The organism is Glycomyces sp. L485 (assembly GCF_022548875.1).
Lineage (GTDB): Bacteria > Actinomycetota > Actinomycetes > Mycobacteriales > Micromonosporaceae > Glycomyces.
On the sequence record NZ_JAKZEW010000015.1, the window covers coordinates 631 to 84066 of the forward strand.

General features: G+C 68.4%; 77 protein-coding genes, 2 tRNA genes and 2 pseudogenes. 33 read left to right on the forward strand and 48 right to left on the reverse strand.

From position 1 onward, the window contains the following. Positions 1-593: 593 nt before the first annotated feature. The 3 genes from L0U85_RS09675 to thyX all read right to left on the reverse strand — a co-directional run bounded on the left by L0U85_RS09675 (position 594) and on the right by thyX (position 4045). On the reverse strand, positions 594-2285 hold the full coding sequence (locus L0U85_RS09675) for a ribonuclease J (RefSeq protein WP_241377557.1): 1692 nt from the start codon (positions 2283-2285) through the stop codon (positions 594-596). Then, entirely contained in the window at positions 2285-3178 is an 894-nt protein-coding gene (dapA, locus tag L0U85_RS09680) for a 4-hydroxy-tetrahydrodipicolinate synthase (protein WP_241377558.1), read from the reverse strand. The genes L0U85_RS09675 and dapA overlap by 1 nt, the downstream gene beginning before the upstream one ends. Positions 3179-3292: 114 nt before the next feature. Beyond that, positions 3293-4045, reverse strand: coding sequence for an FAD-dependent thymidylate synthase (thyX, locus tag L0U85_RS09685; RefSeq protein ID WP_241377559.1), 753 nt, complete (start codon positions 4043-4045; stop codon positions 3293-3295). A 224-nt stretch (positions 4046-4269) separates the two neighbouring features. On the opposite strand from thyX, the gene L0U85_RS09690 reads away from it, so the two are divergent. Together L0U85_RS09690 and L0U85_RS09695 are read left to right on the forward strand one after the other, a co-directional pair. Then, positions 4270-4761, forward strand: coding sequence for a hypothetical protein (locus L0U85_RS09690; RefSeq protein ID WP_241377560.1), 492 nt, complete (start codon positions 4270-4272; stop codon positions 4759-4761). 15 nt (positions 4762-4776) lie between these two features. After that, positions 4777-5601, forward strand: a complete 825-nt coding sequence (locus tag L0U85_RS09695) for a DUF4097 family beta strand repeat-containing protein (protein ID WP_241377561.1) — start codon at positions 4777-4779, stop codon at positions 5599-5601. On the opposite strand, the gene L0U85_RS09700 is transcribed toward L0U85_RS09695, so the two are convergent. After that, the gene (locus L0U85_RS09700) at positions 5592-6026 is read right to left on the reverse strand and encodes a DUF2752 domain-containing protein (protein ID WP_241377630.1); all 435 of its coding nucleotides are present in this window, start codon (positions 6024-6026) and stop codon (positions 5592-5594) included. The two genes, L0U85_RS09695 and L0U85_RS09700, sit on opposite strands and share 10 nt — an antisense overlap. Positions 6027-6167: 141 nt before the next feature. On the opposite strand from L0U85_RS09700, the gene L0U85_RS09705 reads away from it, so the two are divergent. Next, positions 6168-6854: a hypothetical protein gene (locus L0U85_RS09705; RefSeq protein WP_241377562.1), complete on the forward strand. Its 687-nt coding sequence runs from the start codon at positions 6168-6170 to the stop codon at positions 6852-6854. A gap of 36 nt (positions 6855-6890) precedes the next feature. Here L0U85_RS09705 and dapB read toward each other — a convergent pair whose 3' ends face one another. From dapB to L0U85_RS09735, 6 genes are all read right to left on the reverse strand, one after another. Beyond that, positions 6891-7631, reverse strand: a complete 741-nt coding sequence (gene dapB, locus L0U85_RS09710) for a 4-hydroxy-tetrahydrodipicolinate reductase (protein WP_241377563.1) — start codon at positions 7629-7631, stop codon at positions 6891-6893. Further along, positions 7628-8929: a pitrilysin family protein gene (locus L0U85_RS09715; RefSeq protein ID WP_241377564.1), complete on the reverse strand. Its 1302-nt coding sequence runs from the start codon at positions 8927-8929 to the stop codon at positions 7628-7630. Before L0U85_RS09715 ends, dapB begins: the two co-directional genes overlap by 4 nt. Beyond that, complete coding sequence (locus L0U85_RS09720) at positions 8930-11356, reverse strand: polyribonucleotide nucleotidyltransferase (RefSeq protein ID WP_241377565.1); 2427 nt, start codon at positions 11354-11356, stop codon at positions 8930-8932. 343 nt (positions 11357-11699) lie between these two features. Then, positions 11700-11969, reverse strand: coding sequence for a 30S ribosomal protein S15 (gene rpsO / locus L0U85_RS09725; RefSeq protein WP_241377566.1), 270 nt, complete (start codon positions 11967-11969; stop codon positions 11700-11702). Positions 11970-12072: 103 nt separating this feature from the next. After that, positions 12073-13008, reverse strand: coding sequence for a bifunctional riboflavin kinase/FAD synthetase (locus L0U85_RS09730; protein ID WP_241377567.1), 936 nt, complete (start codon positions 13006-13008; stop codon positions 12073-12075). 108 nt (positions 13009-13116) lie between these two features. Continuing rightward, positions 13117-13359, reverse strand: coding sequence for a hypothetical protein (locus tag L0U85_RS09735; protein ID WP_241377568.1), 243 nt, complete (start codon positions 13357-13359; stop codon positions 13117-13119). A 256-nt stretch (positions 13360-13615) separates the two neighbouring features. Here L0U85_RS09735 and L0U85_RS09740 point away from each other — a divergent pair, with 256 nt between their 5' ends. Continuing rightward, on the forward strand, positions 13616-14770 hold the full coding sequence (locus L0U85_RS09740) for a phospholipase D-like domain-containing protein (RefSeq protein ID WP_241377569.1): 1155 nt from the start codon (positions 13616-13618) through the stop codon (positions 14768-14770). Here the strand turns inward: L0U85_RS09740 and L0U85_RS09745 are convergent. From L0U85_RS09745 to L0U85_RS09755, 3 genes are all read right to left on the reverse strand, one after another. Next, entirely contained in the window at positions 14760-15707 is a 948-nt protein-coding gene (locus L0U85_RS09745) for a carbohydrate ABC transporter permease (protein WP_241377570.1), read from the reverse strand. The two genes, L0U85_RS09740 and L0U85_RS09745, sit on opposite strands and share 11 nt — an antisense overlap. After that, on the reverse strand, positions 15704-16678 hold the full coding sequence (locus tag L0U85_RS09750) for a sugar ABC transporter permease (RefSeq protein WP_241377571.1): 975 nt from the start codon (positions 16676-16678) through the stop codon (positions 15704-15706). Before L0U85_RS09750 ends, L0U85_RS09745 begins: the two co-directional genes overlap by 4 nt. Positions 16679-16768: 90 nt before the next feature. Beyond that, positions 16769-18100, reverse strand: a complete 1332-nt coding sequence (locus L0U85_RS09755) for an ABC transporter substrate-binding protein (protein ID WP_241377572.1) — start codon at positions 18098-18100, stop codon at positions 16769-16771. Positions 18101-18443: 343 nt separating this feature from the next. Here L0U85_RS09755 and L0U85_RS09760 point away from each other — a divergent pair, with 343 nt between their 5' ends. After that, entirely contained in the window at positions 18444-19793 is a 1350-nt protein-coding gene (locus tag L0U85_RS09760; protein WP_241377573.1) for a GH1 family beta-glucosidase, read from the forward strand. Here L0U85_RS09760 and L0U85_RS09765 read toward each other — a convergent pair. Then, positions 19790-20212, reverse strand: a complete 423-nt coding sequence (locus L0U85_RS09765; protein ID WP_347177409.1) for a thiamine phosphate synthase — start codon at positions 20210-20212, stop codon at positions 19790-19792. The genes L0U85_RS09760 and L0U85_RS09765 overlap by 4 nt on opposite strands. 288 nt (positions 20213-20500) lie before the next feature. Here L0U85_RS09765 and L0U85_RS09770 point away from each other — a divergent pair, with 288 nt between their 5' ends. Together L0U85_RS09770 and L0U85_RS21270 are read left to right on the forward strand one after the other, a co-directional pair. Next, the gene (locus L0U85_RS09770) at positions 20501-21283 is read left to right on the forward strand and encodes a maleylpyruvate isomerase family mycothiol-dependent enzyme (protein ID WP_241377575.1); all 783 of its coding nucleotides are present in this window, start codon (positions 20501-20503) and stop codon (positions 21281-21283) included. A 518-nt stretch (positions 21284-21801) separates the two neighbouring features. Then, positions 21802-22491 (forward strand): annotated as a pseudogene (locus L0U85_RS21270) (YibE/F family protein); the annotation flags it as partial. 141 nt (positions 22492-22632) lie between these two features. Here the strand turns inward: L0U85_RS21270 and L0U85_RS21275 are convergent. Continuing rightward, entirely contained in the window at positions 22633-23553 is a 921-nt protein-coding gene (locus L0U85_RS21275; RefSeq protein WP_347177410.1) for a LysR family transcriptional regulator, read from the reverse strand. A 99-nt stretch (positions 23554-23652) separates the two neighbouring features. Here L0U85_RS21275 and L0U85_RS09785 point away from each other — a divergent pair, with 99 nt between their 5' ends. After that, complete coding sequence (locus tag L0U85_RS09785) at positions 23653-24906, forward strand: pyridoxal phosphate-dependent aminotransferase (RefSeq protein ID WP_241377578.1); 1254 nt, start codon at positions 23653-23655, stop codon at positions 24904-24906. On the opposite strand, the gene L0U85_RS09790 is transcribed toward L0U85_RS09785, so the two are convergent. From L0U85_RS09790 to L0U85_RS09800, 3 genes are all read right to left on the reverse strand, one after another. Continuing rightward, positions 24890-25237: a DUF1707 domain-containing protein gene (locus tag L0U85_RS09790; RefSeq protein WP_241377579.1), complete on the reverse strand. Its 348-nt coding sequence runs from the start codon at positions 25235-25237 to the stop codon at positions 24890-24892. The genes L0U85_RS09785 and L0U85_RS09790 overlap by 17 nt on opposite strands. A gap of 73 nt (positions 25238-25310) precedes the next feature. Next, the gene (locus L0U85_RS09795) at positions 25311-25601 is read right to left on the reverse strand and encodes a 4a-hydroxytetrahydrobiopterin dehydratase (protein WP_241377580.1); all 291 of its coding nucleotides are present in this window, start codon (positions 25599-25601) and stop codon (positions 25311-25313) included. 12 nt (positions 25602-25613) lie between these two features. Next, positions 25614-26216, reverse strand: coding sequence for a carbonic anhydrase (locus L0U85_RS09800; protein WP_241377581.1), 603 nt, complete (start codon positions 26214-26216; stop codon positions 25614-25616). A 150-nt stretch (positions 26217-26366) separates the two neighbouring features. Here L0U85_RS09800 and L0U85_RS09805 point away from each other — a divergent pair, with 150 nt between their 5' ends. Then, entirely contained in the window at positions 26367-27086 is a 720-nt protein-coding gene (locus L0U85_RS09805; RefSeq protein WP_277605612.1) for a winged helix-turn-helix transcriptional regulator, read from the forward strand. Positions 27087-27125: 39 nt separating this feature from the next. Here the strand turns inward: L0U85_RS09805 and L0U85_RS09810 are convergent, their stop codons facing one another. Beyond that, a complete protein-coding gene (locus L0U85_RS09810) occupies positions 27126-27968 on the reverse strand; it encodes a putative hydro-lyase (protein WP_241377583.1) in 843 nt (280 codons plus the stop codon). Positions 27969-28185: 217 nt separating this feature from the next. Here L0U85_RS09810 and L0U85_RS09815 point away from each other — a divergent pair, with 217 nt between their 5' ends. After that, positions 28186-31221, forward strand: a complete 3036-nt coding sequence (locus L0U85_RS09815; RefSeq protein WP_241377584.1) for a BTAD domain-containing putative transcriptional regulator — start codon at positions 28186-28188, stop codon at positions 31219-31221. 115 nt (positions 31222-31336) lie between these two features. Here L0U85_RS09815 and L0U85_RS09820 read toward each other — a convergent pair. Further along, positions 31337-31410 (reverse strand) — tRNA-Ile (locus L0U85_RS09820). A 341-nt stretch (positions 31411-31751) separates the two neighbouring features. Between L0U85_RS09820 and L0U85_RS09825 the strand changes: the two genes are divergently transcribed. The 4 genes from L0U85_RS09825 to L0U85_RS09840 are packed head-to-tail and all read left to right on the forward strand — an operon-like array spanning position 31752 to position 35915. Continuing rightward, the gene (locus L0U85_RS09825; protein WP_241377585.1) at positions 31752-33128 is read left to right on the forward strand and encodes a branched-chain amino acid ABC transporter permease; all 1377 of its coding nucleotides are present in this window, start codon (positions 31752-31754) and stop codon (positions 33126-33128) included. A 15-nt stretch (positions 33129-33143) separates the two neighbouring features. Then, a complete protein-coding gene (locus L0U85_RS09830; RefSeq protein WP_241377586.1) occupies positions 33144-34187 on the forward strand; it encodes a branched-chain amino acid ABC transporter permease in 1044 nt (347 codons plus the stop codon). A gap of 34 nt (positions 34188-34221) precedes the next feature. Beyond that, entirely contained in the window at positions 34222-35058 is an 837-nt protein-coding gene (locus L0U85_RS09835; RefSeq protein ID WP_347177413.1) for an ABC transporter ATP-binding protein, read from the forward strand. Positions 35059-35069: 11 nt separating this feature from the next. Further along, complete coding sequence (locus L0U85_RS09840) at positions 35070-35915, forward strand: ABC transporter ATP-binding protein (RefSeq protein ID WP_241377588.1); 846 nt, start codon at positions 35070-35072, stop codon at positions 35913-35915. A 136-nt stretch (positions 35916-36051) separates the two neighbouring features. Here L0U85_RS09840 and L0U85_RS09845 read toward each other — a convergent pair whose 3' ends face one another. Further along, positions 36052-37287 carry an ABC transporter substrate-binding protein gene (locus L0U85_RS09845; protein ID WP_241377589.1) on the reverse strand — a complete coding sequence of 412 codons (1236 nt, stop codon included), beginning with the start codon at positions 37285-37287 and terminating at the stop codon, positions 36052-36054. A gap of 373 nt (positions 37288-37660) precedes the next feature. Then, on the reverse strand, positions 37661-38284 hold the full coding sequence (locus L0U85_RS09850) for a hypothetical protein (RefSeq protein ID WP_241377633.1): 624 nt from the start codon (positions 38282-38284) through the stop codon (positions 37661-37663). Between the two features lie 9 nt (positions 38285-38293). Here L0U85_RS09850 and L0U85_RS09855 point away from each other — a divergent pair. After that, positions 38294-38536: pseudogene (locus L0U85_RS09855) on the forward strand (hypothetical protein); the annotation flags it as partial. Positions 38537-38647: 111 nt separating this feature from the next. On the opposite strand, the gene L0U85_RS09860 reads toward L0U85_RS09855, so the two are convergent. The 5 genes from L0U85_RS09860 to L0U85_RS09880 form a co-directional block, all read right to left on the reverse strand. Beyond that, positions 38648-39784 carry a hypothetical protein gene (locus tag L0U85_RS09860; protein WP_241377634.1) on the reverse strand — a complete coding sequence of 379 codons (1137 nt, stop codon included), beginning with the start codon at positions 39782-39784 and terminating at the stop codon, positions 38648-38650. A gap of 107 nt (positions 39785-39891) precedes the next feature. After that, positions 39892-40404, reverse strand: a complete 513-nt coding sequence (locus L0U85_RS09865) for a GNAT family N-acetyltransferase (RefSeq protein ID WP_241377590.1) — start codon at positions 40402-40404, stop codon at positions 39892-39894. Between the two features lie 50 nt (positions 40405-40454). Continuing rightward, entirely contained in the window at positions 40455-41264 is an 810-nt protein-coding gene (locus L0U85_RS09870) for a glutaminyl-peptide cyclotransferase (protein WP_241377591.1), read from the reverse strand. Between the two features lie 121 nt (positions 41265-41385). Beyond that, positions 41386-42243: a putative RNA methyltransferase gene (locus L0U85_RS09875; protein ID WP_241377592.1), complete on the reverse strand. Its 858-nt coding sequence runs from the start codon at positions 42241-42243 to the stop codon at positions 41386-41388. Then, on the reverse strand, positions 42240-42851 hold the full coding sequence (locus L0U85_RS09880; RefSeq protein ID WP_241377593.1) for a TetR/AcrR family transcriptional regulator: 612 nt from the start codon (positions 42849-42851) through the stop codon (positions 42240-42242). Before L0U85_RS09880 ends, L0U85_RS09875 begins: the two co-directional genes overlap by 4 nt. A 126-nt stretch (positions 42852-42977) precedes the next feature. Between L0U85_RS09880 and L0U85_RS09885 the strand changes: the two genes are divergently transcribed. After that, positions 42978-45458 carry a glycoside hydrolase family 3 C-terminal domain-containing protein gene (locus tag L0U85_RS09885; protein ID WP_241377594.1) on the forward strand — a complete coding sequence of 827 codons (2481 nt, stop codon included), beginning with the start codon at positions 42978-42980 and terminating at the stop codon, positions 45456-45458. A 63-nt stretch (positions 45459-45521) separates the two neighbouring features. Here the strand turns inward: L0U85_RS09885 and L0U85_RS09890 are convergent, their stop codons facing one another. Further along, positions 45522-45851 (reverse strand): hypothetical protein, encoded by a 330-nt coding sequence (locus tag L0U85_RS09890; protein WP_241377595.1) that lies wholly within the window; start codon positions 45849-45851, stop codon positions 45522-45524. Between the two features lie 302 nt (positions 45852-46153). Here L0U85_RS09890 and L0U85_RS09895 point away from each other — a divergent pair. Then, positions 46154-46229, forward strand: a tRNA-Asn gene (locus tag L0U85_RS09895). A gap of 85 nt (positions 46230-46314) precedes the next feature. On the opposite strand, the gene L0U85_RS09900 is transcribed toward L0U85_RS09895, so the two are convergent. Continuing rightward, positions 46315-47472 carry a site-specific integrase gene (locus L0U85_RS09900; protein ID WP_241377596.1) on the reverse strand — a complete coding sequence of 386 codons (1158 nt, stop codon included), beginning with the start codon at positions 47470-47472 and terminating at the stop codon, positions 46315-46317. Then, complete coding sequence (locus tag L0U85_RS09905) at positions 47472-47921, reverse strand: helix-turn-helix domain-containing protein (RefSeq protein WP_241377597.1); 450 nt, start codon at positions 47919-47921, stop codon at positions 47472-47474. Before L0U85_RS09905 ends, L0U85_RS09900 begins: the two co-directional genes overlap by 1 nt. A 207-nt stretch (positions 47922-48128) precedes the next feature. Between L0U85_RS09905 and L0U85_RS09910 the strand changes: the two genes are divergently transcribed. From L0U85_RS09910 to L0U85_RS09925, 4 genes are all read left to right on the forward strand, one after another. Beyond that, entirely contained in the window at positions 48129-48320 is a 192-nt protein-coding gene (locus L0U85_RS09910) for a helix-turn-helix domain-containing protein (protein WP_241377598.1), read from the forward strand. Beyond that, positions 48317-48685: a hypothetical protein gene (locus L0U85_RS09915; RefSeq protein WP_241377599.1), complete on the forward strand. Its 369-nt coding sequence runs from the start codon at positions 48317-48319 to the stop codon at positions 48683-48685. The genes L0U85_RS09910 and L0U85_RS09915 overlap by 4 nt, the downstream gene beginning before the upstream one ends. Next, positions 48682-50043, forward strand: coding sequence for an AAA family ATPase (locus tag L0U85_RS09920; RefSeq protein ID WP_241377600.1), 1362 nt, complete (start codon positions 48682-48684; stop codon positions 50041-50043). The genes L0U85_RS09915 and L0U85_RS09920 overlap by 4 nt, the downstream gene beginning before the upstream one ends. 234 nt (positions 50044-50277) lie before the next feature. Then, the gene (locus L0U85_RS09925; RefSeq protein ID WP_241377601.1) at positions 50278-50799 is read left to right on the forward strand and encodes a hypothetical protein; all 522 of its coding nucleotides are present in this window, start codon (positions 50278-50280) and stop codon (positions 50797-50799) included. Positions 50800-51514: 715 nt separating this feature from the next. Here the strand turns inward: L0U85_RS09925 and L0U85_RS09930 are convergent. From L0U85_RS09930 to L0U85_RS09950, 5 genes are all read right to left on the reverse strand, one after another. Continuing rightward, positions 51515-51805 (reverse strand): hypothetical protein, encoded by a 291-nt coding sequence (locus L0U85_RS09930; RefSeq protein WP_241377602.1) that lies wholly within the window; start codon positions 51803-51805, stop codon positions 51515-51517. Continuing rightward, positions 51802-51939 (reverse strand): hypothetical protein, encoded by a 138-nt coding sequence (locus tag L0U85_RS09935; RefSeq protein ID WP_241377603.1) that lies wholly within the window; start codon positions 51937-51939, stop codon positions 51802-51804. Before L0U85_RS09935 ends, L0U85_RS09930 begins: the two co-directional genes overlap by 4 nt. A 193-nt stretch (positions 51940-52132) precedes the next feature. Then, the gene (locus L0U85_RS09940; protein WP_241377604.1) at positions 52133-53326 is read right to left on the reverse strand and encodes a helix-turn-helix domain-containing protein; all 1194 of its coding nucleotides are present in this window, start codon (positions 53324-53326) and stop codon (positions 52133-52135) included. A gap of 116 nt (positions 53327-53442) precedes the next feature. Next, entirely contained in the window at positions 53443-54105 is a 663-nt protein-coding gene (locus L0U85_RS21280) for a DUF2637 domain-containing protein (protein ID WP_241377605.1), read from the reverse strand. Then, entirely contained in the window at positions 54102-54617 is a 516-nt protein-coding gene (locus L0U85_RS09950; RefSeq protein ID WP_241377606.1) for a hypothetical protein, read from the reverse strand. The genes L0U85_RS21280 and L0U85_RS09950 overlap by 4 nt, the downstream gene beginning before the upstream one ends. Positions 54618-55446: 829 nt before the next feature. Between L0U85_RS09950 and L0U85_RS20640 the strand changes: the two genes are divergently transcribed. The 5 genes from L0U85_RS20640 to L0U85_RS09980 all read left to right on the forward strand — a co-directional run bounded on the left by L0U85_RS20640 (position 55447) and on the right by L0U85_RS09980 (position 62794). Beyond that, positions 55447-57003 (forward strand): cellulose binding domain-containing protein, encoded by a 1557-nt coding sequence (locus tag L0U85_RS20640; RefSeq protein WP_277605615.1) that lies wholly within the window; start codon positions 55447-55449, stop codon positions 57001-57003. Positions 57004-57128: 125 nt separating this feature from the next. After that, on the forward strand, positions 57129-58583 hold the full coding sequence (locus L0U85_RS09965) for a class II fumarate hydratase (protein ID WP_241377607.1): 1455 nt from the start codon (positions 57129-57131) through the stop codon (positions 58581-58583). A gap of 334 nt (positions 58584-58917) precedes the next feature. Next, complete coding sequence (locus tag L0U85_RS09970) at positions 58918-60492, forward strand: SLC13 family permease (protein WP_241377608.1); 1575 nt, start codon at positions 58918-58920, stop codon at positions 60490-60492. 41 nt (positions 60493-60533) lie between these two features. Further along, positions 60534-62126, forward strand: a complete 1593-nt coding sequence (locus L0U85_RS09975; RefSeq protein WP_241377609.1) for a sensor histidine kinase — start codon at positions 60534-60536, stop codon at positions 62124-62126. After that, positions 62123-62794 carry a response regulator gene (locus tag L0U85_RS09980; RefSeq protein WP_241377610.1) on the forward strand — a complete coding sequence of 224 codons (672 nt, stop codon included), beginning with the start codon at positions 62123-62125 and terminating at the stop codon, positions 62792-62794. Before L0U85_RS09975 ends, L0U85_RS09980 begins: the two co-directional genes overlap by 4 nt. On the opposite strand, the gene L0U85_RS09985 is transcribed toward L0U85_RS09980, so the two are convergent. Both L0U85_RS09985 and L0U85_RS09990 read right to left on the reverse strand, forming a co-directional pair. Further along, positions 62791-63690 carry a sulfotransferase domain-containing protein gene (locus tag L0U85_RS09985; RefSeq protein ID WP_241377611.1) on the reverse strand — a complete coding sequence of 300 codons (900 nt, stop codon included), beginning with the start codon at positions 63688-63690 and terminating at the stop codon, positions 62791-62793. The genes L0U85_RS09980 and L0U85_RS09985 overlap by 4 nt on opposite strands. 192 nt (positions 63691-63882) lie before the next feature. Continuing rightward, positions 63883-64053 (reverse strand): hypothetical protein, encoded by a 171-nt coding sequence (locus tag L0U85_RS09990; protein ID WP_241377612.1) that lies wholly within the window; start codon positions 64051-64053, stop codon positions 63883-63885. A 10-nt stretch (positions 64054-64063) separates the two neighbouring features. Here L0U85_RS09990 and L0U85_RS09995 point away from each other — a divergent pair, with 10 nt between their 5' ends. The 3 genes from L0U85_RS09995 to L0U85_RS10005 are packed head-to-tail and all read left to right on the forward strand — an operon-like array spanning position 64064 to position 66704. Next, positions 64064-64366 carry a hypothetical protein gene (locus L0U85_RS09995; RefSeq protein ID WP_241377613.1) on the forward strand — a complete coding sequence of 101 codons (303 nt, stop codon included), beginning with the start codon at positions 64064-64066 and terminating at the stop codon, positions 64364-64366. Beyond that, entirely contained in the window at positions 64363-64944 is a 582-nt protein-coding gene (locus L0U85_RS10000; RefSeq protein ID WP_241377614.1) for a GNAT family N-acetyltransferase, read from the forward strand. Before L0U85_RS09995 ends, L0U85_RS10000 begins: the two co-directional genes overlap by 4 nt. Then, on the forward strand, positions 64941-66704 hold the full coding sequence (locus L0U85_RS10005) for an IucA/IucC family siderophore biosynthesis protein (RefSeq protein WP_241377615.1): 1764 nt from the start codon (positions 64941-64943) through the stop codon (positions 66702-66704). Before L0U85_RS10000 ends, L0U85_RS10005 begins: the two co-directional genes overlap by 4 nt. A gap of 1 nt (position 66705) precedes the next feature. Here L0U85_RS10005 and L0U85_RS10010 read toward each other — a convergent pair whose 3' ends face one another. Both L0U85_RS10010 and L0U85_RS10015 read right to left on the reverse strand, forming a co-directional pair. Then, on the reverse strand, positions 66706-67983 hold the full coding sequence (locus tag L0U85_RS10010; protein WP_241377616.1) for an MFS transporter: 1278 nt from the start codon (positions 67981-67983) through the stop codon (positions 66706-66708). A gap of 25 nt (positions 67984-68008) precedes the next feature. Next, the gene (locus L0U85_RS10015; protein ID WP_347177411.1) at positions 68009-69319 is read right to left on the reverse strand and encodes an aminotransferase class I/II-fold pyridoxal phosphate-dependent enzyme; all 1311 of its coding nucleotides are present in this window, start codon (positions 69317-69319) and stop codon (positions 68009-68011) included. A 47-nt stretch (positions 69320-69366) separates the two neighbouring features. Here L0U85_RS10015 and L0U85_RS10025 point away from each other — a divergent pair, with 47 nt between their 5' ends. After that, complete coding sequence (locus L0U85_RS10025; protein ID WP_241377617.1) at positions 69367-69963, forward strand: pyridoxamine 5'-phosphate oxidase family protein; 597 nt, start codon at positions 69367-69369, stop codon at positions 69961-69963. Positions 69964-70291: 328 nt separating this feature from the next. Here L0U85_RS10025 and L0U85_RS10030 read toward each other — a convergent pair whose 3' ends face one another. The 5 genes from L0U85_RS10030 to L0U85_RS10050 form a co-directional block, all read right to left on the reverse strand. Beyond that, a complete protein-coding gene (locus L0U85_RS10030; RefSeq protein WP_241377618.1) occupies positions 70292-70909 on the reverse strand; it encodes a hypothetical protein in 618 nt (205 codons plus the stop codon). Beyond that, positions 70878-71744, reverse strand: a complete 867-nt coding sequence (locus L0U85_RS10035; protein ID WP_241377619.1) for a ThuA domain-containing protein — start codon at positions 71742-71744, stop codon at positions 70878-70880. The genes L0U85_RS10030 and L0U85_RS10035 overlap by 32 nt, the downstream gene beginning before the upstream one ends. Before the next feature lie 107 nt (positions 71745-71851). Then, positions 71852-72649 carry an ABC transporter permease gene (locus L0U85_RS10040; RefSeq protein WP_241377620.1) on the reverse strand — a complete coding sequence of 266 codons (798 nt, stop codon included), beginning with the start codon at positions 72647-72649 and terminating at the stop codon, positions 71852-71854. Positions 72650-72657: 8 nt separating this feature from the next. Then, positions 72658-73479, reverse strand: a complete 822-nt coding sequence (locus tag L0U85_RS10045) for an ABC transporter permease (RefSeq protein ID WP_241377621.1) — start codon at positions 73477-73479, stop codon at positions 72658-72660. Then, positions 73476-74429, reverse strand: a complete 954-nt coding sequence (locus L0U85_RS10050; RefSeq protein WP_241377622.1) for an ABC transporter ATP-binding protein — start codon at positions 74427-74429, stop codon at positions 73476-73478. Before L0U85_RS10050 ends, L0U85_RS10045 begins: the two co-directional genes overlap by 4 nt. Before the next feature lie 197 nt (positions 74430-74626). Between L0U85_RS10050 and L0U85_RS10055 the strand changes: the two genes are divergently transcribed. Beyond that, complete coding sequence (locus L0U85_RS10055) at positions 74627-75694, forward strand: acyl-CoA desaturase (protein ID WP_241377623.1); 1068 nt, start codon at positions 74627-74629, stop codon at positions 75692-75694. Between the two features lie 75 nt (positions 75695-75769). On the opposite strand, the gene L0U85_RS10060 is transcribed toward L0U85_RS10055, so the two are convergent. Then, positions 75770-76609 (reverse strand): hypothetical protein, encoded by an 840-nt coding sequence (locus L0U85_RS10060; protein WP_241377624.1) that lies wholly within the window; start codon positions 76607-76609, stop codon positions 75770-75772. A 142-nt stretch (positions 76610-76751) separates the two neighbouring features. Continuing rightward, on the reverse strand, positions 76752-78614 hold the full coding sequence (dnaG, locus tag L0U85_RS10065; protein WP_347177412.1) for a DNA primase: 1863 nt from the start codon (positions 78612-78614) through the stop codon (positions 76752-76754). 219 nt (positions 78615-78833) lie between these two features. Between dnaG and L0U85_RS10070 the strand changes: the two genes are divergently transcribed. Then, positions 78834-81200: a hypothetical protein gene (locus tag L0U85_RS10070; RefSeq protein ID WP_241377626.1), complete on the forward strand. Its 2367-nt coding sequence runs from the start codon at positions 78834-78836 to the stop codon at positions 81198-81200. Positions 81201-81223: 23 nt separating this feature from the next. After that, entirely contained in the window at positions 81224-82420 is a 1197-nt protein-coding gene (gene dusB / locus L0U85_RS10075) for a tRNA dihydrouridine synthase DusB (protein ID WP_241377627.1), read from the forward strand. 55 nt (positions 82421-82475) lie between these two features. Here dusB and L0U85_RS10080 read toward each other — a convergent pair whose 3' ends face one another. Together L0U85_RS10080 and L0U85_RS10085 are read right to left on the reverse strand one after the other, a co-directional pair. Beyond that, the gene (locus L0U85_RS10080) at positions 82476-82733 is read right to left on the reverse strand and encodes a type B 50S ribosomal protein L31 (protein ID WP_241377628.1); all 258 of its coding nucleotides are present in this window, start codon (positions 82731-82733) and stop codon (positions 82476-82478) included. A 13-nt stretch (positions 82734-82746) separates the two neighbouring features. Next, positions 82747-83436, reverse strand: a 690-nt coding sequence (locus L0U85_RS10085) for a GTP-binding protein (RefSeq protein ID WP_241377629.1), incomplete at its 5' end; no start/stop codon positions are given.

The following is an 83436-nucleotide window of genomic DNA, read 5'->3' on the forward strand; positions in this document are numbered from 1 at the left end:
AAGTCTCCACACCCGAGCGGCCCGAGACTCCGCCCTCCGGCCGCCCGACCCGACGCCCCCGCAGCCCACCGAACCAGATGCGACAGCCCCCGAAACCGACACCGCCACAACCCCGCCACCGCCGCCGAACCGGACCCGAAAGTCACGCTCCCTGCCCTGCCCCCACGACCGGCCTCCGTGGCCGACAACCCGCCCCGGACTCCACCCAGCTCTTTCGTCGCTGATCGATTGAAGCGTAAGTGAGAGGCACCGGGGAACCGAAGACACCGCCCCGCCCAACCCTCCACCTCGTCATCGCCGCCGCCCTTGGCGCAGAGCGACCATCCGCCACACTGCTCCCGCCCACGCACGCGCGGCCATTGCCGGACTCCTCAGGCGAACCCCCGCCAACCACCGCCGACTCATCCGCTGCTACATCCCAGGAACCTCCGTGGCCGACAACCGGCCCCGGCCTCGACTCGGCTATTTTCGTCGCTGCCCCGTTTGAAGCCCACCCCGACACCATCGGGACGCCGACAGGCCACCCGGACACAGCGTTCCTGCGTGGGCGCGGCTTCGCCACGCCCACGCGGTCCCGGAAGAACAGCGAGTTCTCAGACCTCGAGGACGTGCGGGACGATCATCGGGCGTCGGCGGTAGGTGTCGTTGACCCATTTGCCGACGGTGCGCCGCATGATCTGCTGGAGCTGGTGCGGTTCGGCCACGCCGTCTGCGGCGGCCCGCTCCATCGCCTCGTCGATAAGCGGCAGGACGCCATCGAACGCCTTCGGGTCGTCCGAGAAGCCGCGGGCCGAGACGGTGGGACCGCCGACGACCTTGCCGTTCTCGGAGTCGATGACGACCGTGGCCGCGATGAAGCCGCCGTCGCCGAGCATTCTGCGCTCGCTGAGGACCGGCTCGCCGACATCGCCGACGGTGAGCCCGTCGACGTAGACCAGGTTGTTCGGGATGTGGCCGACGAGGCGGGCGCGGCCGTCGACGAGGTCGACGACGTCACCGTTCTCGATGACGATGACCTGGTCGGCCGGGACCCCGGAGTCGATGGCGAGCCGCGCGTGCGCCTGGAGGTGCCTGGCCTCACCGTGGACCGGGATCATGTTGGAGGGCTTGACGCTGTTGAGCACATACAGCAGTTCTCCGGCGGGCGCGTGCCCCGAGACGTGGACCTTCGCTACGTCCTTGTGGATCACCGTGGCGCCGGTGCGGGCGAGGCGGTTGATGACGCCGTAGACGGCGGTCTCGTTGCCCGGCACCAGCGAGGAAGCGAGGATGACGGTGTCGTCGGGCTCGACGGTGATGTGGCGGTGGTCGCCCGACGCCATGCGGCCCAGAGCGCTCATCGGCTCGCCCTGGGAGCCGGTGGACATGTAGACGATCTCATCGTTGGGCAGCCGGACGGCCTCGTCCATGTTGACCAGCAGGCCCTCGGGGATCTTCATGAGGCCGAGGTCTCGGGCGATCGACATGTTGCGGACCATGGAGCGGCCGACGAACGCGACCCTGCGGCCGTGCGCCCAGGCCGCGTCCAGGACCTGCTGGACGCGGTGGACGTGGCTGGCGAAGGAGGCGACGATGATACGGCCCTTGACGTCCTCGAACAGCTTGTCGAGGACCGGGCCGATCTCTCGCTCGGAGGTGACGAATCCGGGGATTTCGGCGTTCGTCGAGTCCGACAGGAGCAGGTCGACGCCCTGGTCGCCGAGTCGGCCGAAGCCGGCGAGGTCGGTGATGCGCCCGTCGAGGGGCAGCTGGTCCATCTTGAAGTCGCCGGTGTGCAGGACCAGGCCCGCGCCGGTGCGGATGGCGACCGCGAGCGCATCGGGGATCGAGTGGTTGACGGCGAGGAACTCCAGCCCGAACGGGCCCAGCTCGACGGTGTCGCTCTCGGCGACGACCGTGGAGACCGGCCTGATGCGCCGTTCACGCAGCTTCGCCTCGACGAGCGCGACGGAGAACTTGGAGCCGACCAGCGGGATGTCGTGCTTGTGCTCCAGCAGGAACGGGATCCCGCCGATGTGGTCCTCGTGCCCGTGGGTGATGACGATGGCCTCGATGTCGTCGAGGCGGTCGAGAATGGGCGTGAAGTCCGGCAGGATCAGGTCGACACCCGGCTGCTCTACGTCGGGGAAGAGCACCCCGCAGTCGACGATGAGGAGCCGTCCCTCGTACTCGAACAGAGTCATGTTGCGGCCGATCGCGCCCAGTCCCCCGAGGGGGACGACGCGCAGGCCGCCTTCGGGTAGTTCGCCGGGTTCTCTGAGATTGTCGGGTCGGGTCAAGCTCATCAGACCTCCTTGACGGTCGCGAGGTTCTCGGCGATGAAGTCCGCGATCAGCGCGTCGGCGGGCGTGAGCGGCAGCCTCGGCTCGCCTGCCGGGAGCCCGCGCTGGGCGAGCGCGCACTTGACGGCCGTGACCCCCTGCGCCGGGCCCTGGAGCGCGCGCATGGCGGGCAGCAGGGCGTCGTTGATCGCGGAGGCCCGCTCGACGTCGCCGTCGTCGAAGGCATCGAACATGGCGTTGATCTGCTTGCCCACGAGGTGGGCGATGACGGAGACGACGCCGACCTGCCCCGTGGCGTAGGCGGCGAGGTTGAGCGCGTCGACACCGCAGTAGAACGTCAGCCCGGTGGCTACGCGGATGCGTTGAGTGGCCGAGAGGTCGGCCGTGGCGTCCTTGCAGGCGATGATGCGCGGGTGCTCGGCCAGGCGGAGGTAGGAGGACTCGGTGATGGGCACGCTCGACCGCGGCGGGATGTCGTAGAGCATGCACGGCAGCTCGGTCGCGTCGGCGATGGCGTTGAAGTGCGCCTCGATCCCGTCCTGCGGCGGCCGCGAGTAGTAGGGCGTGACCAGCAGCAGGCCCCGCGCCCCCGCCTTCTCGGCCTCTTGGGCGAGTCGGACGGAGTGGCGCGTGTCGTAGGTGGAGGCCCCGGCGACGATGTGGGCACGGTCGCCGACGGCTTCGACCACGGTTTCGATGAGCTGAGACTTCTCGGCGTCGGTGGTCGTGGGCGACTCACCAGTGGTGCCGTTGAGGACGAGTCCGTCGCACCCCTGCTCATCGACGAGGTAGCGGGCCAGTTCGCCGGCTCCGGGCACGTCGAGCTCCCCCGACGGCGTGAACGGCGTGATCATGGCCGCCAGAGTGCGCCCGAATGGGCGGTTCACGTTGCGCATGTGCTTTCACCAATACTGAATTGAGGCGGTCCGGGGGCGTCGCCCGGTCGCTCGTTCGTTTCACTGTCTCAAGTTTCGGCGCCGTCTCGGACGGCTTCGGGGTCTTCGGTGCCCTCAGCCCTCGGTGACGTAGGGGCTGTGCGCGACTTCAGTGCCGTCGTCGAGCGAGGCGATGGTGAAGTCGGCGAAGACGTTCGCGGCCTTCTCTTGGAGCTGCCGCAGGCATTCGACGGCCAACGCGCGGATCTCGACATCGGCGTGTTCGGAGGCGCGCATGGCGATGAAGTGGCGCCATGCGCGGTAGTTCCCGGTGACGACGATGCGGGTCTCGGTGGCGTTGGGCAGTACTGATCGCGCCGCCTGGCGCGCCTGCTTTCGACGCAGCGTGGGGTTCGCCACGTCGGCGAACTTCTTCTGGAGGCCTTCCAGGAGGTCGTTGTAGGCGCTCTGGGCGGCCTCGGAGGCGGCCAGGAAGCGTTCGTGGAGCTCGGGGTCCCCCGCGATGACCTCCGGCTCGACCATGGCCGCGTCGCGCTCGGGTACGTAGCGCTGCGACAGCTGGGAGTAGGAGAAGTGGCGGTGGCGGATGAGCTCGTGCGTGAGCGAGCGCGAGATACCGGAGAGGTAGAAGGTGACGCTGCCGTGCTCGAGGACCGACAGGTGCCCGACCTGGAGGATGTGGTCGAGGTAGCCGGCGTTCGTGGCGGTCTTGGGGTTGGGCTTCTTCCAGGACTGGTAGCAGGCGCGACCGGCGAACTCGGCGAGCCCTTCGCCGCCGTCGGCGTCGGTGTTCCAAGGGATGTCGGCCGGGGCCTCGAAGTGCGTCCAGGCGATGAGTCGGACGTCCATCGGTACGATTTCGGGCATGCCCCGCTCCCCCTCGTGATCGATTTGCTTACAGCTGGTTATAGCTCTATGAGCGTACTCGGGCGACGGTTGTGGCCTTGACCGCGCCCACGAATGCCGCCAGGTCATCTCTACACGGCGACCACTCAGTCTGACCAGCGGTTTTCCCGCATCGCGGCATAATGGTGCGCGGCAGAGCATCAGATCGACTTGACAGACATCAACAGTGATGTCACTATGGTGTCATGGACTTGACGCCGTATATCGAATCGCTCCGCCGAAGCCTCACCGCCGCCGCCGCACCGGCCGGCGAAGACGCCGCGCGGACCGCAGAACTGCTGTCAGAGGCGCTCGACGCCGGGGCGCGACTCGCGCTCATGGAGGCACTCTCCGAGGCCGCCGCCGAGATCACCGCCGGACTCGACCAGGCCGGGTCGTCCGCGTCAGTCGACCTGCGGGTGCGAGGCAAGGAGGTCGACCTCCGCGTCACCGACGTCGAAGCGTCCGAGACCACGCCGCCGCCGGCCCCGCCGGTCGACGACGACGTCGCCCGCATCACGCTGCGCCTGCCAGAGTCGCTCAAGGAGGACGTCGAGAAGGCCGCCTCCGCTGACGGCGCCTCGGTCAACGCCTGGCTCGTGCGGGCCATCAACACCGCCGTTCACTCTTCGCGCACTTCAAGCCCGACCAGCGGCGCGCGATACAGCCAACGCATCACCGGCTACGCCCGGGCATAGGAGAGCGTCGAACTCATGAACGAGTACACGGAATTCACCCACGACGGACCGATCACCGCGTCGATCACCCTCGCCGAAGGATCCGCCACCGTCACCGCCCACGAGTCCGACCAGGTCCTGGTCGAGATCAAGCCCGCGCAGCGAAAGATCGAGGGCGACAACGACGCCGCCGACCTGGCCCGCGTCGAGTTCGAGAACGGCCACCTGCGCGTCGTCGCGCCGGAGAAACCACAGAACTGGCTGTTCAAGAAGCAGATCGGCGTCCATGTCTCGGTGAAGGTCCCGGTGGGCTCCGACGTCGCGGTCAAGTCGACCTCGGCCCCGATCAGCCTGCACGGCAAGCTCGGGCCCGTCTCGATCAACACCGTCGCCGGCTCGGCCACCGTCGAGCAGGCCACTAGCGTGCGCGCCAACACCGTGTCGGGCTCGATCAGCGTCATCGACGCCATCGACGAGTTCCGCGCGAACACCGCATCGGGCCAGGTCCGGGCGGACCACGTAGGAGGGGACCTCACGGCCAAGACCGTCGCCGGCGCGGTCATCGCCGAGAGGGTGGACGGCTCGGCCCGCGTCAACACGCTTTCCGGCGGCATCGAGCTGGGCGCGCTCAAGTCGGGGGTCTGCCGCGCGAACACCGTTTCCGGGCGCATCAGTCTCGGGGTCGTCGCCGGCACCGACGTGTGGATGGACCTGGACGCCAAGGCCGGGACCGTCACCTCGGAGCTCGCCGCGGGCGACACCTCGCCCGCGCCGTCGGCCGATGAGGGCACGAGCCTGGAAGTGCGTGCCCGGTCCGTCTCCGGGGACATCTACCTGCACCGGGCGAACGCCTACACGTAGAAGTAGGTGAACGGCTCCCAGGGCAGATTGCGGGCGAGGAAGAAGACGCCCCAGGCGATCAGGAACGACGTCAGTACATTTGGGGTGAGGTGGAACGTCGGCAGACGCCACCTCACCTTCGGCGCCATCCGCGGCAGCGCCCAGGCCAGGTACATCCAGACGATGAACGGGGCCGCGAACACGGCGATGGCGTGGTGCCGGGCTGCCTCGGGCAGATTCGCCGTCACCAGGTAGTAGAACGCGCGGGTGCCGCCGCAGCCGGGGCAGTCGAAGCCCGTGGTCATCTTGAACAGGCACGTCGTCGGGCCGGTGTCGTCCGTCGGATTCGCCGCCACCACCCCGCCGGCCGCCGCCGCGAAGCAGGCCAGCAGTGCCACCGGCGCCAGCCAGGGCCGCGCGAGCAGCGACGTCGTCCAGCGCGACATCACGCTCTGGCGAGTCTCGCTTCGTTCAAGGGTCGCTTCATCAACTGCGCACACGGTTCCTCCCGTCTCACAGCGTATCCCGTGCCCGCCGATCTGGATGAAAGCGCCGGTTCACCCCGCCGGCACGCCTAGGCTCGGAACATGCTGGCACTTACGAAGCGGGCCACGCGCCGGGCACTGGCCGCGGGCGCCGCAGTCGGCGTCCTGATCGCCACTTCCGGCTGTCTCAGACTCGACCTGGAACTCGAAGTGCGGCCGGACGACTCGGTCGACGGGACCTTCACCGCCGCCTGGAGCGAGGAGTTCCTCGACGAGGTCCGCTCCGGCGATGACGCCATCGATCAGTCTGAATTGGATGCGTTTCTCGAAGCGCTGCTGGAGGGCGTGCCGGACGCCGATCGCAGCGCCTACCACGCCGAAGGCTACATCGGACAGAGCGCGAGCTTCACCGGGCGGCCCTTGGCCGAGTTCGCCGACCTCGGCGGCGACGAGTGGGGGTACCTGCGGATCACGCACGAGGACCGCCGCTACCTCCTCGACGGCTACTGGGACCTCAGGATCGACGAGTTCCTCGACATCGAGAACCTGGAGGACGCCGAGATCGTCATCAGTGTCAACTTCCCCGCCGCCGTCACCGACCACAACGGCGAACTGGACGGGCGCACCGTCACCTGGACTATGTCGCCGGGCGAGGATTACGAGCTGCGCGCCGAAGCCGAGCAGTACAACGGCCGGGCGTGGCTGGCAGTCGGCGCCGGTTCGCTCGTGGTCGTGCTGGCGCTGCTGTGGCTGTGGCAGTGGAGCCGGCTCCGGAAGTACTCGCTCTGAGCGACGTGAGCCGCGGGAACCCCGACCCCGACCTCCTCAGTCGAGGAGGTCGTCGATGCCGATGGTGAGGCCGGGGAGCGAGGGCACCGCCCGGACCGCCAGGAGCACACCGGGCATGAAGGAGGCGCGGTCGAGTGAGTCGTGGCTGATCGTGAAGCGCTCGCCGGGGCCGCCGAAGCGGACCTCCTGGCTCGCTACGTAGCCGGCCGAGCGGATCGCGTGGACATGGACGCCGTCGACCTCGCCGCCGCGGGCGCCGGTCGCGTCCTCGGCGGTCGCGTCCGGCATCTCGGGCAGGTCGGCCTCGGCCCTTGCCGCCGCGATCAGCCGCGCGGTGTGGACGGCCGTGCCCGAGGGGGCGTCGACCTTGCGCGGGTGGTGTGTCTCGATGATCTCCGCCGAGGCGAAGTGCTTCGCGGCCTTCGCGGCGAACTGCATCATTAGGACCGCGCCGATCCCGAAGTTCGGGGCGATGATCGAGCCGACCTCCGGGTCGTCGCCGAGCATCTCGCCGACCCGGTCGAGCCGGGCCTGATCGAACCCGGAGGTCCCGACCACGGTGTGCAGGCCATGGTCGATGCACCAGGCCAGGTTGTCCATGACCACGCCGGGCAGGGTGAAGTCCACGACCACATCGACCCCGGCCTCGGTGAGCGTCTCCAGGGGTTCGTCGTGGTCGACCGCCGCGGCCAGCTTCATGTCGTCGGCTTCGGCCACGGCCTCGCAGACGGCCTGGCCCATCCGGCCACGCGCGCCCAGCACACCCACATTGATCATTCGAACTCTCCTTGGTCGAACGGCCCCACGGCCGCGGTCGTCATCGGCTGCGACAGGATATCGGCCGCCACGGCCCGTACCTGGGCCATGGTCACCGCCTCGTTGCGCGCCAAGTCCTGCTCCACGCTGATCAGCTCGCCGTACAGCGTCTCGTCGCGGCCGAGCCACTCCATGCGCGAACCGGAGTCCTCCATCGCGAGGATCACGCCGACCTCGTACATCTTCTTGCCCCGGCGCAGTTCCTCTTCGGTGATGCCGTCGTTGACGACGCGCGCTATTTCGGCGACGACGAGGTCGCGGACTTCGCGGGCCTTGTCGGGGCTGCATCCCGCGTAGACGCTGAACGAGCCGGTCCCGCCGAAGTGGGCGGTCGAGGAGCTCACCGAGTAGGCCAGGCCGCGTTCCTCGCGGATCGACTGGAACAGCCGAGAGGACGAGCCGCCGCCGAGGACGCTGTTGAGCACGCCGAGCGCGTAGGCGCGCTCGTCCTTCCTGGACATGGTGCGGCAGCCGATGACGAGGTTGGCCTGCTCGATGTCCTCGTTGGTCACCGTGAGCAGGCTCGGGAGCCTGGGGACGCCGTCGCTCGGGAGGCGCTGGGCGGGCACCTCGGTACCGCCCTGGAGCGGGGCGAAGGCCTCGCGGGCGAGCTTGACGACCTCTTCGTGGTCCACTCCCCCGGCGGCGCACACGAGCAGGTTCGACGGCAGGTAGTGGCGGCGGTAGAAGCCGCGGATCTGCTCGGCGGTGATGGCCCGGACCGATTCGGCGGTCCCGGCGATGTCGCGCCCGATCGGGCTGTCGCCGAACAGCGCCCTGTTGAAGTGCTCGTGGACGACCTCGGCGGGGTCGTCGGCGGAGGAGGCGATCTCCTCCAGGATCACGCCGCGCTCGACTTCGACGTCCCGGTCGGCGATGAGCGAGGCCGACACGGCATCGCCCAGCACGTCCAGCGCAAGGGGCAGGTCGTCGGCGAGGACGCGTTCGTAGAAGCAGGTGTGGTCGCGGGCGGTGTAGGCGTTCGATTCGCCGCCGACGGCCTCGACGGCCTCGGAGATCTCGGCGGCCGTTCGCTTGGCCGTGCCTTTGAACAGCAGGTGCTCCAGGAAGTGCGACGCCCCCGACATCTCGGGGGTCTCATCGCGGGAGCCGACGCCGATCCAGGCGCCGACCGAGGCCGAGCGCATCACGGGGATGGACTCGGTCACCACGCGCAACCCGCTGGGCAGCACCGTGCGTTGCACCGTGCCGCCCAGCGGGTTGTCGTCAATGAGCGTTCGAGTCAGGGGACGACTCATTTACTCTTCAGAGCCTCCGGCGTCATCGGTGCGGCGGGTCCGGCGCCGACGGCGCTCGCCGCCGCCGCGCTCGTCGTCCGAACGGCGGGGACGCTCGTCGTCCGAGCGGCGCGAGCCGCCCTCACGCCGCGGGCCGCGGTCGCCCCGGTCGCCCCGGTCGCCACTGCGTCCGCGGTCGCCCTCGCGGCGCTCCGGACGGCCCTTCTTGTAGCCCTCCGGCTCCTCGCCCTCCGGGTAGACCTTGTCGAGGTAGATCTTGCCGCGGTTGTCGATGTCGCCGATCTCGACCTCGATCTTGTCGCCGACGCCCAGCACGTCCTCGACGCGGTCGACGCGCTTGCCGTCGCCCACCTTCGAGATGTGCAGCAGGCCGTCGCGGCCCGGCGTCAGCGAGATGAAGGCACCGAAGTCGGTTGTCTTCACGACGGTGCCGAGGAAGCGGTCGCCCACGTTCGGCAGGGTCGGGTTGGCGATCCCGTTGATGGTCTCCACCGCGGCGGCCGCGGCGTCGCCGCTCTCGGCCGACACATAGATGGTGCCGTCGTCCTCGACGGTGATGTCGGCGCCGGTGTCGTCCTGGATCTGGTTGATCGTCTGGCCCTTCGGCCCGATGATCGCGCCGATCTTGTCGACCGGGATCTTCAGCGTGGTGATCCGCGGAGCGGTCGCGGCGAGCTCGCCGGGCTCCGAGATGGCCTCGCCCATGACGTCGAGAATCGCGTGGCGGGCGTCGTTGGCCTGCTGGAGCGCCTGCGCCAGGACCTCTGAGGGGAGGCCGTCGAGCTTGGTGTCCAGCTGGAGCGCCGTCACGAACTCGGGCGTGCCGGCGACCTTGAAGTCCATGTCGCCATAAGCGTCCTCGGCGCCGAGGATGTCGGTCAGCGTGACGTACTTGGTCTCGCCGTCGACCTCCTCGCTGATCAGGCCCATCGCGATGCCCGCGACCGGTGCCTTGATCGGCACGCCGGCGTTCATCAGCGCCATGGTCGACGCGCAGACCGAGCCCATCGACGTCGAGCCGTTCGAGCCCAGCGCCTCCGAGACCTGCCGGATCGCGTACGGGAACTCCTCGCGGCCCGGCAGGACCGGAACCAGGGCGCGCTCGGCGAGCGCGCCGTGGCCGATCTCGCGGCGCTTCGGCGAGCCGACGCGGCCGGTCTCACCGGTCGAGTACGGCGGGAAGTTGTAGTTGTGCATGTAGCGCTTCTTGCTCACCGGCGACAGCGTGTCGATGGCCTGCTCCATGCGCAGCATGTTCAGCGTGGTGACACCCATGATCTGGGTCTCGCCGCGCTCGAAGATCGCCGAGCCGTGGACGCGCGGCAGCACCGCGACCTCGGCCGCGAGCGGCCGGATGTCGACCGGGGTGCGGCCGTCGATGCGGACGCCCTCGGCGATGACGCGCTTGCGGACCAGCTTCTTGGTCAGGGACCGCAGCGAGGCCGAGAGCTCGCCTTCGCGACCCTCGAAGTCAGCGCCGAGCTTTTCGAGCATGACCGCCTTGACGCGGTCGAGCTCGGTGCCTCGCTCCTGCTTGTCGGCGATGACGAGCGCCTGGTCGAGTTCCGGGCCGACCGCCGACTCGACGGCCGCGAACGCGTCGTCGAGGTAGTCGGGGAAGCGCGGGTACTCCGCCACGGGCTTGGCGGCGACCGCCGCCAGTTCGGCCTGGGCGCGGACCAGCTCGGAGATGACCGGCTTGACCGCTTCGAGGCCGCCGGCGACGACCTCCTCGGTGGGCTTCTGCGCGCCGCCGGCGATGAGCGCGACGGTGTTCTCCGTGGCCTCAGCCTCGACCATCATGATCGCGACGTCGCCCGATTCGAGGACGCGGCCGGTCACGATCATGTCGAAGGTGGCCTTCTCGATCTGCTCGAGCGTCGGGAAGCACACCCACTGCCCGTCGATGAGGACGGCGCGGGTGGACCCGAGGGGCCCGGAGAACGGCAGTCCGGAGAGCTGGGTCGACATGGAGGCGCCGTTCATGGCGACCACGTCGTACTCGTCGCGCTCGTCGACGGCGAGGATCGTGCCGATGACCTGGACCTCGTTGCGCAGACCGCTCACGAACGAGGGGCGCAGGCCGCGGTCGATCAGGCGGCAGGTCAGGATGGCGTTCTCGCTGGGACGGCCCTCACGGCGGAAGAACGAGCCGGGAATGCGCCCGGCGGCGTACATCCGCTCCTCGATGTCGACGGTCAGCGGGAAGAAGTCGAGGTGCTCCCTCGGGCTCTTCGAAGCGGCGGTGGTCGAGAGGACCACGGTGTCGTCCATCTGCACGATGGCCGAGCCCGGCGCCAGCTTGGCGAGGCGACCGGTGCTGAAGACGATCTCGCGAGTGCCGAACTCACCGTTGTCGATGACGGCGGTGGCGTGATGCTCCCCCAGGTTGTGGGCCTCGGGTGTCCGTTCGGTTGCTTCGGACATTGAGTATCTGACTCCTCATTTGTAGTTCGGAGCGCGCCTTGCCATGTTGGGGCCGGTCTTCGATCGAAGCACACGGATCGGCGTCCCGAGCCTATGGCGGGACGGTCCGGGTGCCACTACCGAGGACCGGCGGTCTCTGGCGAGTCGCGCCGTGCCTCGTCTGAAGGCACTGTGGCAGAGCTTGTGCTCTTCGCCCAGCCTACGTTATCCGGCCGAGGCGACGGCAGCCGCGAAGCGAAACGGGCACGGAAGGTGGCGCGGAATACGCGAGAGGGAGCAGCCGGTCGGCTGCTCCCTCTCGGCGGAGCTTGCGGGCCCTGAACAGGCCCGGCTGACGAGTCGTCTAACCGCGGATTCCGAGGCGCTCGATGAGCGAACGGTAGCGGGTGATGTCCTCGTTCTTGAGGTACTTGAGCAGACGGCGACGCTTGCCGACCAGGAGGAGCAGGCCACGACGCGAGTGGTGGTCGTGCTTGTGCTCCTGGACGTGAGTGGTCAGCTCTTTGATGCGGGCCGTCAGCAGCGCCACCTGGACCTCGGTCGAACCCGAGTCGCCCTCGTGGGTGGCGTACTCCTTGATGATGTCAGCCTTCTTCGTGGCTTCGAGCGCCATTTGCAACTCCCTCTTGGGTGGATGAACCGGCGTGACCCACGGCGTCGTGTAGGTCGGTCGGGCCGCTCGGACCAGTCCAGTCCGCGCGAACCCGATCAGGCTATCAGCGGCCTCGGTCGAGCCCCAAGGCCGCACGGGTCTGTGCGACGTCCGTCTCGATCTGTTTGACCAGGTCGTCGACGTCGCCGAACGCGATCTGGCCGCGCAGGCGCGAGACGAAGTCGAGCCGGACCTCGGCGTCGTACAGGTTGCCGGAGAAGTCGAGCAAGAACGCCTCGACCGAGCGCTCCTCGTCGCCGAAGGTGGGGTTGGTGCCGATGCTGATCGCCGCCGGGAGGCGGCGTGAGTCCATGTGAAACCAGCCGGTGTATATGCCGTCGGAGGGAATCGCGAAGCCCGGCAGCGGCCGGAGGTTCGCGGTCGGGAAGCCGAGGTCGGCACCGCGCGCGTGGCCGTGGACGACGGTGCCTTCGACGCCGAAGTCGCGGCCGAGGATCGCGGAGGCCCCTTCGACGTCCCCTTGGGCGAGGCTGGCGCGGACGCGGGTCGAGGAGAAGGCTTCGATGTCGGCGCTCAGGCCCTGGGCAAGGACCTCGAAGCCGAGGTCGGCGCCGAGTTCGGCCAGATGTTTCACGTCACCGGCTGCCTTGTGGCCGAAGCGGAAGTTCTCGCCGACGACGACGCCGACCGCGTGCAGTCGATCGACAAGGACGCCCCGGACGAATTCCTCGGGGCTGCGCTGCGAGAGCTCCTTGGTGAACGGCAGGACGCAGACCCCGTCGACACCGAGCGCACCGAGCAGTTCGACGCGCCGCTCGACACTGGTGAGCTGGGGCGGGACTGCATTAGGGGCGACCACGGCAGTCGGGTGCGGATCGAAGGTGACGACGACGCAGCGGGCATCGCGCTCGGCCGCCGCCTTGACAGCGGTTCGGATGAGGGCGGCGTGACCGCGGTGAACGCCGTCGAATACGCCGATCGCGACCACCGAGGCGGGCCAGCCGTCAGGGGTTGCGTCTATTCCACGCCAGGTTTCCACGGGGACGATCTTCTCACTGCCGGGCCCGGTCCGCCCAACGGACGAGGCGCGCAGTGGTCGCCGCCGCTAGGGGCCTCTGGTGGTCCCGGCCGGGACCACCAGAGGCCCCTACAGAATCATCGACGATTCCGCGTTCCCTCCTGAGGCGAAGATGAGCAGCATCAGCACGCCCACGGTGAGCAGTAGGAATATGCCCAGCAGCAGCCAGCCGTTGCCGACCGTGTCCGCGGGGACCGGAATCTCGTCGCCGAGCACCTCCGGATCGGAGTGCTCGGCGAGATGCTCGTTGACCTGCCCTGGGACCGTATGGTGGGGCTCCTCCGGCAGTTCCTCGGTGGGATGGGGACACATGGCGCCTCCTGAATCGCTGGTGGGTGCGGCGAAACCTGCTTCCCTTGATTCTTGAAGAATCGTCAGTTATCCGACTGTGTTTTCCGAGAATCTCTCTGACGCAGGCGTCGATCCCGCACTAATGGAATTACAGGCCCGTCAGCCCCGTCAGCAGCCAATACCGTCCCCTGCCTCGCCGTTGGCCCGACAATCGCCCCTAGGCGTGCCATCTTCGGACGAACTGAACCAGCACAAACGGGGTGAGCGAATGACATTCATGAGATTCCGGACCGCGGCCGTCGCCGCCGCCACGACCGCGGCGATCGCCGCGGCCACCGTCACCGGCGGAGGCACCGCGCAGGCGGCGGGGTCGACCGGCTGCGTCCAGCTCAACGGGCACACCGTCTGCCGCACCGACCCGCGCGGCGGTTCCGACACCTCCATCGTCAAGGAGATCGTGCGCCAGATCGACCGAACCGGCCGCGGCGACACCGTCCGAGCGTCGGTCTACCAGTGGACGCTCGAGCGGCCCGTGAGACCCGTGGCCGAGAGCCTGATCAAGGCGAAGCGGCGCGGCGTCGACGTCAAGGTCGTCATCGGCCGGCGCGGCAGCGCGCCGGCAGCGAACAACGCGGTCATCGCCGAGTTCAAGGACGCCGGCATCGCCGTCAAGCAGTGCAAGGGCGCCTGCCTGCCCAATCCGGCGGGCCGGACGAAGGGCCCCAACCACAACCGCTTCTTCCTCATCGAACGCGATGACAGGCCGACGGTGATCACCACCAGCTTCAACTTCACCCGCTTCCACACCACCCAGGCGCACAACCTCATCGCGGTGCACGGCGACCGGTCTCTGCACGGGTTCTACAACAGGTACTGGCAGCGGCTCTATAAAGGATCATGGAAGGGCTGGGGTGAGCGGCACAAGGACACCCCGGGCAACGGCACCCACGCGTGGGTCTTCCCGCGCTCGGCCGATCCGATCGCCTCGCAGCTGAAGCAGGTCACCGGCTGCGCCAAGGGCGACCGGGTGTGGGTCGCGCACGCGAACTTCCAACCCAACCGGCCGGCGGTGCGCGAGCAGCTCGGCCGGATCAAGCGGCTCGGATGCGACGTCAAGGTCGTGGTCCTGGACAAGGACACCAACAGCCCGAGCTGGATCGCGAAGGCGACCGGCGGCGGGAGCGTCCGCGTCCACTCCTCGCTGCGCGACAAGTTCATCGTCCTCGACGCCGAGTTCAACGGGAAGGCGCGTCAGCTCGTCTACACCGGCACGCACAACCTCAACAAGAACAGCATGAAGAACGCCGACGACAACCTGCTCCGGGTGGGAGGCAAGACCGTCGCCGGCGTCTACACGGACTACTTCAAGAGGTTGTGGAGAGGCAGTGCCCGATTACGGCTCGCAGGCTTCGCCGATGGAGCTAGCCCTTGACGGAGCCGGCGAGCAGACCTCGGACGAAGTACCTCTGGAGCAGCAGGAACACGAGCAGCGGGACGATGATCGCGACGAACGCCGCCGCGGGCAGACGCGTCCAGCCGAAGCCCCAGGTGCCGGCCATGTCGCCGAGCACCGCGGTCAGCGGCCGCGTGGCCTCGCCGCCGCCGAAGGTGCGCCCGACCAGGAAGTCGTTCCACACCCACAGGAACTGGAAGATGCCGATCGAGGCCAGCGCCGGCGTCACCAGCGGCAGGACGACCTTGCGGAAGATCTGCGAATGGCTGGCGCCGTCGATGCGCGCCGCCTCCATCACGTCAGTGGGCAGTTCCCTCATGAAGTTGTGCAGCAGGTAGATCGCCAGCGGCAGACCGAAGATCGAGTGGGCGATCCACACCTGGACGATCGTCTGCACGCCGGTCAGCTGCCAGGCGGGCATGAGCGTCAGCGGGCCGATGGCCAGTCCCTTGCTGAAGAACGACAAGAGCGGGATCAGCGCCATCTGGAGCGGCACCACCTGCAGCGTGAAGATCCCGATGTAGAGCAGGTTGCGCCCTTTGAATTGGATCCAGGAGAGCGCGTACGCGGCCAAGGCGGCGAAGGTGACCGGGATGATCACGCCTGGAATGGTGATGACGACGGTGTTGATCAGGTTGCGGATGAGACCGCCGCCCTGAGAGGTGCTGTACAGCACGTAGTTGTAGGTTTCGAGCGTGAAGCTCGGGTCGCCGAAGAAGGTCCACCAGCCGGTGGCGCGGATGTCGTCCTCGGGGCGGAGCGACGAGATGAACAGCCCCGCGGTCGGGATCGTCCAGATCAGGGCGATGCCGACGGCGAAGGCGCTGGCGAGCCTGCTGGAGAGCAGGCGCCGGATGCGCTCGCCGCGACTCTCACCGATGGTGGAGACGGCCTCGGGCTCGGTCTTGACGCTCATCGAGCCTCCAGTTCCTGGCGGCGCATGTTGCGCACCTGGTAGATGACGACGGGGACGACCAGGAGGAACAACAGCACCGCCATGGTCGCGCCGCGTCCGTCGTTGCCGAGTCGGAACGCCTGGTCCCACATGTTGTGGGCGAGGACGTCGGTGCCGTGGTGGCCGCCGGTCATGGCCCGGACGATGTCGAAGAGCTTGAGCGTGGCGATGAAGACGGTCACGGCGACGACGACGATGGCGGAACGGATCGAGGGGACGGTGACCCTCCAGAAGATCTGGGCAGGGCTGGCGCCGTCGATTCGGGCGGCCTCGATGATCTCCAGGGGGACGCCCTTGAGGGCGGCCGACAGGACCACGGTGGCGAAGCCGACCTCGATCCAGATGAGGACGACCATCAGCAGGAGGTTGTTCATCGGGAAGGTGTTGAGCCAGTTGATCGGGCTGGCGCCGAACCAGACCACGACCTGGTTCATCAGGCCGATCTGGTTGCCTGTGGCCTTGTACTGGTAGATGAACTTCCAGATGATGGAGGCGCCGACGAAGGAGATGCCCATCGGCAGGAAGACGAGGGCCTTGTAGGTCCGCTCGCCTCTTCTGCCGTCGATGAGGACGGCGTAGACCAGGCCGAGGGCGGTCGACAGCGCCGGGACGATGATGATCCACAGGGCGGTGTTGATCAGGGTCTGGACGGCGTCGGGGTCGGACAGGGCCCACCCGTAGTTGTCCAGCCAGACGAATCGTGAGCCGTCCGAGCTGTAGAACGACATCACGATGGTGCGGACGGCCGGGTACACGAGGCCGAGGAGCAGGAAGAGGACGGCCGGGAAGAGGAAGACCGAGGCCACCAGGCGACTGCGGTTGCGTCTTGAGGCGAGTTCCGCGAGCCCGTAGAGGGCGAGCATGACCACTACGAAGGCGATGAGGCCGACGGCCAGCAGCCCGAAGCGGTCGGTGAGTTGGGAGACGTTCACGATCCAGCGCGCTCCAGATGTTCGGGCGATGTGCCGAGCGGGGCCGTCGGGACCCCGCTCGGCGTCGTCATTCGGTTGATCGTCGTACTGCTAGTTCGGCCAGGAGTTCTCGATGTCGTCGGCGACCTGCTCGCTGGTCTTCTCGCCATCGACCCACTGGACCATGCCGGTCCAGAAGGAGGAGGCGCCGACCTCGCCGGGCATGAGGTCCGATCCGTCGAAGCGGACGGTGACGGCCGGGTCGGTCAGGATCTCGGTGGCGAACTCGTTGATCGGCGTGGTGGCGTTGGCCGGGTCCACGCCCTGGTGGGCGGTGCTCCACGGGCCGGTCTGGAGCCGGGTGTTGTGGTAGAGCTCAGAGGCCAGGAACTGGCGGGTGGCCTCGACCGCCTCCGAGTCGTTGAAGGCCGCCACGAACTCGCCGCCGACCAGCATGGTGTTGTCGCCCTCGTTGGACTCGGGGAAGCGGAACGCGAACACGTCGCCGTCCTCGGCGACGGTGGTGCCGCCGGGCCACATGGCGCCGTAGAAGGACGCCTGGCGATGCATGGCGCATTCACCGTCGAGGATCGCGTAGCCGCCCTCCTGGAAGGGAGTCGAGCTGATCGTGTCGGTGCCTCCGTAGATGTAGTCCTCGTTGAGCAGGACCTCGCCGGCCTTTTCGATGGCGGCGACGATCTGCGGGTCGTTGAACGGGATCTCGTGGTTGACCCACTGGTCGTACAGGTCGGTGCCTTCGCGAAGGACGATGTCCTCGATCCAGTCCGTGCCGGGCCAGCCGGTGGCGCCGCCGGACTCGAAGCCGACGCACCAGGGCATGACGCCGTCGGCGGCGATCTGGTCGGACAGGCTGATCAGTTCGTCCCAGGTGGCCGGGACCTCGTAGCCGGCGTCGGCGAAGAACGAGGGCGAGTACCAGATGAACGACTTGGCGTTGCCGGAGTTCGGCGGCGCGTAGAAGGTGTCGTCGATGGTGCCGTACTGGAGCCAGTCCTCACTCCAGCCCTCGGTGGCCAGCGAGTTGACCTCGTCTGACGCGGGAACGAGGTCGTCGGCGAAGTTCTCCATCAGGCCCGGCTGCGGGAACAGCGCGATGTCGGGGGCGTTGCCGCCGTCGACGCGGACCTTCATGTCGGATTCGAACTCGCCTGAGCCCTCGTAGTCGATGGTGATGCCGGTGCACTCTTCGAAGAAGCTCCAGGCCTCTACCATCTCGTCGGCCTCGGCGTCGCGGATGGAACCGAGAATGGAAACGGTTTCACCGTCGAAGGAGCCGTACTGCTCGTAGTTGGCGCAGTCCTCGGCCTCCGCGGGGACCTCGCCCCGGGATTCCTCTTCTTCGGGTGCGCCGCAGGCCGCGGCCGCGAGCGCGAGGGCGCTGGTGGCAGCCGCTAGGCACATCAGTCGTCGGGTCTTGCTCATCGGGATTCCCTCTCTATGCAGCTGATGGTCGCCCGGCGAGTCCGACTGCCTCCCATTTTCCGGTCGGATCCACACCGTGCTCACGCACTGCGTGTTCCTTGCGGAACCGCCTCACTCGCCGTTGGGGACGACGCCGAAATCGTGCGCTGGATTACACTACATGTCAAGGCTAAATTACCGAATCGTTACTCATGGCGACACTATCGATATCTTTGACGGCCTGATGCCGATATCCTTGACGGGCCAGATGCGTGGGAGCGGTGACATGAAAGTATCATCGCTATCGTCGGAAACTTCGAGGACACGACATCTCAGCCTCCTCTTGACCTGAAAGGTGCCCCTCATGCAGCAGTTCCATTTCCCGGAAGGCTTCCTCTGGGGCACCGCGACCGCCTCCTACCAGATCGAGGGCGCCGCCGCCGAGGATGGCCGCGGACAGTCCATCTGGGACAGATTCTCTGATATTCCGGGCAAGACTTGGCGCGGCCAGTCCGGGCGTGTCGCATGCGATCACTACCACCGCGTCGACGAGGACATCGACCTGATGCGGTCGATGGGCGTCGACACCTACCGCTTCTCCATCGCCTGGCCGCGGATCCAGCCCGACGGCTCGGGCCCGGCCAATCCCGCGGGCCTCGACTTCTACGACCGCCTGGTCGACAAGCTCGTCGCAGCGGGCATCAAGCCCATGCCGACGCTCTATCACTGGGACCTGCCGCTGACCCTGGAGAATCTCGGCGGATGGCCCGTGCGCGACACCGCCGAGCGCTTCGGCGAATACGCCGCGATCGTCGCCTCCCGCCTGGTCGACCGGGTCGAGACGTGGTGGACGCTCAACGAGCCGTGGTGCTCGGCCTACCTCGGCTACGCCAACGGCCACCATGCGCCGGGCCGCACCGAGCCGGGCGCGGCCCTGGCCGCCGTCCACCACCTGCTGCTCGGGCACGGCCTGGCGACCCAGGCGCTGCGCGCCGCGGGCGCCGAGCAGGTCTCGATCGTGCTCAACCCCTCGCATTGCCGCGGCGACGAGGACGCCGTGCAGGTCGTCGACGGGGTCGCCAACCGGATCTTCTTCGACCCGTTGCTCAAGGGCGCCTACCCCGAGGACGTCGTCGCCAACACGCGGTCCCACACCGACTGGGGCTTCGTCCAGGACGGGGACCTGGAGACGATCAGCCAGCCGATCGATTTGCTGGGCGTCAACTACTACACGCCCACCTGGCTGCGTTCGAAGGCCGGCGCGCCCGAAATCGACGTGTTCCCCGGCTCGGCCGGCATCGAAGGATGGACCCCCGAGGAACTCCCGGTGACCGACATGGGCTGGCCGATCGACGCAAGCGGCCTGTTCGACCTGCTCGTGCGCATCCACAAGGACTACGGCGTGCCGGTCATGGTCACCGAGAACGGCGCCGCCTACCCGACCGGCCCGAATGAGGCCGGCGAGGTCGTCGACACCGAGCGGATCGAGTACCTGCGCTCGCACATCGGGGCGGTCCACGACGCCATCGGGGCGGGCGTGGACGTGCGCGGCTACACCGCCTGGTCGCTCATGGACAACTTCGAGTGGGCATTCGGCTACGACAAGCGCTTCGGCCTGGTCTACGTCGACTACGCCACCCAGCGGCGCATTCCGAAGGCCTCGGCGAAGTTCTACTCCGACGTCATCGCCGCGAACGGCCTCGAACTGGACTAGACCGGTTCCAGCGCGGCCCGCAGTGCCGCCACGACTCGCTCGGGCGCCTCGGCGCCCATGACCGCGCCCATGACCGCGACACCCGCCGCACCCGCCTCCCGTGCGGCGCGGGCCCGCTCGGGGCCGGTGACGCCCCCGAGCGCGTACACCGGCACCGGGCTCGTCGCCACGCGCTCGGCGAGGCCTTCCAGCCCGATCGCCGGCCCGTAGCCGGGTTTGGAGGCGGTGGGCCAGATCGGCGAGTACGTGACGTAGTCCAGCTCCTCGTCGATCGGCTCTCCGACGTGGACGGACCGGCCCACGCATTCGGGGCGTGGGACCGGCATCGGGAAGAGCGCCGACAGATGCGCCGCGGGCACCGTCTCGCGCGGGTCGGCGACCACCAGTTCGCCGCCCGAGGCCGAAAGGACGACCTCCAAGCGCGCGGCCAGACTCCGCCGCTCGGACCAATCGAGGTGCTTCTCCCGAAAGAGCAGTGAGAATGGACCTCCCTGCAGGGCACGATCGACGTGCGCGACAAGTGTTCTGGGGTACCCGTTGCCGTCTGTGACGACAACGAGCCGGTGTTGCAGGCTGGCCATGAGAGGCGAGCCTATCGGATTTGCGCGTTAGATCACGCGCACGCTGGGTCGACCGATTTAACACTTCCGTATCGGATCCTTGTCCGAACTTGCGTAATTCATGACACAGGTGCGAGACTGCTGGAGATGAATATCGGCGATCAAATCAATGTGCTGCGTACCGAGGGGGAGCGGATCGCCATCGCGGGAGGAGAACTCGCGCTCAACGCCGCTGTGCCGACTTGCCCCGGTTGGACCGTCAAGGACCTGTTGACCCACATAGGTACGGTCCACCGCTGGGCTACGGCCATAGTCGCAGGTGCCCTGCCCTACGACCCCCGTCAACGCGAGTTCCAGCATGTCGTCGGCCCGATGCCGCACGACGAACTGCTGGTCGACTGGGTCCGAGTTGGACTCAGCCACCTCGCCTCGACACTCGAGAACGCACCCGACGACCTCCAGTGCTGGCAGGTGTTCTCCTCCGAGTCCTCAAAGCGCTTCTGGGTGCGGCGCCAGGCACACGAGACCACCATCCACCGAGTCGACGCCGAGCAGGCCAGAGGCGACGAGATCTCACCGATCAAGCGGGACTTCGCCGCCGACGGCATCGACGAGTTGCTCCTGGGCTTCCACGGGCGGCCCTCCAGCCGCGTCCGGGCCCTGCGCCCCTCGGTCCTGCACATCCACGCGATCGACCTGACCCCCGGCCGCGGCGACTGGTACATCCACCCGACCGACACCGGCCCGCTGGTGACGTTCAACGAGGTCGAGTCGCCTCACTGCACGATCGAGGGCCCCGTGGAACTGCTGTACCTGGCGCTGTGGAACCGGCTGCCCTTCGACGATCTCACGGTGAGCGGCGACCCGGCACTGCTGCAACTGTGGCGCAACTACTCGGCCGTGCGGTGGGTCGACCCGGTGGACGCTTAGCCACTAGAGCACTACAGAAAGCGACACCGAATGAGGACCCGCGGGTCGGTGCCCGTGGACGGCGCGGCGCTGCCCGTATCCTTTCGGGGGTGAACCGAGAGCATCTCGCGCCGACTGACGCCGTCCCGCGCGCGGCCCTGTGGATCCTCCTCCCCGCCGCGATCGCCACCCTCGCAGGCCTCGCCCTGCTGTGGCCGTTCGGCGTCGAAGAGGCCGACGACCAGGGATTCGGCACCGAGGTCGAAGGCTACGTCATCTCCGTCCACGAGACCGAATGCGACCCCGAGCAGGACGAGCTGTCAGAACAGCTCCAGGCCGACCGCTGCGGCGACGTCCTGGTCCGGCTCGCCTCCGGACCCGACGCGGGCAGCGAGATCCTGGTCGACATCCCGGCCGGGCCCGGCGCCATCGAGGTCGCCGCAGGACAGGACGTGGTCCTCATCTACACGCCCGACTCGGTCTCGGAGCAGCAGTACCACATCATCGACCACGAGCGGTCCAGTGCGCTGTGGGCGCTGGTGATCGCCTTCGCGCTCGCCGTCGTCGCCTTCGGACGCTGGAAGGGCCTGCGATCCCTGGTGAGCCTCGGCATCACCTTCGGCGTGGTGCTGCTGTTCATCGTCCCGGCGATCCTCGACGGGCGCTCGCCGATGCTCGTCGCGATCGTCGGATCGGCGGCGATCATGCTCGTCTCGCTCTACCTGTCGCACGGCTGGAACCGGACGACGACCGTGGCCGTGCTCGGGACGCTCGCCTCGCTGGTGCTCACCGGCGCGCTCGCCCAGGGCGCCGTACACCTGGCCTACCTCAACGGCGTGCTCGACGAGGAGACCACGACGCTGGCGATGCAGTACCCGATCGACATGTCCGGTCTGCTGCTGGCCGGTATCCTCATCGGCGCGCTCGGCGTCATCGACGACGTCACCGTCTCCCAGGCCGCCACCGTCGACGAGGTCGCCAAGGCGAACCCGAGGTGGGGGCGCGCCAGGCTGTTCAGCTCGGGGATGCGCGTCGGACGCGACCACCTCACCAGCGTGATCAACACCCTCGTGCTCGCCTACGCGGGCGCCTCGCTGCCGCTGCTGGTGCTCATCTCCGCCGCCAATCGTCCACTGGGCCAGATCCTGACCAGCCAGACGATCGCCACCGAGATCACCAGGTCGGTCGTCGGCACGCTCGGCCTCATCGCCGCCGTGCCGATAACGACCTGGCTGGCCGCGGCGCTGGCCAGGAGGGAACCGCCGAAGGAGAAGCAGCCGAAGGAGCGAAAGCGGCCGAAGCCGGACCCGGAGCCGAGCGACAACTGGGGCGAGGATGATTCGCCTTATCCTCCGTCGCACCTGCGCTTATCAGAACTGCTCGGCCGCGGCCATGAGCTTCCTCGCGGCCTGGTGCAGCGCATGGAGCACCGTCATGACCGCCGGACGGCCGGTCGAGGCGGTGCGGTGCACGGCGTAGACGTCGCGACCCGACAGCGGCTCGGCGACACGGCGCACCGCCACGTCGCGGCGCTCGGCCGCGGCCATCCACGGCGCGACGGTCACTCCGAGGCCCTTCGCCACCAGCGTCAGGATCGTGTCCAGGCCCTCGAACTCCGAGACCGGCGCCGTGATGCCCTCGGCGCGCCACAGCCGGTCCAGGGCCATCCGCGACGGCTCGCCTTCGGGCGAGGCGATCCAGGACTCGTCGGCGAGCGCATGCGCAGAGAGCTTCCGTTCGGACGCCAGCGGGTGCCGGGACGGCAGGACCGCGACGAGCGGGTCGGAGACGAGGTGATGGTAGGTGAGCGGGCCGATCGTCGGCGGGCGGCGGATCCCCGACCAGTCGTCGATGAGGGCCAGGTCGATCTCACCTGAGCGGACGCGGCTGAGGCTCTCGGTCACCGTGTGCTGCTGGCGGAGCACCATGGTCAGCTCGGGGTAGCGGCGCAGGCGCCGCACGATCGGGCCGGCGAGGGCGACCGCGACGGTCGGGAAGGCGGTGATGATGACCCGGCCCCTCGGTTCGGCGGCGTCGGCGGCCAGATCGGTCTCGGCGGCGTCGATCGCGTCGAGGATCGAGCCGGTGTGCTCCACGAGACGGCGTCCCGCGTCGGTCAGCTGCGCCGATCTGGCGGTGCGTTCCAGCAGGGCGACACCGGTCTCCTTCTCCAGAGCGGCCAACTGCTGCGAGACGGCCGAGGCGGTCTGGCCGGTCGCCAAGGCAGTGGCGACTATCGATCCGTGGGCGGCGAATTCGTAGAGGAGGCGCAGGCGGCGGACATCCAGCATAAGTAAATCTTACTCTCGGCAAAAGCTAGAGATACTTGCATTGATGCTCTGTTCATACCACTCTTAGCGTTACAGGTAACATCCATGAAGGAGACACCAGTGACAGTCTCAGCCACCCTCGCCGCCAGCGAGACGATCGCCGCCCGTCGAGCCGCCGGACAGGAGGTGCTCGCGCTCGCCTTCGGAGAGGCGGGAATCCCGGTTCACCCCTTGCTGGGACAGCGACTGGCGAAGGCCGCGGCGCAGACCTCGTACGGCCCGGTCGCGGGGATCCGCCCGGCCCGCGAGGCCGCCGCGGGGTACTGGTCGCGGCGGGGTCTGACCACAGAGTCGGGTCAGGTGGTGCTCGGGCCGGGTTCGAAGCCCCTGCTGTTCGCGGTCCTGCGCGCGGTCGGCGGCGACGCGGTCATCCCCCGGCCCGCGTGGGTCTCCTATGCGGCGCAGGCGGAGCTCATCGGCCGTACGCCGATCCGCGTGCCGGGGCCGGAGGGCGAGGGCGGCGTACCGGACGCCGACGCGCTTGACGCGGCGGTGCGGGCGGCGCGGGCCGAGGGCCGCGATCCGCGGATCGTGGTCGCCACACTGCCGGACAACCCGACCGGGCGGCTCGCCTCCGAGCGCGCGGTCAAGGAGATGTGCGAGGCGGCCCGAGCGCTGGACCTGGTGGTCCTGGCCGACGAGATCTACCGGGACCTGGTCTTCGACGACGGGGACTTCCCCTCGCCGGCGACCTGGGCGCCGGAGCGGACGGTGACGACGACCGCGCTGTCGAAGAACTACGCGCTCGGCGGGTGGCGTATCGGCGCGGCTCGGTTCCCCGATTCGCAGATGGGCGAACAGCTCAGGGAAGCGGTCCGGGGCATCGCCTCCGAGGTGTGGTCGTCCACGCCGATGCCGATGCAGCACGCCGCGGCCTACGCCTGGTCGGATCCGGTGGAGTTGGTCGACCGGCTCGTGGCCGCGAGACGCCTGCACGGCTCGGTGGCGCGGTCGGTCGCCGAGGCGTTCGCGGACGTCGGCTGCGAGGTGCTCCGGCCGCAGGGCGGGTTCTACGTGTGGCCCGACTTCGCGCCCCTGCGGGAACTGCTGGAGGCGCGCTGGTCGGTGAAGACCGGCGCGGACCTCGCGCGGGTACTGCTCGACGAGTTCGGCGTCGGGGTGCTGCCGGGTTCGGCGTTCGGCGACGAAATGGAGTCGCTGACGGTGCGGGTGGCGGTTCCGGGGCTGTACGGATCGTCGGACTCCGAGCGTCTGGCTGCGCTGGTCTCGGACGATCCTGTGGGGTTGCCGTGGATCGCCGACGCGCTCGAGGGGCTGCGCGGTACGTTGGCCGCGCTCACGTCCACATGTTGAGCGCGGTGATCGTCGCGTAGACGACGGCCACGACGACGACGATGCCGATGATCAGGAACACGACACCGACGAACCGCTGGACCTCCAGTTCGCGCCCTTCCCTGACCGGACCCCTCCAGCGGCCGTAGCGCCAGTGGTCGCGGCCGGGAGTGAGATCGTCGAGGTCCCACAGGAGCGCCTGGAGGTCTTCGAGGCTCTCGGCCCGGCGCGCCAGCTGGCGGCGCAGCCGGTACTCCTGCGCGTCGATCCTGCCGCGGCGGCGGGCGACGGCGAGTCGGTTCAGTGTGATCCGCTTGTCGGTCTTCGAAGCGCGAGATGCATAGGCGTCCATGGCACCCTCCCCACCTGCTCTGTCTCAATCATGACAGAGAAAGGGATTCCCCGCACACCTCGCTTCACGCGGCTCAGTCGAGGAGATCCGTGACCGCCCGCGCCAGTTCGGTGTCCTTTTCGGAGACTTTGTGGCCGGCGGAGTGCGTTGTGGTGGAGACGGTGAGCTTGTTGTAGCGGATCGTCAGGTCCGCGTGGTGGTTCCGCTGCTCTTGGAGCCAGCCGACAGCGGACGCCGCCGAGACTGCGGCGAGGTGCCCGTCGAACGTCCAGGACCGCTCCAGGCGGTCACGTTCATGGTGCCAGCCAGGCAGTTCGGACAGCGCGAGCTCGATCTCTGCTTCGGTCATCGGTTGGTCGCTCATACCTCGATTGTGTCAGCTCTCGTCGACGAGCGAGACGACTCCGGTGTCCAGGTCGTAGACGGCGCCGACGACGAGGACGCCGTCGAGGGAGGCGCGCCTGCCGAGGTCGGCGACGGTGCGGCGGACTTGGAGCCGCATCGCGTGAGAGGCGGTGTTCGGTTCCTCACCGGACTCGGCGAGGGCTTGCGAGGCGGGCTGCCACAACTGCTCGACGAGGTAGCCGCTGCGCGGGTCGTGCGACTCTTCCTCTACGGCGTGCAGGGCGGCGTTGATCGCGCCGCACCGCTCGTGGCCGAGCACCACGACCAGGGACACGCCCAGTTCGGCGGCGGCGAATTCGAGGGAGCCGACCGCGGCCCGGTCGGGGACGTGCCCGGCGGTTCGCACGACGAGCAGCTGGCCGAAGTCGCAGTCGAACACGGATTCGGCGGTCACCCGCGAATCGATGCAGGTGAACACCGCCGCGGAGGGCTGCTGGTCGGGGGCGGCGGTTCGGGCTGCGACGATGTCCCGCCTGTATCGGGGTTCGCCGGCGACGAATCGGCCGTTGCCGTCGAGCAGGTCGACCAGCGTCGAGGCGGCGCGGTGGTTCTCCATGAGCGAGGTTGCGGTCATCTCTGGCACCCCTGAATAGTGCCGGAGGCGAACACACCGACGCAAGGGGAACCTGCTCAGGGACACAGACGTTTTACAAACTCGTCGTTATAGATTCGTGACATGTTAGTTCTGAATCAGGATGAAGGAGTCTCGAAGTCATATCCTATGATGCCCTTACGCCAACTTCACCAGTCTGACCTGGAGGAATCAGTGCGCACCTACGGCGACGGCTGCCCTGCCGCACACGCCCTCGACCTCGTCGGCGAGCGCTGGTCGCTCCTGATCGTCCGCGAACTCTTGCTCGGGCCGAAGCGCTTCACCGACCTCCGCGGCGGCCTCGACGGCGCCAGCGCCAACGTCATCTCCCAGCGGCTGCGCGAGCTCGAATCGCACGGCGTCGTCACCAGGCGCCGCCTGCCGCCTCCGGCGGCCTCCAAGGTGTACGAGCTGACCGAATGGGGCCGCGAGCTCGAAGGCGTTATCGTGCGGCTGCTGCGCTGGGGCGCTCGCTCGGCCGGGATGCCGCTGGATACGCCGATCGGCGCCGACGCGCTCATCCTTTCGCTACGGGGCCTGTTCATGCCCGTCGCCGCCCAGGGCTTCGACGCGGCCTTCGAGCTGTGGATCGAGGACCGCCCGTTCATCGCCGAGGTCTTGGACTCGTCGCTCATCCTGGCCCCCGGCCGCCCCGAGCACCCGCACGCGGTCATCCGCACCGACCCCGAGACGCTCAAGCGCCTCACCCTCGGCGGGCGCAGCCTCGACGTGTCGCTGCACGCCGGCCGCATCACCGTCCAGGGCGACCAGGCCATGGCCGAGCGGTTTCTCGGCATGTTCCGGCTGCCCGAGCCCGCGGCGGCCTCCCGGATAGACGGGGACCTGACCTAGGCGGTGTCCGGTGATACCGAGGCTGGGATCACCAGACCCCTAGATCACGTTCCGCTTGACCTTCGGCCTGACCTTGGCGAAGCCCCCGCCGACGCCGGCCGGCCGGGCCCGGCGGTCGGTGATGAGCATGTGCCCCGGCGCGTGCGTGATCGCGAACGGCAGCTTCGCGGCGACGACCGCCTCCTGCAGCGTCACGCCGCACGCCCAGAACACCGGGACGTCACCGGGCGCCGGATCGACCGGGTCGCCGAAGTCGGGCCGGCCCAGGTCCCGGATGCCGAGTGCGGCCGGGCCGCCCACGTGAACCGGCAGACCGTGTGCGTACGGCATCCGCGCCGTGACCATCGCCGCCCTCGCCACCAGGTGCGGGGGCATCGGCCGCATGGACACCACGATGCGCGAGCGGAACCGCCCGGCCGACAGGCACGGCAGGCCCGTACGGTACATCGGCACGTTGCTGCCCTGTTCGAGGTGGCGCAACGGGATCCCTTCGCTCTCCAGCAGCGGCTCGAACGTGAAGCTGCATCCGATCAGGAGCGTCACCAGGTCGTCGCCCCACACCGAGGTCGCGTCGGTCCTCCAGTCGACCAACGACCCGTTCCGCCACACCAGGTAGGCGGGCAGGTCGCGGCGGAGGTCGACGCCCTCGGCGAGCGAAGTGGTGAACCGGCCTGGCCCGACGATCTCGAGCAGCGGGCACGCCCTGGGGTTACGGACGGCGAAGCGGCGCAGGGCGACGGCGTGGCGGCGGGGCACGCTGACCAGATTGGCCTGTACATACCCCTTCGACCAGCCGCTCGTGGGGGCGACCAGCCCGCCGCGGAACCTCGCTCGGGCGTCGGCGGGCAGAACCATCGCTTCGGGGCGCTGTCTTGTGAACATGTCTCCTCCTCGATGTCTCGGTAGACCGAGCATCGGGGACGGCCCGCCAGAAGACTCATGAGTTCTTCACGAGTCCGAACCGATTGCCCATGCAACCGTTCAACAATGGATCACCGAATGCACCTACAATGGGTATCCGCACTTTTTCACCCCGCGTGCTGACGCATCGAACAGCCAGGGCCCGGCGCGGTCGGCACGCCGCCCAGGGAGGTCGCCCATGGAGTTCGGCATCCTCGGCCCCCTGCAGTTGACGAAGGCGGGCGCCCCCGTCCCGCTGCCCGGACGGATCCTGCCCCGGCTCATCGCCGTGCTGCTCCTCGAAGCCGGACACGTCGTGCCCCCGGCGAAACTCGTCGAAGCACTCTGGGACGACCGCCCGCCGGCGACCGCCCGCCGTCAGATACAGAACACCGTCGCCACCGCCCGCGGCAGGCTGTTCGACTACGAGGCGGCCGAACTGGAGACCGTCGGCGACGGCTATCGGCTGCGGCTGCGCCCCGAGAAGCTCGACTCGCTCCGATTCCGGACGAGTGTGCGCATCGCCCGCGAACAGGTCGCCGCCTCCGAACCCGAAGCGGCCCTGACCGGACTGCGCGAAGCGCTCGCGCTGTGGCGCGGACCGGCGCTCGCCGGGCTGTCGGGCAGGATCATCGAGGCCGGCGCGCGGCTGTGGAACGAGGATCGAGCCGCCGCCGAAGAGGAACGCGCCGAACTCGAGCTGGCGCTGCGCACCTCCGCTCCTGTCGTCTCCGACCTACGGCGCGTCCTCGAGGACCACCCCTACCGGCAGCACGCCGCCGAACTGCTCATGACCGCCCTGCACCGCGACGCACGCGTCGCCGAAGCGCTCGAGGTGTACGAACGGATGCGCCGCCGGCTCGCCGACGAACTCGGCATCGACCCCGGCCAGCGCCTGCGGGACCTCCACACCGCGATCCTGCGCGACGACCCCGTGCTCGGCGTCCCCAAGGAGACCCCCGAGTTCACGCCGAAGCGCGAACCACTGCCCGCCCCGGCCCAGCTGCCTTCCGACAGCGTCCACTTCACCGGTAGAAGCGACCTCATCGCCGTTCTCGACCGGCTCCTCGGACCCGGACCGAGCACCGCCGTCCTGTCCGGTATCGGCGGCACCGGCAAGACCACCCTCGCGCTTCACTGGGCTCACCGGGTGCGCGAGCAGTTCCCCGACGGCCAGCTCTACGTCAATCTGCGCGGCTTCGACCGGGCCCCGCCGCTCACCCCGCTGGACGCGCTCGCCGGGTTCCTTCGGGCGCTTCGCGTCCCCACCGAGGCCATCCCCTCCGACCCCGACGAGGCCGCGGCCCTCTACCGGTCCCGCCTCGCCGACACCAGGACCCTCGTCATCCTCGACAACGCTCGCGGCTCCGAGCAGGTCAAACCGCTGCTGCCCGCCACCGTGGGCTGCACCGCCGTCGTCACCAGCCGGTTCCGGCTGCCCGAACTGTCGACCGTCCACGACGTCCTCCCGGTCACGGTCGCCTCACTCGACCTCGACGACTCGGTGGCGCTGCTCACGAGCCTCATCCGCGCCGACCGCGTCGCCGCCGAACCCGAGGCCGCGCTCCGGCTCGCGAAGATGTGCTCAGGGCTGCCCTTGGCGCTCAGGATTATCGGCACCAACCTCGGCGGGCAACCCGACGCGACACTCACCGAGACCGCCGCAGCGCTGTCCGACCGCGACCGGCTCGCCCGGCTCACGGTCGAAGGCGACCCGACCACCACCGTCGCCGCGGCGTTCGACCTCTCCTATCAGTCGCTCCAGCCCGACGAGGAACTGCTGTACCTCAACTTGTCGCTGCTGCCTGCCGCGGACTTCGGCAAGGACCTGGCCGTCGCCCTCACCAGATGGGAGCCGAACGCGGCCGAACGGATCCTCTCCCGACTCGTCGCCGCGCACCGCATCGAGGAGTACCGGCCCGGCCGCTACCGATTCCACGACCTAGTGCGCGAATACGCGCGCCGCAAGGCCGAGGAAGCGTACGACCCGACCGCGATCCAGCGGCTGCGCGAACAGGTCGTCAACTGGTACGCCACCTCCGGCCCGTTCCTGCCGACCGGAGAGTACCGCAACATCGTCGCCACCTTCCTCGAATGGAACGGGCACCCGAGCGTCTCGCGGCTCCTCAACCGGCTCATCGCGTTCGCCGACGCCGGCTACCGCGTCGAGCCGACCGACTCGGTCTACGAGCTGCCCGAACTCGCGTCCGTCGCCGAACAGGCCATCGAAACCGGAAGACGATCCGACGACCCGGTGGACGCGGTCCGCGCCTACGCGCTGGCGGACGCCGTCGCCTACGCCTCGGGCGAACTCGCCAAGTCGATGGCCTACGCGCAGAAGACCCTCGAGGCGCTGCGACGCACCCCCGAAGGCGACCGCACCGGCAAGGCCCGCAACGACCTCGGAACCACCTTGACGCAGCTGGGACGATACCGCGAGGCGGTGTCGCTGCTGCGCGAAGCCGTCGTCGCCGCCGAGCGCTCGGGCTACAGCGACGTCCGAGTCGAGGTCCTCACCTCGCTGGGGTCGGTCCTCGGGCGAATGGGGATCTTCGCCGAGTCCGAGGCCCTCCTGCTGCGCGCCTGCGACATCAACGCCTCCATCGACGACGGGCGCGAATCGGTCTATCCGCTGCTGCAACTGGCCGAGCTCTACATCGACATGGGCCGCGTGACCGCCGCGGAGGAGCTCTGCCACCGCATAGCCGAGATGCTGCACGATCACCCCTCGAAGTTCTTCCGCGCCAGGCTCTACTCCAGGCAGGCCGCGGTCCACTCCGCCGACGAGGACTTCGTGCGCGCCGAGGCCGCGCTACTGCGCGGCATCGAACTGGTCGAAGAGATCAACAGCAGGCGCCACCAGCTGGCTTACACCTACCAGCTCGCCGAGCTGCTCGTCGACACCGGCCAGATCGACCGTGCCCGCGAGGCGCTCGATCGCGTCGCAGAGTTCGACCGGTACCAGACTTCCCTGACCCTCGCGATCAAAGCGCGCGTGCTCTGCAAGCTCCACACGCGCGCCGGCGACCCGCGACGGGCGATCAGCCTGGGGCGTCAGGCCTGCGACGTGTTCGCGGCCATGCCCGACCCGATGCGCCAGGCGAGGAGCCTGCTGGCCCTCGCCGACGCCTACGCGCGCGCGGGCGACCTCGAGTCGGCCGCGGACTGCCGTACCGAGGCGAATAGTCTGCGCGCGAGCCTGAAGTCGGCGCTGAACATGCGCTCCGCCTCCTAAGGCAAGGAGCCGTGGGACACGCCGATCAATGTCAACGAGTGACCCACGGTGTCGTCCCCTGGTGACGGTATCCGGAATCGGAACGGGCCCCGCTTCGGCGGGGCCCTTCGCGTTGTGGGGCAGGCAGGACTTGAACCCGCGACCTGACGATTATGAGTCGTTTGCTCTGACCAGCTGAGCTACTGCCCCAAGCGACCAGTATCCTCTCATACCTTCAGGCTCGGCGGTGTTCCGAGGGGCCGGATTGCAGGTCGGTCCCGACAGTGTCACAAGGTGGCAATCACCTGGTGCGGCCTCTGCTTATGTTGCATGATGTTCACAGAAGCCGAGTCATTTGGAAACGTCGGTATGGGAGTACCCGACCCATATTCCCTGTTTGGCCGATAACATCTGAGTTACTTTCACAACGTTTCCATAACGACATGTGGAGCCGTGGCCGGGCTCTCCTTAAGATTCGGCTCACTCGCATCGTGGGGTGTTTCTCGAACATTGCACGACACTCCCGGTGCCCGAACCTTCGAGGGGGCGCATTGAGACGTGCAGTAATGGTGCTGTCGGCCGTGCTGGTCGGCCTGGTTCTGGGGCTGGGGGTGAGCAGCACCGCCCAAGCACAAGGAGAAACCGGCGTCAAAGGTACATTGAAGGACCAAGACGACAATCTGATCTCCGAGGTCGAGATCACCGTCTCCGACGCCGACGGCAATGAGATCGCGACGACCGCCAGCGCCGAGGACGGCACCTGGTCCGTCCCACTGGAATCGCCCGGCACGTACCTCGTCGCTCTCGATGAGTCGACGCTTCCGAACGGCCTGCTGGTGCGCAACGGGCGACCGCAGCTCGAAGTGGAAGTGCGGGCCTCCGAACGGACCGTCCTGTTCCCACTCGACACGCAGCTCGACCCCAACGCCCAGCCTCAGGAGACCGAAGCTCCCGGCGGGAGCGATTCCACCGGCGATGGCGAGGAGGAGACCACCGGCGCCGTCGAGGCCGAGGACGAGATCGACCCTGAGATCGAGAGCGCCGCCGGCCCCACCCGCGCCGTCAGCCTCCTGTTCTCCGGCATCCACTTCGGGCTCATGATCGCGCTCGCCGCGGTCGGGCTGTCGATGGTCTTCGGCACCACCGGGCTGACCAACTTCTCCCACGGCGACCTGGTCACCTTCGGCGGCGTCATGGCCCTCATGTTCAACATCATCGTCGGACTGCCGGTCTGGGCCGCCGTCATCGGCGCCGTCGCCGCCGGAGCCCTGTTCGGCTGGCTCCAGGACTGGGGCCTGTGGTCGCGCCTGCGCAAACGCGGCACGGGGCTGATCACGATGATGATCATCTCCATCGGTGTCGCGCTCCTCATCCGCTTCGCCACGCTGTTCTTCGTCGGCGGCGAACGACGCCGCTACGACGAATACGTCGGTCAGACGCCCTGGGATCTGGGGTGGCTGGTCATCACGCCCAAGGAGGTCTACACCGGTCTGATCGCGGCACTCGTCTGCTCCGCGGTGGGGCTGGCACTCGTGTTCACCCGACTGGGCAAGGCGACCCGCGCGGTCGCCGACAACCCTTCGCTGGCGTCGTCGACCGGCATCGACGTCAACCGGGTGATCCGGCTGGTCTGGACGATCGGCGGGGCGCTCGCCGCGCTCGCCGGCGTGTTCCTGTCCGTCAACGACGGCGTCAAGTTCGACATGGGCCAGCACCTGCTGCTCCTGGTATTCGCCGCAGTCGTCCTCGGCGGCCTCGGCACAGCGTTCGGAGCCTTCATCGGCGCCATGCTCATCGGCATCTTCGTTCAGATGTCCACGCTGGTCATCGCGCCCGAGCTGAAATACGTCGGAGCGCTGGCCGTACTCATCATCGTCATGCTCACGCGACCACAGGGCATCCTGGGCCGCCGAGAGCGGATCGGCTGAGGTTAGGAGACTGCAATGGATTGGCACTTCGTCTTCAGCCAGGCCCTCACACAGGCCATCGGCCCGACCATGCTCATCTACGCCATCGCGGCGATCGGGCTCAACGTGCAGTTCGGTTACACCGGGCTGCTCAACTTCGGCCAGGCCGCCTTCGCTGCCATGGGCGCCTACGGGCTCGCCCTGGCGGTCGTCGCATTCGGGCTGCCGTTCGGATGGGGCATCCTCATCGGATTCGGGGCCGCCATCGTGATGGCGCTGCTGCTCGGCATCCCGACACTGCGGCTGCGCGCCGACTATCTGGCGATCGTCACCATCGCCGCGGCCGAGATCGTACGGCGACTGGCCCGCGCGACCGTCTGGTCCGAGTACACCGGCGGCTCCGACGGCATGCGCGGTTTCAGCGAGCCGTTCTTCGAGCTGAGCCCCTACAACCCGGACGCGAACTGGTCGGTCCTGTTCGTATCGATGGACGGCGGGCGGCTCATCGTCGACCTGGGAATCGTCGACTTCCAGTACTCCAGCCGCGACCTGTGGGTCATGACCGTCGGCTGGATCCTCGTGGCGATCTTCCTGGTCGTGGTCGGCCTGCTCGTCCACAGCCCGTGGGGCCGCGTCCTCAAGGGCATCAGGGAGGACGAGGAGGCCGTGCGCAGCCTCGGCAAGAACGTCTTCGCCTACAAGATGCAGGCACTGGTCATCGGCGGCATCATCGGCGCCGCGGCCGGGTTCATCTTCGCGCTCAGCCGCGCGAACGTCCAGCCCGACACCTTCAGCACCGACTTCACGTTCTACTTCTACGTGGTGTTGATCCTCGGTGGCGCGGCCCGGCTGTTCGGCCCCGTCCTCGGCGCGGCCCTGTTCTGGTTCCTGTTCAACCTGCTGTCGCTGACGCTCAACCAGGGCATCCGCTCCGATTTGATCCCACGGGAGGTGCTGGCGCCGACCCAGGTCGGCCCGCTGGTGTTCTTCCTGATGGGCCTGGGCATGGTCCTGTTGCTCATCTTCCGCCCGCAGGGCATCCTCGGTAATAGAAGGGAGCTGATGCTCGATGTCAGATAGCGAATTCGAGCGCGAGCCCGAAGTGTTCCGCGAGATGCACCAGGCGGCGCTGGCCGCGCTCGCGGACGTCCAGCCCGAACCGGGCGTGGCGAAGCCGGACCCGATCCTGACCGCGTCGGGCATCAGGCGCTCCTTCGGCGGCCTCGTGGCCGTCGACGTCGACCACCTCGAGGTTCAGCGGGGCACCATCACCGCGCTCATCGGGCCTAACGGCGCCGGGAAGACGACCCTGTTCAACCTGCTCACCGGCTTCGACCGGCCGAGCAGCGGCAAGTGGGACTTCGACGGCAGGAGCGCCAAACGACTGCGGTCGTACCAGGTGGCGCGGGCCGGGATGGTCCGGACCTTCCAGCTGACGAAGGCGCTCACCCGCATGACCGTCATGGACAACATGCTCATCGCCGCGTCCGCTCAGCTCGGCGAGCGCATGTGGGCGGGCCTCATCCCCGGCCTGTGGAAGGCCCAGGAGGCCGCCAACCGCGAGCGGGCCATGGAGCTGCTGGAGCGGTTCAAGCTCATCGACAAGCGAGAGGACTACGCCGGGGAGCTCTCGGGCGGCCAGCGCAAGCTCCTGGAGATGGCGCGTGCGCTCATGCTGGAGCCGAAGATGGTCATGCTCGACGAGCCGATGGCCGGGGTGAACCCGGCGTTGAAGCAGACGCTGCTCGAGCACATCAAGGGATTGCGCGAGGACGGGATGACGGTGCTGTTCGTGGAGCACGACATGGACATGGTCCACGAGATCGCCGACTGGGTGGCGGTCATGGCCGCGGGCCAGCTCATCACCGAGGGCACGCCGGACCAGATCTCGTCCGATCCGCGCGTGATCGACGCCTATCTCGGCGCCCACCACGACGCAGCGGCTCACTAGGGGGACACAGGATGTCTGACGAGGAAGTCAATGAATTGGCCGGGGGCATCGCTCCGACGGGCGTGCCGCTGGCGGAGGTGCCTGAGTCGTCCGCGGAGGTGCATTCGCGCGAGGGCCATCTGGCCGCGTCCGGCGATGCGCTGCTGCGCGCCGATGAGGTGGTCGCCGGGTACATCCCGGGCGTGTCGATCTTGAACGGGACCGATCTGTACGCCGACGAGGGCGAGCTGGTTGGGATCATCGGGCCGAACGGGGCGGGCAAGTCGACGCTGCTGAAGGCGATCTTCGGGCTGGTGAGCATCACTTCGGGGACGGTGATGCTGCGCGGCGAGAAGATCACGAACCTCAAGGCGCACCAGTTGGTGCCTCGAGGCGTGGGTTTCGTGCCGCAGTCGAACAACGTGTTCCCGACGCTGTCGGTCCTGGAGAACCTGGAGATGGGCGTGTTCCTGCGTCCGAAGAAGTTCAGGCAGCGGTTCGACTTCGTCGCCGACCTGTTCCCGGTGCTCGCCGACCGGCGGTCGCAGCGGGCCGGGTCGCTGTCAGGCGGTGAGCGGCAGATGGTGGCGATGGGCCGGGCGTTGATGATGGAGCCGTCGGTGCTGCTGCTCGACGAGCCGTCGGCGGGTCTGTCGCCGGCGATGCAGGATGAGGTCTTCTTCAACACGAAGCAGATCAATTCGACCGGTGTCACGGTGGTCATGGTCGAGCAGAACGCTCGGCGGTGCCTCCAGATCTGCGACCGGGGTTACGTCCTGGACCAGGGAAAGAGCGCCTACACGGGCCCGGGTGCGGGCTTGATCGACGACCCGAAGGTCGTCGAGCTCTACCTCGGCACCCTGGGCAAGGCGCGCTAGGCGGAGAGTGGACCGCCCTCGGGCCCGGCGTGCCGCCGGGCCCGAGGGCGGTTCTTTTCGTTCCGGTCGGGGACGGAGAACGAAAGGGGCGGTTCCCGGTGGGAACCGCCCCGATGATCATCGGCGAACGTGAGCTCTACTCGAGCGTCTGCTCGACGTAGTCGACGTTCTCGTAGGTGTTGTCGGGACCGTACTGGTAGATCCCGATGGTCGCGGCTGTGACGTCGCCTTCGGGCGAGAACTCGATCGGGCCGGACTGGCCTTGGTAGTCGATGTCCTCACCGGCGTCGAGCAGCTCCACGCATTCGGCGAAGTCGCTGCACTGGGTGCCTCCGCTGGAGACGTCGATCATGTTGTCCTTGACGGTGTCGGAGTCGTACGATCCGCCGGCGACGGCGGCGAGGGCCACGAGCATCGTGGCGTCGTAGGACTCGGCGGCGTACGAGAAGTCCTCGAGATCGGGATCGATCTCCAGGAGGCGGTCCTGGATGCCCGACGGGTCGGCGCCGGGCAGCGTGCCCTTGGTGCCTTCCAGCATGCCCTCGGGGAACTCGTCGCCGTAGTTGGACAGGTTGCCGTCGACGAAGTACCAGCCCAGGTCCTGAGCGCTGAGGTTCGACTCGGCGAGCTCGGGCGCGAGGTTGGTGATCTCGTTGAAGGTGATCAGCACGACCGCGTCGGCGTCGGCCGCGGCGAGGGCGGAGACTTCAGCGGAGAACTCGGTGGCGTTCGGGTCGTAGATCTCCTTCATGACCACCTCGCCGCCGAAATCGACGACGTTCTGCTCGACCGCGTCGGCCAGGCCGGTGCCATAGGAGTCCTGCAGTGCCAGGATGGCGACCTTCTCGTGTCCGTCGGCGATGACCTGGTCGGCGAGCACGCGGCCCTGGAGGACGTCCGAAGGCGCGGTCCGGAAGTAGTAGTCGCCGCGCTCATAGGTCGTGAAGTCCGGAGAGGTGTTCGCCGGCGAGACCTGGACGATGCCCTCTTCGTAGAGCTTGTCGATGAACTGGAACGACACGCCGGACGAGGCGGAGCCGATGACGACGTCCACATCCTGAGCGATCAAGGCGTCCGCGGACTGGCTGGCGATGTCGGTCGACGTGTCGCCGGAGTCCTCGTGGAGGACGTCGACACATTCGTCCAGCACTCCCCCGGCCTCGTTGATCTCCTCGATCGCAAGGTTGACCCCGGCGAATTCAGGCGGGCCGAGGAAGGCGAGCGAGCCGGTCTGCGGCAGGATCGTGCCGATTTTCATTCCGCAGTCGGCGTCCGAACTTCCTGAGTCCTCGTCGCCGCCGCAGGCTGCGAGCGCGAATGCTGTGGCACCCGCTGTCGCTGCTGCTAGCAGTACTCGGGGAAAGCGAGACATGTCTTCTCCTAGTTGTGTTCGAGATGAGCATCCGTTGACCGGTTCCGAGGTTGACGTGATGCGAGTTACACCCTATTGCCCCAGGGGCTCCCGCGCTAGGTGCCGTAACCACACCCGATCCGATATGTGATAGGCCCGTGATCTTTTGTCCGATAGCTTTCCGAATCTTTTCGGCTGTGAGAACCGCGCATTTTGTATCCATTGCGGAATTCACCTCAAAGGGCACGAAACCACATAGACGGCGGTTCTCAAGATAACAGAGATACGGGCGTGATTCGGGATATCCTTCCCCCTTCTGTGGGAGTCGGTCCGCTTCACAGGGGGAGGGCGGCGCAGCCCCGGCCTTGACCTTCCGACTCGCCCGATCCTAGGGTTACTCCTCGCAGGGAGATCCGGAAGCCCATAAGGCACAGACGGAAGAGGCGACCACATGCTCGACATCCTCGTGGCCGGCGGCGTCGGCGTCGACACGATCGTCCGCGTCCCCGAGATCAAGGTCTTCGAGGGCGACAACCTGGGGGTCGAACCGATCCGGGACTTCGTCGCCCACACCGGCAACGGGGTGGCCCTCGGCTGCCTGCACCTGAGGCTGGCGACCCGCTTCATCGACTACATCGGCGAGGACACCCAGGGCGAGATGATCCTGCGCCGCTACGAGGAGGAAGGCCTGGACTTCCGCCACCTGATCTCCGAGCGAGGCACCTCCCGGTCGGTGAACCTGGTCGACGACGAGGGCCGGCGCTTCTCCTTCTACGACTTCCGGCACGCCCCGGACCTGCGCCTGCCACCGGATTTCTACAGGCCGCACCTGGCCGAGGCGGCCCACGTCCACATCTCGATCGCGAACGTCACCCGCGCCATGCTCGCCGACCTCGACGACGGCGTGCCAGTCTCGACCGACCTGCACGCCTGGGACGGCGAATCGGACCACCACAAGGACTACGCGCTGCGCGCCGACACCGTCTTCCTGTCGGTCGCCAAGCTCGGTGGCCGGCACGAGCAGGCGATGCGGTGGATCATCGACAACGGCCGCGCGTCGCTGGTGGTCGCGACCGCCGGCGAGCGGGGAGGTTACGTCCTGGAGCGTGCCGGGTCGGTCTGGCCCTACCCGGCCCTGGATCCGGTCGCGGAGCTGAGCGGGGCGCTCCCCGAATGGGCCGGCTGGAGGCCGGTCGACTCCAACGGCGCCGGCGACGCCTTCGTCTCGGGCTTCCTGTGGGCGAGGCGCCGCGGCGAGGACCTCGGGAGCGCGGTCGACGCCGGACGCATCGCCGGGGCCTTCGCCTGCCGCAAAGAGGGCACCCACTCCGAGTTCATCGACGAGCCGCTCCTCGCCGAGAGCCTCGCGGTCCTGCGGCGGTTAGTCGGCGCGGCTCTCGGTCATGGCCTTGGCTCGGGCGATGACGTCGTCGAACGGGGACGGCTCTGTCGGCCTCGGCGGCCCGAGCTCCCGGCGGTCGGGCTGGACCACCAGCATCAGGGCCGTGCCCACGAGCGCGGCCACCACCGGGGCCCCCAGGCCGATCTCGGGAACCGGCCAGAGGCCGGCGGTGGCGCCCGCGATGATCATGTAGGCACCCCAGGTGAGGATCGACCACGCGGCCGCGAAGATGATCAAGTCGCGGCGGCGACGCAGGTCCGGGCGCACCAGCCAGGTCAGCAGGTCGGCCAGCGCGCCGGATGCGAGGAACAACCAGACGAATCCCGTGTTGTCGAAGCCGGTGTTGGCCCCTGCCATGAGGGCGGGGTAGAGGAACGCGACGGTGAAGAAGCCCGGCGGGAGTCCGAACCGGCCGGTGGCGAGCAGGACCGTGCCGAGCACGAGGACAGTGGTGAACATGATGCCCGCCACCGGGAACGAGGCGAACTCGTGGGGGCCGCGGAGGGCGAGGGCCACTTCGGTCGGCCGGTGGGCGAAGGCGATGACGTAGCTGAGGAAGAGCACGAGCGCCGAGAACGCGTAGCCGAGGGCGAGTGCGGGGGCGGCGAAGCGCAGGTACGGGGGGATCGGTTCGGGTTCGGCGTCGAGGGCTGAACGGCGCCAGGCGGACAGCCAGGGGGCGAGGACGATGAGGAGGCCGCCGAGGGCCAGGCCCAGATGCGAAGGGCTGAAGAGGATGTCGAGGCTCTCTTCGACGCCGAGGATCGAGTGCCAGAGCATGTCGCCGAGACCGGAGACGATGAACAGGGGGGCGCCGACGATGGCGGGCCCGTAGCCGTGGGGGACGGCGGCGAGGCCGGTGCGGCCGTCGGACCGGTGGGCGCGGACGAGGAGGTAGCCGATCCAGATCGCGGTTGCGAAGAAGCCGGTGTAGAAGGCCAGGTGCCACCAGGTGAAGAAGTCTTCGACCCAGTCGCGGGCGTGGGCGTTGACGTCGAGGAGGAGTCCGCCGAAGAACCAGGCGGAGAACGCGGCGGTGGTGAGGTCCTGCCACCAGGTCGCGAAGAGTCGAGGGTGCCTGGAGTCCTTCAGCAGGTGCATTTTGTATTCCAGCAATCGGTCTAGGGGTGTCATGGCCATGAGCTCATCATGGCGCATGAGCCTGTACGACGCAATTGCGGATCGTTACGCGAATGCGAGGAGGTGCAGGTGCGGCCGGGGTTTCATCGCGCGACCGGTTTCTGCAGAGTCAGCACGCGGGTCACGGTGCCGTCGTCGTTGGATTTGTCGCGGACGTGCGTGAAGCCGAGCTTGTCGAGGACCGCGAGGGAGGCGGTGTTCGGCGCTGCCACGGTTGCGTGCACCTGGTCGAGTCCGAGGCCGTCGAAGCCGTAGTGGGCGATCGCGGCCGCCAGCTCGGTTCCGAGGCCGGTGCCCCAGCTCGCCGGAGTCAGCGCGTAGACGAGCTCGTGGCCTCCGGAGACCTCGGTGGGTTTGATCTCGGCGTGCCCGATAAGGCGGCCGTCCTTGCGCACGGCCCAGACGTCGAATGCGTTCCTGTCGTAGACCTTGGTGAAGATCCGGCCGAACAGTGCTCGGCCCTCCGCTTCGGGGACGGGGCCGTCGCCGATCCATTGCGACACCCGGGTGTCGCCGAACAGGGCGACGAAGTCCTCCTCGTCATCGGGGACGTAGGGTTCGAGGAGCAGACGCTCGGTTCGCAGCGTAGGGGTCATGGGCCGAGACGCTAATCGGTCGGCGGCCGCGTCCGCAATCGGATATCGGCCTATTCGAACCGGACCAGGAACATCGTCGGCCAGAGCTTCCCGGTGATGTAGAAGGTGTCCTCCTCTTCGGCGGCCGCGATGCCGTTGAGGACGTCGGCGGTCGCCGCTGCGTCTTGTGTGAGCATTCCGGAGGCGTCGACGACGGCGCCCACTTCACCGGTGGAGGGGTCGATGCGGACGATCTCGTCGGTCTGCCAGACGTTCGCCCACACCTGGCCGTCGACACATTCGAGCTCGTTGATCCGCTGGAGCGGTTCGCCTTCGAGGGTGACCTCGACGGTGCCCTGTTCCGCGAACGTGTCCGGGTCGCGGAAGGTGAGCTCGGCAGATCCGTCGCTCATGACGAGACGTCCGCCGTCATGGCAGATCCCCCAGCCTTCGCCCTCGTATTCGACCGTGTCGACGACGCCGAGGGTTTCGAGGTCCCTTTGGTAGGCGACGCCTTCCTGCCAGGTGATCTGCCAGACGGCGTCGTCGGTGAGGGTGAGGCCCTCGGCGAATTCGTCGCCGGGCAGCGCTTCGGAATCGAGGACGTCGCCGGTGCCGGGGTCGACGAGGCGGATGTCCGAAGAGCCGTAGAGGCCGGTGCTCTCGTAGAAGACGCCGTCGCGCAGTTCGAGTCCCTGCGTGAACGCGGCGGGGTCGTGGTCGAAGGTGTCGATGACTTCGACGCCGAGTCGTTGGACGCCAGGGGCTTCGGCGGGCTCGGACTCTTCGGCGTCGGCGGGCGCGCCGCATCCGGCGAGGGCGGCCAGCGCGGCGGCGCCGAGGAGTGCCGCGGCTCGTTTCTGATCGAACACTGATCTCATCTCCAGGAGCTTTCAGGTGTTGCTCAGTACCGTACTGGCTATGACAAATGAGGACAAGGCCAACCATCGGGGGTATTGACCGGAGCCCGGTGGCGCGGCGACTGGATGACAGGGGGTTCGTTCAGCTTCGCTTGCGCCACCGGGTGACGGTCGCGGAGACGGTGGCGCGGATCGGCTCGGGCAACTTCTCGACCGCCGCGGCGAGTGCGGCGGGATCGTGGTGCCGGGCGCTGGGTCCCATCGCGACGAGGCGCAGGGCGTCGTCACGGCCGAGTTCGATCACATATCGAAGCTCGTCGGTCTGCTCGGCCGTGAACGCCGTGCCGAGCTGGTCGACGGTCCGCTGCGGTTTCGCGGGGTCGACGCTCAACAGTTCCAAGGCGCCGACGAGTTCGCGCAGGTGGTCCTGCCGGGGGGTCAGCACCACCAGCAATCCTCTCGGGTGGAGGATTCGCGCGATCTCGTCGGGGTTGCGGGGGGCGAAGACGTTGAGGACCGCGGCGGCGGCGCCGTCGCGTACCGGCAGTCGGGTCCACGCGTCGGCGAGCACTGCGGCGAGTCGCCCTTGGGTTCCGGCGGCTCGCCGCAGAACTCTTCGCGCCGTTCGGCGCAGCGCGTACTTGGAGGTGTCGAGGCCGATGCCTTCGCGCCGCTCGTCGGCGTCGAGGGCGGCGGCGAGGTAGTGGCCGGTGCCGCAGCCCGGTTCGACGAGGACGCCGGGTGCGTCGGTGAGGCAGGCGCGCGCGGTCGCGTCGATGAGCGGGTCGAAGGCGCCCAAGGACAGGAAGTCCTCTCGGGCCGCGATCTGGTCGGCCGTGTCGCCGGTGGTGGTGTTGGCTCCGGGGGCGATCAAGGGTGCGTAGCCCTGTTTGGCGAGGTCGAAGGAGTGTCCGTCGGGGCAGTGGAGCCGACGTTCGGTCTGATCGAGGGCCTGGCCGCAGTTGGGGCAGGCGAGCGCGTGGAGCGCGGGGAGCGTCATCGGGCGTCCTCGGGGTCGAGCAGGTGTACGAAGGCGCGGTAGGACGCGACCAGGTCGACCGAGTCGGGCTCGTGGAGCCACTGGAACTGGAGGCCGTCCATGATCGCGATGAGCAGGGGCGCGACTTCGGCGGGGGTGAGCCCGGACGGGAGCCGATCGCCCCATTCGCGGCGGAGCACCGATTCCATCCCCCTCCTGGTGCGGCGGTAGCGGTCGTGGAAGTACTCCCCGGCGGGGTGGTCTTCGGTGACGGACTCGCCGAGGAGCGCCGAGAAGGTCCGGATGAGTTCGGGGCGTGCGGCATTGGCCTGGACGAGCGTGTCGAGGCCGGCCATGGTCCAGGAGCTCTCGACCGCTTCGGGAGAGCCGCCGTTGTCCCACTCATCCCTTTGGCGCAGCACCTCGATGAGCAGCTCGTCCTTGGTCGGGAAGTAGTGGAGCAGGCCCTGCTGGGTGAGGCCGACCTTCTCTGCCACGGCGGCGAGGCTGGAGCCGCGGAAGCCGCGCTCGGCGATCACTTCGATCGCGGCGCGCACGATCTCCTCGCGGCGGGCCCGGCCTCGGGCTCCGTGCCTGACTCCATTGTGCGATACGGGTGCTGGTGGCATCGGCTGCTCTCTGACGGTGGGCGGGCTCCAACGGTACAGACTGGGGAATAACAATTCGGTTGCATGTCCTACCGGTCATTCGGCGACGATGCCACACTGCTCGTATCCACACGGAAAGGCAAGGCCATGAGTGACGCCGAATGGACGGTCCCGGCCGACCGCCCCGAGTACGACGACGCCGTCGAGGCCGCGCTCGCAGGTCTCGACCTCGACACCAAGGCCGCTCTGCTCGCCGGCATCGACATGTGGCGACTGCTGGAGATCCCCGAGATCGGGCTGCGGTCGATGACGGTCTCCGACGGCCCCATCGGCGTGCGCGGCCGGTTCTGGACGGTCGCCGATCCGTCCCTGGCCCTCCCGAGCCCGACTGCGCAGGCCGCCTCCTGGGACCCCGAGTTCGTGCGTGAAATCGGCCGCCTGCTCGCCGCCGAGGCCCGCCGCAAACATGTCGACGTGCTCCTCGCCCCGACGATCAACCTGCACCGTTCCCCGCTGGGCGGCAGGCACTTCGAGGCGTTCTCCGAGGACCCGTACCTGACCGGGAGCATCGCTCGGGCCTACGTGGCCGGCGTGCAGGAAGGCGGCGTCGGCACCACGATGAAGCACTACGTCGCCAACGACGCCGAGACCGACCGGTTCACTGTCGACAACATCATCGACGAGCGCGCCCTCCGCGAGCTTTACCTGCGGCCCTTCGAGATGACCGCCGAAACCGTGCGCCCGTGGGGCGTCATGACCGCCTACAACTCCGTGAACGGCCACACCATGACCGCCCACAGGCGGCTCATGCGCGTCCTGCGCGACGAATTCGGCTTCGACGGGTTCAACGTCTCGGACTGGTCCGCCGCCCGCCACACCGTCGAGGACATCGAAGCCGGCCTCGACCTGGCCATGCCGGGCCCGCACACCGTCTACGGGCCGCCGCTAGCCGAGGCCGTGCGCGAGGGCCGCGCCTCCGAAGCCGACGTCGACGCCGCCGTGCGCCGCGTCCTCAGACTCGCCGCCCGCGTCGGCGCGCTCCGCGGCGTCGAACCGGCCGTCACCGAACCGGCGGCCGGACCCGACGACGCCCGCGAGTTCCTCCGCGAGACCGCCCGCCGCTCCTTCGTACTGGTCAAGAACGACATCCCCGCAGGTGACGAAGCGCCGATGCTGCCCCTGGCCGGCGACGTCCTCCACAGCCTCGCGCTCATCGGCCCGGCCGCCGCCGACGCCCGCGTCCTCGGCGGCGGATCGGCCACCGTCTTCCCCGAACACGTCATCTCCCCGCTCGCCGGACTGCGCGAGCGCCTCGCAGACCGCGTCGACTACCACCAGGGCGTCGACCTGCACGAACAGATCCTCCCCGCCGCGAACGGCTTCGAACTGCGAGTGCGGCCGGTCGCGAACGACGGGACCGAGCGCCCCGCCGAACCGCTCGCGAACGGCGATGTCAAGTGGATGGGCTACACCCCCGGCATGTCCACCGACGACTTCCACCACGCCGTGCTCGACGGCACCTACACCGCCACGACCACCGGCGAACACACCTTCGGCACCCGCGGCTCGGGGCACATCAAACTCGACATCGGCGGCGAGACCGTGTTCGAAGACGACTACTCCGTCGACCCCGACGACCCGTTCGAGTCCTTCTTCGGCGCCGGGGTCGAACGCGGCACCGTCCATCTCGAACAGGGCCAGACCATCGACGTGCGCATGGAATTCACGCCGTTCGCCTTCCCACCCGGCTTCCCGCCGTCGGTCCTGTTCGGCCTCATGCACACCGAGCCGCGACCGGACGAGGACCGCCTCATCGCCGACGCCGTCGAGGCCGCCGGGCGCGCCGAGGCGGCCGTGGTCGTCGTCTCCACCACCGCCCTCACCGAATCCGAGGGCTGGGACCGGCCGAACCTGCGGCTTCCCGGCCGCCAAGACGAACTGGTCGCCGCCGTCGCCGCGGCCAACCCGAACACGATCGTGGTCGTCAACTCCGGTTCGCCCGTCGAGATGCCCTGGCGCGACGAGGTCGCCGCAATCCTCCTGACCTGGTTCCCCGGGCAGGAAGGGGGCCGCGCTCTGGCCGACGTCCTGCTCGGTGCCGAACCGGGCGGGCGACTGCCTACGACGTGGCCCAAGACGCTCGCCGACGCGCCGGTCACGCGCGTCGCGCCGGACGAGGAGGGCCGGCTGCACTACGCCGAGGGCGTCTTCATCGGTTACCGGGCGTGGGAGCGGCACGACGCCGAACCCGCCTACTGGTTCGGGCACGGTCTGTCCTATACCGAGTGGGACTACGAAGAGCTGTGCGTCGATGGCGAGGAGGTGACGGTGCGGGTGCGCAACTCGGGCGACCGCGCCGGACGCGAGGTCGTCCAGGTCTACCTCGCGCCGGGGGCCGACACGGCAGTGCCGGGCGGCATCGAGAAGCACCGGCTCGCCGCTTTCGAGGCGATCAGCGCCGAGGCGGGCGAGGCGGTGGAGGTGACCGTCACGCTCGACGGGCGCTCGTTCCAGGTGTGGGACGAGGCGGAAGCGGACTGGAGGACCGTCCTGGGGACGTGGACGGTGGAGGCGGGGCGTTCGGTCGCCGACCTGCGTCTGAGCGCGCAGCTCAAGAAGGCCCGGTAAGCGGACTGACGGCGGTGGGAGGGGCGAATGCGCCCCTCCCACCGCCGCGTGCCCGCGTGTGCGTCAGAAGCCGGGTGCGTCTTCTCGCATCTCGCGGTCGCTGCGGGCCGGCGTGGTGACTCCGGCGGAGTCCCACGGCTCCGCCCTCGGCGAGTCTTCGCCGGGGCCGAAGCCCTCGACGATCTCGCCGAACTTGGTGCCCTTTATCTTGTCCTGCGCGGCCGAAGCGGCCTTGTTCGCCTGGACCCGAACCGAAGTCGCCACCTGCTGGACCCGGTCGTTACCGGTTACCTCCCGGCTCCAGCTAAGGATCTGCTCGTATCGCTCCCTTCCTGCCTTCGCACCCAGGACGTAGCCGATCCCGAGTCCGGCTACGAAATACCATTTGCGCATGGTTGCCTCCCTCGGCTCGGCGAGTTTTCGAGCCGTTACTTAGCGCGTTCGCATACAGCGGCCATTCTGCCTCATCAGGGGGTGCCCCGAAGGTCCATGACGGAAACGCCCTGGGGTGAATCAGTGGTTCACAGCCTCTCTGAGCGTTCCTCGCCGAATCCGGGCGAACAGCCGGTCGGCTTTCGAAGGACCGTCCGGGTGCCGAGTTGGACCAACGCCACACCGCCCCCCGTGGCGCGGGGGCGTGATGGTCCTGTACTCTCGTATCCGGTTCGCACGGTGCAAGCCGAAGCGGTCCCCCTTCCCCGATAGCTCAATTGGCAGAGCATTCGACTGTTAATCGAAGGGTTGATGGTTCGAGTCCATCTCGGGGAGCCAAAACCGCACATGTGCGCAGGTCAGACGCTATTAAGTTTGATCTGCGCCATTGGCGTGTCTGCCGCCGGTACGCTTCCAGTACACACTACTTCTCGTCGGATCGCAAGCCTTCAGGCTTGATCACCTTCAAACGGGCCGCGTCCATCCGGTCGGAAACCTCGTCGAGCCGGTCCGGCAACAGGTGCCCGTAGGTGTTGAGCGTCTCCGTCGCGTCAGCGTGTCCGAGCATTGTTTGGACCACCTTCACGTCTGCGCCCTCGGCGATCGCGAGGCTAGCGGCGGTGTGCCGCAACGCATGCGGCGTGATGCCCTTGTTGTCCAGCTTGGCCGCCGTCAGCGCCGGGTTGAACTCTCGACGCCTCCAGTTGCCCGCCCGCAGCGGCGTACCCGCGGGGGTGGTGAACACGTAGCTGTCGGCTTCCCGACCCTTCACCAACGGCGCCATCTCCTCGGCCACCGACGCTGGCAGCGGCACCGTGCGCGCCTTCCCCGTCTTCGGCGTGTCCTCGTACAGTCCGCCCTTGCCCTCGATCAGAGTGGACTCAATGCGGATGCGTCGGCGCGTGATGTCGACGTTGCCGACCTTCACCGCCGCAGCCTCCCCCCACCGCAGGCCCACATAGGCCAACACGAGGATGAATACCCGCGTCACATCCCGCTCGGCTGCGTTCGTGAGCGCCTCCACCTGCGCGACAGTGAGATAGACCTTGCGGCCCTCGGGTGGCTTCGGCAGCGGCACCGACTTGGCCGGGTTCACCGCGATCCTGTCGGGCACGCACCAGTCCAGGATGCGTGAGAGCACGCCGTGTACTTGCCGCTTCTGCGATGCCCCGCATTCGAGCCCGCCGAGCCATGCGGCGATGTCGTCGCGGCGGATGCGCTCGACCGCCATGTCGCCCCACCGCGGCTTGATGTGGTTGTCGATCGCGATCCGGTACAGCCGCAACGTGGACCGCTTCTGCTTCACCTGCGCGGCCATCCAGGTCTCGGCGACGTCGCCCAGGCGGACACGGCCGGCGTCGGGATCGCGGTAGGCGCCGAGGTTGCGTTCGTTCTCCAGTTTGGTTCGTAGCGCGTCAGCATCTGGCTTGCGCTCCACAGACCTTGACCGCTGCTTGCCGTCCGGGTCGCGCCATCGGACCCGCCATCGCGCAGGTGGCCTGCGGCCGTCCGCCTTGGCCTTCTCGACGGCCTCACGATAGGCCGAATGCTCCATGCGGTCCTCTACCCACACCCGGGCCATTACTCACCTTCCTTGCCTAGATGCACCTCAACCTCAATTGGCCCGGCCTTCGTCCCGTGGGCTGTGACCACGTAGGGCCGTTCAAGGCCGCGGGAGGCGAGGAACCGCGCAAGCTCAGCACGGATCTCCTTCTCGTAGGGCCGGTTCTCGGCGATGAAGTCCTGATAGCTCCCCACTCCCCCGGTGATGGCCTGCTCACCATGCATCCACCGCCACACCAGGTCCCAAGGCGCGCCGACCTTTTCATTCAGCCAGATGGCTTCGTCGTCGTCGTCGTCGGGTTTAACTGGCATCAGCAGGGTTACCGGCGAGACGCCCACCGCGAGTGCCAACGCCACCAAGTCGTCTACATCGACGCGCCGACCGCCGGCCTCGATCTTCGTGATTGCCGTTGCTGCCATTGGGCGGCCTAGCTCGGTCATGTTCTCCGCCACTGCGCGCGTGGACATTCGACGTTCCCCACGGATGCGCCGAAGGTTCGCACTCACCGCGCGTCCGACCACAGAGGGCGTGTTGGCTCGTTTAGCCGGTTGCTTTGCTTCCATCATCGGAGTATTGCACACCAAGTTGCGAAGGGTTGAGACCTCGTGTCATACTCCCATCATCATCTTGAATGCTGCCAAGTTGGCAGTGATTCAATCCAAGGGAGGGTGACGATGGCCGAAGTTCGAAGCTTGGCAAGTGTCGACGACGCGGCGGAATTCCTCGGAGTCCCCAAGGGGACGCTCGCTCAATGGCGCTACCTCGGCAAGGGACCGCGCTGGTCAAAGATCGGCCGCTACGCCCGGTATCGCTGGGAAGACCTCCAGAAGTACGTCGATGAGAACGCCAAGGGGGGCGACCGGTGAGTCAGACACGAGAAAGCCGCCCCGAGCAGCAACCCGAGGCGGCAGAAAACAAGGTCAGCCAGACCACCACCAGGATAACCGACGAAGTACCCACCAGCGTCTATGACGTCGTCGCCTCACTCGACCGGCTCGCCGCCGCCCTCGCTGACGAACGCCGCGCCTATGAGGACGGGTTCAAGGCCGGCTACGCCGACGGCTACCAAGTCGGCCACGTCCACGGCGAACGCGTCGCAGACGAGACATGGTCGTGGGCGCTGGGTGCCATCGGGGTCGGGAAGCGCGAAGCCAACCCCGACCACCGCGGCGCGAACCGGTGGCGCCTACTCGCTGGCCTCGGCCCCAAGGAACTGGAGACCGGCCAATGAGCGACCAGAAGTGCGAGAAGTGCGGCAAGGCGATTGTCCCCAGTCTTCGGGTTCCGGACTACATGGTCTGCGAGGGATGCCAAGCCCATTCTTCACGATGTGAGTGCATACCAACCGGGACTGAATCACTTCGGCGAATCAAACTCACCCCGGCCTCGGACATCGAACCCGAGCCGGTCATATGGGCGTGGGAAGACGGACCCGACCGCGGACGCATACCCGCAGGGGCACTCACCCTCGCCGCCGGCCGCGAGGGCACCGGCAAGTCCAGCTTCGGAATCTGGCTCGCCGCCCAACTCTCCCGGGGTGAACTCCCGGGCACCTTCCATGGCCACCCAAAGGCCGTCTTCTACTGCGCCGTAGAGGACTCATGGTCGCGCACCCTCGTCCCGAGACTCATCGCCGCCGGTGCCGACATGTCCCGTGTCTATCGCGTCGAGGTCGAAGACGTCCGGTTTGGCGAAGTCATGGTGTCGCTCCCTGCCGACGTCGAACTCATCGAGAAGGCCATCGCCGAATACGACGCCGCCGCGCTCATCGTCGACCCGATCATGTCGACGCTCGGCAGCGGTACCGACGCTCACCGGACCCAGGACGTCCGGCGCGCACTGGAGCCGCTGGTGCGCATGGCCGAACGAACCAAGGCGCTCACGCTCGGCATCATGCACTTCTCGAAAGCGTCCGGCACCGACGCCTCACAGCTCATCAGCGGGTCCGGTGCGTTCAAAGACCTCGCCCGCGCCATCCTCGCGTTCGCTCGCGACCGGGAGACCGACGAGCAGGTCATGACACAGACGAAGAACTCGCTAGGCCGCCTGGATCTGCCTTCACTGGGCTACCGCATCGACAGCGTCGACATTGACACCCGCAAGGGCAAGGCGAACGTGGGCCGCCTGGAGTTCACCGGCGAGTCCGAGCGGTCCGTCGAGGACACGCTCGTCAGTCGTGACCCAGGGGAGACCAGCGAGCGTGGTGAAGCCTCCGCGTGGATTCGGGACTACCTCACCCACTGTGGCGGGTCTGCGCTCGCTAAGGACGTCATCGAGGCAGCCAAGCATGCCGACTTCAAAGAGGACCCCATCCGCAAGGCCCGGGCGAAGGTCGCGACGACGAAGCGCAGCGGGTTCGGCAAGGGTTCAACGGTGACGTGGTCGCTCATAGATTCCCCCATAGATGCCATAGATGCCAGCTCTCGTGGCGTGGCATCTATGGCATCTATGGCGGCACCTATGGAGTCGGAGTCGGCCACGTCGCACATGTGGTGGCCCGGCCGCAGCACCGGCGAGCACGGCCGCGACTGCACCGACTGCCGCCAAGCACCAGGCGGCCCCGACCACGCCCAGGAGGCCGGACAGTGAGAACGGGTCATCATGTCGGGCCGCTCGCCTATAATTCAACACATGGTGAATTCTCAGAGCGCGCCCCACCGGACATGCGTCCGCTGCGGCGACAACGTGCCAACCGCAAAAATCGTCCAAACCGCACGGTTCGCAGACAAGACCGCACCCATCCCAGACTGGGCCATAGCCTGCTCACGCGAGTGCGCCCAGCGACACAGCCTCGCAGAAGCAGGCCGCACCACCCGATGCGCCATGTGCCCCAAGATCGTCCGCAAAGCCGACAGCATCAGCGAACCCGCCAGGCCCGGCCGCCGCCGCATCTACTGCTCCGACACATGCAAACGCGCCCGTGAACGCCAACTCGCCCGAGGCTGGCGCACCATCGGCAAAGGCGTCGCCGGACTCCCCAAGGCACCCAACGACAGCGCCGACTCCGCAACATGGGCCGCGCACACCGAACGGCTACGGCGCATCAGCGCCGACATCGACGCCACCGCCGCATCAACCCGCGAGACCGGCACCCGACCCGACGGGGCCGTCAGCGAATCGCTCGGGAGCCTCCGCCGCGCACTGATCGAGCGCGTCACCGAATCCAACATCCGCGCCCGCCGCAGGCACGGCGAGGAACGCGCCCGGGAACTGAGCACCAAGGCCGCAGAAGCCGCAAACGCGGGCCGGCTTGACCGCGCCCACCGACTCAGCCGAGCCGTGGTGGAGGCCCTCGCCAGCCTCCCCGACCTACCCGACACCGACGACCTGGAGCTGACCAAATGACCATGACAGCAGCGAAGCGCCGACACGCACTCGCAGGCTTCAAGTCCGCCAACGAACGCGCACCGATCATCGCGCAGATCGACCGCGCCTCCGATGCCCGCAGGACACGAGCCCGAGCCAGAGCCCTACGCATGTGGCGCGAAGCTCGCGGCATCTCGAAGGCCGAACACGACCAGATGCTCAAGGCGCAGAGGGCCAAGGGGACAGGCCGGGGGGCACCCACTGTACGGGAAAATAGGACATACCTCTGAGCCCGGCCCCATGGCTCTTCCTGTGCAGGCGGTTCCCACGAATCGGTCTCTGAGGGGCTGGGTGTGAGTGTCGGTTCTGTGTGGGCCGTCCTGGTGCAGGTATGCGTAACCCGCTGGTAGTCGCTTAGGGTGGCTCTCAGCGGGTTGTGTTTTGCCTGGTCAGAGTGGTTTTCCGTCGTGCGGGAGGGGTTAGGGGCGTCCTTGGCGTTGGACGCCCCTGGTTCGGGTCGGGTTCTCGACTCCAACGCGCGACAGTATCGCGGAAACGGACATCTCCACTACGAACCGGGCCCCAAGGGCGTCGGTAGTAGCGACGCTCTTGGGGCCCTTATTCGGCGACCACCGAAAAAGCCTGGTGACAATCTTGCGGAGACACGCAAAGTAGGGCCAGCGGCGGTGCTCCCAGGGAACCTACCGTCCAGATGAGACTAACGCTTCGCGCGCAACGTCAGCCGGAGGGGAACCTAGAGCTTGCCGTCGGCGGCGGCTCCGGCGAGAATCCTTGCCGCTTCGAGGCGCCATTGCCGTTTCCGGTCGGCGGGGGTGGACTTCCACAGGTCGCGGCACACCATGCCGACGACGCGGCCGTGGTCGTGGACGACTTCGGCGAGCGGGGTGAGTTTCTCGGCGACGTTGACCAGGTTCACTCGGGCCACGTCGGGCCCGGCGTCTTCTATGGCGTAGGTGAAGGGTTGGACCTCGAACACGCCGAGCACTGTGCCCGGCAGTCGGTCTAGCAGTCCGTCAGTGTTCATCGCTGCTCCTGGTTCTCCTTGGCGGTGGGGCAAGGCCAGGCCATGAAGCACTCTTGGCACGTCTTTCCGTCGCGGGTGGCGATGTGGAAGCCTGCGGCTATCTCGGCGTCGGTCTTCCGTTGCTGCTTCGGCATGTGTCCCCGTCGGTCGGCCCTGTGGTTGTCGGGCCGTCGGCGTTACCGCGTCAGCGCCAGCGTCCGCCTACCCGGACGGCTCGCGCCGGGATCAGCAGCGGTAACGCCGACGGCCTTGCAGGAGACCGTAAGGGCATTGAGGAGAGTGAAGGGGCACAGAATGTACCCCCAACGACGAGAGCGGCTCTCGCGCTCAGTCGACCAGGCCGACGGCTGCGGCAAGCTCGCTCGCGCTCTGTCGCAGCGGCTTCGGGCCTTCCAGCAGTTGCAGCGTCATCCGGCGGGCGAACCCGTTGTAGCGGACAGTCTCCGGCGCGGTCCGCTGCGCATCGTGCAGCGTGGCGAGCGCTTCGGCGAACTGGCCTTGGGCGTGTTGGGCGCGGGCGACTTCGACCAGGTGCCGCGAGCGTCGCGGGTTTGAGGGAATCGCCGCCGGATCGGTGCGCCGCGCGTACTGGAGTGCGGTCCCCGGTTGCGCCAGCTCGACGGCCGCCGTCACCGCGTGCGCGCCGATGATCGCTCGGCTAAACGACGTCTGCGGGTGGTAGTGGAGCTCAGGGAGCCGTGAGGCGACGTCGTCGGCACGGTCCCACATCCGCCACGCCTGGCCGGCCTCGCCCGCCCTGGCTGCCGTGTAGGCCGCTTCGAAGCTCAGCGCCCCGTACATCGACAGTTCAGCCGTCTGCGCGTCCGGTAGCCGCGGTTCCAGCATCCGCAGGGCGCCGTCGATGACGTCGGCTGAGTCGTCCCACTGGCCAGCGTCGCGGTGGACCTGACACATGAACCAGACCGCCGAGGCGATCACGGCGCGGTCGCCGGACTCTTGGGCGGCCATCATGCCGCGCTCGGCGATGCGCCACAACAGGTTGCCGTCGGGCTGGTAGGCGGCGAACATCTGGGCCAGGTTCATCACCTCGGCGAGGATCGCGTATGCCTCGCGCCGCTCGGCCAGGTCGGCAGTGGTCGTCGCCGCTTGAGCTTCGGTGATGAGGCCGGGGAGGAGTTCACCGAGGGCGGTGCGGTGGTTGGCCGAGGCGTGCCGGACCCGCCAGGCGTCCGCCAGGCGCAATCGCAGGTGCGCGAGGTTGACCTCATGTGGCTCGGCGAGAGCAAAGTTGTTGACGGCCTTGCGGACAGCGGTTAGCGCCGGGTGCCCTGGGCCGCGGAATGACTCGATGGGCAAAGGCTGGTCGCCGACGAGGTCGGCCACGTCGCGGATGTTCAACACTTCGGCGATCTTGAGGAGGGTCTGCAGGCGCGGCATCTGCAACCGGCCCGTCTCGACGGCCTTGACCCAACTGCCGGACTTGCCGAGGAGCCCGCCGAGGACTTCGCGGGTCTTGCCGGCGCGGTTGCGGTAGTACTTTAGGCGTGCGCCGAAGGGCATTGCTGAGTCTGAGGGATCAACGCCGTTCATTCTCCCAGGCTACGGCCTACAGTCTCATGGCGCCAGCACAGAGGCCCGCCCCGAGCGCGACGACTTGGAGCGGGCCGACGGCAAGCCTAGACCTCCTTGCGGGCCTTATGGATCGCGAGCAGTGCGAGCGCCCCGACTGTCACCAGGCCGTCAACGGCGATCGGCCCGAGGTGGGCCGACAGCGGGTCTTCTCCCCAGTGTGCGAGTAGGCCGGACATGTGCCGGTAGGACACGACAGCGGCGACGACGGCGACCGCGCCGACCCCGGCGAACCGCACCAGCGCGTACCCGACCGAGGCAGGCCAGCGGACGCGGGCCATGACTTCGATGGCGACGACGAGCGCGACGGGCCAGAACGCGGCCCCGGCAACCTGCGGCAGGCTCCTCGTGCCGTCGCTGACGACGTTCACGGTGTGGAGGATGTTGGCGCCCACGGAGGCGCCGATCCCGAGGACGAGCGCGAGCCAGGCGGTTGCCGCCGCGCCCCGCGGTTGTGCCGGGACTTGCCGCTCGCCTGCCGCTTCGGCAGGGGTGTCAGCTTCGGTGACACCCTCGGCAAGGGTCACGACGCCGCCGTTACCCTCGGCCTTGACTTCCTTGATCCGGTCGCGGCCCCACCGCTCGGAGCGGCCGAACTCGGCGCCGAGCTTCGCGCCCGACAACGGCACCCCAGCGGCCACAGACCGCCGGTAAGCCTCCCGGGCGTCCTCGCGCTCGGCCGAGTACTGCTTGCGCTCAGAGTGCGTCACAGCGCCTCCCCAAGCTTGGCGTCCTGCCCGGCACGGATCGCGGACGTGAGCGCGTCGTGAAACGCCTCCCACGTCGCAGTGACTCTCGGGTCATGGTGCAGCTTGTCCTTGAGCCGTCGGCCCCTGCGGGCCTCGGCCTTGGCCTGGTCCAGGCTCAGTTCGCCCCAGAGGATGTACCAGAGGCCGTTGTTGCAGTTCTTGAGCCGCTCGACCTCGGCTGCCAGCTCGGCGTTCTCGACGATCGCGTCGTCGAGGGTTTCGGCCAGGCGCTCGTTCTCGGCGCGCACGTCATCAACGACGGCCTGGGAGCCGCAGCCGCAGCCGTCGACCTCGGCGCCGGTCACCTCGGCCACGGTGTAGCCGTACAGTTCGAGGTAGGCGCGGATGCTGTCGTCGCAGGCGGGAGAGCTGTAGATGTCGATGGCGGACCCGTCGCCTCGGGTGCCGCGGAGGAGGTGTGTCGCGGCGTCGCCGCACCGAACCTCGGGGAGCGGGTGGGTAGAGTTGGTCATGTCGGAACCTTCCGTTCAGGTCCCGGCTTCGCCCGGTCAGCGGTATCAGCGCTGGTCGGGCTTTCGCTTTTCAGTACGCACTAGGTACACACACTTAGCGAAACGCCGAGAAACATTGCGATTCGTTGAGTGCGTCTTACCTGCGTAATGACGGTTTTCGAGCTGTAACCGCTGGTGGCTATCCCGCCCGGATGTAACGAAGGGTTGATGGTTCGAGTCCATCTCGGGGAGCCACCACCTTGAGACAGTGGGGCACGGCCCGGTCAGCGGCAACGCTGAGCCGGGCTTTTTTCATGCCTCGGAGTCGCTTTCCGGCAGCAGAGCTTCCAGAAGAGGGCTGCCCCTCCAAGCCGAGGAGGCAGCGCACTTCATGCCCGAGAAGTTCAAGAAACCCCGCATGCACGGAGAGCGCAGAGTAGGCGACCGTGAACCAGAGGTTGCCGTGGCCCGTCCCCCGCCCGCGCAGGGAACATCGTGCCGAGCCCGGATGAGTTCACGCCTCGCACCTGCGCGCCGTCGGATTTCGCCGTCAGACACGGCAGTCACCGAATCGCGCCCCCAGGAGTCGACTCGAATACACCGATCACCCTGTGGCGCTATGTGTTCACTGTTATCCAAATTGACACAATGCAATATACGTCGGGGTATTGACCGGGTCTGCACGGTTCAGTAGCCTTCAGCCGAATACGTTTGCACTGTGGAGTGGTCACCGCCGTCACCCGGCATCGGCGTCGACCCTTACCCCGGTCGCGCCCCTGATCACGCTCCACTTTGCATTTCTCGCCGCCGGGCCCCTCGCGGCCCGGCCTTCTGAAGGAGCAATGCGAGCATGCACGAACCCCGAGAAGCACCTCAAGTCACACAGAAGACGAGACGCCGAACGATCGCGATCGCAGCAGGCGTGGTCGGCGCGCTCGGCGCAGGCGCGCTGACGGTCGTCGTGGCGACCAACGCCAGCGCCGACCCGGGATGCCAGGTCGACTACCGCATCGTCAACGACTGGGGCTCCGGCTTCCACGCCGACGTCAGCATCACCGCCGACGAGGCGATCGACGGCTGGACCATCGAATGGGACTTCGCCAGCGCTGTCTCCGGCATCAGCGCCTGGAACGTCACCGACCAGTCACTTGACGGCCGTCACTTCACCGCCTCGGACTCCGGATGGAACGCCGTCATCGACGAGGGCGAGACCACCCGGGTGTTCGGCCTCATCGGCTCCGGCCCCGGCGCCGACATCACCGACGTCACGATCAACGGCGAGTCCTGCGGCAAGAACGGCGAGGTGCCGTCCGAGGAGCCGACCGAGGAGCGGACCGGCGAGCCGTCCGAGGAGCCGACCGAGGAGCCGACGACGGACGTGCCCACTGAGGAGCCGACCGAGGATCCGTCCGACGATCCGGGCGCCGAGGACCCCCCGGCGGCCGCCGACGGCCCCGTGGGCTACGCCGCGATGAACGGCGGCACCACCGGCGGGTTCGGGGCCGCCACCGTCAGCGAGCACACGGTCGGCGACGGCGACGCTATGTACGGCCTGCTCAAAGAGCATCGCGACGCAGGCTCGGACGAGGGCCTGGTCATCTACGTCGACGGGACCATCAGCCCGAGCAACTGCTCGTGCGTCAACATGGACGTCAGGGACGTCGAGAACGTCTCGATCATCGGAGTCGGCGACGCCGGTGAGTTCGACGGGATCGGATTCAACGTGTCCGGGGCGCACAACGTCGTCATCCGGAACCTCGAGATCCACCACGTCAGCGAGGGCGGCGGCGACGGGATCGGCGTCCAGAGCGGCAGCTCGAACATCTGGATCGACCACAACGAGATCCACAACGAGTACCCCGATGTGGACAAGGACTACTACGACGGCCTGATCGACATCAAGGGCGGCTCGGAGTACATCACCATCTCCTGGAACCACCTCCACGACGCTTGGAAGACGATGCTGACCGCCTCCAACGACAGCGAGGGCGCCAACGGCGACAAGATCACTTACGCGAACAACCTGTTCGAGAATCTGGGCTCGCGCGTGCCGCTGATCCGACGCTCGGAGGTGCACATGCTCAACAACTACTTCCTCGACATCGGGGACACCGCGATCAACGCCCGCATGGGCGCGCAGGTCCTGGTCGAGGGGAACTACTTCGAGAACGTGGGCACCGGCCGGGCCGACGGCAACACCGGCCACGTCAAGGGCGCGGTCGGCTGGTTCTACGGCAGTCCCGAGACCGGCTACTGGCACCTGGTCGACAACGCCTTCGAGAACACCGCGCACGAGCACCTGGAGTCGACCACCGACTTCACCGTCCCGTACGACTACGACGCGCTCAGCCCGGAGCAGGCCCGCGACCAGGCCCTGCGGCACACCGGCACCGGAGCACTCGGCTGATACGCCGATAGAACGGCACGGGCACGGCCCCGCAACCGGGTGCGGTTGCGGGGCCGACCTGTATCAGTCCCTGCGGGTTCGCGGGTCCCGCACATACCGACTCGGCCGGAGTATCGTCCGGGGCTATGGCGACCAGGAAGCTCAAGTCCCTGCCGGTCGGCACCGGTGCCACCGGCACCCGCGTCGAGACCGATTCGATCGGCTCGATCGAGGTACCCGCCGAGCACTACTGGGGTGCGCAGACGCAGCGGTCGCTGATCCACTTCGCGATCGGCGACGACCGCATGCCGCACGAACTCCACCACGCCTACGGCCAAGTGAAGAAGGCCGCGGCGCTCCTCAACGCCGACGCCGGCCGGCTCGACCCGGCCGCCGCCGAAGCGATCGTCGCGGCCGCGGACGAGGTGATCGCCGGCGAGCTCGATGCGGAGTTCCCGCTCCGCATCTGGCAGTCCGGGTCGGGGACGCAGTCGAACATGAACGTCAACGAGGTGATCGCCAACCGCGCCTGCCAACTGCTCGGCGGCGAGATCGGGTCCAAGCACCCAGTCCACCCGAACGACCACGTGAACATGGCGCAGTCGACGAACGACGGGTTCCCGACCGCGATGCACATAGCGACGCTCCTGGCGGTCCGCGACCGGACGCTGCCGGGGATCAGCGCCCTGGCCGACGCGATCTCGGAGAAGGCGCGGCAGTGGGTCGACATCGTCAAGATCGGACGCACGCACCTGCAGGACGCGACGCCGCTCACGGTCGGCCAGGAGTGGTCGGGCTGGGCCGCGCAGCTGCGCGACGCCGCCGCCCGGTTGGAGCGCTCGCTGGAGTCGATCCGCGAACTCGCCGCGGGCGGCACCGCCGTCGGCACCGGTATCAACGCCCCCGAGGGTTTCGGGGAGGCGATCGCGGCGAAGCTGGCGGATCTGACCGGCCTGCCGCTGAGGACCGCGTCAAACAAGTTCGCCGCGCAGGGCTCGCTGGACGGGATGGTCGCCGTCAGCGCGGGCCTGCGGGGCGTCGCGGTGGCGCTGATGAAGGTCGCCAACGACATGCGGTGGCTCTCGTCGGGGCCGCGCGCCGGGCTCCAGGAACTCAGGCTGCCGGCCAACGAGCCGGGCTCCTCGATCATGCCCGGCAAGGTCAACCCGACGCAGCAGGAGGCCGCGGTGATGGTCTGCCTCCAGGTGATCGGCGAGGACTCGATCGTCGCATCGGCCGGAGCGCAGGGCAACTTCGAGCTCAACACGATGCGCCCGGTCGTCACCGGCAACGTCCTGCATTCGGCCCGGATCCTCGCCGACGCCTGCGAGAGCCTCAGGGTCCACAGTGTCGAGGGCACCGAGCTCGACGCCGACCAGGTCGCCACGCTGGTCGGGCGCTCGCTGATGCTCGTGACGGCGCTGAGCCCGCACCTCGGCTACGAACGGGCCTCGGCCATCGCCCACAAGGCCGACCAGGAGCGGACGACGCTGCGCGAGGCGGCGCTCGCGCTCGGCGTGGACGCTGACGACTTCGACCGCATCGTCGACCCCGCCACTATGGTCGGCGACCCCCGTAGGGACCTGGACATGGAGGAGTGATCCCGTGCGGCGGTGTCGAAATCGCCGACGAAGTCGACCGGTGCATCGCCTGGCACGCCTCTGCTATCGCGTACATCATCGGGCGCCGCCGCATCGACGGCCTCAGGGAACGGGCGCGGCGCAGGCTCGGCGCCCGATTCGACATGCGGCACTTGACGACCGCGTCCGCTCCAGCGGTTCGATCCCGCTGAAGACCATGACCGGCGTCGTCGAGGACTGGATCGCCGAGACCATTACGACCTAAATAGCGACAAGTCATGTGACTGCTGACACTCTTCGAACACGGCCTGATTAAGGCCGGCTGAACACGATGTTTCGAAGGGGAAAGATCATCATGGCCCTCACCTCTCCACGCACCGCGGAGACCATCCGCGAATCGGCGGGTCCCCGGCCGGGAGCCGGCGAGAAACACCTGCCCACCGCCCGCATCTGGACCGGCCGCATCCTCGGCCCGGTCCTCGCCCTCCTCGCCTACTTCCTCATCCCCGACAACCCGGCGCTCACCGACGCGGGCCGAGCCACCGCCGCCGCCGTGATCCTCGTGGCCGTCTGGTGGATGACCGAGGCCCTGCCGCTCGCGGCCACCGCACTCGTCCCGATCGTCGCCCTGCCGTTCCTCGGGATCATGCCGGTCGCAGAAGCCACAGCTCCGTACGCCTCACCCACCGTGTTCCTGTTCATGGGCGGCTTCATCATCGCGCTGGCGATGCAGAAGTGGAACCTCCACCTGCGCATCGCCCTGCTGACCATGCGCCTTGTCGGCACCAAACCCCGCCGCCTCGTCCTCGGGGTCATGATCGCCACCGCGTTCCTGTCCATGTGGGTCTCGAACACGGCCACCACCATGATGATGCTGCCCATCGGACTGAGCGTCCTCGCCATGGCCGCCAAGCCGCTGAACGGAGAAGAGACCGAAGACGAACCCGACCCGGCCGTCAAGCGATTCGGCGTCACCCTCATGCTCGCCATCGCCTTCGCCGCGACCATCGGCGGCCTGTCCACGCTCATCGGCAGCCCGCCCAACCTCATCCTCGCCGGTTTCGTCGAGCAGGAATACGGCCTCAGCATCGACTTCGCCGACTGGATGATGATCGGGGTCCCCCTCTCGGCGGTGTTCCTCGTCATCGCCTGGCTGCTGCTGACCCGCGTCATCTTCCCGGTCAAGATCACAGAGATCGCCGGAGGCAAGAGCGTCATCACCGATCACCTCAAGAGCCTGGGCCGCATGTCCCGAGGCGAGTGGACCGTCCTGTGCGTCTTCTCCTCCACCGCACTGCTGTGGGTGTTCAAGGACTTCATCACCGAATCGGCCGCGATCACCTCGGTCCTGCCGTTCGCCGCTTACCTCGACGACCCCTCGATCGCCGTCGCCGCCGCCGTCGCGCTGTTCCTCATCCCCGTCTCGGCCCGCAAAGGCGAGTTCGCGATCGACTGGAAGACCGTCCAAGGCGGCATCCCGTGGGGCGTCCTGCTGCTGTTCGGCGGCGGCCTGTCCATCGCCGGCGCGGTCAGGGACACCGGCCTGAGCGAGTACATCGGCACCCAGGTCGGCGGGCTCGGCACTCTGCCGACGATCCTGCTCGTCGCCGCGATCTGCCTGATCGTCCTCATGCTGACCGAGCTCACCAGCAACACGGCCACAGCCGCCACGTTCCTGCCGGTCCTCGGCGGCGTAGCCGTCGGCATCGGAGTCGACCCACTGCTGCTGCTCATACCGGCCGCGTTCGCCGCCACCTGCTCGTTCATGATGCCCGTGGGCACCCCGCCCAACGCGATCGTGTTCGGCTCCGGGCAGGTCACCATCGGCCAGATGGTCCGCGCCGGGGTCTGGCTCAACCTCATCGGCATCGTCCTCATCACCGCCGCCGTGTACCTGCTAGGCGGCCCGGTGCTCGGCATCGACTTCTAGGCCGGTCGGGACCACCGGACACCCCCTAGCACAATGGTGTCGTGAAGCTCAAAGGGACGCGGCCGTCTGTCGCGCGGCAGGTGCTCGCGCTGCAGGCGGCCGTGGTCGTCGTCCTCCTCCTGGCCGGTGCCACCCTCGTCTACCTGGAGGCCAGGCGCGGCGCCGAGACCAAGGCGACCGCCGAGGTCACCGGCCTGGCCGTCTCCCTGGCCGCCCTGCCCGAAGTGCGCGAAGCCATCGGCGCCGACGATCCGGGCCCGAAACTTCGCGGCGTCGCCGACGCCGTCGGCGACGCCGCCGGAGTCGACTTCATCGTCTTCATGGACACCGACCGCACCCGCTACACCCACCCCAACCCCGAGCAGGTCGGCAAGTCCTACATCGGCACCGTCGCCCCGGCCCTGGAAGGCCGGGTCCACACCGAGGAGTACACCGGCACACTCGGGCCCTCGGTCCGCGCGATCGCCCCGATCCGGGACGCGAACGGCGAGGTGGCCGCCCTCGTCTCCGTCGGCATCCTGCAGCAGAACATCGGCGGCGAGCTCCGCCGCCGACTCCCCCAGCTCCTCGGCTTGGCCACGCTCATGCTCCTCGTCTCCGCCGCCGGCACCTGGGCGATCAACCGGCGCCTCCACCGCCAGACTCTCGGCCTCGGCCCCGCCGAGATCACCCGCATGTACCAACTCCACGACGCGATCCTCCACTCGGTGCGCTCGGGACTTGTCGTCGTCGACGACGGCCGGGTCGTCCTAGCCAACGACGAGGCGCTGCGGCTCCTCGACCTGCCCGAGGACTACGAGGGCCGAGCCGTCGAAGAGCTCGGTCTGACCGGATCGGTGGCCGACCTGCTCGCCACCGGCAGGCCCGCCGAGGACGAACTGCACGTCCACCGCGAGCTGGTGCTGGTGGTGAACCAGCGCCCGGCCCTCAAAGGCGGCCGCACCCTCGGCACCCTCGCCACCTTCCGCGACCGCACCGAACTCCAGGCGCTCACCGGCGAGCTCGATTCGGTGCGCGGCTTCGCCGAGGCGCTCCGGGCCCAGGCCCACGAGTCGTCGAACCGGCTGCACTCCATGGTCACCATGATCGAGCTGGGGCACGCCGAGAGGGCGGTCGAGTTCGCCACGACCGAGCTCGCGACGGCGCAGCAGCTCGTCGACGGGATCGTCTCGCGCGTGAGCGAGCCGGCGCTGGCGGCGCTGCTGCTCGGGAAGGCCTACCAGGCGGGCGAGAAAGGCATCGAGTTCACGGTGGAGGGCGGCACCGCCGACGGCGGCGGCATCGAACCGCGGGACCTCATCACCTTGGCGGGCAATCTCATCGACAATGCCTTGGACGCCGCGGCGGCTGGCGGCGCGCCGCGGCGGGTGACGGTGTCGATCGACCAGGACGCCTCGGGCCTGACGCTGCGGGTCGGCGACTCGGGACCGGGTCCGGCCACCGACCGGCCCGAGGAGATGTTCGAGCGCGGCTGGTCGACGAAGGCCGACGACCGCCCGCACGGCCGCGGCCTGGGCCTGGCACTGGTGCGGCAGGTCATCGACCGCTACGGCGGTACCGTCGCCGTCGACACCGAACCGGGCACGGTCTTCACCGTCCGGCTGCCCCGGCCCGAAGGGACACCCGAGCCATGATCGAGACCCTCGTCGTCGAGGACGACCCGCAGCTGGCCGCCGCCCACGTCCAGTACACGGACCGGGTGCCGGGCTTCCGCGCCGCCGGCATGGTCCATTCAGGCCGCGAAGCGCTGGATTTCCTGCACCGGCGCGGCGCGGACCTGGTGCTGCTCGACTTCTACCTGCCCGACATGTCCGGTCTCGACGTTTGCCGGGGACTGCGGGCGGCGGGCGTCGAGGTGGACATCATCGCCGTCACGTCGGCGGCCGACACGCAGACGGTGCGCGCCGCCGTCGCGCACGGTGTGGTCCTCTACCTCATCAAGCCGTTCACCTTCGCGGCGTTCAGGGAGAAGCTGGAGCGCTACGCGGAGTTCAGCAACCGCCTGGCCGAAGGCGGGAAGGACACGGCGCAGCACGACGTGGACCTGGCGTTCTCGGCGCTGCGGACCAGCACCGGCGGCCCGCTGCCGAAGGGGCTCAGCGGCGAGACGCTCACGGCCGTCGTGGACGCGCTCAAGGCGTCGAGCGAGCCGCGATCGGCCAGCGAGATCGCCCAGGAGGTCGGGATCGCGCGGGTCACCGCGCGCCGCTACCTGGAGCTGCTGGCCGACCGCGGCGTGGTCGCGCGGCAGCCGCGCTACGGGGGAGCCGGACGCCCCGAGCACTGCTACCGGCTGGATTAGAACGGCCCTCCGTGGAGCCACAGGGCGATCTCGGGGGTGGTGAGCTCGGCGATGCGGGCGCGGTAGCGCTCCAGGTCGTCGTGGTCGAGCAGGTCCCTCCACTGGCCGCTCGATCCCTTGTGGAAGAAATCGGCCCTGTCCTTCCAGATGGTGCTTTCCGGGGCGAGAGTCTCGGCCCTGCCGCGCACCTCGTCGAAGGTGGCGGCACGGACGAGCTGCGGCCAGACGTCCTCGTCGATCGCGATGCCGAGGACGTCCGCGAGCCGGCGCATCTGTCCGTCGAGGTCGGACTTGAGCTCGTCGTAGTGCATGAGAACGACGTTGGCCTCGCCGCGGCGCTCCCAGAGGCGCTCGATGTGGGTGATCATGCCCTTGAGCCCGATGATGACGTCGTCGGAGTCGACCCAGTTCCAGAAGCGCTCGTGGAGGGTCGGGGCCGGCGGCGGCTCCGAGCCGAGGTCGGCCCGCTCGGTTCCGATCGCCTCTTCGCGGATCCTCATGACGACCTCCATGTCCATGTTGGCCATGTGGTTGTCCATGGAGATGCCGACGTCACGTGGGTCGCGGCCGATGCCGACGTAGGTGACCCTCTCGTCCCAGGGCAGGCCGTCGAGCGGGGTGTGGGACTTCATGAAGCGGCGGTGCTCCTGCGCCTCCAGGGCGGCGACGAGGTCGTCGTGGCGGCGGAAGAAGGCGTCTACCCACAGCGAGAGTTCGTCGAGCGGCTTCGGCAGCTCGGGCCGCCCGAACACCAGCAGGCCGCAGATGATCTGCGTCCAGGTGGTGCCGCATTTGGCGGGAGTGGTGACGATGATGTCGCCGTCGCGGAGCTCGACGCCGTCCCATCGGGCGTTGTCCATGAGCAGGCTCTGATAGTGCGTGGCGGGTGCGGCCACTGTGTTCCTCCTTGCGCGAGAGGACGGGTGAAGTTCCTGAATTGCGTGGATTGACCGTTGTCGACCAGACTACAAGCAGCTCAGTGCCGACCAGCTGTCCCGCACCACCGACTTCGGCTCGATCGACCCGCTGCCGAACATCGCCGAAGCGTGCTCAACGCGAGCCACAAGGGACTGTACAAGGACATGAACTCAGAACTCATCGACGAGACCTACGACCTGCTGGGCCGGAGCCGATTCGAGCACGGGCGAGATCGCGACGCGGCTGCTCGCCGACTGCACCGTCGACAAGGCGCGGCCGGTGGCGAGATCCGGTCGGGGATCAGGCAGCACAAGCAGGACCGCGACTTCGAAGCTGCGCACCGAACGCCTGGTGCCGGCGACCGGCTACAGTTGCCAGACCCCCGAGTTCCTCGACGGCGTCCGCGATCGGCTCCGCTTCGACGCCGCCGGCCGGCTGGAGGCCCACCGCGACTACGGTGTCGACGCCGCGGGCGAGAGCGAAGTGTTCGTCCAGAACGCCGAGCTCGGCACCCACGGCTTCTTCACCCCCGCCCTCGGCATGGCCGCCTACCGCGACTCGTGGATCGCCCGAGCCATGGCGGGCCGCGAGATCTACCCGATCGAGCGGCGCATCGCCTTCCAGGAGTTCACCGCACCGGAGGTATCCCAATGATCGAGGCACCGACCATGTTCAAACGCCAGGACGACCGGCTCGGCGAGTACTCGCTGCGGCACGTCGACCCCGCCGCCGACGCCCCGCTCCTCCACGAATGGGTCACGCACCCCAAGTGCAGGTACTGGATGATGTCCGAAGCCTCCATCGCCGACGTGTGGGCCAAACACGAGTCCATCGCCGCCAGCGACCACCACTTCGCCTACCTCGGCCTGCACCAGTACCGCGCGAAGTTCCTCGTCGAGGTCTACGACCCGGCGCGCACCGAGCTCGCCGACGCCTGCGACGTGGCCGAGGGCGACCTCGGCGTGCACGTCCTCACCGCGCCCACGAGCACCCCCATCCCCGGATTCACCGAGCGCGTCATGGTCACCGTCATGGAGCTGCTGTTCACGGGCTTCGACGCGAAGCGCGTGGTGGTGGAGCCGGACGCGACGAACGAGCCCGTCCACCGGCTCAACGACTGGGTCGGCTTCCGCGCCGAGCGCACCGTCGAACTGCGCGACAAGCAGGCGCTCCTCAGCTTCTGCACCCCGAGCGACTACGAACGGTCCGCCGCTAGAGGCGTCAGGCGATGACGAACCCGATCGACCACCTCGGGACCGAGCACCGGCGCCGGGCCACCCGGAACCTGCTGTCCAAGGCCATCGGCGAGTTCGCGCACGAGCGGCTGCTCGCGCCGGCCCAGATCGGCGACCACTGCGTCCTGGCCGCCGGAGACGAGCGCTACCTGTTCAAGGCCCTGCGGCTCGCGCTCGACCATTGGGCCGTCGACGCCGATTCGCTGCGCCGCGAGGGCGCCGACGGCGGGGCGCTGCCGCTCGACGCCGCCGAATTCTTCATCGCGTTCAAGGCCGAGCTGGGATTGAGCGACGAGTTCCTCCCGGTCTATCTCGAAGAGGTCGCCGGCACCGTCAACCGCGGCGCCTACCAGCTGGCACGGCGGCTGTCGAGCGCCGATGACCTCGTCGACGCGGGCTTTCAGGAGGTCGAGGCCGCGATGACCGGCGGACACCCGTGCTTCGTCGCCGGCTCCGGGCGCCTCGGCTTCACCTCGACCGACTGCCTGGACTTCGCGCCCGAGGCTGAGGCGGGCGTGCGCCTGCTGTGGATCGCCGCCCTGCGCAGGCATGCGATGTTCACGGCCGCAGCGGAACTCGAAGCCGACTGGCTGGTCCAGACCCAGCTCGACTCCGAGGCCCGCGACCGATTCGCGCTCGTGCTCGCCGGGCGCGGCCTGACGTACGACGACGTCCACTTGATTCCGGTCCACCCGTGGCAGTGGCACAACAAGACCTCGACGACGTTCGCGGACGAGATCGCCGAGGGCCGCCTGATGATGCTGGGCGAGACCAGGGACGAATACCAGGCACAGCAGTCGAACCGGATGTTCTTCAACCGCTCCAGGCCCGAGACCGACTACGTCAAGACTGCGCTGTCGGTGCTGAACGTGGGCTTCATGCGGGGACTGTCCACCGAGTACATGGAGGTCACGCCCGCGATCAACGACTACGTGGCCGACCTCGTCCACGGCGACCCGACCTTGAAGGAGTCGGGCGTGACGGTCCTGCGCGAGCGGGCGGCCGTCGGCTACCGGCACCCGGCCTACACCGCGAGCGCCCCGAACGGCTCGCCGTACCGCAAGATGCTCGCGGCGCTGTGGCGCGAGAGCCCCGTCCCGAGGCTCGCTCAAGGCGAGAAGGCCGTGACGATGGCGTCGCTGCTGCACGTGGACGCCGCCGGGCGGCCGTTCGCCTCGGCGCTCATCGAGCGCTCCGGGCTGGCCGCCGACGAGTGGCTGCGGCGCTACCTGGAGGCCTACCTGGTTCCACTGGTCCACTGCCTGTACAAGTACGGGCTGGTGTTCAGACCCAACGGCGAGAACGTGATCCTCGTGCTGCGGGGCGGGCGTGTCGCCCGGGTGTTCCTCAAGGACATCGGCGAAGAGGTCGCGATCCTCGACCCGTCCATGCCAGTGCCGCCCGGGGCCGAGCGGGTGCGGGCCGAGGTGCCCGACGACGTGCGGACCCTGTCGATCCTCACCGACGTCGTCGACTGCTTCCTGCGGTTCCTCGCGGCGATCCTGCACGCCGACGGCGTGCTCGACGAGCGCGACTACTGGCGCACCGCCGCCGCGTCGATCAAGCGCTACCAGGCCGAGCACCCCGAACTGGCCGAAGAGTTCGAGCGCTTCGACCTGTTCGAGGACACCTTCACGCTGTCGTGCCTGAACCGGCTGCAGCTCAAGAACAATCAGCAGATGATGGGCCAGGAGAACCAGGAGGAGAGCCTCGTCTGCGCAGGAAGGCTGGACAACCCGCTCGCTCCCTGGCGCTGAGCTAGACCGCCTCCTCCTGCGGCGTCGGGGCCTGGACCTTGCCGAGCAGGAGCGGGACGACGGCCAGCGCGACCACGGCGCAGAAGACGTTGAGCATGCCGTAGCCGAGGTACTCCACGATCGGGCCCGAGGCGACCCCGGCGCCCATGGCGGCCAGGCCCATGACCATGTCCGAGAAGCCCTGTGTGGACGGCCGTTCGGCGGGACTGACGGCACCGGTGACCATGGAGGCCGAGGCGACGGTCATCGCCGACCAGCCGATGCCCAGCAGTACGAGCCCGATACTGATCTGGACGTGGTTGGTCACGGCGGCCGATCCGGCCGTGGCGCAGGCGGTGACGAGGATGGCGGTGCCCGCCACCAGGACCGGCCTGGGGCCGTGGCGGTCGACGAGTCGGCCGATGACGGGCGCGAAGGCGTACATGCCGCCGATGTGCAGGCCGAGGATGATGCCGACGACGCTGAGCGCTTCGGCGGGGTCGGCCATGCCGTGCTTGATGTGCAGGGCGGTCATGGCCATGACGCCGACCATCACGAAGTGGCCGAGGGCGGCGGCGATGACGCCGGTGCGGACGGTCGGGTTGGCGCGGGCCATGCGGAGGCCGTCGGCGACCGAGCGTTTCGGGGCCTGCGTCTCGCCGGAGTTCTTGCGGGCGGTCAGGAGCGGGTCGGGTCGCAGGAAGACGAAGAGGACGGTCGCGGCGGCGAGGCAGAGGACGCCCATGGCGACGGTGGGGCCCAGGTACTGGGGGCCGCCGACCCAGCCGTTCCAGCCGCGTTCGGCCAGTGCGGCGAGGGAGGGCCCGGTGACGGCGCCGATGGTGGCGGCCCACACGATGGTGGACAGGTGCGAGCCGCGCTTGTTCGCCGGGGCGAGGTCGGCCGCGGCGTAGCGGGCCTGGAGTCCGGCGAAGGAGGCGCTGCCGAGGAGGAAGTAGCCGCCGATGGCGAGGGCGGCGTTGCCGAGGAGGATCGCGGTGGTGACGACTGCGGTGCCGACGACGGCGCAGATGTAGCCGAAGACGAGGCCGCCGCGGCGTCCGAAGCGCTCGGTGACGTGGACGGCGGGGATGACGACGAGCGCGGAGCCGCCGACGAACAGGCTCTGCGCGAGTCCGGCGTAGGTGCTGGAGCCGGTCATGTCCTCGATGAGGAGGGCGCCGAAGGCGATGCCGATGCCGACGGCGAGTCCGCCGAGGATCTGGGTGCCGAACAGGACGGTGAGGACGCGTCGCTGGAGCGAGGCGGTCTCGGTGGGTGTTTGTCGGGTGGCGGTCATTGGGGGGGTTTCCTTTCTGGAGTTGTCAGACCGGCGGCGACGCCGGTCCTGCGGCGGCGGCGACGGCTTCGGCCACGGCGGGCGCCGTGCGGGGGTCGAGGCAGGCGGTGGTCACGCGGATTCCCTGGTCGCCGTGGAAGGAGTAGGAGCGGCCGGGGGCGACGGCGTAGCCGCGGTCGCGGAGTGCGACGACGGCGGAGGTCTCGTCGGCGACGGGGATCCAGAGGTTGAGTCCGGAGCGGCCGAAGGCGTGGATGCCGTGTTCGGCGAGGGCTTCGCGCAGCGCGGTCTGGCGTTCGGCGTAGAGGCGTCCGGCTTGTTCGACGATGGCGGTGACGTCGTCGTCCTCCCATGCGGCGATGACGAAGTGCTGGAGGATGCACGAGACCCAGCCGTGGGAGATGGCCATGCGTCCTTGGACGCGGGTCTTGGTGTCGCGGTCGGCGGCGACGAGGGCGCAGCGCAGGTCGGGGCCGAACGGCTTGGAGGTGGAGCGGACGAACATCCATTTGTCGGCGGCGTCGGCGACGAAATGCAGTGGGACCTGGCCGAGTTCGCCCCAGTGGTCGTCTTCGATGACGAAGACGCCGGGGTGGGCGGCGATGACGTCGCGGAGGGCGGCGGCGCGTTCGGCGGTGACGGCTGCGCCGGTGGGGTTCTGGCCGCGGGCGGTGAGGATGAACGCGCGGGCGCCGCTGCTCAGTGCTTTGTCGAGTTCGGATGGCAGTGGGCCGTCGCCGTCGATCGCGACGGGGACGACGTGGTAGCCGGCGGAGAGCAGGAGGTCGCGGCCGTTGGACCAGGTGGGCTCCTCGACGGCGACGGTGTCGCCGGGTTCGAGGCGGGCGGCGAGGCCGCGTTCGAAGGCGTCGAGCGCTCCCGAGGTGACGGTGAGTTCGCCGTGGACCCCGTCGGCGGCGAAGCGGTCGCGTGCGAGGTCGAGCAAGTGGGGGCAGGGGCCGCCGTCGCGGTAGTTGCCGGGGCTCACTTCGACATGCGGTTTGAGAGCCGCGAGGTCGGGCAGGAGTTCGGGGTCGGGTTCGCCGCTGACCAGGTCGACGATGCCCGAGGGGACGGTGATGGTGCCCGCCGGGGTGAAGGCGGAGCGCTCGCGGATGAAGGTGCCTGCGCGGCCGCCGGTCTCGACGACGCCGCGCTCGCGGAGCCTGCGGTAGGCGGCGGCGACGGTGCCGGCGGCGACGCCGAGGTCGGCGGCGAGTTTGCGGACGGCGGGCAGGGTGCGGCCGGGCCGGAGGTGGCCGTCGCGCACGCCGACTTCGATGCTGGCGGAAATCTCGCTCGCTGTGGAGCCTGTGATCTGATAATGTACCGACATAACTCAAATATTGTATCAGTACAAAATCAGACGATGGGAGTCCCCCCATGAGCGCCCTGTTCAACCAGACCGATCGGACCACTCCCCGGCGGTCGAAGGACCGGATCGACTACGCCAAGGCCCCGGCCTACCAGATCCTCGACGAGGCCCTGTTCTGCGACGTGGCCTTCGTCGGACCCGGCGGCTCCCCGCAGGTGATCCCGACCTTCCATGCGCGCCTTGGCAACACGGTCTACCTCCACGGATCGACCGGCTCCTCCCTCGGTCTGGCGGCCAAGGAGGGCTTCGACGTCTGCCTGACGGCGACCGTCGTGGACGGCCTGGTCTACGCCAAGTCCTGGTTCCACCACAGCATGAACTTCCGCAGCGTCATCGTCCACGGCAAGGCGACGCTCGTGACCGACGCGCACGACAACTGGCTGGCGATGCGGGCACTGATCGAGCGCATGTCGATCGGCCGGTCGGAGCGGTCGAGGGAGCCGAACCAGAAGGAGGGGGCGGCCGCGGCGATCATCGCGCTGCCGCTCGAGGAGGCCTCGGTGAAGGCCAGAAGCGGTCCGCCGGTCGAAGACCCTGAGGACGAGGACCTCCCCTACCGCAACGGGGTGGCCGAAGTGACGACGGTGGTGTCGGGACGCCTGTAGGAAACGGACGCGCCGGACCGGGCGCCGGGTCAGGCCTCGATCAGCGGCTTCTCGGTCCGGTAACCGACCCAAAGCCGCTCCGCGCTCCCTGACGATGATGCTCCGCCGGGCGGTCCGTGAGCTGAAGCGGAAACTCATCAAGCCCCGCAAGGGAAGACAGGCGCCAAGCGAACGACGACGGGGCAACCACCGTGCCGCCGCACGCAAGAGCGACACCGCTGCCACGACCACCATGGACTACACCATCACCACCTGGAAACTCGCTCCTGAACCGGCATAACAACCTAAGGAAGCGGTGTTGCCATCAGCCCCGGGCTCCGCGACTGCATCAATGCGATTCCCGCTCTACCTCGCTGGAGCTACGCAATAGCAGATTCTCAAGACCGTTGATGGTGAATATGACTATGATTCCCAACATAATCAGGCCGCATCCCACAAGGAATCTCATGACCACATCAGCCTGGTCCCCGAATATGGCAATGATGAACAACGCAGGGAACAACAGCGACAGTGAGACCGATCGCGGCCATCCGGCTATCTTCAGAAACGCCGGTCCAAGGACCCGTCGAATCCACCGGGGCTTCATCGCGGGGCCGTACATGCTTTTCATTTGGGCCTCGGTCACGACAGACCGCTGGTACGCGACGTCCACCAATTGGTTCGCCAACCGGCCGTCTCCCGACATGATCGCCAAGACGACTATCAACATCAGCAATGTCACCAACCACGCCTGTGCCGTTGCAACGCTCGACTCAATTACGTCTGCAAACAGTATCGCGGTGAACATCGTGAATGCCTGCACCAGGGTCAAGAGAATGAGGTTGGTGACGAGCCTTCTGAACTGTCGATTACGGATCATCGTCTGCCTCGTTTCGTCGGGCCGGGAGCCGTACGGGCTCCCGGCCCTGTTCCCGTCACGCTGCGGACTTCTCCGCTCCTTGCTCACTTGCCGGGGCGATCTCGGTGCGGTCGAGCCGCCACACGGCGATCGACCCGCCGCCCGCCACGGCCACCACGAACATGATGAACGTCAGCGTGTACGGCCAGTTCGGCGCGGCGTCTTCGACGTTGTGCACCAACTCGCCCTGCTCCCCCGCCGCCCACCAGATCGCCTGGCGGATCAGCTGAAGGAAGTCCCGTTCGCCCCACGAGCCGTGCTCCCCGCCCGCCACGGAGTAGAAGACCTTCAGGTCCGGGGAGTTCCATGCCACCGGGTCACCCGAGTCCAGGGTCGCCAGGACGTTCTGGTCGGTCTCGGCGGGCTCGGGGTCGAAGTAGTACCACCGCTCCGTCAACTCCTCATCCTTATCCAGGCCCTCGGTGATCGGCGATCCGGCGTTGAAGCTGATCGACTCCTTGGTGGCGGGACTGACCGGTTCGCCGGTCGCCGAAGCGCCCAAGGTCTCGTGCCACCACGCCCAGTCCGGCTCGGTGACGGCGGCCGAGTGCGTGGCGACGAGTCCGCCGCCGCCCTCGACGAACGTCTGCACCGCCGACTCCTGGCCTGCGTCGAAGATGTCGCCCTCGGTGTCGAGGAGCATCACCACGTCGACTCCGGACAGGTCCTCGACGTCGGCCGGTTCGCCCTCGTCCAGTTCGAAGTTCCAGCGCCGCGCCTCCATTTCGAGGCGTTCCAGCGCGAACTCGACGGTCTCCCCGTCACTGTGTCCCTCCGTCAGCACCAGGACGCGCGGGAAGTCGGCGGCGTGGGCGGCCGAAGCCGGGGCGAGGGTGGACGCGCAGACCAGCATGCCGACCGCGCAGAGTCGCAGGATTCTCACGCGCCCACCATATCGGGCCGGTCAACCTCGGTGATCGAGCCGCTCACGGCCTTGATTGTCACGGTCTGCGCCCGCGTCGCGGGACGTCCGGCATTCGCATGAACTTCTTACTTGTAGAGGGCCTTCGCCAGGCGCCGCTGCGCGATCCAGGTCCCGGCGGCGGCGAGGGCCGTCAGGTACAGCATGTTCACCAGCATCATCGGGCCGAAGTCGCCGACGCTGATCCCGCGCACCAACTCGATTCCGTGGTACAGCGGCATGACGTAGACGATCGGCTGCGCGAAGGCCGGGTAGGCCTCCACAGGCGTGAACGTGCCGCCGAACAGGAACATCGCGAACACGACGGCCATCATCCAGTCGAAGTCGGTCCACTCGCGGAAGAACGTGGCCAGCGTCAGCCCCATCCCGGCGAAGGCCAGCGCGATGAACACGCAGGCGGGGACGGCCAGGACCGACCACCAGGAGTCGAGGAGCCCGAAGGCGCCCATGGCGATCACGAACATGGCCACGTAGATGCCGCCGCGGATGAGCGCCCACCACACCTCACCGAGCGCGACGTCGCCGGGCCGCATCGGGGTGTTGAGGATGCCGTCGTAGACCTTCATCCACTTGAACTTGGCGAACACGTTGATGGAGGTCTCCAGCAGCGTGCCCATCATGGCGGCGTTGGCGAGGATCGCGGGTGCGACGTAGGCGGTGTAGGAGATCGTGGTGCCGTCGGGCAGGGTGATGTCGCCGACCAGGGAGCCGACGCCGAATCCGAAGGCGAAGAGGAACAGCAGCGACTCCACACCGCCGGAGACGACGAGGATCCAGGCGCGGCGCATCGCGATCCAGTTGCGCGAGAGCATCGCGCCCGAGGGCTTGACGCCGGCGCGGACGATGCCGTAGGTGATGACGGACACTGGTGCTCCTAGAAGGACAGTCGTCGGGCGATGACGCGTTTTGCGACGAACCAGCCGCCGACGGCGAGCGCGACGAGGTAGGCGAGATGGGCGGCCGGCGGCAGTGCGGGGGCGACGTCGGCGGTGGCGGCGCGTGCGAGCTCGGTGCCGTGCCACAGCGGGGAGGCCCACACGAGCGGTTGCAGGAAGCCGGGCATCTGCTCGGCGGGGAAGAACACGCCGGAGAACAGGGTGATCGGCATGATCGCGAAGCGGAAGACCGAGTTGAGCATCGCGTCGTTCTTCAGGCTGGAGCACCAGGCGAACAGCCACGGCGCGATGGCGATCGACACGAACGCCGACGCGGCGACGGCGAGCGGCGCCCACGGGGAGGTGTAGACGCCGAAGAACGCGAGGACCACCGCGACGACGGTGCAGGCGGTCAGCGGGCGGAATCCGACCGCGTAGATCAGGTGGCCGTTGAGGATGTCGACCGGGCGCAGCGGTGTCGCGCGCTGGGCGAGGTAGGTGCCTCCCCATTCCTCGTAGCCGCCGAAGACCGGGTAGACCATATCGTTGCCGAGCATCATGACCGCGACCGAGCAGACCAGTCCTGGTGCGATGAACTCGGCGTAGGTGATGCCGCCGGTGGCGGCCGGGTCGATGTAGGAGCCGACTCCGATGCCGATGCTGACCATGTAGAGGATCGGCAGGAGCACCGATGAGAACAGGGTGCCGTGCCAGATGTGGCGGTAGAGGGCCAGTTGGAGCAGGAAGGCGCGCCAGGCGGCCGCGGGGTAGCCGGGTGGGGCGCTCGCGGTGACCGTCGACGGAGCGGCGGCGGTCGTCATGCCTCTTCCTCTACCAGGGCGCGGCCGGTCAGTCGTAGGAAGACGTCTTCGAGGGTGGCGCGCCGGTCGAGGACGGATGTGGGTCTGATGCCGCGGGCGTCGATCGCGGCGGTGGTGTCGTCGGCGTCGTCGGTGTAGATGAGGACGCGGTCGGGCAGCGGCTCGATCTGGGCGCCGATGCCGCTGAGGCCGAGCGCGACCTCGGCGAGCTCGGTGGTGTGCCGGCCGGCGAAGCGCAGTTCGACGACCTCCTTGGTGACGTAGGTGTCGATGAGTTCGCGCGGGGACCCTGCGGCGATGATCCGGCCTTCGTCCATGACGACGAGGCGGTCGCAAAGCTGCTCGGCCTCGTCCATGTAGTGGGTGGTCAGGAGGATGGAGACGCCTTCCTGCTTGAGTTGGAACAGGCGCTCCCAGACGAGGTGGCGGGCCTGGGGGTCGAGGCCGGTGGTGGGTTCGTCGAGGATCACGAGGTCGGGAGCGTTGATGAGCGAGCGGGCGATGGCGAGGCGGCGCCGCATGCCGCCGGACAGGTCGTTGACCTTGTCACCGGAGCGGGGGGTCAGCTGCACGAATTCGAGCAGCTCGGCGGCCTTGGCCTTGGCCGCTTTCCGCTTGATGCCGAAGTACCCGGCGTAGACGGTGAGGTTCTCGAAGACCGTGAGCATGTTGTCGAGCGTGTTGTCCTGGGGGACGACGCCGAGGCGGGCGCGGATGGCGGGGCCGTCGGTGTGCGGGTCGAGGCCGAAGACCTCCAGCTCGCCGCCGCTGGGTTCGGAGACGCAGCCGATCATCCGCATGGTGGTCGACTTGCCGGCGCCGTTGGCGCCGAGGAAGCCGAATGCCTCGCCTCGCTGGATCTCGAAGTCGACGCCTCTGACGGCCTCGTTGTCCCCGTAACGCTTGCGTAGGTCGCGCGCACGAACCAGGATCTCGTTCTCTACCGGCATGTGGCGAGCGTAGATCGACTCACCGACGAAAAGCGAGCCGGTTTCCCGGTCGGCAGGTCAGAAGGTGCCGGGTCGGCGCGGCCGATAGGGGGGTTAGCACTACCCCGATTGACGGGTCAGCCGTAGCGACAGGGCACCGATACTCGCGCAGTATGAGAAGGGAGAACAGACTTCACGGACATGACTTTGGAGTGCCAGTGCCCACCGCATTGACCGAACGCCCCGCCGAACGACCCGCCAAACGGGCTGGCAGCGATTTCAGCGAGCTGACCAGCAGGATCAACGAGGCGGGCCTCATGCGGCGCCGTCCGCGCTACTACGTGATCAGGTTCATCGCCATCGGCCTCCTGTTCGCCGGCACGTGGACGAGCTTCGCGTTCATCGGTGACACCTGGCTCCAGATGTTCACCGCCGTGTTCATGGCGATCGTGAGCGCCCAGGTCGCGCTGCTCGGCCACGACCTCGCGCACCGGCAGGTCTTCCGCACTCGCACCGCCTCCGAGCGCGTCGGTTTCTTCACCGGCAACCTCGCCAACGGCATGGGCTACGGCTGGTGGAACGACAAGCACACCCGCCACCACGCCAACCCCAACCACGAGGATCTCGACCCGGACGTCCAGCCCGGCGTCCTCGTGTGGTCGCAGCGCCAGGCGATCGGCGCCCGCGTGGCGAACGGCGCGATGAAGTTCATCAACAAGTACCAGGCGTACCTGTTCTTCCCGCTGCTCACCTTCGAAGGCTTCAACCTGAACGTCTCGGGCGTCAAGTCCGTTCTCAAGCCGGGCCTCAAGCACCGCGCGCTGGAGGCGACTCTCCTCGCCGCCCACTTCGTCGGCTACACGGCGGCCGTGTTCCTCGTGCTCTCACCCGGCAAGGCGATCGTGTTCATCATCGTGCACAAGGCCGTGTGGGGCCTGTACATGGGCTCGATCTTCGCCCCGAACCACAAGGGCATGCCGACTTTCACCGGCGAGCACGACCTCGACTTCCTGCGCAAGCAGGTGCTGACTTCCAGGAACGTGAAGGGCGGCTGGGTCATCGACACCGCGCTCGGCGGCCTGAACTACCAGATCGAGCACCACCTGTTCCCGGGCATGCCTTCCGTGCACCTGGCGCAGGCGCAGCCGATCGTGCGCGACTTCTGCGCCGAGAAGGGCATTCCGTACCACGAGACCAGTCTGGTCCAGTCGTGGCGCGAGGCGCTGACCGAGCTGCACCGCCACGGTGAGCCGCTGCGCAACCCGCAGCCGGTCAAGGCTCTCTGAGACATCCGGTGAAGGCCGCCCGCTTCGCGGGCGGCCTTCCTGCTTTTTCACAACTCGGTCAAGACGGGCACGAGCTCAGCCGGTCGAGACGAAGTACCGTTCACCGGACTGCCAGTGGTCCTGGACGCTGATGACGGCGTCCTCGACGCCGTCGCTCGGGACCATGACGCAGTTGTTCCCGGACACCGTCCCGTCCTTGAACACCTCGGGAGCCTCAGCCAGGTCGTCGGGGATGACACCGCAGTAGTCGGTGTACAGGGTGTTGCCGAACGCGACTCCGAGCTGGAGGTCGTCCCAGGCGAAGCTGGAGTCTCCACCGATGTAGGTCGCGTCGACCCGGTACATGAAGAACTGGTGGCCCTCAGCGGGAGGCTCATTGAACTCGTTCTCGTCGAGGACCGTCTCGGAGGCGTCTGGAACGACGTCACTGAAGGACACCCTCCAGTTCCCCGTCTCGACCTCGGTTCCCGCCGGCAGCGGCGAATTCGGATCGGTCCCGGCGACACCGTCGAAGTCGTCGAGGCCTCCGGTCTCTTCGTCGGTCGTGTCCTCCCGGTCCGTCGTGCTCTCCCAGTCGGTCGGCCAGTCCTCCACGGCCTGCTCGACGGCCTTGCCGACCTGGACGGAGATGATGGTCGCGATGATCAAGCCGAGGACCGCCAGCGCGATGCCGATGATCGCCATCAGCCGGTGGGACTTGAGGATGCCGATGACGCCGAGCACGATCGCGGCGAGGCCGAACAGGCCGCCGATGAAGATGCCGGCGACCGGGATGAGTCCGAACAGCAGGGCGGCCGCGCCGAAGACCACGGCGAGAATCGAGATCGTCTTCGGAGGCCCCGTTGCTCCCTGCGGCGGCCCGTAGTAGGGCTGCGGGCCCGGAGGTGGCGGCGGCGAAGCAGGCGTCTGGCTCATGGTGCCCCCAATGATCCTGTGGGCATGTGTCGCTCGTCACTTGCATGACAACACAGAAATCTGGAGTCGTCTCAGATACAACCCGAATCCGATTCGTTCCACGCCTGCCCGAACGAGGCCCGGGCGCCTGGCCGCCTCCGCGCTACTCGACGGCGTTCGCGGCCTGGTCTCGCAGCGAGCGGACGTGCTGTTCAAGGCCCATGAGCTTGCCGAACAGGCTCATGTACTCGTCCTTGTCGGTGCTCGGGTTGACGCGCTGGAGGCGGCGTTTGAGGTCGGCCACCTCGGCCTCGACGACGGGCCGCTGAATGCGGGCCAGGAGCGTGCGCACGTAGACGGCGTCCGGTTCGCGGTCGATCCGCAGTTCCTCGACGGCCAGTTCGTTGACCAGGGCCTGCGCTGCGATCTCGGCGCAGGAGGCTGAGACGCCCGCGATCCAGTTCGCGCCCGCCGTGGCCTTCCCGGCCCCTCCTGCGGCTTCGACGGCCTCGCGCACCGCACGATAGTTCGGGTCGGTGAACGGCGTGGCGTCCACGGCGTCGAAATAGGGTCCGGCGACCTGCGGGTGCTGGAGCGCCAGCTTGAGGATCTCCCTCTGGGCGCGCAGTTGCGTGGAGTCGGCGTCGGGGCTGCGCCGCGGCGCGGGCACCTCCTCGGCGGACTGGCCCGAAGCCACCCCGGCGACGGCGCGGCGCAGCTCGGCCTTCTCCTTGCCCAGGCGCCCGGCGTAGTCGCCGATGTACTCGTCGACCAGGCCGCGGTCCTTGACGCGGGCCAGCAGCGGCGCGATCGCTCGGGTGGCGTGCAGGCGGCCCTCGGCGGTGTCGAGGTCGTGCTTGGCGATCTCGCGGTCGAGCGCGAACTGGACCAGCGGCGTGTGCCGTTCGATGAGCTCGCGGACCGCCTCGTCGCCCTTGTGCTGGCGCAGCTCGCAGGGGTCCTGGCCATCCGGGGTGACGGCGATGTAGGTCTGTGAGACGAACCGCTGCTCCTCGTCGAAGGCCTTGAGCGCGGCCCGCTGGCCGGCCTCGTCGCCGTCGAAGGTGAACACGATGCGCCCGTTCGCCGACTCGGAGTCGAACAGGAAGCGGCGCAGGATGCGGATGTGTTCGGCGCCGAAGGCGGTGCCGCAGGTGGCGACCGCGACGGGGACGCCGGCGAGGTGGCAGGCCATGACGTCGGTGTAGCCCTCGACGATGACGACCCGCCCGGTCTTGGCGATCTCTCTGCGGGCCAGGTCGATCCCGTACAGCACCTGCGACTTCTTGTACAGCGGCGTCTCCGGCGTGTTCAGGTACTTCGGGCCCTGGTCGTCCTCGAAGAGCTTGCGCGCGCCGAAGCCGATCGTCGAGGCCGAGGAGTCGCGGATCGGCCAGACCAGGCGGCGGCGGAACCGGTCGATGAGGTTGCCGGTGCGCGAGGGCTTGGCGAGCCCGGCGCCGGTGAGCTCCTCAGCGGTGAAGCCCTTGGCCCGCAGGTGCTTCGTGAGCGCGTCCCACGCGTCCGGCGCGTAGCCGCAGCCGAAGGTGGCGGCGGCGTCGCGGTCGAAGCCGCGCTCGGTGAGGAACCGGCGGGCGGTCTCGGCCTCGGGGTCGATCAGCCGCTCGGTGTAGAAGGCCGCGGCGGCGGTGTGGGCCTCCAGCAGGCGCTGCTTGAGGCCCGGCTGCGAGGAGGGGCTGCGCTGGACGCGGCCGTCGATGTCCTCATAGGTCAGCTTGAGGCCGGCTCGGGCGGCCATGCGCTCGACCGCTTCGACGAAGGTGAGCCCGTCGATCTCGGTGAGGAACGTGATGGCGTCGCCGCCGACCCCGCAGCCGAAGCAGTGGTAGACGCCACGGGCGGGCGTGACGTTGAAGCTCGGCGAGCGCTCGTCGTGGAAGGGGCACAGCCCCTTGAGGTTGCCGCCGCCGGCGTTGCGCAGGGTGACGCGCTCGCCGATCACCTCGGCGATGTCGACGCGTTCACGCACCAGCTGGATGTCAGCGTCTCGGATCCGGCCCGCCACCACTCACCTCACTTCGAAGACTTCACCATTCTGCCTCCTGGGACCGACGCTCCGACCGCAGAGGCCGCGCCGTGTGAGAACCGCGATCCGCGAGACAACGGTTGCAGCGGTGTCGCCGAACAGAACCAGGAGGTCGGTCCGCTCTACCATGTTCCTCAGTCGATCGTCGCCCGACCACGCCTGATGGTTGCGCACCACAATCCGCTAGAGTCGCCTATCATGCCGGACCCAACGCCCGAGCAGCCGCCGTCCTGGCCCCCGGCCAGCGAGCCGGCGGCCACACCGACCAATCCGCCCCGCATCACCGCACGCGGGGTGGGGCACCTGCCTTCCGTTCTACCGGAAGACGATGCGGTGGGACAGGCCGCCCCTGAACCCACATCGGCCCCGAGCGGCTACGCCGACCTCGCGCCGAGCGAGCCCCCGACTCAGCAGACTCCCGAGTTCCCTCCTGCCCCGGCCGAGACCGAGGTGCCGCGCCAGCAGCAGTGGGGCGAGGCCCCCGACATGAGCGGCGAATGGCCGCCGCGCGAGAACCAGGACTGGATCAGCCAGCAGGCCCGCTCCGGCGGCTGGGGCACCGGTCAGGGAGGAGCTCCCTGGCCCGGGCCCTCCGTCGGCGGGCCCGAAGTGCCCGCGCAGCCCTACCTCCCCGACCCGAACGCCGCGCCGTACGGCGCCCCGAACCAGGCGCCGCCCTACCAGGCCCAGCCGAGCCCGGCCGAGACCTTCCAGCCCGACCCCTACCGGGCCGATCCCTACCACGACGATCCGTACCACGGGAATCCCCAGCACGATCCTCATCAAGGCGACCAGTACCGGGCCGATCCGTTCGCCGCGGGGCAGCAGCCCTACGGCTCCGACCCGCTCGCGGCACAGGCCCCTGCCCCGGCAGCGCCGGCACCTGCACCCGCGCCGCCGGCCCAGACCCCGCCGACCGAGCCCGAACCAGCCCCTCAGACCACCAAGGCCACGCCGCCCCCGACCCACGCGGGCGTCCGCTACGCCATCTACGGCATCGGCGGCATCATCACCCTCGGCCTGATCGTCGCCATCGTCCTCATGCTCGGCGGCCCGCCCGCCAGCGAACCCTCCGGCGGCGAGGAGACCGACGGCGCGGCCGACACCGGGACCGCCGAGGGCCTCGACGCCGAGCGCTACGCCGAACTGGCGGGAGCCGCCGGCAGCGCCGAATGGTTCGAATACCGCTACGGCACCGCCGGCGAGAACACCGCGTCCGAGGAGATCGCCGCGCTCAGCGGCGACGCCGTGGCCGGCGCACCGCTGCTCGGTGAAGCCGACCGCAACGTCCAGGGCCAGCTCGCCTACGTCACCGACGACGCCGAGCTCTCCGGCATCGACCACGTCACCGTCCTCGAAGCGACCGACGGCCAGATCGGCATCACCCCGCGCGCCGGCGGCCGCTTCTCCGACGACGGCTCCCCCGAGCTCGAACTCAGGGAAGGCACCACCGCCGACTGCCTCGACGGCCTCGGCGGCGACCTCGGCAGGCCAGTCGCGCTCGCCCGCCCCGAGCAGAGCGGCGAGATCGACGCGCACTCCCTCATCGCGTTCTCGAGCGGCATCGTCGCCACCGCGGGCATCAGCGGCGCGCAGGGCGGCACCTGCCTCCAGCTTCCCGACGACCAGGTCCCGACCGACGTCGCCCTCACCGACGGCAACGAGCTCGCGCTCGTCACCACCTGGAACCCGACCGACCAGACCGGCACCCTCGTCGTGATCGCCTTGGCGGACAAGGAAGGCTCGTACCAGTCCAGCTGGTCCGAGCCCTACCCCGGACTCCCGAATCCCGGCCACTTCGGCACCGCCGAGATCGTCGGGCAGGTCGAGCTGCCGATGAGCGCGCCGACCTCCGTCGACGCCTGGTCGGACTCGTCGGGCTCGGTCTCCATCGGACGCACCACAGTGGCCGACACCCCGCACGAGGACACCGTCGCCACCGCCGCGCACGCGATCGTCGGCTCGCTCAGCGAGAGTCAGGCGATCACCGTCGACCTCGCCCCGGTGCTCCAGGGCCTGGCGGCCCGGCACCTTGAAGGCGCCGAGTACACGTTCGACGCCACCGCCTCCGAGCCGGCCTCGTTCGACTCCGGAGTGGCCGACGTGGCCCTCCACGGTGAGACCTTCGCAGTCGCCACCGGCGACGGCTTCGTCCACGAAATGGACGAGGCGCTGGCCGAGACCGCCGCGGTCGAGGTCGGCGCGAACCCGTCCTGCCTCGTCGTCGGAGCGCAGAGCGGCCAGTTCATCGCGACCAGCCGCGGCGAGTCCGCGGTCAGATGGGTGAGCGGCGGCGAGGTCGTCAAGGAGCTCGCCGACTCGCGCATCACCGACGCGATGTGCGCCTCCGAGACGCCCGGCCTCGACGTCCAGGGATACTCGGGCAGCGCCGACGTGCTGCTCGTGTCCGACTTCGGCGGGCAGGCCCTCCACACGTACCTGGTCGACTCGGCGACGCTCGTCGGCGGCGCCGAGGTCGGCGGAGGAGGCTTCGCCTACGGCGGCGCGTACAGCGTTCCCGGGATGCCGTTCGCCGCGTCGGTCACGCTCGACTTGGCGGATTGACCGGCCACTGGGATAATCGTCCGGTGACCAAGCAGCTCTCGCTCGCGGGGAAACCCGTCGACCCGCCGGTGGTACTGGCCCCCATGGCCGGTATCACCAACCTCCCGTTCCGCAAACTGTGCCGCGAGCAGAGCCGGATTACGGCTCGCAATCCTCGCAGTGGGGGTGCGGGCATCTACGTGTGCGAGATGATCACGACCGCCGCGCTGGTCGAGCGCAACCCGAAGACCATGCGGCTCATCGAGTTCGACGCCGAGGAGGAGACCCGCAGCCTCCAGCTGTACGGCGTCGACCCGGTCGGCATGCGCCGCGCCGTCGAAATGGTCGCGGACGAGAACCTGGCCGACCACATCGACCTCAACTTCGGGTGCCCGGTGCCGAAGGTCACCCGCCGCGGCGGAGGCTCGGCCCTGCCGTGGAAGCGGCGGCTGTTCCGCGAGATCGTCACCTCCGCCGTGGCGGCCGCGTCCCCGGCCGGGATCCCCGTCACGGTGAAGATGCGCAAGGGCATCGACGACGAGCACCTCACCTACCTGGAGGCCGGGAGGATCGCCGAGGACGCCGGCGTCGCCTGGGTGGCCCTGCACGGGCGCACCGCCGCCGAACGGTACTCGGGCACCGCCGACTGGGAGGCCATCGCCTCGCTCAAGGAGGCCCTGGACGTGCCCGTGCTCGGCAACGGCGACATCTGGGAGGCCGACGACGCGCTCCGCATGGTCGAGCGGTCCGGCTGCGACGGCGTCGTGGTCGGTCGCGGCTGCCTCGGCAGGCCGTGGCTGTTCGGCGACCTGGAGGCCGCCTTCGACGACCGCTCTGCAAGGCGCTTGCCGACGCTCGGCGAGGTCGCGACGGTCATGGCGCGCCACGCGTCGCTGCTGGTCGAGTGGCTCGAAGGTGCGCAGTCGTACGAGTCGCGGCGCAACATCTCCGCCGAGGAGCACGGCTGCAAGGAGTTCCGCAAACACGTCGCCTGGTATCTCAAGGGCTTCCCGGTCGGCGGAGAGCTGCGGCGCGCGCTGTCCATGGTCTCCAGCCTCGCCGAACTCGACGACCTGCTCGGCAAGCTCGACGCGGACGCGCCCTTCCCCGAGGCCACGCTCGGCAAGCCGCGCGGCCGCACGAACAGCCCCGGCAAGGTCACGCTCCCCGAAGGCTGGCTCGACGACCGCGACGACCGCACCGTCCCCGAAGGCGCCGAGCTCGACACCTCCGGCGGCTGAGGCGCTGGCACGATGAAGGGGCCTCCGGTGTCTGGAGACCCCTCGTTCTCAGTGCCTATGCCTTTGGCGAGGTCTTGCCGTACTTCTTGTAGAACTTCGCGACGCGGCCCTCGTCGTCCAGGACGCGGCTCTTGCCGGTCCAGAACGGGTGTGAGGCCGAAGAGATCTGGACGTCGACGACCGGATAGGTCCTGCCGTCCTCCCACTCGACCGTCTCTGCGGGCTTGACGGTCGATCGGGTCAAGAACGCGTAGTCGGCACCCTTGTCGCGGAAGACGACGTAGTCGTAGTCCGGGTGAATGTCCTGCTTCATGGGCTGGGTCCCCTCAATGGTGGTCCGTTTCGAAACAACCCGCGAACGGGTCGGGAAATTCCCGCCAGGCCTCGCGGTCGAACGCGAGCTCCTCGTCGGTGAGGAGGCAGGCGTCGAGCTCAGAGGTGATCTCGGCGGCGTTGCAGTGGAGGCCGACGAACGCCAGGTGGATCTCGCGATCACCGAAGTCGGCGTCCCAGTGCAAATCGGCGTTGACGCGACGCTCCGGACTCGCCTCGTCCCAATCTTCGTCGGGCGTGGCGGCGAGCCAACGGCCCAGATCGCCCATCGACACTCCGCCTCCGCTGGACTCCCAGGCGACGGCCTGGTCAGGCTGACTGGCGAGCCACAAATGGCCGCGGCCGCGCAGGGTCTGCCCGGCGAGGGCGGGCAGCGCGGCGTGGAAGCGCTCGGGGTGGAGCGGGCGGCGGGCCCGGTAGACGGTGGCGACGACGCCGCAGTCCGATTCGGGCTCGTGGCAGCCGACGGCGTAGCCCTCCAGGCCGCGGCCGTACAGGTCGGGCCCTTCGGGGTCGAAGCGGTCCGAGCGGCGCAGCTTCGAAGAGAGCCAGCCGGACTCGAAGTGGTCGACGACGAGGTGGCGGGCCCACGGGTTGAGGCGCTGGAGCAGCACCGAGAGTCGGGCGTGCTCGAAGTCGGGTTCGGCGCCGGGTGCCCAGAGCAGGACGGTGTCGGCGTACTC

What these genes read in the sequence shown, in the direction of transcription:
- L0U85_RS09930 (WP_241377602.1), bottom strand. Translation starts at nt 51,805, where the DNA reads ATGAACACTGACGGACTGCTAGACCGACTGCCGGGCACAGTGCTCGGC.
- L0U85_RS09755 (WP_241377572.1), bottom strand. Translation starts at nt 18,100, where the DNA reads ATGAGCAAGACCCGACGACTGATGTGCCTAGCGGCTGCCACCAGCGCC.
- L0U85_RS09925 (WP_241377601.1), top strand. Translation starts at nt 50,278, where the DNA reads ATGTGCCCCAAGATCGTCCGCAAAGCCGACAGCATCAGCGAACCCGCC.
- thyX (WP_241377559.1), bottom strand. Translation starts at nt 4,045, where the DNA reads ATGCCCGAAATCGTACCGATGGACGTCCGACTCATCGCCTGGACGCAC.
- L0U85_RS09690 (WP_241377560.1), top strand. Translation starts at nt 4,270, where the DNA reads ATGGACTTGACGCCGTATATCGAATCGCTCCGCCGAAGCCTCACCGCC.
- L0U85_RS10025 (WP_241377617.1), top strand. Translation starts at nt 69,367, where the DNA reads ATGAGCGCCCTGTTCAACCAGACCGATCGGACCACTCCCCGGCGGTCG.
- L0U85_RS10045 (WP_241377621.1), bottom strand. Translation starts at nt 73,479, where the DNA reads ATGACGACCGCCGCCGCTCCGTCGACGGTCACCGCGAGCGCCCCACCC.
- L0U85_RS09965 (WP_241377607.1), top strand. Translation starts at nt 57,129, where the DNA reads ATGGCGACCAGGAAGCTCAAGTCCCTGCCGGTCGGCACCGGTGCCACC.
- L0U85_RS09810 (WP_241377583.1), bottom strand. Translation starts at nt 27,968, where the DNA reads ATGTTCACAAGACAGCGCCCCGAAGCGATGGTTCTGCCCGCCGACGCC.
- L0U85_RS09675 (WP_241377557.1), bottom strand. Translation starts at nt 2,285, where the DNA reads ATGAGCTTGACCCGACCCGACAATCTCAGAGAACCCGGCGAACTACCC.
- L0U85_RS09910 (WP_241377598.1), top strand. Translation starts at nt 48,129, where the DNA reads ATGGCCGAAGTTCGAAGCTTGGCAAGTGTCGACGACGCGGCGGAATTC.
- L0U85_RS09770 (WP_241377575.1), top strand. Translation starts at nt 20,501, where the DNA reads ATGAATATCGGCGATCAAATCAATGTGCTGCGTACCGAGGGGGAGCGG.
- dapB (WP_241377563.1), bottom strand. Translation starts at nt 7,631, where the DNA reads ATGATCAATGTGGGTGTGCTGGGCGCGCGTGGCCGGATGGGCCAGGCC.
- L0U85_RS09700 (WP_241377630.1), bottom strand. Translation starts at nt 6,026, where the DNA reads ATGTCGCGCTGGACGACGTCGCTGCTCGCGCGGCCCTGGCTGGCGCCG.
- L0U85_RS09705 (WP_241377562.1), top strand. Translation starts at nt 6,168, where the DNA reads ATGCTGGCACTTACGAAGCGGGCCACGCGCCGGGCACTGGCCGCGGGC.
- L0U85_RS09870 (WP_241377591.1), bottom strand. Translation starts at nt 41,264, where the DNA reads ATGAGATCAGTGTTCGATCAGAAACGAGCCGCGGCACTCCTCGGCGCC.
- L0U85_RS09800 (WP_241377581.1), bottom strand. Translation starts at nt 26,216, where the DNA reads ATGACCGCAACCTCGCTCATGGAGAACCACCGCGCCGCCTCGACGCTG.
- L0U85_RS20640 (WP_277605615.1), top strand. Translation starts at nt 55,447, where the DNA reads ATGCACGAACCCCGAGAAGCACCTCAAGTCACACAGAAGACGAGACGC.
- rpsO (WP_241377566.1), bottom strand. Translation starts at nt 11,969, where the DNA reads ATGGCGCTCGAAGCCACGAAGAAGGCTGACATCATCAAGGAGTACGCC.
- L0U85_RS09795 (WP_241377580.1), bottom strand. Translation starts at nt 25,601, where the DNA reads ATGAGCGACCAACCGATGACCGAAGCAGAGATCGAGCTCGCGCTGTCC.
- L0U85_RS09905 (WP_241377597.1), bottom strand. Translation starts at nt 47,921, where the DNA reads ATGTCCACGCGCGCAGTGGCGGAGAACATGACCGAGCTAGGCCGCCCA.
- L0U85_RS09735 (WP_241377568.1), bottom strand. Translation starts at nt 13,359, where the DNA reads ATGTGTCCCCATCCCACCGAGGAACTGCCGGAGGAGCCCCACCATACG.
- L0U85_RS09920 (WP_241377600.1), top strand. Translation starts at nt 48,682, where the DNA reads ATGAGCGACCAGAAGTGCGAGAAGTGCGGCAAGGCGATTGTCCCCAGT.
- L0U85_RS09720 (WP_241377565.1), bottom strand. Translation starts at nt 11,356, where the DNA reads ATGTCCGAAGCAACCGAACGGACACCCGAGGCCCACAACCTGGGGGAG.
- L0U85_RS10010 (WP_241377616.1), bottom strand. Translation starts at nt 67,983, where the DNA reads ATGACCGCCACCCGACAAACACCCACCGAGACCGCCTCGCTCCAGCGA.
- L0U85_RS09715 (WP_241377564.1), bottom strand. Translation starts at nt 8,929, where the DNA reads ATGAGTCGTCCCCTGACTCGAACGCTCATTGACGACAACCCGCTGGGC.
- L0U85_RS10000 (WP_241377614.1), top strand. Translation starts at nt 64,363, where the DNA reads ATGATCGAGGCACCGACCATGTTCAAACGCCAGGACGACCGGCTCGGC.
- L0U85_RS09845 (WP_241377589.1), bottom strand. Translation starts at nt 37,287, where the DNA reads ATGTCTCGCTTTCCCCGAGTACTGCTAGCAGCAGCGACAGCGGGTGCC.
- L0U85_RS10080 (WP_241377628.1), bottom strand. Translation starts at nt 82,733, where the DNA reads ATGAAGCAGGACATTCACCCGGACTACGACTACGTCGTCTTCCGCGAC.
- L0U85_RS09875 (WP_241377592.1), bottom strand. Translation starts at nt 42,243, where the DNA reads ATGACGCTCCCCGCGCTCCACGCGCTCGCCTGCCCCAACTGCGGCCAG.
- L0U85_RS09745 (WP_241377570.1), bottom strand. Translation starts at nt 15,707, where the DNA reads ATGAGCGTCAAGACCGAGCCCGAGGCCGTCTCCACCATCGGTGAGAGT.
- L0U85_RS09980 (WP_241377610.1), top strand. Translation starts at nt 62,123, where the DNA reads ATGATCGAGACCCTCGTCGTCGAGGACGACCCGCAGCTGGCCGCCGCC.
- L0U85_RS09760 (WP_241377573.1), top strand. Translation starts at nt 18,444, where the DNA reads ATGCAGCAGTTCCATTTCCCGGAAGGCTTCCTCTGGGGCACCGCGACC.
- L0U85_RS09740 (WP_241377569.1), top strand. Translation starts at nt 13,616, where the DNA reads ATGAGATTCCGGACCGCGGCCGTCGCCGCCGCCACGACCGCGGCGATC.
- L0U85_RS09835 (WP_347177413.1), top strand. Translation starts at nt 34,222, where the DNA reads ATGCACCAGGCGGCGCTGGCCGCGCTCGCGGACGTCCAGCCCGAACCG.
- L0U85_RS09935 (WP_241377603.1), bottom strand. Translation starts at nt 51,939, where the DNA reads ATGCCGAAGCAGCAACGGAAGACCGACGCCGAGATAGCCGCAGGCTTC.
- L0U85_RS09815 (WP_241377584.1), top strand. Translation starts at nt 28,186, where the DNA reads ATGGAGTTCGGCATCCTCGGCCCCCTGCAGTTGACGAAGGCGGGCGCC.
- L0U85_RS10015 (WP_347177411.1), bottom strand. Translation starts at nt 69,319, where the DNA reads ATGTCGGTACATTATCAGATCACAGGCTCCACAGCGAGCGAGATTTCC.
- L0U85_RS10070 (WP_241377626.1), top strand. Translation starts at nt 78,834, where the DNA reads ATGCCGGACCCAACGCCCGAGCAGCCGCCGTCCTGGCCCCCGGCCAGC.
- L0U85_RS09970 (WP_241377608.1), top strand. Translation starts at nt 58,918, where the DNA reads ATGGCCCTCACCTCTCCACGCACCGCGGAGACCATCCGCGAATCGGCG.
- L0U85_RS10005 (WP_241377615.1), top strand. Translation starts at nt 64,941, where the DNA reads ATGACGAACCCGATCGACCACCTCGGGACCGAGCACCGGCGCCGGGCC.
- L0U85_RS09830 (WP_241377586.1), top strand. Translation starts at nt 33,144, where the DNA reads ATGGATTGGCACTTCGTCTTCAGCCAGGCCCTCACACAGGCCATCGGC.
- L0U85_RS09940 (WP_241377604.1), bottom strand. Translation starts at nt 53,326, where the DNA reads ATGCCCTTCGGCGCACGCCTAAAGTACTACCGCAACCGCGCCGGCAAG.
- L0U85_RS09695 (WP_241377561.1), top strand. Translation starts at nt 4,777, where the DNA reads ATGAACGAGTACACGGAATTCACCCACGACGGACCGATCACCGCGTCG.
- L0U85_RS09865 (WP_241377590.1), bottom strand. Translation starts at nt 40,404, where the DNA reads ATGACCCCTACGCTGCGAACCGAGCGTCTGCTCCTCGAACCCTACGTC.
- L0U85_RS10060 (WP_241377624.1), bottom strand. Translation starts at nt 76,609, where the DNA reads ATGAGCCAGACGCCTGCTTCGCCGCCGCCACCTCCGGGCCCGCAGCCC.
- L0U85_RS09805 (WP_277605612.1), top strand. Translation starts at nt 26,367, where the DNA reads ATGCCCTTACGCCAACTTCACCAGTCTGACCTGGAGGAATCAGTGCGC.
- L0U85_RS09890 (WP_241377595.1), bottom strand. Translation starts at nt 45,851, where the DNA reads ATGCGCAAATGGTATTTCGTAGCCGGACTCGGGATCGGCTACGTCCTG.
- L0U85_RS09790 (WP_241377579.1), bottom strand. Translation starts at nt 25,237, where the DNA reads ATGGACGCCTATGCATCTCGCGCTTCGAAGACCGACAAGCGGATCACA.
- dapA (WP_241377558.1), bottom strand. Translation starts at nt 3,178, where the DNA reads ATGCGCAACGTGAACCGCCCATTCGGGCGCACTCTGGCGGCCATGATC.
- L0U85_RS09840 (WP_241377588.1), top strand. Translation starts at nt 35,070, where the DNA reads ATGTCTGACGAGGAAGTCAATGAATTGGCCGGGGGCATCGCTCCGACG.
- L0U85_RS10050 (WP_241377622.1), bottom strand. Translation starts at nt 74,429, where the DNA reads ATGCCGGTAGAGAACGAGATCCTGGTTCGTGCGCGCGACCTACGCAAG.
- L0U85_RS09950 (WP_241377606.1), bottom strand. Translation starts at nt 54,617, where the DNA reads ATGACCAACTCTACCCACCCGCTCCCCGAGGTTCGGTGCGGCGACGCC.
- L0U85_RS09900 (WP_241377596.1), bottom strand. Translation starts at nt 47,472, where the DNA reads ATGGCCCGGGTGTGGGTAGAGGACCGCATGGAGCATTCGGCCTATCGT.
- L0U85_RS09885 (WP_241377594.1), top strand. Translation starts at nt 42,978, where the DNA reads ATGAGTGACGCCGAATGGACGGTCCCGGCCGACCGCCCCGAGTACGAC.
- L0U85_RS21275 (WP_347177410.1), bottom strand. Translation starts at nt 23,553, where the DNA reads ATGCTGGATGTCCGCCGCCTGCGCCTCCTCTACGAATTCGCCGCCCAC.
- L0U85_RS09880 (WP_241377593.1), bottom strand. Translation starts at nt 42,851, where the DNA reads ATGCCACCAGCACCCGTATCGCACAATGGAGTCAGGCACGGAGCCCGA.